This window comes from Laspinema palackyanum D2c, from assembly GCF_025370875.1.
Taxonomy (GTDB): domain Bacteria; phylum Cyanobacteriota; class Cyanobacteriia; order Cyanobacteriales; family Laspinemataceae; genus Laspinema; species Laspinema palackyanum.
In genome coordinates this window covers 1-115,343 of the sequence record NZ_JAMXFD010000004.1, presented here as the reverse complement: position 1 = coordinate 115,343, position 115,343 = coordinate 1, and the positions used below count along the sequence as shown (strand labels likewise).

Sequence of the window (115,343 nt, the reverse complement as noted above, 5' to 3'; positions counted from 1 at the left end):
GCGGTGGAAAAAGCGGGAACGGCGGATGATATTGAGGCCGTCCGTAAAGCCGCTGTGGGACAAACTTTACAAGCTCCAGGAGGTCTGGTTACCCTCCAAAATAACCATCACCTCTCAAAAACGGTCCGCATCGGTGAAATTGGGGATGATGGAATGTTTAAAATTGTCTCCGAAACCCCGGCCCCGGTTGACCCAATTCCTTGGAATCAATATGTGGCAGATACAAAGGGCTATTCCTGCAATTGGGAAGACCCGACTAAAGGTGGCAAGTACATGATGTAAAAATTGCCAAAACTTGGCAACGGTAATGTTTAGAGTTTAGAAGGTAAAGATAAGTCAAAGTATTTTTTCTTGACCTATTAAACTCTAAACCATTACAAGTAAAAGAAAATTAAACCCTTCGTGGAGATAATTTAACTCACCTATAATGGAACTATTTTTACAAAGCCTATTTAATGGCCTTAGCATTGGATCGGTTTTATTAATTGCGGCATTAGGATTAGCCATTGTCTTTGGCATTATGGGCGTGATTAATCTCGCTCATGGTGAATTGATGATGCTAGGAGCGTACACAACATTTGTTGTCCAAAATGTGTTTAGAGGATTTGGAGAACCCTGGTTTGGGTTCTATATTATTGCTGCACTGCCTTTGGCTTTTTTAGTGGCAGCTTTAGCAGGAGTTCTCCTAGAACGGGGGGTGATTCGCTACCTGTATGGACGACCCTTGGAAACCCTCCTGGCAACCTGGGGCGTGAGCTTGATTTTGCAACAATTGGTCCGGAGTATCAGTTGGCTGATGTGCCTTCAAATAGGGGTGTTTTGTCTGCTATTTTTTGGGGGATTGTGGGGGGTGAAGCGGCGTCCAGATTTTGAGCGGATTCGTAATGGGGCGATCGCCATTTTGCTGCCTCTTTCCGCTGGAATTACCCTGGCACTCGGTGCGATTTTAGGCAAATCTGCTGGACTAGCCCTCACTCAACCCTGGTTTGGCGCACAAGGGGTGGATGTGACGGCACCGGGTTGGTTGCGCGGAGGGATTCCCATTGGCACGTTCCAATTGCCTTATGTCCGGTTATTTATTATTGCCTTAACTGTGGTTTGTGTGGTCGGAATTTACTTATTTTTGTTGCGATCGCCCTGGGGATTGCGAATTCGTGCCGTTACTCAAAATCGCAGCATGAGTGCTTGTCTGGGAATTCCCACCCAAAAAGTAGATGCCTTAACCTTTGCGATCGGTTCCGGATTAGCTGGAATTGCCGGTTGTGCCATTAGTTTGCTCGGTTCCGTTGGACCGAATACGGGCCAAAACTATATTGTGGATGCATTTATGGTGGTGGTTGTCGGGGGAGTCGGCAAAATTATTGGAACCGTTGTTGCAGCACTTGCCATTGGATTGGTGAACTACATTATTGGTTCAGGAATTTTCATTTCAATGGTTTCTCCCGACAGTGCTTTATTTAATTTTTTGACCTTTTTTGCCACTACTAGCATGGCAAGAGTGATGGTATTTGTGCTGATTATTCTGTTCTTACAACTCCGTCCAGCAGGACTGTTTCCTCAGAAAGGACGCACGGTCGATGCCTAGGTTTAGAGGTCAGTTAAACGAGGTAAAAAAAACGGCATGAACCACGATAAATTTCCAGAGAAATGGGAAGACAAGAAACAGAAAGAAAGCTCCGGTAATAATAACAGTTGGATTGACCAATTGCTCCAGGTACAGGGCAAGGTTAATCAGGTTGCGAAGCAGAAACCGCGATTATTTGAACTCTCGGCGATTGGGGTCATTGCTTTAATCTTGATTGCCGTTATGCCTCTGCTCTTGTCTGATTTTCGCTTGGATTTGTTGCATCGGTATTTAGCCTTGGCGATCGTTGCCTTGGGGATTGATTTGATTTGGGGTTATACGGGATTGCTGAGTTTGGGACATGGGATATTTTTTGCCCTTGGGGGATATGCGATCGCCATGCATATCAAATTACAAATTCCTGAAACCGCCAGCAGTCAACTTCCCGATTTTATGGGACTTTATGGAGTAACGGAACTGCCTTGGTTTTGGGGACCCTTTTCCTCCTTTCCCTTCACGGCGATCGCCATCCTGTTAATTCCCGGCATCCTCGCCGCCTTTCTCGGATATCTCGTATTCCGAAATCGCATCCGAGGCGTCTACTTCTCCATTCTTACCCAAGCCGCTACCATCGTCTTTTTTAACTTCTTCAACGGACAACAAAAACTCTTCAACGGCACCAACGGACTCACAGATTTTCAAACCCTCTTAGGATTTCCCATCTCCCACCCAAACACTCAATATGGGTTTTATGTCCTTACCGTCATCCTATTAGCCGGTTCCTATCTCCTTTGTCGCTGGTTAACCTCGGGACGTTTCGGACGTTTACTCATTGCCATTCGCGACGATGAAAGTCGCGTCCGGTTTTCCGGTTACAATCCCACCGGATATAAAGTCTTAGTCTTTGCAATTTCTGCCGCTTTAGCTGGACTCGGAGGCGCACTATTTACCCTCAGAGCAGGTATCATTTCCCCCAGAGCAATGGATATTGCCTTTTCCATTGAAATGGTAATATGGGTTGCAGTCGGCGGTCGAGCCACCTTAATCGGAGCCATCCTCGGAGCCTTATTAGTCAACTACGGCAAAAGTTTCTTAAGTGAACAATTCCCCGAAATTTGGCTGTTTTTTCAAGGCGCACTCTTCCTAATTGTTGTCTTAGTTCTTCCCAATGGCATCGTTGGCTGGTTGCGGACCGAAGCGGGTAATTTCTTTCGCCGGATTACCGGACATCCGCGATATATGATTACCTATCCCCAGTTAGCAGAAGACCCCGAAATTCAACGGGAGCGTGAAACCCTGGAGCCTTAAAATCATCGACTCCTGATGAGTTGAGTTGGGAAATAGTCTAGTCATCCAGTGTCAGAGAGAGAGTCCGTGAACGAAAATATCTTAGAAATTGAAAATTTAACCGTTAGTTTTGACGGATTTAATGCCCTCAATAACTTAACATTCACCATGAATACGGGAGAGTTGCGGGTCATTATTGGTCCCAATGGTGCCGGAAAAACTACCTTTTTAGATGTGATTACCGGAAAAGTCAAACCCACCCTAGGGAAAGTTTTCTTTAAAGGACGAAACCTGCGGAAATATTCTGAAGATAGTATTGCTCGGTTTGGCATTGGTCGCAAATTTCAAACTCCACGGGTTTATCTAAATCTCACCCCTCGGGAAAATTTAGAAATTTCCTGCAATCGGAATAAAAATGTATTTCAAACTTTACTGAAACCGACCCCAGCATCGGAGCATAATACGGTCAAAACCTTGCTGGAAACCATTGGTTTAGTCGCTAAAGCAGATATTGCTTCGGGATTACTTTCCCACGGGGAAAAGCAATGGCTAGAAATTGGGATGTTGCTGGCTCAATCTCCCGATTTACTGCTCGTTGATGAACCCGTTGCCGGTTTAACCGATGAAGAAACCGCCCTCACCGGGGAATTACTGATTTCCTTGGCCCAAAGTCATTCCATTATTGTGATTGAACATGATATGGAATTCGTGCGACAAATTGCCCGCAAAGTCACGGTATTGCATGAGGGTTCGGTCCTCTGTGAAGGGAGTATCGAAGAAGTGCAAAATGACCCCAAAGTGATTCAAGTCTATTTGGGAAGTACAGAAGAACATGAAGAATAAGCCAGATTAATACCCGATAAGAACTGAGAATAAAGTTGATGAATTCAATTGACAACCTAGAAAAACCCTACCTAACAGAACCCTCACCCCATCGGATGCTACAAGTATCCGGGCTAAATGTTTATTATGGAGAAAGTCACATTTTGCGGGATGTGGATTTGAACGTATCCCCGGGACAAATGGTCTGCTTGATTGGACGGAATGGGGTCGGCAAAACCACTCTATTAAAAACGATTATGGGATTACTGCAACCTCGCAAGGGACAAATCTATTTAGAGGGTCAACCCATCATCGATAAATCGAGCGATCGCCGTGCTAAAATGGGCATCGGTTATGTCCCCCAAGGGCGGGAAATTATTCCCCGGTTAACGGTGAAAGAAAATTTAATTTTGGGCTTAGAAGCGCGACCCACTCGGCCTAAAAATCTGGAAATTTCTGATGAAATCTTTGAATTATTTCCGGTTTTAAACAAAATGTTGCATCGGATGGGGGGAGATTTGAGTGGCGGACAACAACAACAACTGGCGATCGCCCGCGCCTTGATGGGAAATCCTCGCTTACTCATCCTCGATGAACCCACGGAAGGCATCCAACCTTCGATTATTTTAGAAATCGAAGCGGCAGTGCGTCGGATTATCCAATCTAAGGGCATTTCGGTCCTGTTAGTCGAACAGCATTTGCATTTTGTCCGAGAAGCCGATTGGTATTATGCCATGCAAAAAGGAGGAATTGTGGCCTCGGGTTCCACTGAAGAACTCAGTAATGAAGTTATTCAACGATTCCTAGCGGTTTAATCCGAAAGTGGCAACACCCGGCGGGGGTTAAAACGATTGGCGGCCTCATAGCTGCGAGTCGGTTTCAACTGACATCTTGCACCATTCTCAACAACCGGCGGGGGTTAAAACTTTTAGCCTGTAGAGGCGCTTATAAAAGCGCCTCTACGGCGGGGGTTAAAACCCCCGCCTAATAGCTCAAGTCGGTTAAAAACCGACTGCAACTCTGATACACTGGCGACAACCGGCGGGGGTTAAAACGATTGGCGGCCTCATCGCTTGCATTCGGTTTTTAACCGACTGCAAGTCCTATCCCGTGGTGTTTTCAGTCGGTTTTTAACCGACTTTAGCTGTTAGGCGGGGGTTTAAACCCCCGCCGGTTGTTGAGAATGGTGCAAGATCTCACTCGGTTAAAAACCGACTGCAACTCTGATACACTGGCGACAACCGGCGGGGGTTTAAACGATTGGCGGCCTCATAGCTTGCATTCGGTTAAAAACCGACTGCAAGTCTGATACAGTGGTGTTTTCAGTCGGTTTTTAACCGACTTTAGCTGTTAGGCGGGGGTTTAAACCCCCGCCGGATTTGAGGAGGGTGCAACAGGTCAGGTTTTTACAGACTATGACAACCGGATTTCGGGTCAAACGGCACGCTATAGTTAAATTTGATGTAACCTGAATCCGAGAATTTGTGAGTAATAGTCAGACTGAAAATCAAGCCGTTCAAGGATGGCATGGCAGCTTAGAATTAGCCTACGCTCAATCGGGAACAGCTACCCAAATGGTATCGGCTAAGGCGACGGCCCCTCTCAAGATGCAGCGACCCTTTTATCCCGAAGGGGAAGGAGTTTGTCATAGTGTAATTTTGCATACCGCTGGGGGAATTGTAGGCGGTGATTCCCTGGGACAATCGATTCATCTCCAGGAAAATGCTCATGCTTTAATTACCACCGCAGCGGCGGCTAAAATTTATCGCAGTCTGGGTGAAGTTGCACGGCAAACTATTCAGATTCATGTCGATTCTGGGGCTTATTGTGAATGGCTTCCCCAGGAAAGTATTATTTTTAATGGGGCAATTTATCGCCAAGATTTACGGATTGAATTAGCACCGGATGCCCGATTTTTGTTGTGGGAAATTAACCGATTTGGACGGAGTGCCCGGGGGGAAACGTTTGTTCAGGGCTCGTGGCGATCGCAGACGGAAATTTGGCAACAGGGTCGTCCCCTGTGGATCGATCGCCAACATCTCCAGGGGAGTGAATCCGCAGTTGCCTCGAACTCCGCTTTAGCCGGTTTCCCCATTGTGGCAACTCTCGCCTGGATTGCGGACCCGGTGACCCCGGAACTGGTCCAAGAAGCGCGATCGCTGTGGGAAGCGCGTTCAAGTTTCTCCCAAGGCGAAGCTGGGGTCACCCGGCTCACTCACGGATTATTATGTCGATATCGTGGATCTTCGACCCCAGAAGTGCGAAACTGGTTTAGTGAAGTTTGGCAACTCCTGCGCCTGAGTTTTATAGGCCGTCCGAGTTGTCCTCCGCGAGTTTGGCCGATTTGAAGGACTTATTATGCAACTTTCTCCCCAAGAAAAAGACAAATTATTGATTTTTACCGCAGCGTTAGTTGCCGAACGCCGTAAAAATCGGGGCTTACTTTTAAATTATCCAGAAGCTGTGGCCTATATTTCTGCTGCTATTTTAGAAGGGGCGAGAGATGGCAGAACCGTTGCCGATTTGATGAGCTATGGTGCAACCTTACTCACCCGGGAGGAAGTGATGGAAGGCGTCCCGGAAATGGTGGCAGAAGTGCAGGTGGAAGCGACGTTTCCTGATGGCACAAAATTGGTTACGGTTCACAATCCGATTCGATAAGTTGAACCGATTTAATCTGAAATCCTACAGGTAAGAGGTGATGATGATTCCCGGAGAAATTATTGTTAAAACTGGAGAAATCGAGTTAAATGCGGGGCGAAAAACCGTCCGGTTGCAAGTCGCTAATGCTGGCGATCGCCCCATTCAAGTTGGCTCACATTATCATTTTTTTGAGGTCAATGAAGCCTTGAGTTTTGACCGAGATGCCGCCCGAGGAATGCACCTAGATATTCCCGCCGGAACTGCGGTGCGGTTTGAACCGGGAGATGAGCGAGAGGTGGAATTAGTTCCCTTTGTCGGCAGTCGTCAGGTGTATGGGTTTAATGGTCAAATTAATGGCCCACTGGACTCCTAATGCTCACAGTCTGTAACCGTCACTACTACCATTGTTAAGAATTTCTTTTAAAGTGGAAGCAGTCCTCACTCTCCCCCTGGTTCTTGCGGGAGTTCGGGGTGGAAAGTGGGGATAAATTCTCTCTAAAACTAGAAATATATAACTCATGGTAGATGTAAAATCGACGACACCGATTCATCAGGTTGTGATTGTGGGGGGTGGATTTGGGGGGCTGTATGCTGCCCAGTCCCTGGGTCGTGCTCCTGTCCAAGTCACCCTAATTGATAAACGGAATTTTCATTTATTTCAACCCCTGCTTTATCAAGTGGCAACAGGAACCCTTTCCCCGGCAGATATTGCCTCTCCCTTGCGTGGGGTACTCAGTAAAAATAAGAATACCAAAGTGCTGCTGGAAGAAGCGGTGGATATTGACCCAAAACAGCAGAAATTGAAGTTGGTAGGGGAAGAAATTAGATATGATACGTTAATTGTTGCCACGGGGGTGAGTCATCATTATTTTGGCAATGACCACTGGGAAGACAAAGCGCCGGGGTTAAAAACCGTCGAAGATGCCTTAGAAATGCGGCGGCGAATTTTCATGGCATTTGAAGCGGCAGAAAAGGAAACAGACCCGCAAAAACGTCAAGCTTGGTTAACTTTTGCGATCGCAGGCGGAGGACCGACGGGGGTGGAATTAGCCGGGGCGATCGCAGAATTGGCGCATAATACCTTAAAAGAAGATTTTCGCAATATTGACACCACAGAAGCGAAAATTTTGCTGTTAGAAGGGATGGATAGAATTCTACCGCCCTATCCCCCAGAATTGTCCGTGAAAGCGGAAAAATCTTTACATGAATTAGGGGTGACGGTACAAACCAATAGTTTGGTCACCAATGTCACAGAAGATGCAGTCACCGTCCGACGTAAAGATGGGGAGGAAATCATTCCCACGCGCACGTTATTATGGGCGGCAGGGGTGAAAGCGTCGGGAATGGGTGAAATTTTGGCCCAACGGACGGGAGTTGAACGCGATCGCGTTGGACGAGTGATTGTTGAACCTGATTTAAGTTTACCGGGATATCCGAATATTTTTGCGATCGGGGATTTGGCCCATTTTGCTCATCAAGATGGCAAACCTTTACCCGGGGTTGCGCCGGTTGCCATGCAGGAAGGGGAATATGTCGCCAAGGTGATTCAACACCGCTTCAAACAGAAGGAATATCCGCCCTTTCATTATGTAGATTTTGGCAGTTTAGCGGTGATTGGACGTCATGCAGCGGTTGTGGATTTAGGATTTATTCAATTTTCCGGCTTTATTGCATGGCTATTTTGGGTGTTTGTGCATATCTACTTCTTGATTGAATTTGACAATAAATTAGTGGTGATGATTCAGTGGGGTTGGAACTATTTTACTCGGAAACGAGGGGCGCGATTAATTACCGGAGAAGAGGCCAAAATGTTAATTGAAATTGATGGACGAGGGGACTATCATCTCCCCGAACTGGAAAAAGAAACCCTGGAAGTGTAAGCTGGAACCTGAATTTTGTGCCGAGTGAGGAGAATTTGGCGCAATGACCCGAAAAGCCGGCGATCGCAATATCACCCTGAGACACCCTATAAACAGGGCGATCGCCACTTTTCAAAATACAATTTTATCCACAACCTCCATCGGTTCATCGTCATCGGATAAAATATCCAGTAACCCATCCAGTTCAGTAATTTCCAACAGATACATCACTGATCCTTTCAGGTTACACAAACTTAAACGGCGGCCTGTTTTTTTAGCCAGTTGATTAGCGGAGATTAATGCCATTAATCCGGAATGACTCACCGTGGTGACTTCCCCTAAATCAATGAACCAGCGATTGTATTTTTCCCAGGCTAAACGAGCAATATTTTGTTGAAGCATCGCCGATGCTTTTAAGTCTAAATTTCCTTGGGGCTGAAGGACTACGTTCATACAAATTTCCTCTGGTGATGGGTCTGTATCTTTAGAATCGGCGAGAGTGCACTGGTTCACGCCCATTCCTGACTCTGCGTAAAAACACGAATGATTTCCCCTGACTTATGGTCAATATCCGTGATTTTGCGGGGATGTTGTGTGATGCAGAAACCTAGAAACAGCGATCATTTGGCAGAACTTCGGTGATCCCAATCACTGACAAGTGGCGACTATTCAACTATAAGAAGCTGAAATCTTAGTCTAGCAACCCATTTCCAGGATGAAGCCCTCGGAATCCGGCAATCCACTGACTGTTTGACGGGATTGGGGTGTAATGACCTCTGACTTTAATGAGTCCGGATTTCCCTACAATTACATGGCGTCGGGAAGCCATTCCCACTCCTCTCTACCTTTCCTCGGGCAATACCCACAGCCTATTGGACTCCTTCAGATCGGTCCCATCGGTATTCCCCAGCTATTAGGGGTCTGCAAAAAGCCGGTTTATGTTGCCATAAACCGGCTTTTTTGCTAAATTATTGACTGAAATAGCATCAAAAATAGTGAACAAAAAGTTGATAATTTGACTCCGTTTAGAGTTCATTGTTTTTTTTTACATCAAACCTCGCAACGTCGATGGCTTAATCCACCACTCGAATTAAACCCTGGTGGATGAGGTCGAATACCTGGTTGATTTTATACCACTCGGCCTCGCCGATCGCCTCTGGGGATAGCAAGCCCGACATCAACAGTTGTTGATCCAACCGAGTAATCTGACGAAATTTAAAAATTCTTTCGAGGATTTCATCGGTTGATATGGGCGTTCTCTGGTTGGTTGTATGCAGGGTTTCCCCGTAAGTCATAGTTATTTAGAAAAACTCGACAGTTTCAAGTATCAAGTTTCTGGAAGCGGGGGGTTGCGATCGCCCGCATACAAAACCCATGAATTTGATCAGATCATCTCGGAGATCTCGATCATTGACATTTACAAATGAAGGAGGTAATCCTCCGATGAGGGGTTTAACCCCTAGCCCTATCCAGGCGGTTACATCAAGATGACGGGGGTGAAGGGGTCACTACGAACGTTTGTAGTAACCCCTTCAGGGGTTATCTGAAGAGGGCGGAATCAGAGGGTTCAGTCCCTACCAATCGGGTACCGCATTAGGCAGGAAGGGTGAAGGTGCGATCGCCGATGGGAATCTGAGGGACTCGTCCCCCCCCAAAATAAATCCGCTGAAAATAGCGATCGTACTGAGTCCCATTTCTGAGGCGATTAATTTTCACGCCACTGTAACCGCCTCGGGGAGTAGAATGAATGAATTGGGAATTACCAATATAAATCCCCACATGAGTGGCTAACCGGCGATTTTCACTGAAAAAAACTAAATCCCCAGGTTGTAATTCATCCAGGTTTTGCAACGTTGCCGCCACAGGTTGAGAATAGAATTGTTGCTGATAGGCATCCCGAGGTAAGTAAAAATTTCCCTCGCGAAAAACCGTCTGGACGAAGCCGCTACAGTCGAGACGATTGCCGACGGTTCCCCCCCATAAGTAAGACCCACCTCCATATTTTTTCTGCGGCATAAATTGTTGGGCAAGTTGAATCAGGGGAGTTTTATCCCAAAGCAATTGAGGAGAAATTACCTGGGAATTTGACAATTGCAGGGTGTGATTATCCGGTAATCTAACGGTGATTTTATCCCCGGAAGTTTCTTGAGGAACTACAGGGAGGCGAGTTCCTAAATACAGGGGTTGGGGTTGAGAAATCGTCTCGGTGAGTTGCACTTTCGGGGCATTGATCCAAGCCTCAAAGGTCGGGCGATCGCATTCCAGCAAATCTTGCCGTTGAATCCAAGCCAGATATCCATCATCTTCTACTCTGACTCGCACAAATTTACCATCAGCACTATAATCTAATAGCCTGAGTGCAGTTCCCATCCGCACTTGGGTGGCTAAGTCGCGAATTTCTAGGGTCGGTTTGGTATAGAGATTGCTAAAAGTTTTGACCGTAATGCCATAATCTAAATCAATATCAGAATAGGGGAAAATTGCTAAATGGGATTCCGCCCCATTGGGAAAAGTTTCGAGAGCTAATTTTTCAATTAAATCCCGTTCTGGGGCCGTTAAAACTTTCCCATTCAACACCGGGATGTTGCCACGAGAAGTAATACTAACCTGGAAGACTGTATCTCGCTCAATGCGAGCATAAGGTTCTAATCGGGTAATCGTTCCCGATTGTTGAGGAGCAATATCAAAAAAGACTTGTCGGCGATGGAGTTGCTGTTGTAAAAGCCGTTCCATCTGCGGGGTCAATCGATTTACAAAGGTTTGGATATCGGCGGGAACGGCGTTTCCGGGATGGGAGAAACTGACGGCGAGTAAAAACGTTAATAATCCAATCCAAAACGAGGTTATTTTGAGCTTAAATGGGTTAAATTTCATCGTAATTCTGTTGTTTTGTAGCAGCAATTAAGGCTCATGCCTAGCCGATGTTTCATGTTTCCGGGAGCATCTCAATTTTGCCTAAAAACCGATCGAACCTCTCCCCCCTCCCCACCTCTTTTAAGGCCCTCTCTTCTATAGAGAGGTGGTTCGGGGGCTGGGGGGTTAGGTTTCTTTTCATTCTTGAGATCCTCCCCTGTTTCAAGCCCTCACCCGCCAATCCGGATAGTCTATTTCTGAATGGGGCGGGAGTCGCTTGTGTGGGAACGAAGCTTCCCTCGCTATAGCCTTCTCTTACCTGCGGTGGGTCATAAAGGTCAGGGGCGAGATTGCCCGGATTTCCTGATGAGTGGAGGCTGCATCCGAAGGCCGATCGCGCTGATTATCCAGTGAGAAATTCCGTGAGCATTCAGGTCGGTGAAGCGGTGGTGTGAGAGGTTATTTTAAATCTAACTGGAGGTGAACTGGGGAGGAAGTATAGCCCGGATGAATCCAGAGGCTAAGGGTGGGGGATTGAGGGGTTCTATGATTGGGGAGGACTGTCAGTTTGGGGGAGTTATGAATCATTCTTAAATGGCCGAGGAAATTCCGATTCAATTCGTCGGAGAAATCGTATTCCGGGATACAATAAGTAGAGATTCTTTATCCCGTTATCTTGATGATTTATGTTCAAGAACGCGATCGCCACTATGGTGATGCACTGGGTCAAACAGGTCCCTCTACGTCGGGTTTTAATTATTCCTTTTGTGCTGCAAATTGTGTTGGCGGTGGGGTTGACGGGATATCTCTCTTATCGGAACAGTCAAGAGGCGATCGCCCAACTCGCTTACCAGTTGATGGATGAAGTCAGCGATCGCCTCAAACAACAACTCACCCAACATCTGGCCATTCCCCACCAAATCAATCGCATCAATGCCGAAACGGTTCGCAACGGTCAACTCAATCTGGCGGATCCTGAGAACCTTGAACGCCATCTCTTTCAACAGATCCAGGTGTTTAAAGAGGTCAGCCACATTTTAGTGGGCACAGAACAGGGAGTATTGCGAATTGCCTCTTCGTATCCCGTCTGGGGAATGCTGATGTCAGATCCCCTCGAACAGAACTTAATCTATTATTATCGCCTGGGGCAGGATGGTAAAAAAACTTACTTGATTGACTCCTGGAGGCAACCGCCAGTCCAGCAGCGTCCCTGGTATCGTCAAGCCGTGGAGGCAGGTCAACCCACTTGGGTGCCTATTTTTGAGGTAGGGAATGGTTCGGACCTCTCCCTCAATGCGAGTTATCCCCTCTATGATCCTCAGAGTGGGGAACTGCTAGGGGTGTTTTCTGCCGCCTCTGATCTTTCGTTGATTCCTGAATTCCTCGCCAAGTTGAGGGTTGGGAAAAAGGGACGAGTGTTTATCATGGAACGGAATGGTTTGCTCGTCGGCAGTTCCAGCTTGGAACTCCCCTATCGCATCCGGGAGGACCATCAAACTCAACGGTTGCAACGACTTCAGGGGATAGAGAGTCAAGACCCTTTGGTTCAAAAAACCAGTGAATATTTGCGATCGCACTGGACCAATTGGCAGACCCTGAAGAAACCTGAACACTTAGAGTTTCGCATCGAGGGAAATCTTCATTATTTACAACTGGTTCCCCTACAGGATGACTTGGGGTTAGATTGGCTGATTGCCGTGGTGATTCCTGCGGAGGATTTTATGCAGGACATTGAGGAGAACACTCGTCTGATGGTTTTTCTTTGTATTCTGGCCCTCTTTGGGGCGATCGGCTGCGGACTGATGACCTCCGCCTGGATCACCGAACCGATTTTATCCCTCAATTTAGCCGCGAAAGATATAGCTAAAGGAGAACGGCACAAACCCGTCAAAATCTCTGAGATTCATGAAGTGGGAGAATTAGCCCTTTCCTTTAATCAAATGGCACTCCAACTCCAAAACTCCTTAGCGGAACTGCAAACCTTAAATCACGCCCTTTCCCAGAGTGAACGCCGCTTGCATGACTTTCTGGAAGCCTTGCCTGTGGGGGTGACGGTGATGAATCCCGATGGCAGTCTGGCCTATGTTAATCCCACGGGAAAATGCTTGTTTAGAAAGGGAATTGTTGCCGATATCACCGCCAAAGATTTATCGAAAACCTATCAAGTCTATCGGACCGGGACGGATCAACTTTACCCCACAGAACAACTCCCGGGCATCCGGGCATTACAGGGGGAAACCGTGATGGTTGATGATTTAGAAATTCGCTTTGATGAGGGGCAGACTGTTCCTTTGAAAGTTTATTCAATTCCGATTTATAACTCCGAAGGAGAGATTATTTATTCTATTAATGCCTATGAAAATATTGGAGAAATCCAGCAAGCGAAAGCCGTTCTAAACGATTATAATCGAGTGTTAAAACAACAAATTGAAGAACGAACGGCTGAATTAGTGGCGGCCAAAGAAGCGGCGGAAATTGCGAATCGGGCGAAAAGCCGCTTTTTAGCCAATATGAGCCATGAATTGCGAACCCCCCTAAATGCGATTCTCGGTTTTACTCACTTGATTGGACGCCATCCCTCCTTACCGGCGGAATGTCGAGAACAGACTGAGATTATTCGGCGCAGTGGTCAACATCTGTTAACCCTGATTAATGATGTTTTAGATATGGCGAAGATTGAATCGGGACGCATCAGTGTCACGGAAACCCGTTTTGATTTGTATGGCTTACTCGATGATGTGAAATCGATGTTTTGCTTTAAAGCCCAGGAAAAAAGATTGCAGATTTCTGTAGACTACGGTCCCGAGGTTCCCCGATATTTACAGACCGATGAAATGAAACTGCGACAGGTGTTGATTAATTTATTGGGAAATGCCATAAAGTTTACCCAAACCGGGGGGGTGGGTTTATGGGTGAGACGATGGAGTGCGGATCAGGAATCGGGGACGGTTTTGGACCATCAAGGGGGGGTGATTTCCCGGCTTCCTGGGAATATGTTGGCCTTTGAAGTGAGAGATACCGGACCGGGAATTGCCAAGGAAGATATCGAGAATCTCTTTGATGCCTTCGTACAAACCAAAAGCGGATCTATCTCTGCGGAAGGAACGGGACTGGGATTACCGATCTCGCGCAAGTTCGTCCAACTGATGGGAGGGGAGATCACCCTAGAATCTGAACTGGGAAGGGGTAGTTGCTTCACGGTTTATCTGCCGGTGAAGGAAGTCTCGGAAATTCCCGAGGCGACTCCAGAGAGGGCAACCTGTCCAGTGGCCCTGGCCCCGAACCAACCCCGGTATCGGATTGCGATTGTGGATGATCAATTAGATAATCGGCAACTGTTAGTTGCGTTGTTGTCTCCCTTCGGCTTTGAACTGCGGGAAGCGAGGAATGGGCAAGAGGCGATCGCCCTGTGGTCAGAGTGGTATCCCCATCTGATGTTTATAGATATGCAGATGCCGGTCCTGGATGGTTATCAAGCCACCCAGCAGATTAAAGAGATGGCCTCGGATCAGGAAACTGTGATTATTGCGGTTACCGCGAGTATCCTCCCCTCAGAAACAGCCAGTATCCTTTCGGCAGGATGCGATGATTGGATTCGCAAACCCTTGGATGAATCCGTTATCTTTGAGACAATACAGAACTATATCGGTGTGCGCTTTATTTATGAAGAAAAATCCCATCCAGAGCCCTCTTTCTTCACGCCCCCGATGTTACTCAATCCAGGATTGCTGTCGGACTGGCCTTCAGGGATTCTCGAAGAACTGGAACGGGCAGTAGTCTGTATTGATGTGGCGGCAATGAACCAGGCGATCGCCCAAATTGCCCTCCATCCCCCCGAGGAAAATGCCGCGATCGCAAAGGCCCTGAAACAGTGGGTCGATGAATTTGATTATCCGAGTATTTTGTCATTTATTCGTCAGAGTCAATTATAAAAATGAACAGCCCTAAACCTGCCGATAATATATTAGTCGTAGACGATACCCCGGAGAATCTGCGCCTGTTAACCCAAGTCTTATCCCAGCGGGGGTATGTGGTTCGGCCAGTCCTAGAGGGTCTTTCCGCGATCGCCGCTGCCCTCGTGCATCCCCCGGACCTAATTTTGCTGGATATTTTGATGACCCAACCCGATGGCTATGAAGTGTGCCAACTCCTGAAATCTGACCCCAGGACTCGGGATATTCCGATTATTTTTCTAACGGCTTTAAGTGATGCCCTGGATAAAGTCAAAGCCTTTTCCCTGGGGGCAGTTGATTATATTACCAAACCCTTTGAGGTCATTGAGGTCATTGCCCGAATTGAGAATCAACTGCGCTTGCGATCGCTGCAAAAAGAACTGGAAACTCAAAATAATCACCTCCAACAAGAAATCCAAAATCGTCTATTAGCAGAAACTGCCCTCCTAGACCGGGCCGAAGAACTTCGCATCCAAAATACCCTCTTAACCGACCTCGCCAGAAGTCCCGACCTCTATCAGGGAGATAAGACAGCCGCCTTTCACAAACTTATTGCTGCGGCTGTCAACTATTTAAACCTCGATCGCGCGGGGGTGTGGTTGTATGACGAACGGGGAACAAGACTGGAACGATTCGCCCACTTTGAAAAGAATTTAGAAGGAATTGAGGCAGTCAATCCCGATCTCCTCGGAGAGTATTTAGTCTCCCTACAAACCGCCTCCACAGACTCCCTCACTTTTGTCTGCCACTGCGACTTGGAGAACCCCACCAACTCTCCCCAGCAACCCGGGCTAATCGGTGGCCTTTCCCTGGCCCCGATCCGCCAGGACGGTCAAACCATTGGACTCTTAGAAAGTGCCAGGTTCACCCCCGATCGCCTCTGGACCCCGGAGGAGGAAAACTTCATTCGGTCCCTGGCGGACCTGGCTGCGGTTACGTTGCAAGGGGCCAAACGACAACAGGCCGATCGCCAGCGTCAGATTACGGAAGAAAAATTTGCCTTAGCCTTTCGCGCTTCTCCTGATGCGATCGCCATCCTTTCTTGGCCCGAATGCCGGTATTTAGAAGTTAACGACGGGTTTTGTCAGCAACGGGGCTATTCTCGTGCAGAAATCCTGGGGAAAACTTCTGAAGAACTCAATTTTATTGTCAATCCAGAAGCCGCTACCGCCATTCGGGAGCAATTTCGCCAGCAACGCAGCCTGACCAACATAGAAACCCAAATTCGCACCCAAACCGGGGAAATCAAAACCCTTCTGATCTGTTCGGAATTCGTTGAGATGGATGGGAATCCCGGCATTTTAACCTTTAGTAAAGATATCACCGATCGCGAACGAAACCGACTCGCGATCGAACAACAATTACATCGGAGTAATTTGCTGCGGGAAATCACTGAGCGCATTCGCAGCGAAATCGAAACCCAGCAAGTCTTTGAGACCGCTGCAAATGCGATCGGACGGGCTTTTAAAGTCTGTCGTTGCGTGATTCATACCTGTGTAGAGGAACCTGTGCCGATGATTCCCGTAATCGGTGAATATTTAAGCCCGGGTCATTCCTCCCTCAAACCCCGAACCATTTACCTGGCAGACAATCCGGGCTTAGAACGGTTGCTCTTTGAGGAACGGGCGATCGCCTACGATGATGTCAATACCGACCCCAGGCTGGAGAGTGCCAATTCCCTGCATCGACAAATCACCATCAAGTCGATGCTATCCGTGGGGATTTTTTATCAAGGTCAAGCCAATGGGATTATCAGTTTGCACCAGTGCGATCGCTTTCGTCAGTGGACCGCACAAGAGGTAGAACTGATCGAGGCGATCGCGGCGCAACTGGGAATTGCGATCGCCCAAGCCCGACTCCTGGAAGAGGAAAAACAAGCCCGCCTCGCCTTTGAGCAACAAAATATCCAGTTACAACGAGAAATCACTGAGCGCCGCATCACCCAAGAAGCCCTCCGGCACAGCGAACAGAAATATCGAGCCCTGGTAGATGCCTCACAAGATGTCATTTGGTCTATCGATATCCGGGGCTGTTATACCTTTGTTAATCCAGCAGTGGAAAAAATTTACGGTTATACCCCCACCGAAACCCTCGGCTGCAAATTAACTCAATTTGTCGCCTTGGAATACCGCAAGCAGGAAAGAAAGCTCCTGGAACGGCTGCTGCAAGAGGGAGAACCCCTGCTTCAACATGAAACCCGCTATCAGCGTCAAGACGGCAAACAGATTTACGTCCTGGTGAATGCGATCGCCTTACGCGACTCGGAAGGGCGGATTCGCGGGGCCACCGGAACCACCATCGATATCACCGAACGCCGACAGCAAGAAGAAGCCTTGCGAGCAATGGTAGAAGGCAGCGCTGCCGCCGGTGGCATGGAATACTTCCGGTCCTGCGTTCGCTCCATCGCCAACGTGCTACAAGTCAAGTATGCCCTCCTTGCGGAATATAGCAACTCGACCCAAAATCGGGCCCGTTCCCTGGCCTTTTGGACCGGCAGTAGCTGGAGTGAACCCATCGAATATGAACTCCCAGGAACCCCCTGTGATGTGGTGCTGAAAACGGGCAAAACCTGTTATTATTCCCACTCTCTCCAGAATCTATTTCCCTCGGATCTCGGCTTAGTTACTCTCAATGCCGAGAGTTATCTGGGTTTACCCATCCAAACGGCCCAGGGCGAAATCTTAGGCTATCTGGCAGTCCTCGATGACAAACCCATGTTTGCCACGGCTCACACTGAATCCATTTTAAAACTTTTTGCCGATCGCGCTGCTGCGGAAATCCAACGCCTGAAATCCGAGCAAGCCCTGCAACAAAGTGAGCAACGATTCCGGGCCATTTTCAACTCCATGTTCCAATTTATCGGCCTGCTTAACCCCGATGGCACTGTCTTGGAACTGAATCAAACCGCCCTAGATTTTATCGGTTTAGAACAGGCCCAAGTGGTCGGTCAACCCTTCTGGGAACTGCCTTGGTGGAATCGCTCAGCGGCACTGCAACAGCAACTCAGGGAGGCCACATCCCAGGCATCCCAGGGGGAATTCATCCGCTATCAAGTCGAAGCCACAGGGGTTTTAGGGATAACTCTCACCCTAGATTTTTCCCTAAAACCCGTTCTGGACGAACAGGGGAGGGTAATCTTGCTGATCCCGGAAGGACGAGATATCAGCGATCGCGTTTTGGCGCAAGTCCAGTTACAACAAACCACAGAACGCCTACAATACTTGCTCAGTTCCAGTCCAGCGATTATCTATAGTGCGGATCTCGCTAACTATCGCGCCACCTTTATGAGTGAAAATGTCCAGATGATCCTGGGGTATGAAGCGCGGGAATTTTTAGAAAACCCCAGGTTTTGGATAGATCGGATTCATCCAGAAGACCGCGATCGCCTCTTTGGTAAAATCTCCACCCTCGTCTCCCAACGCAGTGTGAGCGAGGAATATCGCTTTCTCCATGCCGACGGCACCTATCACTGGGTTGACGATCGCATGAGATTAGTCCGAGATGAAACCGGCAATGCTACAGAGTGCGTGGGGTATTGGATCGATATCACAGAGCGGAAAATCGCCCAACAGGCATTCCAGGCATCGGTGCGGCGCTATCAAACCTTAGCAGAAGCCTCTCCCGTGGGGATTTTTCACACCGATGCCGCAGGCAACTGTCTCTATGTGAATCAACGCTGGTGTGAAATTACGGGACTATCCTTGGCTGAATCTCTAGGACCGGGATGGATGAGTACCTTGCACCCGGAAGACCGCAGTCGCGTGAGTCAAGAGTGTCATACAGCCTCGGAACATCAAATCCCGTTTAAGTCCGAGTATCGGTTCTTGCGTCCGGATGGAAAAATTACCTGGGTCATGGGTCAGACGATCGCCGAAATCAATCCCGACGGGACTCTAAAAGGATACATTGGCACGATTTCCGATATCAGCGATCGTAAACAAGCCGAAAATGAACTGTTAGAACGCTCGGAACGCGATCGGGCCATTTTTATCTTGTTCCAACGGATGCGCCAAACCTTGGAACTAGACCAGATTTTCGCCGCGACAACGGAGGATTTGCGACAACTCCTAGAAAGCGATCGGGTCGTCGTCTATCGATGTCCTCCTGAACCCGATATAAACTCGATCTGGGAGTCCGTGGGTCAAGAATGGGTCCCCCTGTTGGCGGCACCGGATGGGAAACCCCCAGAGAAATACCTCCGGGATCAAGGGTTGAGGGATACTGAAGCGGCTTTGAATGCCTGGAACTTGACCCTGGAAGCCCTGGACCAAAGCGATCGCCAACCCGACCCCCTCTATCCCCACCCGTCGGATGTGCCCGGGCTGGTGATCCCCGACCTCACCCAGGCCCCTTTAAACCCCGACGAACTCTCCCATCTGTCTCGATTGCAAGCGCAAGCCTATGTGATCGTCCCGATTTTTGCCCATAATCAACTCTGGGGACTGTTGGCGATTTACCAAAATAGCGGTCCGCGCTATTGGAAACAAGCCGATGTGAATATTGCCATCCAAATTGCCACGCAATTAGGGGTAGCCTTGCAGCAAGCGCAACTGCTCGAACGGACGCAAAAGCAAGCTCAGGCCCTACAAAAAGCGGCGATCGCTGCTGATACCGCCAACCGTGCCAAAAGCGAGTTTCTGGCGAATATGAGTCACGAACTGCGAACTCCCCTGAATGCTATCCTTGGCTTTTCCCAGGTGATGACCCGCGATGCTTCTTTAAACAGCCAACAGGCGGAGCAATTACGGATTATTAATCGCGCTGGAGAACATCTGCTGGATTTAATTAATGACATTTTGGAAATGTCTAAAATTGAAGCAGGCCGCACCGGGTTTCATGAAGTCAGTTTCGACCTCTGGGATTTGCTGGACAACCTGGAAACCATGTTGCGACTCAAGGCTAAATCTAAAGGGTTACAACTTGATTTTGAGATTGATTCCCAAGTGCCACAGTTTATCAGCACCGATGAAGGAAAACTGCGTCAGGTGTTACTCAATATTTTGGGGAATGCGATTAAATTTACCAAAACTGGGGGGGTTTTCCTGCGGGTCCGGGCTCTCACCGACGAGGGGACGCCACCGGGGGAACCCGTTCTAGGCGATCGCCTCAAGAAACTTTACTTTGAAATCGAAGACACAGGTCCGGGAATTGCTGCTCACGAGATGCACCGGCTATTTGAACCCTTTTCTCAAACCGAAAGCGGGATAAAATCGGGACAAGGCACGGGTCTGGGGTTACCGATTAGCCAGAAATTTGTGGAACTGATGGGGGGACAGATTCAGGTTCGCAGTACCCCCGATCAAGGGACGGTGTTTTCCTTTGACTTGACCCCCGGTCAAGGGGAACCTGTGCCTTGTTCCCAGGGACTCACCAAACCCCGGGCGATCGCCTTAGCACCCAATCAGCCGGAATACCGAATCTTAGCCGTCGATGATGCCTTTGAAAGCCGTCTACTGCTGATTACCCTGTTCTCCGGATTAGGGTTTTCCGTCCGGGGTGCGGCCTCGGGTCGCGAGGCCCTGGAAATTTGGGAAAACTGGGACCCCCATTTAATTTGGATGGATATGAGGATGCCGGACATGGATGGATTTCAAGCGACTCGACTAATTAAAGCCACCCCAAAGGGGCAAAACACCGTCGTGATTGCTTTAACTGCGAGTGCTTTTGAAGAAGACCGTCAACTGGTGCTTGCTGCCGGATGCAATGATTTTATTCACAAGCCTTTTCGGGAAGAAGTTTTGCTCTCTAAGGTGGTTGAGCATATAGGGGTACGATATATTTATGATGAGCCCTTAGAGTCAGACTCCCCCAACAGGATTCAAGGTGCAACGGAGGATTCAGCCTTTATTCTTGAGCCTCAATCTTTCCAAGTCATGCCCCGGGATTGGGTGGTGCGCGTTTATGATGCAGCCTGCCAATGTAGTGATGATATGATTTTAGAGTTAATTGAGGAAATTCCCCCAGAAAATGCTGCGTTCGCCAAGGCACTGACGGAACTGGCCAATAACTTTCAATTTGAAACAGTAATGGCATTTATTAAACAGGAGACATCATGAATTCGGCATCCCAGGAGCATACCCCTAAAGATATTTTGATTGTTGATGATACCCCGGTCAATCTCCGAGTCCTGGCTAAAATACTCAGCGATCGCGGCTATAAAGTCCGCAAAGCCCTGAATGGTCAAATTGCTCTGACTGCTTGTCAAACTCTGTTACCCGATGTCATTTTACTAGATATTATGATGCCGGATATGGATGGTTATGAGGTTTGTCAACGGCTGAAATCGGACCCCAAAACTCAGGATATTCCGATCATTTTTATCAGCGCACTGGAGGATGAATGGGATAAAGTTAAAGCTTTTAAAAGTGGGGGGTCTGATTATATTACCAAACCTTTTCAAATTGAAGAGGTCCTCGCCCGAGTTAAACATCACCTAACCATTCAACAACTCCAATATCAACTCAAGGTCCAAAAGGCAGAATTGCAAGCCTTAAATGCTCAACTGGTGCGGTCTAATCTGGAACTAGAGCAATTTGCTCATGTGGCATCTCATGATTTACAATCTCCCCTCCAAGTGATTATAGGCAATGCGGATTTGCTAACTTGGAAATATGAACAGCAACTCGGTCCCGATGGCGAGCGCTATCTGACAAATATTATTGATGCTTCTGGGAGAATGACCCAACTGATTCAGGACTTACTGACCTACTCTAAAGTCGGCATTCCCCCCCAACCCCAAAGTTTTGAATCCATTGATTCCAATTTTGTGTTAGAAGAAGCTTTGGCTAATTTAAGCGGGGAAATTTCCAAAAGTGGGTCGATTATTACCCATTCCCACCTGCCCACCGTCCGGGGAAACGAGAGTCAATTGATGCAGCTCTTTCAAAATATAATGGCTAACGCTATTAAGTTTAGACTCCCGGATGTTTCTCCACAAATTGAGGTTTCCTGTAATCAAAATAATCGGGAAGAATGGCAGTTTGAAATCCGGGATAATGGCATTGGCATCGACCCGGACCAAGGCGATCGCATCTTTGAGGCATTTTATCGCCTGCATTCCTACGATGAATATCCGGGTACCGGCATTGGGTTAACCCTCTGCAAAAAAATCGTCGAACGTCACGGGGGTAGACTCTGGTTTGATTCCATTAAGGGGGAGGGGACCTCATTTTATTTTACCCTCCCTGCCCTAAAATCCTGAACCGACAAGGGTGATTGTTCAAGATTTATTCGGTAATGCTTCGCATCCATTTGGTTCAGTTACTATTCAATTCATACCCTTTCAACCTTTCCGACCGATGACTTCTTAAGTTGACCACATGGACCAATCAATCGTTAAAAAAGGGGGAGATAGCCAGCATGAAAAAACTAATAAAATTTAGGGGTAAGCTATCACCGGCTCTATCTATCCTAGTTACCGTCAATCCAGAAGGGTTCACCCAATTGGCATCCGCACTAAATCGGCTCAATCCTGGGCAGTTTTAATCATACAAAGGATGCACAGATTATGATTGAAGGATTAGATACCCCATGCAAAGGAAACATTCTGGTCGTCGATGACAACGCTAATAATTTGCGGGTCTTATCTTCTATTTTAACCAAGCATGGCTATTATATTCGTAAAGCCTTGAATGGAGAAATGGCGATTACTGCGGCCCATGCCTTAATCCCAGATTTAATTCTCCTGGATATTAATATGCCCTCCATGAACGGGTATGAAGTTTGTACCGCTTTAAAACAATCCGAAAAAACTCGCAATATTCCCATTATTTTTATCAGTGTTTTAGATAATGTTTTAGATAAAGTAAAAGCCTTCCAAGTGGGGGGAATTGATTATATTACCAAACCCTTTCAGCTAGAAGAAGTTATTGCTCGTATTGAAAATCAACTCAAAATTCAACGCTTACAAGCAGAACTCCAAGAAAAAAATCGAATTTTAGAAGAAAAAAATATCCTACTGAGGACGGAAATTGAACAGCGTAAAAATGCAGAAAATGCTTTAAAAAAAGCTAATCTTAAATTACAAAAATTAGCCTGTATAGACGGGTTAACAAAAGTCTCAAATCGCCGTAAATTTGATGAATATTTTAAACAAGAATGGGTTCGTTTAGTGCGACAAAATCATCCTTTATCCTTAATTTTATGCGATATTGACTATTTTAAAGCCTATAACGATACTTATGGCCATCCCGCCGGAGATGAGTGTTTAAAACAGGTTGCTCAAGCCATTTCTCAGGCAGTCAAACGTCCGGCAGATTTGGTGGCTCGCTATGGCGGTGAAGAATTTGCTGTCATTCTTCCCCATACCAATTCCCTTGGAGCCTTATCCGTCGCCCGCAACATTCAGCATAAAATACAGCAGCTAGATATTAAACATTGTGCATCTGATGTCTGCAATATCGTGACCATCAGTCTGGGAATTTGTACAATGGTTCCAACCGGGGAAAAATCCCTAGATTCCTTGATTTTGAGCGCCGACAAAGCCCTTTATCAAGCCAAGCAAACCGGAAGGAATTGCTATTGTACTTACCTACATCAATCGGAGGGAGAATCGTTTAAATGTGGGGATTTTCAAGGTGAATTTCTCCAAAAAACGCAAGAATAGTCTGTTGTTTGTAAAATAAAACAAGTCCTCATCTCGGGTGATTTTCTCGTTAATTGGGCGTAATTTCCCGAGAGTCAGCAAGAAATGCTGTTGTCTTCTCTCTAGTGTAAGGCTTAGGGATTGGGCATAATCTCCTCGACAAAATTTTTAAAGTTTGATAGACTAAAGCGCATTAAGCTTTTCAAATTTTATGGATTGAGAGATCCTTTATAATCTGATGAATAAAAATAACACGAGCCCCGACGAACCCGCAGATATTCTGATTGTTGATGATACCCCCGCTAATCTCCGGCTTTTGTCCATGATTCTCACCCGCAAAGGGTATCGGGTTCGTAAGGCTATCTCCCCTCATCTGGCACTGAATGCTGTAGAACTCAGTTTACCTCACTTGATTTTGCTGGATATTAATATGCCTCAGATGAATGGGTATCAGGTTTGTTCCAAGCTCAAGGCAAATCCCCAGACTCGGGAAGTTCCGATTATTTTTATTAGTGCGCTCGATGATGTGTTTGACAAAATCAAAGCCTTTGAAGTGGGGGGGAATGATTATATTACCAAACCGTTTCAGGATGCCGAAGTTTTAATCCGCGTGGAGCATCAATTAAAGTTGCGATCGCTGCAAATGGAATTAATAGATAAAAATCGGATAGTAGAACAAACTTTAACGGAACTTAAACAGGCCCAAAATCACATTATTCAAGATGAAAAAATGGTGAGTTTGGGCCAACTCGTGGCCGGAGTTTGCCACGAAATCAACAATCCGGTTAATTTTATTTCTGGCAATCTGATTTATGTCAAAACTTATGTAAAGCAATTATTAGGGTTGCTCCACGAGTATCGTCAGGCATTAGGCTCAATTCCCAAGGAAATTCAACAACTTGAAGAAGACATAGAATTAGACTTTCTAGTGGAGGATTTCCCCAAATTGGTGAGTTCTATGCAAGGGGGAGCCGAACGGATCCGCACGATTGTGGAATCTCTGCGAAATTTCTCCAGACTGGATGAAGCGGAACTCAAATCCGTGGATCTCCATGAAGGATTGGAGAGCACGTTAATGATGTTAGGGCATCGCCTGGAACCTGGTGGCGATCGCCCGGGAATTACCGTGATCAAAAACTATGGTCAACTCCCCTTCGTCCGTTGCTATGCCGCTCAACTCAATCAGGTTTTTATGAATCTGCTCACCAATGCGATCGATGCCCTAGAGTCGGGATCTCGCCATTCCCACTCTCTCCCCAACAGCGATGACGAGGGTGCGATCGGCCCCGCAGCTCCTGCCCCCACCCTCTGGATTAACACCGCACAACCCACGGAAAACACCGTCACCATCTCCATCGCCGATAATGGTCCCGGAATGACCCCAGAATTACAACAACAAGCCTTTGACCCCTTTTTTACCACGAAACAAGTGGGATATGGCACTGGATTAGGATTATCCATTTCTTACCAAATTGTCGTAGAAGGACATCGAGGAACCTTGGATTGTCAGAGTTTGCCCGGAATGGGAACGACTTTTACCCTCGGATTGCCGATTCAAGCTTCCCCAAACCGACCCCAATAGAACAGCTACCGCCCCCAAAAAATAGCCCTCCCCTCGGTCTGAGACCGGATTGAGTGGGGCCCCTGGGGTGATGAAAACCCCATAATTTCCCGATGGGATACTCCCTCCGATTTGGGTACCCCCCTTGTCTTGCCTAGAATTCCCACTCCCCACAACTCCTTCAACCCCGAATCAATCCCACGAACCCGAAAAAATCTCCGCTCCTGATCCGAGTAAATCAGCGTACAATATATAATCGAAGCAGTTCCCTGACGGGATTGGGTAGCCATCATCATGCAAGTTTTATTTAAAATCGTTCGCCAAAGCCAAAATACGGGCCCTCGGATCCAGACCTATGAACTGGATGTAGAACCGGGGAATACCATCCTCGATTGTCTGAATCGGATTAAATGGGAGCAAGACGGAACCCTCGCCTTTCGTAAAAATTGCCGCAACACCATCTGTGGCAGTTGCTCGATGCGGATTAATGGCCGTTCCGCCCTCGCCTGTAAAGAGAATATCGGCGCTGAATTGGCCCGATTGAACCAAATCTCGGAACAGAGCACCGAAACCGACTCCGCCACCCGCGATCGCGAAAAAACTGAAAACTCGGCCCTGAATGCCTTACCCGGTGCACCCCCCCGGGCGACGGCACCGGGAGGCATTCCAGAAATTACCATTGCGCCAATGGGAAATATGCCCGTTGTCAAGGATTTGGTGGTGGATATGCAGCGGTTTTGGAACAATCTCGAAGCGGTTGATCCCTATGTGAGTAATAGTGCCAGGAAAATTCCCGAACGAGAATTTCTGCAAACTCCCGAGGAGCGATCGCGCCTAGAGGAAAGCGGCAATTGTATCCTCTGCGGTGCCTGCTATTCTGAATGTAACGCCGTGGAAGTCAACCCCAACTTTGTCGGTCCCCATGCCCTCGCCAAAGCCTATCGCATGGTGGAAGACGATCGCGACGACCAAACCGAATCCCGCTTACAAAACTATAACCAAGCTAACTCCGGAGTCTGGAGTTGCACTCGCTGCTTTTACTGTAATTCCGTTTGTCCAATGGGCGTCGAACCCCTGGACAAAATCGGTAAAATTAAGGACGAAATCCTCGAACGCAACGATGACCAAGCCAGTCGTTCCATTCGGCATCGCAAAGTCTTAATCGATTTAGTCAAAAAAGGCGGCTGGGTCGATGAACGCAAATTTGCCGTAATGGTCGTTGGTAATTTCTTCCGGGATATCAAAGGATTATTAAGCCTGGGTCCGGTGGGATTCCAGTCGATTAAACGGGGGAAAATGCCCTTAACTTTTGAACCCTCTGAAGGCACAAACGAAGTGCGATCGTTGATTGAATCCGTTCAAGAACTCGAATCTAAATCCTCGAAAGCTCCTAAAGAATAACCTCGATGACTCAGCAAAAAACTACCCCAACTCAACCCCCCGTTGTTCAAGATTTACCCGCCGAACCTGAACCGGCTTTTGGATGGACTCAATATGCCGAACGCATCAATGGTCGAGTTGCCATGATTGCCTTTATCGCGTTGCTCTTACTCGAAGCATTCACCCATCAAGACCTATTTACCTGGTTAGGATTGCGGTAATTTAAGGAGGGATAAAAACTTAAGTTCAACGTCCCGACTTCAGTCGTTCTCTTTCCGGTGTTCGTAGTAACGACTTCAGTCGTTCTCTTTCCGGTGTTCGTAGTAACGACTTCAGTCGTTCCTTAAATTCGTAGTAACGACTTCAGTCGTTCCGTTCTTCAAGTTCAACGTCCCGACTTCAGTGGTTCCGTTCTTCAAGTTCGTAGTAACAACTTCAGTCGTTCTCCCCAACACACCGGCGGGGGTTTAAACCCCCGCCTAATAACTAAAGTCGGATAAATCCGACTGAAAACCTTATCGGACAAAAATTTTAATTGAGGTTTAACCAATTTTAGCTATTAGCTTAAACGCACATCAGTTGTTGTTACTCCAAATATGAAGAAGAAACGACTGAAGTCGGGACGTTGAACTTGGAGAACGACTGAAGGCGTTACTACGAACTTAAGAGAACGACTGAAGTCGTTACTACGAACACCGGAAAGAGAACGACTGAAGTCGGGACGTTGAACTTAAGAGAACGACTGAAGTCGGGACGTTGAACTTGGAGAAACGATGGAACTTATGAAAATTGAGATAGAAACTTTTACTGTTCATAAACGATTTGCTCTGACGATTAGTCGGGGAACGACGGCTGAAAGTACGAATGTTTTAGTTAAAGTAGAAGCTGAAGGGATAACCGGATGGGGGGAAGCTTCACCGTTTTCTGCTGGGGGTACGCCTCAAACGACTTCGGAAATTGTGGCGGCTTTACAGAATGTTGCCCCGAAACTGGAGGGGTTTAGTCCGTTCGATCGCCAGGAAATAGAAGCATTTTTAATGACTCTCACAAAGGCGGGTAAATTCCCTTCGGCGGCGCAAGCGGGTTTAGATACGGCTTTACAGGATTGGTTGGGGAAAAAAGTTGGTCTCCCGTTATGGCAATTGTGGGGACTCGATCGCACTCGGATCGTCCCTACCTCCCTCACCATTGGCATTAGTAGTCCAGAGGCGGCCAAAACCCGGGTTCGACATTGGTTTAATTTAGACTCAGGTAGTCTTGAAACTGAGGCAGTCCCCGCAACCCAAGGTTGTGCGATTAAGGTAAAATTGGGCAGTCCTGCTGGAATTGCTGCCGATCGCGCCATGTTCTTGGCAGTCCAGGAGGAAGCCCCATCGGGTTCGGCGTTTAGCATTGATGCCAATGGCGGATGGACCCTAGAGGATGCCATTGCCATGAGTCACTGGTTGAGCTCTCGGGGGGTCAAATATTTAGAACAACCCCTCCCGGTGGCGGCACAAGAGGAATTACGCCACCTTTATCGGGAATCTCCGTTACCGATTTTCGTGGATGAAAGCTGCTTTACCCGGGCTGATATTATCCCCTTAGCCGATCGCGTTCATGGAATTAATATTAAACTAATGAAATGTGGGGGATTAACAGAAGCCATGCGGATGATTCACACCGCCCATGCCTGCGGATTGCAGGTGATGTTTGGGTGTTATTCCGATAGTGTGGTGGCGAATACCGCCCTGTCTCACCTCTCACCCTTAGCGGATTATCTGGATTTGGATAGTCATCTGAATTTAATTGACGATCCGTTTACTGGGGCGATCGTCCAGGAAGGACGTTTGCTGCCCAATAATTTACCGGGTTTAGGAGTACAACGTCGTGCGTATAACAGCTAATCATCGCGTCGCCATTCTGCAACATCAAGGCATTCTGGGTTCGATTGGCAAAACCGGGTTAACTTTGTTGAGATACAGCGAAGCCAATATTGTCGCCGTCATCGATAGCGAATCTGCGGGACAGTCGCTACCCAAACTCACGGGAATTGCCCGGGATGTACCCATTGTTGCCTCAGTAGAGGAGGCCCTAGGGATGAACCCGGATGTGCTGGCGATCGGGATCGCACCGCCTGGGGGTGCGTTACCTCCGGAGTGGTTTGCTGAACTCCGTTGCGCTGTTTCGGCGGGATTATCCATTGTGAACGGATTGCATACCCCGTTAAATCATCATCCGGAACTGCCGTTTCCGCTGCGGGAGGGACAGTGGATTTGGGATGTCCGACAAGAACCCAAGGGACTGAAAATTGGCAGTGCTCAGGCGCGACAATTGGCTTGTCCCCGGGTGTTGACGGTGGGGACCGATATGGCGATCGGGAAAATGTCTACTTGTTTGGAAATTCATCGCCTTGCTAAACAGCGCGGGTTGCAGTCGCAATTTGTGGCAACGGGTCAAGCGGGGTTGATGATTGCCGGTTCAGGGGTAGCCCTGGATGCGGTGCGCGTAGACTTTGCCGCCGGGGCGGTGGAACAAGCGGTGATGCAATGTGCAACGGATTGTGACTTGATTTTGGTGGAGGGACAGGGGTCTTTGTTTCATCCCGGTTCTACGGCAACTTTACCGTTGTTGCGCGGCAGTCAGCCGACTCACTTGGTTCTGGTGCATCGGGGGGGACAAACACATATTAGAAACCATCCCCATGTGCCGATTCCCGCCTTGCCGGAGGCGATCGCCTTATATGAAGCGGTGGCGAGTGCGGCGGGGGCTTTGACTCCCTCCCGGGTGGTAGCCGTCGCCCTCAATTCTCGGGATTTGGATGAGACGGATTCCCGAAGGGCGATTCAGCAAATTGAAGCGGAAACCGGACTCCCCTGCACGGATCCGGTCCGATTCGGGCCCGAGAAATTGCTGGATGCCATTTTAGCCCCCTAATTTCCGGGAAAATACCCCGTTTCTATTACCCTGGGGAAGACGGGTTTTAAATCTATCCACAGAGGGATTCGGGGGGTTAACCCCAGGGATAAACTAGGGTCAGACAACTCAAGGAGGCAGTTGACTCCCTGTACCCTAGTCAAGTCACCGCTAAATTACTCTTTGGGCGATCGGCTCAATTTTCGTCGTTCCCCCTAGAAACCTTTCGGAAACTCCACCGTAATGTTATCCCAGTTCAGGTATCAATTGACTCGTTGGCTTCACCTTGAAAAAACTCAGATTAAGGGGAGTTCAGGGAATCTCTCGGAAAAATTTTATGCCATACATTTAATCCGAAAAAAATTCAGGCGATCGGCTACAAACCTAACTTCAGCCTAGGGGTATATTGAGCAGTAGGGATAAACCCCACCAGAGAAAGAGATCAGCAAATTTGTTTGTAAGTTATATTTTAATTAACCCTTTAAACGCGCTTTCTTTTTTACAAGTCTTGCTCGCGTTTTTCGCGGGGATGAAGTCCCTCAAGGATTCTCCTCAATCCCTTTCCCCCTAAGTATCACAGTTTTCTTGAAGGATGACCCGATAGAAAGAATGGCTGACCAACAGGCGAATTTTAGGGAAACTCAAGTCATAACCTCTTGAGACTAACGGGAGTCAGGGGAAGAATTTAGGGGTTAGAGTAAATCCGACGGCTGTACCTCATCTCCATCACAAGTGCTAGACTCTTTCCGATAAAATCTGGAGAGTCCCTCGTTAGAAATACGCTGGCTTCTAGAAAAATTTTTTCTTAAAGGTTTCAAGACAGATATATTGGCTAACCCATCCTAAACATCCCGAGTTAAAAAAGATGAATCAAATTCCAAACTATCCGGACATCACCACTGGCTTAACCCTATCTCAGGTAGGGCCTAGGGATTTAAAGGCTTCAGAACAAATTGAAATTCCCGCCTATCAGTCTCCGACGAGACCCGAGCAAAGCTTTTCTACCGGCGACCTTTTATTAGTGCCACTTTCCTTTGCCGCCGTCGTCTGGGTGGTGCTATTTGTCATGCACTTTAATTTTTGGAAATCCGTCCGGGGTCGCCTCTCTAATTTACCCGCAGTGAGTCAATTACCCTGCACAAATTGTAAATATTTTAAAAATAATCCTTATCTAAAATGTGCCGTCCAACCGGATAAGGTTTTGCGGACTGAAGCTACGGAATGTCCGGACTATTCTAGTAATGAAGAAGTGATGACTTAGGAAAATATTGAGCGGCCCAATCAAATTTTGGCACCCTTGATAGGGGACCTCAATGATTGGGGACTTACCCATCACCTCAAGTCGAGAGTAGGGGGAGTGGATTGACTGCTTCACCTACATCGCGACTGGGTGACATCCCCCAACAAATTTTTTTTGAAGGGAGGAGCTTTCTAAATTTCCCTTCCTCCTGCTCCCTGACTCTCCCCGATCCGACCCTCCACAGAAGGAGGGAGATTCAGGCATTTTTTTGAGTGAGGGAAAGGGGGAAAGATTTTAAGGATGTTAATCGACTCCGTTAGATTAGATAGGTCACCAGAAGTACCGTTGAGGTACGACTGGTGTTCATCCAGGATTCTGAAAATATCTGAGTCTTAGGATGAGGAGGGGATCAGATTACCACCACTTACGATTCCCGTCGTCATCGGTTCGAGCTTGTCGAATGACATCAGAAATTTCTTCGGCATCTTTGACGTGATGAAGTGCTTCCTGATTGCCTTCTTCATCTTCCACGATAAAATAGGTGGGAACCTGAATATGGTCTCCTGTAATATCGGGAGAATCTACCGCAAGTTGTTTAGATTTCTCTTCAATAGTTTGCTTTTCATCGGCAATGCGATCGCCGGGATTAGCAGTCCGTCTTTTGTCAATACTCTTGTAGTCGCTCATAAAACCTCTTTGTTTTGTTAGGTGAACTTTGTTATTAAGGTAAAAAAGAGTGGAAAATTTCCACGATTTTTGGAAAAGTCTGGAAATGGAGTGATGCAAACGCCCGGTTTCCTATCAATTTTTTATCCCCGGACAATGGATTTTCCGTAACCGGTGGAAGATTGAGCCGCTAAAAATTGAGGGATAAAAACAGGAAATATCACTTGAAAGGGTTGTAATTCACCACTTTAGTTGGATTCATCAAGGGTTAGATGATTACCATAGGACACCTCGGAATTTTGCAATAAGATTGGAGTAAGTCATGGTTTAATACTATCTAACAGTCCGATAATTTTCATCTTTCTAAGGTTGCATTTTATTGATTTATTTTTCCGGTGATGCAAGCGGGCATTTTAAAGGAAAAAAATGAGAATGCTACATCAGATAGATAAAATCTCTCACTCCTGAGATAGATAAATGCTCCACAAGCTCTTTGAGGGAGTAGACGCAACTCTCGATGGGGACACTTACAAGAGTAGGTTTTTTACGCTCATCGTGATTTGCTTTACTTCGGGTACCCTCCCCTGTGTCTTGGGGAGGGTACCCGAAGTTCGCTTAAATGTGAGGCCAATCCCCCCGGAGCGTAAAAAAACCTACTCTTTTCCCGGGGAGGGGGCTGGCATCCGCAACTGGAGAGGGCCCTCTGAATCGAAGGAAATGGAGGGGCAAAGCCTGTCAACTGGAGGCAGGGGTTGGGGGTAACGCTCAGGCCGTTCTCTTCCGGTGATGCCGATGGAGGTGAACGGATGTTTTCACGAATTTTAACGGGTTCAAATAGGGCTTATCCCCGGCAGTTGCTCTGTCCGGCGCACAAACCGGGGATGTTAAGGTTAAATCAAACTCTCAGGCTCCCCTTTAACCGAGTTATAAGGAGACTTGAGTCAAGCAAAATTGGTCAAGAAGCCGGTTGTCGGTGTGAAAAATGCCGACCACTCTTTTCTCACAAACACCCGATTCCAAGGGCTCATCGCTCGTTGTCGGCAGTTCGGGAAACTTGAAGGATACAGCGAAATTTGCTACCACCAGGCATAGGGCTAGACTTAAGAAGGCTCCGCACTTTCTCAGCTCTTTATCGAGTTCATCTACCATGATTCTAGCTCCGTAACTCTTCTAATCCTTTAAAAACACTCTAAAACGAAATTTCAACTATAGATGAATGAGCCGTGGTTAACCCCCAGAGGTCGGCGTCATGGATCCACCTGAATCGGTTAGCAAATTTGTGCTTTAAATTTGAACCTACAGAAAATATATCGTCTATCTATCTCTATATCCTCTCCCGTTAGTATGAGGTATTATAGACCCTTTTTTCCGGAAAGTACCGGGGTCACTCCGAGAAAAAACCTCCCTCGGATAAGCATTGAGCCAGGACCTTTCCAGGGGCGATCGCCTGGGGAGAGGTCCCCCTGGCCCTACTCCGTGGGTAGAGGGTCCAAAAAAAAGCCTGAAGAATGAAGTAGCAAGCTTCACGCTTCAGGCGCTCAGGAAATGAGAACTGATGAATGGTTTCACATCCCTTCCGGTTACCTTTCCAGAACATTTAAAGGTGAGGATTTTCAGCCATCCCTGGGGAAATTTAATCCCCCTAGGACGCCGATACCGGATTGGGTAGAGAGGAGGCGAAACTGGCTTTCTGGCCCTTGCTTGAGGGTTAATGACAACAGATGAAGTCCCGAAAGCGGGTGTCTCAGTTTTACGGACCCCATCTGTGGGGGATGACTACCGTCCAGAACCGGCAGAATTGGGTCGGTTGCGATTTCCCTGTCCGTTCCCATTATGGCCCTGACGGTTCTCGCGGTTTTGGCGGCGCTCTTGCATCAATTGGGCAAACTGCTGGCGTTGTTCTGGGGTGAGAACGTTGCGAATGGCTAACATTTGCTCAAACTGCATTTGTCCCATTTGTTGCCGCGCCTGGAGAATTTGATTGTGTTGATTCCGGAGCTCATTATCGCTGGTATTGCCTCCCATCATTTGACCCATGCGCTCCATGTTTTGACGCATTTGGTCTCGGGTGGCTTGCATCTGAGTTTCGTAGCGATCGCGAATGGCTTGGATTTCTTGCTGTTGCTGCTCTGTGAGATTTAACTGTTCGAGCCAGCCTTCTTTTCCGGCCCATTCACCGCCCCGTTCAGAACCCCGACCTGGATTGTTACCCCCGGGACGTTGAGCGATGGTTTGTTCTGCAAAGGCTTGGGGTGCAGCATAAGCGGCAGTGCTGGTTCCCAGGGCAAGCATTAAAGCGGCTAACAAGGAAAGACGATAGGCAGACATAATTAAAGCCTCACTTAATTTGCAATGAAGTGTTGGTTTACACTTAAATTTTTAGACCGGGTTCAAGAGAAAAAGGTTTCGGGTTTTGACCTGAATTAGGTAAATTAAAAGATCTAAATTAATTTGATAATTACCCCAGGATTAATCTGATTCCAAGGGTGAGACACTTTCTTGTTCGATAAAAATTAAATCATTAGAATGATTTAGCATTTCATCTTGTAACAGACCATTCCAGGTATATTCCATGAACGCTTCAATTTGAGCGGAATCGCTGGTCGGTGTTGGGGAAAATAACCCGGGTTTAATCCCCCAAAAGGCTAGGGATAAACTCGCGGCAATGGAGGGGACAACCAACCAGAGGAGGCGCGGTGAATAACCCCTGACCCTGGGCCGATCGCCTGCAAGGGCGGCTAGAATTCGTTCTTCTAATTGCGGGTTCGCCGGGGGAATATCCGGGCGATGTTGACGTAAAAAATCTACGAGACAGTCGTTTTTTTCTGGGTGTTGGTTCATAGTTGCACTCCTTCGGATTCCAGAAATTTTCGCATAGATGCTCGGGCATGAAACAGCCTAGATTTAACGGTTCCCACGGGGATGTTCATAATTTGAGCTACCTCCTTTTGCGGGAGATCTTCGAGGTCATGAAGCACCAAAACCGCCCGATGCTCGAAACTTAAACTATCTAATCCCCGTTGCACTAAATCCTGGTAATGTAAGTGCATCAAATCGGGGGTTTCGGACTGGGGAGGCCGATCGCTGCTGCTGTCCTCTTGGAGCAAGGCGATGGATCCTCGATGTTGGGCCTGTTCTTTGACAAAACCTTGACGGCGATCGGTGGCGACATTCCAAGTAATCCGATACAGCCAAGTCGAGAAGTAGGCGGGTTGCCGGAGTTTCGGTAATCCTTTCCAGACTTTTAAAAACACCTCCTGTACCAAGTCATCGATCTCCGGTGCACCACAAAGTTGGTAGAGGGTCGATCGCACCTGATGTTGATAGCGCCGGTATAGCTGACGAAAACAGTCCTGGCACCAGAGGCGATCGCCCCCAGGGAAATCCCTGTTTTGACAACACTTTACCAGGTCCGAATCGGATGGCTCCTTTGTAACTACCTTTGCTGACACGGTGAGCACCTGTGACTTTTTCCTCAAGGATGTGGGAATTCTGAGGGTTTAGACCCCCGGGTAAATTTAAAGGTTCAAACTCTTGGGTTTGGAGACTGAGGCGACTGGGGGAATCCTATCCTAAATGTAGGGCCTCTAAGTCCCTCTGTTCTGAAGATGAGGGCCCACTGGCGATTTTTCTAATCTTAGGGCATCGGTTCCCTCGGGGTAAGACCACCGGATTTCTTCACGAAAACTTTATGCCTTTTTTGCGTGAATGACGGGTTAATAACCGGGTTTTTTACTCCCTTTCTTTAATCCCTCCCTAGAAACTCTAGGACCGATCTCCCGGGAGTGAGGTTGCGGGTTGTTGACCTATCATTGGTCTGGCGGTGTCGTATTTTTGCTCACCCCTCAAACTTAGCGCGGAGGGTTAGGGAGCGAATTTTGTTCCCAAGCGTCTCATTGACTAGATTTAAACTAACTGTGTAATTTTTTAAACAAGGGCGTTGGGATGGAGGGTTCTGAGTTAAGCTAGACACAGCAAAGAAAGAGTTTAATAAAAGATTAAGGGTTAAGTTGGCGCGACCCAGAGGACTATAGGAGCAAACCGATGACATTCACGCTTAAAAAACTGTATGGCAAAAAAGAAATCCGGTCGGCAATTGAGGGTTGTGTGACTGCACTGGATAGCCCGATCGCCCTTCTGGATGCAGGAGGGGGGGTGATTGTAGGGGTTCAAGAGACAAACTTCAGTAAATACCCGGTTGTGGTCAATGGAGAACTGATCGGGTGGGTTTGTGGCGGGGAAAAAGTCGGTGCGATCGCCTCGATGATTTCTTGTTTGGCAACCCAAGAGGTCGAAAAAAAAGCGTTAGCCCGAGAAGTTCTGGGAAAATATCGAGAGTTAACTCTACTTTATAACATTTCTGAAAAAATCATCGGCAGTTTAGATATTAAAGAAGTCGCAGGGATTGTACTAGAAGAAGCCCAACGGGGCATTAAAGCCAGTAGTGGGGCGGTGATGTTGTGGGAGGAAGGGAGCGATCGCCTAGAATCTATTCAGACATTCGGTCCGGCAGGGGGCTGTTTCAGCGAGTTAGCGGCGACGGCAACCCTGGTGAATCGGTCCGTGGAGACGGGACGCGGAGAAATTGTCAATGATATTGGATGGGAGTTGGCCCCAGAATCCGGCCCCCATCAACCCCCGGGTCTCGCCTCGGTGATGTGCGTCCCCCTGAAAACCAAGGAAAAAGTCATCGGGGCGATCGCGATCGGGAACCGGGAATCTCTTGGATATACCGCAGAAGATTTAAAATTATTGACCGCCTTAGCCTCCCAAGCGGCGAGTGCGATCGCGGCTTTAGCCCATGAAAACAAACTCAAAGAAAGCCGCAGACAGGCGATCTTATTTCGCTTGGCTACCCAAATTCGCCAGTCTCTGGAACTAAGTACCATCTTAGAAACAGCAGTTACCGAAATTCGCAACCTGTTACGGGTAGATCGCTGTTTGTTCGCCTGGTATAACCCGGCGAAATCAAACGTTAGGTCCTGGGAATCAGCAGAAGCGGATGAGAGACCGGCAGAACCGTCCTCGGAACGGTCTCTACGACACCATCCGGGTCATCTTTCTCACTTAACCCTGCATACGTCAGATTATTGGCAAGTGATTAACGAAGCCAAGCATCCCGCTTTACCGAGTGTGCTCGGCGACTACGCGACTAGCGAAGTGGGGGGATTAGCATCGAAACTGTTGAAGATGGAGATTGTGCGCGTGGATGACGTGACGAAATTAACGGATTCCGTGATGCGGCAGTTTTTTCTCAAACAAGATGTCAGTTCGATTTTGGCCGTTCCCATCGAGACGCGACTGGGGAAAAGGGGGTTTGTGGCTTGTGCCAACAGTAGCAAAATTCGGCCTTGGAGTGATGATGAAATCGAACTGTTAGAAGCCGTGGGTAATCAACTGGCGATCGCCATCGACCAAGCCCAACTGTATCAACAAAGTCTCCACAGTGCCCAAGTTGCCCGGGAAAAAGCCGAAGAACTAGAAAAAACCCTGGTGGAATTACAGCAAACCGAGGCCCAACTGGTCCAAAGTGAAAAGATGTCTGGACTCGGACAGTTAGTGGCTGGAATTGCTCATGAAATTAATAATCCGGTTAATTTTATTCACGGTAATCTGGTTCATGTGAATAACTATACGTTAGAACTTTTAACCGTCCTCAATTTGTATCAAAAATACTATCCCGAACCTGTACCGGAACTGTTCGAGGCGATCGAAGAAATGGATGTGGAGTTCCTGATGGATGACTTACCCAAATTGCTCTCCAGTATGAAGTTAGGAACCGACCGAATTCGGGCGATCGTCCAAAGCCTCAGACTCTTCTCTCGGGTGGATGAATCGGACATGAAGCGGGCCAATATTCGGGACGGGATTGAGAGTACCTTAATGATTTTGCAGCACCGTTTAAACGCTCAACCGGGACGGCTGCCGATTCAACTGATTTTTGAAGATGGGGACCTGCCTCTGGTGGAGTGCTATCCGGGTCAACTGAATCAAGTGTTTATGAACCTGATTGCTAATGCGATCGACGCTTTGGAAGAAGCAATGGCGTCCGGCAAGGGGAGTAAATCCCAAACCTTGCCGGTCCTCCGAATTCGCACGGAACGGGTTGATTTTCCCGAGTTCGATACCGATGGCGAACTCTTGGAAAATTCGAGGTCTCCCCGGGTGCGGATCACCATTGCTGACAATGGCATTGGCATGACAGAAACCGTGCGGCGGCGACTATTTGATCCCTTTTTCACCACGAAAGCGGTCGGTAAAGGGACGGGTCTGGGCTTGTCCATTAGCTATCAGATTGTAGTGGAGAAACACCGAGGAACCTTAGAGTGTATTTCTGAACCCGATCAAGGGGCCGAATTTATTATTGAGCTGCCAATTTTTCAGTCTAAAAGCCAAGGTAGTGTAAGTTTTTTTGACAGGAATACCGGGGTGACGGATGGTAAATCGGTGGTCCATCACATCCAAAATTGCTAAATTTTTTTGCGTGTTCTATAGTAAAGAATCAATATCCGTCGCCAAAATCTTAGGGGTCCAGCATCTACGAAATTCCTCGCCATCGGTGCAAGGCGCAGACGGTTCAGAGGCGCTCATCTACAAGGCGGTATTTTGTTGGTTCTCGACGTCCCTATCTCCGGGGCGATCGCCACAGCGATCAAAACAAGGAGTTTATGGGCGATCGCGCTGAGTTCAAACCCAGCGATCGCTTGAATTATCCTTCTAAAATTACCCAACCCCCATGACTCATCCGAAAATTTCTCTCTCCATTCCCGGCTATCAAATCACCGAAGAAATTCCAGCGGGAAGCAAAACCCTGATTTATCGAGCGATTCGTAAATCCGACCAAAAACCCGTGATTTTAAAAGTTTTAGCCTCGGAATATCCCAGCCTGGAAGAATTGGCCCGGTTAAAGCATGAATATGAAATTACCTACAATTTAGAGATCAATCGGGTCATCAAACCCTTGGCGATCGAACCCCTTCACAATACCTTGATGCTGGTCTTTGAGGATAGCGGGGGCCAGTCCCTCAAACAACTCCTACTAACTGAAAAGCTAGGGATAGAAACTTTTTTACAAATTGCCATTCAGTTAACAGAAACCCTCGGAGAACTGCACCAAGCTCAAATCGTTCATAAAGATATTAAACCCTCCAATCTCATTATTGTGAATCACGCTCAACCTCTGAGCGTTAGAATTACCGACTTTAGCATTGCCACCCGCCTCTCCCGCGAAACACAAACCCTCAACCCCCATCCCACCCTCCTGGAAGGAACCCTCGCCTATATGTCCCCGGAACAAACCGGGCGGATGAACCGATATTTAGACTATCGCACGGACTTTTATTCATTAGGGATTACCTTTTATGAAATGCTGGCGGGTCAACTGCCCTTTGTCGCCGAAGACCCCTTAGAATTAATTCACTCTCACATTGCAAAGCATCCGGTTTCTCTACAGGTTTTAATGCCGGAAATTCCTCGGGCTTTGAGCGAGATTGTCATGAAATTAATGGCAAAAACTGCCGAAGACCGCTATCAAAGTGCTTACGGAATTAAAGCGGATTTAGAATACTGTTTAAGCCACTTGAACGATCGCGATGCTTTCAAAGATTTCCAGCCGGGACAATGGGATAAAAGTGGTCAATTTGTCCTGTCCCAAAAACTCTACGGACGCGATCGTGAAGTGGCCAGCCTCCTAGAAGCCTTTAATCGCATCGCCTCGGTTTCCGAGGAGAATCCACCGGATGCCCCAACGCCTTCGGTCAAATTAGGAACCCCTGAACTAATTTTAATTGCCGGGTATTCTGGCATTGGCAAAACCAGTATTGTCCATGAAGTTCATAAACCGATTGTTCGGCAACGGGGGTATTTCATTGCCGGAAAATTTGACCAGTTTAAGCGGGATATTCCTTACGCTTCTCTGATTCAAGCCTTCCAGTCCTTAATTCGGCAACTCCTCACCGAACCCCCCGAACAAATCATCCAATGGCAAGAGACACTCTTAGCAGCAGTTGGCGAAAACGGTCAAATGATTATTGATGTGATTCCCGAAGTGGAATCGATTATTGGTAAACAGCCGCCGATTTCTCCATTAGGACCGAGTGAATCTCAAACCCGATTTAATCGGGTGTTTAAAGAGTTTATTCATGTGTTTACGCAACCGGAACACCCCCTGGTTGTCTTTTTGGATGATTTACAGTGGGCGGATTCGGCTTCCTTAAAACTGCTGGAATTGCTGATGACCGATGCAGAAAGTCATCACTTATTAATGATTGGGGCTTATCGCGATAATGAAGTCAGTCCCACCCATCCCTTAATGCTCACCATTGAGGAAATTGAGAAGATGGGGGCTAAAATCACCACCATTGAACTCGAACCTCTAGGGGTAACTCATGTCACGGCGTTGATTTCCGATAGCTTTAGTTGTAGTCAAGAACAAGGCAACCCCTTAGCTGAACTGATGTTTAAAAAGACTCAGGGAAATCCGTTTTTCTTGACGCAATTGCTCAAGTCTCTCCATCGCGATGGCTTGCTTTTCTTTGATTTTAATCAAGGGGGTTGGCAGTGGGATATAGAGCAGATTCGCCGGATTGGGATTACGGATAACGTGGTGGAGTTAATGGTGGGTAAGATTCGCCAATTTAGCGAAAACTCCCAAAATGCCTTGAAATTAGCCGCTTGTATTGGCAACCGCTTTGATTTGAATATTCTGGCGATTGTTCGAGAGCGATCGCCAGCTTTGACGGCGGGAGATTTGTGGGAAGCCTTACAAGAGGGGTTAGTGTTACCCTTAAGTGAGACCTATAAAATTCTTACGGTTTCCGACAATTTGGAGGGAATTGAAGTCAGTTATCAATTCTTGCACGATCGCGTCCAACAAGCGGCCTATTCTTTAATTCCCGAGGCCCAGAAAAAAGCGGTTCACCTCAAAATTGGGCAGATTCTCCTCCAAAATACCCCAGAATCTGAACTAGAGGATCACATCTTTGATCGGGTCAATCATTTGAATAGTGGGGTTGAATTACTGCAAGGGACTGAGGAGAAATGCCAACTTGCCCGACTGAATGCGATCGCCGGGAAAAAGTCCAAAGCTTCCAATGCCTACCACAGTGCGATCGTTCACTTTAGTCTAGCCCTAGACCTGTTAAATACCAACCCTTGGGAAACCCATTATGAGCTGACATTATTATTGCACCGAGAACTAGGAGAATGTCAATATTTAGTGGGCAATTTTGACCAATCTGAAAGCCTCTTTAACCGCGCCTTAGCTCAGGCAAAATCCCGCTTTGACCGGGCGGAAATCTATTCTCTCTATATCGCCGCTTGCATGACCAAAGGAGATAATTATTATCAAGCGGTGGAATTAGGCATCGAAGGATTAAAAGATTTTGGACTCTATTTTCCTAGCCAGGAAGAGGACTTACCCGCTGCGGTTGTCGCGGAACGGGAAAGCGTGCAGACCCTGCTCATCGGCCAGAATATCCCCGATTTATTGAACGTTCCTGAAATGACCGACCCGGATAAAAAGGTGGCGATGAACCTGCTGGTTAATTCCTGGACCGCCACCTATTTTGCCAATCGTCCCGACTGGCTGCAATTGCTGGGATTAAAAATGGTCAGCCTCACCTTAGACTATGGGCCCGTAGATGTCTCCGCCTTTGGTTATGTCGTTTATGGCATGATTTTAGCCGGTGATCAGGACTATCAAGCGGCTTATCAATTTGGGGATTTAGCCTTAAAATTGCGGGAGAAATTCCCAAACCCTACCCTCACCCCGAAAATCAATAATATCTTCGCCCATACCATTAATCCCTTCTGGAAACATCTCCAAACCAATTTACCCTTGTATCGAGAGTCCTATAAGGTCAGTTTGGAAATGGGGGATATTATTTTTGGAGTTTGGGCAGTCACCTATCAGTTGTGGACGAAATTAATTATCGGAAACCGACTTCCTGAAGTTTATGAGAAGTCGCAAAACTACCTCAAATTTATCCAAGAAACCAACGATCGCAATATGATCGCTGGTTATCGGACCTTGCAACAGACGGTTTTAAACTTACAGGGATTAACGGATAGCCCGATTACTCTAAATAGCCCGGATTACGATGAAACCGCTACCCTGCAATTCTGGGCAGACAATCAATTTTATGTGGGGATGAATTGGTTCTGGATGCTCAAGAGTCTGGTTTTGTTCCTCCAGGAAGACTATCAAGCGGCGTTGATTGTTGCTCGTCAAGCGGATGAAACCATTGGGACGAATTTCGGGTTTTTCAGCATGACTCAACATTATTTTTATTATTCATTGATTCTGACTGCCCTGTATCCAACGGCGCAGGAGGAGGAAAAAGCCAGCCTCTGGAGTATCCTCAATCAAAATCGCCAAAACCTCAAACTTTGGGCAGAAACGGGAAAAGAGAATTTTCTTCATAAGTATCTGTTGGTGGAGGCGGAAGTGGCCCGAATTAGCGAGCGTCCGTTAGAGGCAATGGAACTGTATGATCAAGCGATCGCCACTGCCCAAGAACAGGGATATTTGCAGATTGAAGCTATCGCCAACGAACTGGCAGCTAAGTTTTATCGAGGCTTAGGACGGATTAAAATTGCCAAAACTTATCTCACCGATGCTCGATATCAATATAGTCTCTGGGGGGCAAAAGCTAAGGTTCAGCAACTTGATAAAACTTATCCCGACCTGTTAGCAAGAGCATCCATTCAAAACCGGCCTTCGGGAGACTTCAGTCAAACCACAACGGGAGAACAGGCCACCACCGTCGGCCATGCGGCTTTACTTGATATTGCGACGGTAATGAAAGCCTCTCAAACTATTTCTTCGGAAATTGTCCTAGAAACTTTGCTAGAGAAGTTAATGCATATTCTCATCGAAAATGCAGGCGCTCAAACCGGGCATTTACTCCTTGATCGCCAGGGTAAATTTGTGCGGGTGGCGGAGGGAAGCGTGGAGAATGACCAAGTGACCTTACTGCCTTCTATTCCCCTAGAAAACTCCTCCGATTTGCCATTGGGATTGATTAATTATGTGGCTCGAACCGAGAAACCTCTGCTGCTCAATAATGCCATTGGGTCAGGAGTGTTTACTACGGAACCCTATATCCTCCGCCATCAAGTCAAATCGGTTTTATGTACCCCGATTGTTCATCAAGGCAAGCGCGTTGGGTTACTGTATTTAGAAAATAACCGGGCAGCCGGGGCCTTTACCCCCGATCGCCTGGAAGTCTTACGAATGTTATCCGGACAGGCGGCGATTTCCCTAGAACTGGCCCGGGCGGTTAAACAAGTGCAGGATACCGTTGCCTATTTAAGTGCGATTATCACCAATATAGCCGATGGACTGCTGGTTACCAATGCCCAGGGTCTGATTACCCGAGTCAATCCCGCCCTGCTGGAGATGTTTGACCGTTCCGAAGGTCAGACGGTGGGGAAACATTGTTCCGAACTTCTGCCCCTAGACCTCGCCCAAGCGATCGCCCAGAGTGTCAATTCTCCCAACGAAGTGATCACCGCCGAAGTCGATCTCGCCTTTGATCGTGTCGGCAAAGCTGTGGCGACTTCGATTTTACCCAGTGAGTTATCCGAAGCGGATGGGGCCAACTGTATTGGCACCGTGATCCTAATTCGCGATATCACCACGGAGAAAGAAGTTGATCGCATGAAGACCGATTTTATCTCCACCGTATCTCACGAATTGCGAACTCCTCTCACTTCCGTGGTTGGTTTTGCGAAACTGATTCAGAAAAAACTCCAAGACAAGATTTTACCCAGTTTCCAGGAGTCCGATCGCAAAACCCAGAAGGCGATCGCCCAAGTGGGAGATAACATCAATATTATTATTTCTGAAGGGGAACGGTTGACCCATTTGATTAACGATGTTCTGGATATCGCCAAAATGGAAGCGGGAAAAGTGGATTGGCAAATGCAGCCGGTGGCGGTATCCGAACTGGTAGAACGGGCTTTTTCCGCTACATCCAGCCTGTTTGAAAATAGTGGATTAGCACAAATCCAAGAGATTGAAACCGGATTGCCCGAGGTCATTGGCGATCGCGATCGCTTATTACAAGTGCTAATTAATCTCATCTCCAATGCCGTCAAATTTACCCGGACTGGATCCGTAACCGTCCAGGCGCAACTCCAGAACGAGCAACTCAAAATCTCTGTCATTGATACCGGCATCGGCATTCCCCCGGAACATCAAGAAACGGTGTTCGAGAAATTTAAGCAAGTCGGGGATACCCTGACGGACAAACCCAAAGGGACCGGACTGGGATTACCGATTTGTAAACAAATTGTCGAACATCACCAGGGTCAGATTTGGGTGGAAAGTGAGGAAAAATCCGGGACAACCTTTTCCTTTACCCTGCCTCTGAGCCCAGAGAGTGGATTGCCGACCCCGGAAAAACTCAACTTCCAGACCCTAGTCCAGCAGTTGAAACAAACCATCGTCCAGCATCCAGAACATCCGCGTAGCGATCGCCCCAAAACCATCCTAGTGGTGGATGACGAGGCTCACATTCGCTCCTTGCTGCGCCAGGAATTAGAAGCCTCGGGCTATTCTGTGCGAGAAGCCAAAGACGGCATGGAGGCGATCGCTCAGGTGAAAGCCACCCCCCCGGACTTGATTCTCCTGGATGTAATGATGCCGCAAATTAGTGGATTTGACGTAGCAGCCGTTCTCAAAAATGACCCCAATACGATGCATATTCCCATCGCCATCCTCTCCATTATCGAAGATAAGCAGCGGGGTTATCGTCTCGGGGTTGATCGCTATTTAACCAAACCCATTGATCGAGAGGACTTACTCAACCAAATTGGCTTCCTCCTCTCCCAAGAAACCTCCAAAAAGAAAGTTTTGGTCGTGGATGAGGATGTTTCGGCGGTCAAACTTTTAGCCGATGTCTTAGAAGCGAAAGGCTATATCGTTACCGAAGCCTCCAGCGGTCCGGAATGCATTGAGAAAGCACGAGCGGTAAAACCTGATATGATTATAGTAGATTCTTTATTTTCCGAAAGACATGATATCGCCAAAACCTTGCGATTTGAGAAGGGCCTAGAAAATGTCTTTTTCTTGTTACTTGCTGAAAATCGAGAACCTGATCCAGGGACAAACTAACGGAGGTAAATAACGCCCCGTAAAGCCCTGAAACCGTCGTCGGTTTAAATTCCCGACGGTTGCCGCCCTGTAACCGCACGACTTACGAGTAGAAAAACAACTATGAATATTCTTGGGTATGAACTGGCTGAACCGATGGAAACCGGCCTCAATACTATCATTTATCGGGGCTATAATGCGACAGATGGGACTACAGCCATTTTCAAAATATTGGCCTCTCCTTCGCCGACGATTGAAGACCTGATTAAATTTAGGAATGAATATGAAATTTGTAAAAATCTGGATATTCCTGGGATTGTCAAGCCCTTAGCCTTGACCGATTATCAAAATAGTTTAGCCTTGGTTTTGGAGGATTTTGGCGGCCAGTCTTTGAAAAAGAGCATGGATAAAAAGCCCCTCACTCTGGCAGAGTTTTTACACCTAGGGATTCAACTCACGACCAGTCTAGGACAACTCCATCACCATCAGATTGTTCATAAAGATATTAAGCCTCAAAATCTGATTATTAATCCCCGAACAGGGGAAATTAAAATTACTGATTTTAGTATCGCGATGCGACTCTCTTCTGAATCGTCTTGGAGTCAAGAGACGGTTTTGGAAGGAACTTTATCCTATATGTCTCCGGAACAAACCGGACGGATGAATCGGGCGGTGGATTATCGCACGGATTTTTATTCCTTGGGGGTGACGTTCTATGAAATGCTGACGGGACGGTTACCCTTTGAGGCGGTTGATGCCTTAGAGTTAATTTATTGTCATATTGCGAAAATCGCCGTTTCTCCTCATGAAATGAACCCGGAAATTCCGCAAGCGGTGGCGGATATTGTCATGAAATTGATGGCGAAAACCGCTGAAGACCGCTATCAAACCAGTCAGGGTCTGTTGTTTGATTTGGAAACCTGTTTAACCGAATTAGAAGCTAGGGGAAGCATTCCAGCGTTTGCGGTGGGAGAACGCGATCGCGCCAGTCAATTGCTGATTCCCCAAAAGCTCTATGGGCGGGAAAAAGAAGTAGAAACCTTAATGGAAACCTTCCATCGAGTTGCGGAAGGTAGCAGCGAAATGATGCTGGTTTCTGGCTATTCCGGCATTGGTAAATCGGCGTTGGTGGCAGAAGTTCATAAACCGATTGTCGGGGCGCGAGGCTATTTTATTTCAGGTAAATATGACCAATATAAACGCAATATTCCTTATGCGGGACTGATTCAAGCCTTTTCTGAATTAATCGATCGCCTCTTGACGGAAAGTCCCGATCGCATTACCTTCTGGCAAGAACAACTCAGCAAAGCTTTGGGGAGTAATGGACAGGCGATCGTCGAGGTGATTCCCAAGGTTGAAGCCATTGTTGGACCCCAACCCCCCATTGCTGAACTCGGGCCCATTGAATCCCAGAATCGCTTTAATCGGGTGTTTCAACAATTTTTGCAGACTTTTTGCAAAAAAGACCATCCCCTGGTGATTTTTCTGGATGATTTACAATGGGCTGATACGGCGTCTTTACACTTAATTTATCAACTGATTAATGGCCTAGACCAACAGTATTTTTTACTGATTGGGGCTTATCGGGATAACGAAGTGAATGCGGTTCATCCTTTGATTCAAACTCGGGATGCCCTGCAATCAATGGGGGCGACGGTGAATCAAATGGTGTTACAACCGTTAGAGATGGTTCATGTCAACGAGTTGATTGCGGCTACCCTGGATGAACCCGAGAAGTCGCGTCCCTTGGCGGAACTGCTTTACAATAAAACCCAGGGCAATCCCTTTTTCCTGACCCAACTCATCAAAACCCTGTGGGATGAAAAACTCTTAAGTTATGACTTCAGTGGGGGGGTCTGGCAGTGGGATCTGGACCGAATTTTAGCCGTGGGGATTGCCGATCGCAATGTGGTCGAATTAATGGCCCGCAATATTCAAAAACTCCCGGAATCTACCCAAAATATCTTACAATTAGCTGCTTGTGTGGGCAATACTTTCACCTTAGAAGTCCTGGCGATCGTCAGTGAAAGTTCCCCGATGGCAACCGCTGCCTCCCTCTGGTCCGCGTTGCAATCTGGCTTGATTTTGCCCTTGAGTTCGGGATATAAAATTCCCCTGCTGATTGGGAATGAGGGAGAGCAATTCGTAGACAAGCAAACGGGGCTTACCCTCTCTGACTTGTTAGGAACCCAGTCTATTTCTTATAAGTTTTTGCATGACCGAGTTCAACAGGCGGCTTATTCCCTGATTCAAGAAGACCATAAGAAAGAAACTCACCTAAAAATCGGGAAACTGCTGCTGAATAATATTCCCCCGGAGGAACGAGAAGAAACCATTTTTGCCCTGGTTAATCAACTCAACTATGGTTGTGAGCTCCTGGAAACCCAAGGAGAAAAATATGAACTCGCCCAGTTGAATGCGATCGCCGGAAATAAAGCCAAAGCCTCCACGGCTTATGAAGCAGCTTTACGTTATTTGAAAGTCGGCATCGGACTCTTAGGCGAGGATTCCTGGAACAGCCATTACGAGTTAACTCTTTCCCTCTATGTCTCTACCTTGGAGGCGGAATACTTAAATGGCAATTTCGAGGCGGCGCGAACCCTCGGCGACCTGATTCTGGCCCAGGCGAAGGCGGTTTTGGATCGGGTGAAGGTGTATGAAATTCAAATGCAAATGTATGCCGCACAACATCATATTAGCCTAGCAATTGAAACGGGATTGGCAGCCTTAAATTTGATGGGAATTTCCCTAGCGGTTGCCTCGGAAGAACGGAGTCAATCCCTACAATTGCCGGAGATTGACCGCATCGCCGAACTGCCAGAAATGACCGACCCTTATGAACTGGCGGTAATGCGAATTCTGATGAATTTAGTGGCCCCGGCTTTACATAGTAGCCAGTTAGAGCTCTGGTTCCAATTGGTTTTGACTGCTTTAGAACGCTGTCTGGAAAAAGGACATTCTGCGATTGCGGCATTTACTTACAGTTGGTATGCCACGCTTCTCTGTGGGTCCGGAGATATCAACCGGGGCTATTATGCGGCACAAATTTCAGTCAAATTGTTAGAACGGTTTCAAGCAAAAACTCTCAAATGCCAAGTTTATAATATGGTGTTTGCCTTCGTTCAACATTGGAAGCAGCCGGTTAAAGTCGCGGTTGAGGCGTTACAAGAAGGGCTCCAGAGTGGCTTGGAAGTGGGGGATTTAGAATATGCCAGTTACTGCGCTTGTAAATATTGCAGTTACTTGTTTTTAAGTGGAGAATCCCTGGAAACTGTTGCCCGCAAGCAAACTCCCTATATTGAATTACTCCAAAAACTCAAGTATGAAATTGCCCTCTATGACGGCAGTACCTGGCGACAACTGGTGGCGAATTTACAAGGCTTAGCCCCGGATAAGTATCGGTTAGTCGGGGAGGTTTTTAACGAAAACCTGATTTTGCCTAAACTTAAAGAGGCGAACGATGGATGGTCTTTGTTTAATGTTTATCTCGCCAAAACCATCCTCAACTTTTTGTTAAAACAAGGACAAGTTGCCCTAACTTATGCAACCCTAGCCGCTGAATATTCCGGTTCCGTCAGCGGGGCTTTTACAATGGCGGTTCACAACTTTTACTATTCTTTAGTGTTGCTATCCATCTATCCTGCTGCTGCTGCTGCAGACCAGCAAAAGTATTTGCAACAAGTGGAGTGCAATCAAGACAAGATGCGGAAATGGGCGGAACTCGGTCCGATGAATTATCAGCATAAGTATGAATTAGTCGAAGCGGAGAAAGCGCGAGTTTTAGGGCGGAGTTTAGAGGCGATCGATGGCTACGAACGGGCCATTACGGGGGCGAAAGAAAATGGCTATCTGCCTGAAGAAGCCTTAGCCTACGAACTGGCCTCGAATTTTTATCGCCATCGCCATCAGGATAAATTCGCCGACACTTACCTGACTGAAGCCTCGGCTATTTATACCAAATGGGGGGCTAAAATTAAGGTAGAGCAATTAGAAGCTAAATATCCCCAGTTAAAGCTACGCAAGCCTGCCATTTCCCGGAGTGGGACCGCAATAGCTCAAATGACAACGGCAACAACTTTTGGGAGTTCTGCTGCCTTGGATTTAGCCACGGTGATTAAAGCTTCTCAAGCCATTTCTTCTGAACTGCAAATTGAGAAGCTGGTTGAGAAGTTAATGAATATTCTCATTGAAAATGCCGGGGCGCAGAAAGGATTTCTGGTGTTAGCGGAAAAGGAAAAACTAATTCTGGCGGCGGAAGTGGGTCTGGACAAAAAAATTCAGGGGGTCAAGCTACGATTTGATGCCTTAGATGCTAAGGCTGACTTGCCTTGGTCGATTATTCATTATGTCCGACGGACTCAAACCAATGTAGTCTTAAATGATGCCATCCGGGAGGGATTATTTACGAACGATCGCTATGTCAGTACCCATCAGGTGAAGTCGCTGTTATGTGCACCGTTTGTCAATCAAGGGAAACTGGTGGGGATTGTTTATTTAGAGAATAATCTCACCCGTAGCGCTTTTACGCGCGATCGCCTGGAAGTGTTACGACTCCTCTCGGGACAAGCGGCGATTTCCATTGATTTAGCGCGAACCGTGAACGAGTTGCAAGATACGGTGGCTTATTTGAATGCGATCGTCAACAATATCGCCGATGGGTTGCTGGTGACGGATATGCGCGATCGCATTTCCCGCTTGAACCCCGCCTTATTACAGATGTTTGGATTACCCGCCACGGAACTGGAGGGTCGGGATTGCCAGGAGGGACTGAGTACCGAACTCGCTACCTTAGTCGCACAATCCCGGGAACACCTCAGCGATGTGCTATCGGCGGAAATTCCTTTAACGAACAATCGCGTCGGTAAAGCAGTCGCTACCTCCATTGTTACTGACTCCACCGGAGAAGAACAGGGTCCTAGCTGTATCGGGACCGTCACCTTAATCCGGGATATCACCGCCGAGAAAGAAGTCGATCGCATGAAAACGGACTTTATCTCTACGGTGTCTCACGAACTGCGAACCCCTCTCACCTCCGTGGTGGGATTTGCCAAAATTGTCAACAAAAAACTCCATGATAAGATTGTCGGCGCACTCGAAAACGCGGACAAGAAGACGCAGCGGGCGTTGCAGCAAGTCATGGACAACATTGAGATTATTATTTCTGAAGGGGAACGGTTGACGAATCTGATTAATGATGTGCTAGATATTGCCAAGATGGAAGCGGGGAAAGTGGAGTGGCAAATGCAACCGATTTCCCTGAGTGAACTCATGGAACGGGCGATCGCCTCGACTTCTAGTCTATTTCAAACCAGTCAGTTACAGGTGCAGGTGGAGATTGAACCCCAACTGCCACAAGTCAGCGGCGATCGCGATCGGTTATTACAAGTGCTAATTAATCTCATCTCCAATGCCGCCAAATTCACCGATACCGGGACCGTCACCCTCCGCGCCACCCAAAACGAGGAACAGGTGGTGGTGAGTATTATCGACACTGGCATCGGCATCCCCCCGGAGTTTCAAGATACAGTGTTCGAGAAATTTAAACAAGTGGGAGATACCCTCACGGATAAACCCCGAGGAACTGGACTGGGACTGCCGATCTGTAAACAAATTATCGAACATCACGGCGGCAAAATTTGGGTCGAAAGTACACCGGGTCAAGGCAGTAGCTTCTCCTTTAGCTTACCGTCCCTGGGGTCTACCGTCACCCCTGAACTCGAAAAACTCAACTTGGATAGCTTTGTCAAGCAACTCAAAGAACGAATTGTGATCACTCCGCAACGGGAGACGGATTCCGTTAAAACCATTCTCGTGGTTGATGATGATACTCACATTCGGTCCTTGTTGCGCCAAGAATTAGAAAGCTGTGGATATCAAGTCCGGGAAGCAAAAGATGGCATGGAGGCTATCGCCGAAGTCAAATCCCTCAAACCGGACCTAATCTTACTCGATGTAATGATGCCGCAAATTAGTGGATTTGATGTGGCAGCGGTGCTCAAACATGACCCAGAAACGATGGATATCCCCATTATCATCCTCTCCATCATTGAGGATAAACAACGGGGATATCGGTTAGGCATCGATCGCTACTTAACCAAACCCATCGATACCGAAAAACTGTTTGAAAATATCGGGGCCTTACTGTCCAAGGGGGCCTCAAAAAAGAACGTGATCGTCGTGGATGAAGATGCCGGTGCCATTAAAACCTTAGTCGATGTCCTAGAGGCGAAGGGGTATAGCGTTGTCGAGGCAGCGACGGGTCAAGAATGCATTGAAAAGGCAATGGCGATCGGACCTGATATGATTGTTCTCAATTCTGTGCTATCCGAGCATCATGAAATCGTCAAAACCTTGCGGTTTGAAAAAGGACTGGAAAATGTCTTATTTCTCGTGCTAGATGATGATGGTTCCGGTTCTCTCGGGTAACCGCACTGAGGATAATCCCCCGGAAAATCCAGCAATTCAGACGGGAGAAAGATACTTTTTACCGTTTGAATTGCGCCTTTTTCTGTTCACCCCTATAGGAGGTTATATGGCGAAAAAAATCTTAATTGTGGATGATGAACCCCATATCCGCATTCTCATGGAACAAACCCTAGAAGAACTCGAAGATGAGGGGGTCGAATTGCTAACGGCCATCAATGGAGAAGATGCGCTCAATACCATCAAAGCAGAAAAACCCGAATTAGTTTTTCTGGATGTGATGATGCCCAAAATGAGCGGCTTTGAAGTTTGTAATGCGGTTAAAAATGAACTGGGCATCAAAGATGTTTATATTATCATGCTGACTGCCAAAGGTCAAGAGTTTGACAAGCAAAAAGGCAGTGATTCCGGGGCCGATTTGTACATGACGAAGCCCTTTGACCCCGATGAAGTCCTAGAAAAATCAATGGAAATTTTAGGAATCGATTAAATTTAACCCGGTAGGGGCGATTAACAAACGTTTGTAGTAACCCCTGAAGGGGTTATCTTAAAATGACTCCATCAAGGATTCACTACGAACGTTTGTAGTAACCCCTTCAAGGGTTATCTTAAAATGACTCCATCAAGGATTCACTACGAACGTTTGTAGTAACCCCTGAAGGGGTTATCTTAAAATGACTCCATCAAGGATTCACTACGAACGTTTGCAAAGGATATTTAAGCATGACTCAACCATTACCGCGAACTTACATTTATTTACATGGATTTGCATCAAGTCCTGATTCATTCAAGGCAAATTATCTCCGGCGTCGCTTTACTGAAATATCAATTCCTCTGACGATTCCCAATCTCAATCACGGGGATTTTTCCCATCTGACTCTGACCCGCCAACTGGAACAAGTAGCGAGGGAATTTCCCCCGGAACCGGCTACAGTTACCCTAATTGGCTCAAGTTTTGGGGGACTGACTTCTGCCTGGTTAGCGGAACGATATCCCCAAGTCGATCGCCTGGTTTTATTAGCCCCTGCCTTTGAATTCCTGAGTCATTGGATGGCGAGTTTAGGTCCTAAACGGCTTGAATTTTGGCAAGAACAGGGGTATTTGCCAATTTATCATTATGGGGAAAAGCGGGAAATTCCCCTGAGTTATCAATTTATCTTAGATGCTCAAGGTTACGTTGAGAATCAGTTGCAGCGACAGCTACCGACTTTGATTTTACATGGGGTTAAAGATGAGGTGATTCCGGTTGAGGCAAGTCGTCGATTTGTCACTTCTCGTCCTTGGGTGAAGCAGGTAGAATTGGATAGCGATCATGGGTTGGGAAATGTGATGCCGGAGATTTGGGAGGCAATTAAAGGGTTTTGTGGGATTTGATGGGGGTGGGAATGATTGAGGTTGTGATGGGGAATTAAGAGAACGACTGAAGTCGTTACTACGAACTAAGAGAACGACTGAAGTTGCAACAACCGGCGGGGGATAAATCCCCCGCCTAACAGCTCAAGTCGGTTGAAACCGACTAAAAACACCACTGTATCCGACTTGCAGTCGGTTTTTAACCGACTTTAGCTATGAGGCGGGGGATTTATCCCCCGCCGTAGAGGCTAAAAGGTTCAAACCCCCGGCGGTGTTGAGAATGGTGCAAGATCTCAGTTTTAACCGACTTTAGTTTAAACCCCCGGCGGATTTGAGGTTATCCTTTATTGGGCGGTTCAGAGTTGGGCATTTGATGGGATTGAGCCATTGCTTCGGCTTTAGCTTCTGCTAAAATATCTTCCCAGACTTCGTTGGCTTCCGCAACAGCAACTTTGCCTTTTTCATAGAGGGTAATGCCATTTTTTAGGGTCGCTTTGGCGATGGGTTTAGCGACTTTGCCGATCGCAGGTAATAAAATGGGCGCAAGGACTACTGCACCGATTCCCAAGGCGATCGCTCGTCCTCCTTTTCCCGCTTCCATCATTTCCGTGAGATGTTGTTGGATTCCGGCTTGTTTCCAATGAATGAGTCCCATGATACAATTCCTCCAGTAAGGGTAAGGGGTATTAATTCCGATTGGGTTCGGTCTTTTCTGATGCCGATCGCGGGGGATCTCTGTGCATCAGAGGACGTAACCCGTTTAATCCAGCGGCGATCGCTGAACCGTTGTGTACGACGGTGGCAGCTAAGGGGTGCAGTCCGAAGGTGGATGCTAAAACCAAGGCGGCTAAATTCGGTCCGACTACTAAGGTGGTATTTTGCTGTATAATATGCTGGGTTTCCTTGGCGATCGCGATCGCATCTAGCAACCCAGATAAATTGTTCTCCATCAACACCACATCAGCGGTTTCTCGGGCTACATCGGATCCGTTGGCAAAGGACACGGACAGATCCGCATAAGCTAAGGCAACGGAATCATTTAACCCATCCCCCACAAAGGCAACGGTTTTCCCCGATTCATGTAATTCACGCACGAGGGCGGCTTTTTGTTCGGGAAAGGCTTCGGCATGGGTATGACAGGCGGGAATCCCCAGTTTTTCGGCAACAGCAAGGGCGCGGGGACGTTCATCTCCGGTGAGCATCTGCACCTGAATGTGATATTCTGACTGCAACCGTTGAATCACTGTGGGCGTTTCCCGGCGCAGGGGGTCCGCATATTCGATGACGCCTTGGAATTTGCCCTCACAAGCAACGTAAATTAAAGAACAGTTGACATTGAGCGCACAATCTGATTGCTCACAGTCCAATCCCCGATCGCATCGCCGTTCCTGATCCGTCAGACAGTCCACCGTCACTCCAGACTGGCGCAAGAAGCGATCGCTACCGACTAACACCCTGCGCCCTTCAATCTCCGCCTGAATGCCCAAACCCACCTCATAGTGCCATTCTCCCCGAGACAAGAGTCTCACTCCCCGGTTCTGAGCCTCCGCCACAATCGCCTCAGCTACCGGGTGAGAAATCCGTTGTTCCGCTGCCGCAGCCAGTTCTAGCACTTCCTCCTCGGAAATTGCTTCCGATGCGGTGGTAATCCGAACTACAGACAGATTCCCTTGAGTGAGGGTGCCGGTTTTGTCAAATACCACCGTATCGACTTCGGCTAATTGTTCCAAGGCGCGTCCACTGCGGATTAAAATCCCATGTCTTGTGGCATGAGTTAGGGCTGCCATAAAGCTGGTGGGGACGGAAACGCGAATTCCCGTCACAAAGTCTAAAGTGAGAATCGCTGCCGCCCGTCCCGGGTCCCGAGTCAGGGCCCACACCAGAGCGGCCCAGATTCCCGCAGGTAAGACAGCGCGATCGGCGATGTTGGCGGCGTAATTTTCCATGCGAGTATCATGGACTGGAGCTTTTCTCACTAATTCCAAACTCGCTGCTGCCCGGGTGGCGGCCCCGACTCGTTCCGCTTGGATATACAATTCCCCGGACCGCAGGAGGGTGGAGGCATAAACCTGAGTTCCCTTTTCAGCAACAATCGGCATGGATTCGCCGGTGAGTTTCTGGCGATCAATGGTGGCGGTTCCCTGTAAGACAATCCCATCCACGGGAATTTGTTCCCCAGGATAGACTATGACGGTTTCCCCAATTTCCACGTCGGTGGCGGGAATTTGCTGTTTTTCCCCGTGGCGTTCCACCCAGGCAAAGCGTCCGATGGTGTCCATGAGGTCCGCAGTGCGGGCGGCAGAGGACCGGGCGGTGCGATCGCGGATGGTATCCCCGACTTCATGCAGGGTCATGACTAAGGCAGGGGTGAGCAAATTTCCGCGCAGGGATGACAGGGCGATCGCCATCAAATCCAAGCAGTCGATATTCAGTCGGCGTTCGGCTACAATACTGGCGATCGCCCGTTTAGCCACGGGTAAAGCAGCCCAGGCAACGCTTCCCCCCATGAGGGTTCGCGGAATCGGCAATCCTAGGGGACCGCCTAGAATCGCCAATAGGGTGGCAATGGCAGGCAATATGATATCATGACTCTCGGGTTCCGTTGCCGGAAGTTCAGGAATGACGGGGTTGCTCTCACGTCCCGGGGACTGCTGGAGTTGCCCGGTTTGTTGAATCACTTTCACCAATTGCGATCGCATTCTTTCATCGCTCATTCCCTGGGTTTGGTAATGAATAGCGATGGAGGCAGCAGTGAGATTCACGCGTACTTGTATCACCCCGGGTTGACTTGCCATTGCTTGTTCCAGGCGATCGGCGTAGGGGCGATCGCGCGCGAGGCGAGGGACTCTAAACCTGACTCGTCCGGGGATGGCATGAACCAAGGTACAAGCAACCCAAGTCTGGGTCACTTCGGCGAGGGGATTGCCTGGTTTGTTCCAAATTTCTATATCTGCTCTCATTTTTGTTCTCCTAGGTGCGATTACAGCGAGCACGACAGGACAAGAAACTGGCTTTCTGGCGTAAATTGTTGTGAATTGCCACAGTTTTTGTGAAGAAACCCGGTTTCTAACCTGTGCGATTACACCGACGCCCCCATAAACCGATTCATCATGGCATTCACAAAGGCCCGAGCAAAACAAGGGTTAAAATAATTCAAGGCATCCTCGTCTGCATCCTGGGCTAGAATCCTCTCAGGTTCTACTTCGGCGACGCCTGGGGTTTCTTCGGGATAGTCAGGTTCTTCCAGGGAATTGCGTTCTAGGGTGGGGGTTTCCTGGGGTAAGGAATCGGCGATCGCCTCTTGAATCATCTCCACTAGGTGCGATCGCCAGGATTCATCTAATCCGGCAGCAATTTCATACTGAACCACAATCGAGGCGGTGAGAGGATTGAGGCGGATTTCGGTAACTTCGGGTTGGGCGGATATCGCAGTTTGGAGGCGACTGGCACAAGTGCTATCCTGGGCAATTTTGGGCAGGCGCAACCGCACTCGTCCTGGAATGGCATGAACGATTTCGACTCCCATCCCGGATGGCGCTTTCACCGCTGATTGAGGGGCAGTTGCTGCCGGAGTTGCCACGGAGGGAACCCTTACCACAGCAGCATCGGTGGAGTTTTGCTCCAATTGGGCGATCGCCTGTCGTGTCACACTCGCCGCTATCACATTCCCCAGTAACGCCCATCCCCCCCGCAGTTTCAGCGTCTGAGTCACCAACATCCCGGCAATCATCGGGGCTAATGTCTCCAATTCTTGATGATGGAGTAGAAAATTCCCCACTTGCTTTACCGGGTCCTGGTCGCTTTTTATCCCAGAAATTCCCCACCCTTGCAGCATTTCTATCACCTGAATCAGGGGAATAACATGAGGATTGAAGACAATAATTAAATCCCCCGTTTTTTCCTCCGTAGAAACCGCCACGATTCCCGGTTCTTGTCCCACCTGTTGCCCGAGCAGATTCAGGTAAAGAATACCCGTGCTATCCCCTGCGCGCAATTGCACACAGCCCTCAACTGCCTGAACTAATTTAACAGTTCCGGTTCCAGTGGTTGCCGTTTGACTGACCATTCCCTTTCCTCCCCTAGCCCCGGGTATTTTTCAATCCGTTATCGCCGATGGCTTGAGGACTAAAAGTTCACCCTGGATAAAACTCTTTAGTCTTAGAATAAAACTTTGTCTGGATTTTAGCAAGGGTTTTCGGGATTGTTAACAAAACTTTAATACCAGCACTTCTGTCCGATTTTCTGATACCATTAAATCAGCTCAATTTTGTTTATTGAGAACAAATACCAGTAATTTTTTATCGTTGCCAGGTTACTCAATCGAGTCGGGTGATACAGCAATGGTTAGAAACCGGGTTTCTTAGCAACATTTCTGGCAATTCACACCCAATCTAGGCCAGAAACCCGGTTTCTTGTCCTGGAGGTGTAGTCCTAGTTTGAGTGATACAGCAATGGTTAGAAAGCGGGTTTCTTAGCAGCATTTCTGGTAATTCGCACCAAATAAGGGTCAGAAACCCGGTTTCTTGTCCTGTGGGTCCTGGAGTTTATTGAGAGGGTTTGTCATGTCCGCTTGACAAACCCTCTCAATAAATTCCTTTATCCCGAATGAGGACAAGCGGGAGAGAGGGGTTCAGTGGAGAAGCAATCACCTTTTACCCAGTAATAAATAATCAAGGTCTCTGGGGCGCAACTGCCACAACTGCCACAACGATTCGAGGAAACTATCTTTTGCACCCGCCCTTTCCGAATCAGTTTCTCTAACATGGGACTCAAGGCATTAGAACTAACATGAAAATGCTGTTCCAGTTGTCCCAGGGAGGCTTGACCCTGTTGAGATAAATAGGTTTGAATTTCCGTTAATATCATCTTTCCTGACTCATCTGGAAGAGGGAACGCATCCTTTTAAAACCGTGATCGAGTTCATTATAATTAAGGGATGGGGTAAACAGATTTGCCTCAATTCTAAACCCTCGCTCATCCGGTTATTTCTGCTGCCGATCGCCTTCATCCCTTAACCGGCACAACGGGTCGAGAGAGTTTCATCAAGACAACACTGGCAACAGCAAATAGCACCACCCCCACAATCCACAAGAGGGAGGCGATCGCGTGTTGTGAGAATGTTGCCACTTGATAGAACATCACCGCACTACCATAAGCCAACCCAGTGCACCAGAAGGCCACAAACAAGGTCCATCGCAGACTGGTTTCGCGATGAATCGCCGCAATGGCAGAAACACAGGGAGAATATAAAAGAACGAACAACAGATAAGCAAAAGCACTGGCTTGGCCCTGAAAACGCGCGTTCATTTCCCCAAACGTACCCGCGACAATTCCCGTTTGTGCGCCCCTCTCCTCACGGTCCAAGGAGTCTTGGATATTTAAACCGAGGGGATCAAGCAACGCTGCCGGAACTTTGGCTAAATTGGCCGGAATTGAGGCAAATGCTTCTTGGACTTGTCCCCAAAAGTCAAATTCCTCTGCCGTTGCTTCATCCTGCCCAGTCGCCCGTTGTCGCGCCATGTTACTATACAAAGAATCCAAAGTCCCCACTAACGCCTCTTTCGCAAAAACCCCGGTAAAAATCCCCACGGTAGCGGGCCAGTTTTCGCGCTGGATTCCCATCGGGGAGAGGACTGGGGTAATCGCTTGACTGGTGACACTCAAAATTGAGCGATCGCTGTCTTGGTTCCCAAATGACCCGTCAACCCCCACGGAATTTAACAACCCCAGAACCATCACCATAATGATGATAATTTGACCCGCTTTCAAGATAAACCCTTGGAGGCGGTCCCAGGTATGAATCGCCACCCCGCGCAAGCTGGGCAGGTGATAGGGAGGGAGTTCCATAACAAAGGTGGAGGGTTTTCCCTGCAACAGGGTCTGCTTCAACACTAACCCCGTCACCACCGCAGCGAGTACGCCAATAATATATAATCCGAAGACAATATTTTGACCGGCGACGGGGAAAAAGGCAGCGGCAAATAAGGCATACACAGGTAATCTAGCCCCACAGGACATAAAGGGATTCATGGCGATGGTGAGGAGGCGATCGCGCGGATTTTCCAAGGTGCGACTGGACATGATCCCCGGCACATTACAGCCAAATCCCACCAACATCGGCACAAAGGATTTCCCTGGCAGTCCCACAAATCGCATGAACCGATCCATAACAAAGGCGGCCCGGGCCATATATCCAGAATCTTCCAAAACCGACAGGAACAAAAACAAGAATCCAATCACGGGAATAAAGGTGGAAACCGTTTGAATCCCGCCTCCTGCGCCATCGGCCAGCAGGGCCACCAACCATCCTGGAGTACCAATATTGGCTAGGAATCGGCCCAATCCGTCCACAAAGATAGCCCCAGTGAGAATCTCAAAAAAGTCAATAAAGGCGCTGCTGATGTTGATGGTAAACAAAAACATCAGATACATCACCCCTAAAAAGATGGGAATCCCTAACCAGCGATCCAGGACAATGCGATCAAGTTTTTCGGTCATACTTGCACTCACTTCTCCCTGGCGTTCGGTGACTCCTTGGGTAATTTGGTGAATGTAACTATACCGACTGTCAGCAATAATAATATCCAGGTCTTCCTCCAGAACCTGATGAATTTTGCGCCGGTAGGTGACAATGATCCGGTCCAGTTCGGTATCCGTGGAAACCGATGCGCCGCGATCGTCGTATTCCAACAGTTTGAGGGCGGCCCATCGCGGTGCAACGGTGATTTTCCGGTCGGCGATCGCGGTTTCAATGTCTAAAAAGGCTTGTTCCAGAATCGCTGGATAGGGGACGTAAGCTTGAGGCAGGGTGGGACGGTCTACTTGTTGGGCGATCGCATCCCCCAAGGCACTCAACCCTTCCTTTTTGGTCGCGACAATCGGTATCACCGGACAGCCTAAGCGTTCTGACAAGAGCACGGGATCAATATTCATCCCCCGTTCTTTTGCCACATCCATCATATTCAAGGCGATCACCATCGGCAGACGCATCTCGATTAATTGCGTTGTCAGATACAAATTTCGCTCTAAATTCGAGGCATCTACAATATTAACGATCGCCGTCGCTTCCCCGGACAACAGATAATCCCGGGCCACCAGTTCATCCAGTCCCGTTTCATCATCTTCCGCATCTAGGCAATATACCCCAGGCAGATCCACCACGGTAATCTCACGATTCCCGTCGCGATAAGTGCCATCTTTGCGATCCACCGTGACTCCCGGCCAGTTGCCGACGCGCTGGTTGGATCCGGTCAAAGCATTGAACAGACAAGTTTTTCCGCAGTTCGGGTTCCCTAACAGGCCAATAATGGGGTACTTCATCGGTCTACCTTTTCTATACAGAGTGCATCGGCTTCGTCTTTCCGCAGGGTCAGGCTAAATCCGCGTACCTTGATTTCCGTGGGGTCGCCTAGGGGTGCGTGGCGAATAATTTTAAACTCGGTTCCTGGGGTTAATCCCATCGAAAGCAGTCGGCGCTTATAGCTGCGATTTGTGGATTCATAGCCGATAATTCGCCCTTTGGCACCGATCGCAATCTCGCGCAACCGGGTTTTTAACCCTTTTTTGGGCAGGTTCTGGCGCTCTCGGTAACCCTGGGTTGAATCCACACAAAGGATATTTCCGGTCATCCCAGCCCCTAGCCCAATCTGGCAATCGGCCATCATGACAATCGCTGATCCACTGCCACTGCGATCGATGACGAGGAATTCTGTCCCCTGTCTCACTCCCATTTCTTCCAGATAGGTTTTCAGGGAACTCCCCCCAGTAATTTGCGTGACTCGCAGGCGATCGCCCGCTTGGGCAAGGGATAAAGGACTATCCCCCGTTCCATCTTGGGGATTGCAAGGTGGGGAAATCTCCTCGGTTCGGTGGGGTTGAGTCGCGCCCCCAAAATAACTAAACCAGGTATCCTTTGGATTCCGATATCCCTGTGCCTTGTGCAACATCCCGAGTCCTTTCATGGTCTACCTCTATCTATTGAGAATCTTTATTAATAACGAGATAGGAAAATCCTACCTTATTCTCATTTAAAAAATAAACGCTGTATCTAAAACAACAAATCAGTAGCTGGCTGTTCATCCTTTGGCCGGATCGTTAGGCAGCCACTACCGCTTGATTTAAGCTCCTAGACTGCATTAAAGCATCTCTATACGCTCCAATTTTGACGAAATTCCCCGAGTTACACAACAACCGGGTTGTTGAAGTGGGAATAACTCCACTTCATAGTTATCGTTTATATCACGGTTTTCATCCTGAAAAAAATTCTTGTAACAATATTTAACCTTGTTGAGAGTTAAATCCAGTCAAACCCAGGGCAATCCGGAGTTATAGGCGTTGGAATTAGCCGATGGGGAGTCGGTTTCGTGACCACAAACCGGAATGTCAAGGATTGGACATAGAACACCGGGAACCGGATCCCGCTAATAATTATTAACTTTGTAGATTAAAATAAACCCGAACGTATAAAATCGGGTATAGACTCGACTCTATACGCTCGGGTCCATCCCCCACCCCAGGCGATTATAAAAAGTCACCGACTGCCTCAACAACCGCAGTCGGAAATTCTTCATGCATTCCCAGAGAACCGGCCACCCGCGCCGATTCCACCCCAGGCAATTGGGCGACTGCCTCCATCACCGACTGGGAACCCGAGGGGGCCAAGGTGCCAATAATCACCTTCACCGGCACAAGTAAGGGCTGAAATTGGGCTAATATTTCCTGGCGATCGCCTGCCGGGTCCAGAGTCCCCGTGACAAAGGCAACCGGGGCAAATCTGCCGCCAGGGTGTTGGGTGCTGTCGCGCTTTTGAGCAATGAATTCCGGGGTCAACTTGGCCGGATCCACAAAAACGTGCTGTTTATACATAAATTCCAAAAATGCCGGGTGAGTATTCAAATCGTAAAGAAACTCACCAATTCCCGGAGTCCGCACAGTTTCTCTCACAAAATCCCTTACAGGTTCCGGCACCCCCATAATCCGCAGGGGTCCCAGCCAAGTGGGAGCTACTAACACTACCTTAGAAACCCGTTCGGGGTGGGTTTTTGCCAACTTCATAGCATATCCGGCCCCATGTCCTGCTGCCACAATGGCGACGGGTCCCGGGAAGACAGAACTCACGAAATCCGCCAGAAACAGATGGTAAAATTCTGGTCCATACTGTACCCCCGGGCGGTCCGAGTCTCCAAATCCGGGCCAATCGAGTGCCACGACTTCAAAGCGATCGCACAACCGTTCCGCCATCCCCCGCATCTCATCGCGACTGGACACGGTACTGAAAGCGGGCAGTAATAACAGAGGCATCCCCTGTCCTCGGGTTTCATAAGCAACGGCGATCGCCTGGTTGTCATACTTCCACAGATACTCTTGTACCGTTCCGCCAATTTCAGTTAGATTTGTCATTTGTTTTTTGTGATTGGTTGCTGGTCATTTGTTTGTGGCTATTATATCCCAAATACAGAAGAAAGTGCGTTTATTTTAATAAAACGCACTCTCAATTTATGAATAAAATGATTTACTTTTAACTCATTTCCCGGACTTGTTCTAAGGTCAAATTCAGGGCTTCGGCCACCTGTTCTGGAGTCAAACCCATGCCTAACAAACGGGGGATAGATTCTCGTTGGGAACGCTCGGCGCGATCGGCTCGTTGGCGTTCAGATTCCGCTCGTTGGCGTTCAGATTCTTCTCGTTGCTGTGCAAGTTCTGCGCGTTCTGCTCCAGTCAGCAACAAATTTCCTTCTTCATCCCACCACCTTAACCAGAGTTGAGTTTGATTTTGGTAACTGCCTTGCCACAGTCCCAATTCTATGCCTAATTCGGGGATGGGATAATGTCCGCGCTCGTTCGGTTCTAGTTTTTGATACAAGTACCCCCTCAGTAAATAAAGGAATTTTGATGATTTTTTCATACACCCAAAACTTACCGGGTTTTTGTCGGGGTGCATCTGCGCTTCTGTTGAGTGGGGTGCGATCGCGTTCTTCCTCCCCAGTCCCCGAGGCAAATTCGAGAGCAATTAAGGGGGAGACATATTCTCTCCAATACACATAGGACCGGCGAATTTCACCGTCTAATTTGGGCGGAACATTCGGAACGTAAAACCAATCCGGTGCCTCTGCGCCTTGTTCTGGAGGTTCAGTTTCTCGCCAGTAAATGCCGCAGTCTTGTCCGATCGCATATTCTCCATCGGGATGGATTCTTTCTAATACTGGACCAATCGAATCCGTGAGGAGAATGCTTTGGGGATGGGCATAAAAGTTATGAACAAATGTACCATCGGACTCGGGTAATTGCGTATGGTCGGGAAAGGCAGGTGGAACAATATAGGGGTCCAGGCTTTCTGTCATCGGTTCCCTCCAAGATTTGGTCTGATGTTCAGACTATTTTTTGAGTATAGCGAACCGGGGCAAAAATTCGAGACTTTTTCCTAGGAGTGGGAGCATCTTGCTCCCTACTACAACAAGGGAGCAAGATGCTCCCACTCCTCTAGTCCCTTGAGTCCGACACCCTTCTATAACAAGCCGGTTTTATTTAAGAATTGGGGCGTTATTTTTTCGAGAATCAACAACAGTTCCTTAATATTTTTTTCCTAAAATTAGACCAAGCAAGCGGTTAACTCTGCTTTAAGTTGGTCTGGGTCTAAATTGCGTCCGATTAAAACCAGTTGATTTTTAGGAGGTTCTAGCCAATCCTCTTGGTTCAAATCGTAGCGAGGGCCGCTCAGTTGAAAGACATGGCGGGCTTCACTTTCTGCAAACCATAAAATGCCTTTGGCTCGAAATACAGAGTTTGAGACTTTTTCCGTTAAAAAGGTTTCAAATTTCTTGACGGCAAAGGGGCGATCGCTCTGAAATGAGACGGAGATAAACCCATCATTTTGTAAATGGTCAGAATGATGGTGATGATGCTCATGGTGATGATGTTCATGCTCATGCTCATGATGTTCATGATGCTCATGGTCATGATGGTTATGATGCTCATGATGCTCATGTTCCTCTGGCGCTGATTCATACTCTTGATAGGCTCCTGGTTCCGTCAATTCCACATCCAAAATCAAGGGTAATGGTACTTCTCCATATTGCGATCGCAACATTCTCGCCCCGACTTTCACTGTGCGAATGTAAGATTCTAATTCCTCAATTTTTTCAGGGGGAGTTAAATCCGTTTTGTTTAACAGCACAATATCCCCAAAAGCGACTTGTTTTAAAGCCGCTTCACTGTCAAAATGCTCTGGGGTAAAAGTGGAAGTATCCACCAAGGTTAAGACCGAATCCAGTCGAGTCAGGTCTCGTAACTCACTTCCCACAAAGGTGAGGATAATCGGCAAAGGGTCGGCAATGCCCGTAGTTTCTATCACCCAATAATCAATTTTATCTTGCCGTTCTAGGATGCGGTAGACAGCATCAAACAAACCATCATTAATCGTGCAGCAAATACAGCCATTGCTCAACTCCACCATATCCTGGTCCAGGGAAACCAAAAGTTGGGAATCAATATTAATATCCCCAAACTCATTGACGAGAACCGCCACTTTTAAATCCTGCTTATTCTTGAGAATTTGATTCAGCAGAGTAGTTTTACCACTGCCCAAAAAGCCCGTAATAATCGTGACGGGCATTCCTCGTTTGGGTAAATATAATTCAGAGACTGGGTTGGATGTTGTATTCGGGAGTTCCACAAAATAAAACCTGCAAAGTTCACGGGCATTATAGAAGATGTCTACAAACCATTTACCCAAGTTGTACTGATTTTCTGGCTCTATGTTTATAAAACGAGTGAGCTTGGTTTCTAGCTTTTCCATTGCTTTACAAGTTAACTTGACTCCTGTTTGAGATGTCTTATTTACGAGTTTTACCACGGGATTATTGCCTTTCCAAGTCATGGGTTTTGCCCACTGTAAAGCGGTTTTGATATCCTCAAGAATGGTGCCATTCCAATGATTTTCTAACAGGACCCAAGTCCGCTCAACTGGATTATATTTACTGTGATAGGGCGGATAGTATGCCATACGCACGTTGATTGTATAAGTTTCGACAAACTCGACAATGCGGTTCATAAATTGAGTTCTTCGTGAATGATTCTCTGGCCCATTATCTTGTTTGATTAGCAGAGTCCTACATCCCTCAAACTTGGAGCCAAACTCTTGCCACCACTGTTCTAAAATATCAACTATGCTTTTCTCTAGTCACTTGGGATTCTATAAAATATAAAAATAAGTCATCTGACTGAGGTAAAAAAAATCCCATAAGGTATGACTTTACTGTTTGAATTAAAATCATGATCGCAAGCGAACGTTGGGACGCGAGTTTTTCCTTTTCGGGAAAAAGGCCCAATGTTAACTGCAGCTTTGCCGTCCATTGAGATTTCTAACGTGGTAGGAGAGAGTAAAGCTTCTTGATTAATCACTTCCATCTGCTCAAAAATTTCATCGGTTTCGGGAATTTTTTTTTGAGGTTTACTTTTTTTCACTTTTTGCGGGTAATAACCTAAGTGGTTAAGTTTCCGTCGAATGGTTTCTGTCGTGGGCAACTCTTCTGACCTATAGTTTTTTTGGACAATTAGTTGCTTTCTTACGAATTCTGCGCTCAATCGGGTATATAAGCGGCTACTTTTAAATGTAGGGTCCGTTTGACTTTGACTATCTACTATCGATTGAATATCTATTAATAGATGCGGCAAATGTTTTTCAGATTTTTTGCGACCTCGGCCTTTATAATTATCTACACAAGTTATGCCGGTCTCTAGTTCCCGTACTCCTTTCCTTACTGTATCCCTATCCCATCCCAGTTCTTTGTTAGCTCGACTCTGACCCCCAAAGCCTAAGTCCTTAACCGTCAGAGCCATGAAACGACGTCTCGCGGCTCCTTTCAATTGCTTTGCTGTCTCAATTAATAAATTTTTCACCGAATCTGTTAATTCCATCTGCGTTCTCCTTGCGCAGGGGGTTAATGCTTATTTTATCACGGCGTTGCAGAATTTATTTTCTGGAAATCCCTTAGAGAGAGAGGGAGACTCTCCGGTGATAGCGCGACGAGTGGTGATGGCAAAGGGGGGAGGCAGGCCCTTTGTTCCGGACTGGGTGCAGCAGATTGAGACGGACTACCCGGGCGATCGCCTCTGTCATTCTCAGTCTGTGGATTTACGGCAGTTGCAGTTAAAGGGCGATCGCATCTTGATCATTGGCGGTGGGTTAACCAGTGGACATCTGGCAACTGGGGCCATATCCCGGGGGGCCAAGGTCACCCTGATGATTAAGCGGCGACTCCAAGAAAAACTGTTTGATGCCGAACCCGGTTGGTTGGGTCCTAAATATTTGAAGGGATTTACGGCAGAATCAGACTGGGGTCGGCGTTGGCAGTTGATCCAACAGGCGCGGGATGGGGGGTCAATGACGCCGGAGGTGGGGACTCGCTTGCGCCGAGAACGTCGCAATGGTAACTTGACGATTCAGGAGGAATGTCAGGTGGTGCGGGCGGGTTGGAACTTGGGAGAATGGCAGATTGTTTGCAATGATGGGACAAGCTATACCTGCGATCGCATTGGGTTAGCGACGGGGACAAAGGTAGATGTAACCACCGATCCCTTATTTAATCAAGGTATGATAGCACATCCGATTCCGATTGTCAACGGATTGCCGGTTCTGGATGAGCATTTACGCTGGCCCGGTTGTGAATTGTTTATTATGGGTGGGTTGGCGGCGTTGCAGGTGGGTCCGGTGGCGCGGAATTTATCCGGGGCGAGGATGGCGAGCGATCGCATCCAACCGGCGTTAACCAAGGCCAGTGTGAGAAAATCGTTTCCCGGTTTGCGTTATGCTGGAAGGTGCTTGACATAGATGCGATCGCACCTAGCGGTTTCCACGCCGGTTGCGGGTTGATAGCCGTTGCGTTCGTAGAGTTGCACCGCTTCGGTGAGAACGCTGGCGGTTTCTATCCAGATTTCCGAGAAATGGCGGGTGGCGATCGCATCTTCGAGTTGTTTGAGGATAAATGTTCCTAAACCTTGACCTCGCACCTCGGGTAACAAGTACATTTTGCGAATTTCTACGGCATTGTTCCCACGGGGAACTGGATAGTATCCGGCTGTCCCCACAATTTTATCAGATTGTGCTATAATCCAGAATTCACCTCCAGTATTGTGATAAGCTGTTTCAACTTCCAGAACATCGCGATCGGCCTCCAGGGGGTCCCAATTTAGGCCGTATTCTGCTAAAACTGACTCAATGACTGCTGCTGCATCGGTGCGATCGCCCGGTTGCCAGGACCGAATTTGAAATTGTTTATACTGTGGGTTCATGGGATTGAGCCTTGTTCCTTGATTCTGTTTACAGTGAACTTTTGGTCCATTTTATCTTGGTTTGTATAAAAAAATACGACTTAGGGAACTCCAAAAAAATAAAACCTCCAAAACGTTCGTAGTGACTCCTTGATGGAGTCATTTTTAAAGAAACCCCGTCAAGGGGGGACGTTGAACGTTTGAATGATTTATATTTTGCCCTCCCCTTACTCCGTAAAGTTTTAACGGGTTTATCCTCACTCTCTATCGCTTTTATCGGAAAACCCCCGATTCTATTTACCTTTGAGGTTTCTTTGGTCCATAACTCTCCGTATCCTCTGGCCTCCCCCTTCCGTATTTATACGGAGGGTTTTTCAAAAAATCTCGGTAATTCAACCGTTGGCACTTTTTTTAAACCCAGGTTAGTGTATAAGCACAATCAGGATTGGGCATTCTGAGCAAAGTGGGGCGATCGGGAGATAAAATTCAAAAAAATAGAGGGGGTTTTCAAGCGTGATCCGGTTAAAAAGTTAACTCTCTAGTTAGAACCTTAAAAGCCTGCGATCCCAGGTCGAGAAAGAACATAAAAAATCCCCCTCCGCACTTTAGGGAGAGTAGGGGTGGACTAACTCATGAGACATCTCTACCTCATGGTAGATGCCAAGATGGAAGGTCTAAGAAATAGATATCCAATGAGGCCGAACCGAAAGCGAGCTACAACGTCGAGCATCAGGATCCACGAAAAATAGACGGCTTCCTCAAGGGCAGGGGAAAGCTAGGGGAGGAAAAAGATTTTCCTTCAGAGAGTGAAATAAATTTTTAGGGAATCAGATCAATACAATAATAAGCGTCCAATCTTTTATAAAATTAGATAGCTAGAGGGAACGCAGATGAAAGGAAGCACTCAAATTTTTAAAATTAATCTCAGGCGGCTTTTGGTGAAGCCGGAGGTTAGAGAGATTTTGACCCCACTGTTGAGCGCGATTCAATCTCAAGCCTGCACGATCTGGGATTCAGCAGGGCAGATCCTCCTGGGCACCCCCAGGGAGGAACAAGTAGAAAGCTATCCGATTGAGCTATCTGGGGAAGTCTTGGGCTGGGTGCGAGGAGGGGAGGAAGCCGAATCAGTCGGGAAGTTACTGGGGTATTTGGCGAAAAAAGAGCAAGAGAAAAAGCAACTGGCTCATGAAGCGTTAGATAAATATCGAGAAATTACCCTGCTGTACAATATTTCTCAAAAATTAACCGCTTGCTTGGATATCAAGGAAGTGGCTAAAGTCGTGCTGGATGAAGCCCAGAGGCTGCTCAAGTCCAGTAGGGGATCGATCCGATTACTCAATTCGAGTACGGGAGAACTGGAAACCTTGGCCCAGTTTGGACAACAGGGAGAGGAATTCGCCTTCCTCAAGGTAGGAGAGGGGATTGTCGGTCAAGTGATTGCCTCGGGAATGGGAGAAATTGTGAACGAAGTTAGTCACGACCCCAGAAAAGCTGCGGATGAAATCCCGGTAAAATCCCTGATGGCGGTTCCCCTAAGGACGAATGATCGCGTCATTGGGGCAATTTCGGTAAGTACCTTGGAAGCTCATAGTTATGCTGCTGGGGATTTGAAATTGTTAACCATGCTGGCGTCTCAAGCTGCCTCAGCCCTAGAAAATGCCATCCTCCACGAATCGCAGTTAGAAGAAAGTCGCCGGGAGGCATTATTGTTCCGGTTAGCGAGTCAGATTCGGTACTCCCTAGATTTAGAGACGATTTTAGAGACGGCAGTGAGCGAGATCCGGAGTCTTCTGGATATCGATCGCTGCTTTTTTATGTGGTATCGTCCCCATGCCGCACTTCCAGCCTGGGAAGTGGTCAAAGAAGCCCGCACGGCAAGATGTGTGAGTTTGTTGGGGTACTATTGTGCTGACGACATTGGTTCTTTGGGGGAACAGTTGATTGGCCGAGAAACGGTCAGAGTTGATCAAGTGGAGAATGCCAGAGATTCTCAAATGCGCGAGTTTTGTGTGCAGGGAGGATTGAATTCGATTGTGGCTTTACCGATCCAGACGCGATCGGGAGCAATCGGGGCGATCGCCGCCGGGAGTTGTGGCATCATGCGACCTTGGAGCGATCGCGAGGTGGAACTGTTGGAGGCGGTGGCGAATCAACTGGCGATCGCGATCGAACACGCTGAAATGTATGAAACCAGTCAGACGGTTGCCCTAGAAGCTCAAACCCAAGCCCAACAACTCCAATGCACCCTGGAAGAACTGCAATATACTCAAACCCAATTGATTCAAAGTGAAAAAATGTCCGGTCTTGGGCAGATGGTAGCGGGGATTGCCCATGAGGTGAATAACCCGGTTAACTTTATTCATGGCAATCTGGAATATGCCCACCAATATAGCGACGCTTTACTCAGTTTGATTGATTTGTATCAAGAGCATTACCCGGAGCCTAACCCAGCCATTCTCAAACGAATCGAAGCGATCGAACTCGACTTTATCCGGTCAGATTTTCCCAGTTTGCTCTCTTCAATGCTGGTGGGAACCGAACGGATTCACGAAATTGTGCAGAGTCTGCGAAATTTTTCTCGACTTGATGAAGCGCAGATGAAACCTGTAGATATTCATGAAGGGATTGACAGTACCCTATTGATTTTACAACATCGCTTAAAGTCTAGCTCGGGAGCATTTCCCATCGAAATTGTCAAAGAGTATAATGAGCTGCCCCCGATAGAATGCTATGCGTCTTCTCTTAATCAAGTGTTTATGAATATCCTCAGTAATGCGATCGATGCGGTGGAAGAAGGGCCGGACACAGTGGGGAAAATAGAGATTAGGACCGAACTGATCACAGGAGACTGGAAACGGGCGATCGCCCGCAGGAGCCTGGGAACGCCAAATCTGGAGCAAGGCAGGGATTTATCTCGGGGCGATCGCTACAAGGCTTTCAAATCCTGCCCTGGCATCACCCCCCACCCCTCCGATGTTTGTGCAGCGATACCGGGAACAATCCCCCGTCCCTCCTTCGTGATGATTCGGATTCGGGATAATGGGTACGGCATCCCAGAAGACTTACAAAAGCAACTCTTTGACCCATTCTTTACCACCAAACCTGTGGGTAAAGGGACTGGACTGGGATTGTCGATTAGTTACCAGATCGTTGTCGAAAAGCATGGGGGACAGCTGCTCTGTTTTTCAGAACCCGGAAAAGGCACAGAATTCGCCATCATCATTCCCCTCAAACAACCCCTCGAAGTCCAGAGTGAGGAAGTTCTAAACTGTTTGCCGAGTTGGGTACTCAGTTCATAGCGTTGTAGATTGGGGTTGAGGGGCTAAGTTTTCAGCGGTGTTGTTTGAGGGAGGGACTAAGAGGGACCCTCTTCCCGCAGGGGTTCTGTTTCGGATCGCGGTTTTAGGTGTGTGAGGAGTTCGGGCGATCGGCGATCCTGGTCAGAAACCGTTGCTCGCTTTGAGGGTTTTAGCAGTGCGAGTGGGGAGAAAATCACTGGGCTGGGCACGAAGATTTTGATAGAGTTCAAGGACCTGCTGAGTATAGTCATCAAACTCACCGCGATCGTACAAGTTCCCATCACCGGACACCCACCAAGCCGCCGCACGACGCACAGCGATTTCTTCATCGTCCCCACTGAGTGGATACTCCGCCCGCAATACGTCCTCCATCACGCACACTAAAATATTTTGAGCCTTCATGCGATCGGAATTAAATTGTTCCGGGGTTAATTCCTCCCCAATACAGAGCCTTGACCACCTTCTAATATTTGCCGGTTTGATATTCCAGGCACTCTCAAGTCCATCATCCCTCCCCGATGAATTGGATGTAACCAAGCGCAGCGCTTCCACCAGCGCCACTACTTGGGAATCCGAGATTTGTCCCCATACTGGAAATGCCCATAATACAAAGCTGGCTAATAGTCCACCCAGCAAAATCCGCATAATTCTCCTCTAAAAGTCCGCCCATTGATTTTGACTTATACTGGGCCAACTGTCCATCTTTATTTTAAAAATTATAAGAAGGGAACAATAGACAAACTTTTTTGTCTTTATCTGTTTTATCGGCTGCCATCTGACCCGCATCAAAGCCACCCTTAGAGGTACTCTCGAACATCACTTTTTGTTCAAGTCAAGCCTTTCAAAAACTCCAGTTAGTCCATCTCTGGCCCATCCCTAAAAAACCCACGGGCCTTGTTAAGGGGGTATTGAGGATTTCTGTAGGCGAATCTATTCGGAGTTTAGAGATTTTGAGAACAAGTTAGGCGGATTTGACGAGGGTTTCACTTATGCATTCACCCACAGTTAGAATGAAGCCCTCCTGGAGAGCGAAATTCATACACCTCTTGAATCACGCGCACCCAACCCTGGGCTAAGGATTCCCAAATGCGATCGCCCTTCTCTTTCGTCGCCGCAGTCCCATCCCCGACCACCCCACTGTTACTAATATGATGGGTTAACCAGGCAAAAGTTAATGGTCCTTTAGTTCCTAACAAACTCCCTTCTGGACGTTCCGGGGGATATTCCTCCACGGCTTTTTCCATCTTCACCCAGTCGGGCAAAACTGCTAACATTAAGCTCGTTTCTGCATCCCCCGCGTGCATTCCCAACCTCCGCTCTTTTTCCGAAATGAGCGCTTTACTTTCATTGGGAACTCGCCAAGTAAATAGTGGAAAGACCATCAAATCTGGATACTTTGCCGTTAAATCCTGAGCCGCGATTTCCACCACTTGCGGTTGACCGCCATGAGAATTCATGAAAACTAATTTTCTAAATCCTGCCCGATAAAGGCTCTCCCCAATCTCCATTAAGGTCGATAAAAGGGTCTGAATACTTAAGCTAATCGTCCCCGGAAAATTCCCATGCTCATTAGATTTTCCATAATATAAAGGCGGCAAAGCATAGGCTGGAATCTCAGGACTTAATTGTTCTAAAGCTTTTCCTAAAACCGCCATACTAATCGCACTATCGACAATCACAGGCAAATGAGGACCATGTTGTTCGATCGCCCCCAAGGGTTGAATGATTACAACATTCCCTTTATCGGGCATCGCCGCGATATCCGTCCAACTCAGATAGGGAAAAAAACGCTCAGGTGGGATGAAACTGTGCATGGGGAGATAGGGGAGATAGGGGAGATAGGGGAGATGGGAAGGATGGGGGGATGTTCAACGTCCCGACTGAAGTCGTTCTCCTCTTTTGTTTGTAGTAACGACTTCAGTCGTTACCGCGTGACTTGGCATAAAGCCAAGTCACGCCCTCAGCTTAGGCTCGTCCTCCAGTTCCGAAGCAGGTGCTAGACCCTCGGATTGCTCGTGTGATGGCGACAGCCATCACACGAGAGCAACGACTGAAGTCGTTACTACAAACATGGACCCAATCTCCCCCATACTCCCCCAATCATTCTTCCCCCTTCTTAATCAACCGTCCCCGATGGGATGTTGCGCGCAAGAAGGAGAGCAATTCTCGATTCACGAGATGGGGGACTTCCTGCTGGATCCAGTGACCGCAGTGGGGAACTAACTTGAGTTGAAACGGCGCTTTAATTAACCGATCGAATCCATCGGTTAACTTATTGCTCAAAAACGAATCTTCTTCCCCCCACAATACCAGGGTGGGTGCGGTGACATAATGAGGCGATCGCCCCAAATTCTGGACCCAATTCAAGGGAGACATCAGTTGTCGATAATAATTAATCGCCGAAGAGAGGACTCCAGGTTTTTCTAATGCTTCCTGATAAATCTTAGTCAGTTCCGATGTAAACGCCCCTTTGCGGATTGCTTGTTCCTGGAATACCTTTTTAACAAAATCCTTTAAGTTCTGCTGGATCAGCCACTCCGGGACTCCTGGAACCTGAAATGCCAGGACATACCAACTGCGGCGTAGTTGATCTACGTTGCTCCCCATTGCCTGTAACCATTGTTGGGGGTGGGGTGCATTCAAAATTGCCAAGCGATCCAAGCAATTGGGAAAACGTTCAGCCAGATGCCAGGCGATCGCCCCTCCCCAATCATGACCCACGATATGGGCCTTGACATATCCTAAACTTTCAATTAAACCTTTGATATCTGCACTTAACGTATCCAGATCGTAGCCACTGTCTGGCTTATCCGAATCGTTATAGCCGCGCAGATCCGGGACGACTACTTTAAAATATCGAGAAAGCGCTGGGATTTGATAGCGCCAGGAATACCAAAACTCCGGAAATCCGTGCAACAGGAGAACGAGTTCTCCTTCTCCTTGAGAGACACAGTGCAAGCGGATCCGGTTCGTTTCAATATAATGATGTTCCCAATTAGCTTCTAGGGCAGTCATATTTTTTTTGCAAGCTGGCTGTGTGGATCCCGAAACGCCAATTGAAGCCAGATAAACCCCAGGAGCGCTCGTTACCGTGGCGTTTGTCGTTCCGTTCTTTCAGCCTAACATTTTTCAGCCCCAAAAAAATTAGCCCGCTCTCTTATCGTAAACCCGATGTTCTCCTGATCGACCACCAGGAGATTGAGATATCGGGTTCCCTTCAAGGGCGAGCCTCAGACCCGTGTTGCTACACGAGTTGCTCATTGACGTCTTCCACTGCCAGATCGGGCTGGTCTGGAATAGCTTTCATCTGACATTTGACCAGGTTGGCGAGTTCCTGAAGCTGGGCGATCGCTTCTGCGCCCTCTAATTTCATTAATTCGCGATCGTCGCGCATTTCTGTCCAGGTAATCCCATAATCCGACACCAAAAACCGAATCAAGTGATCTTCTCCTAGGCTCACCATAAAGGAGGCGCTATTCATTTGGCCCCCGCAGGTATAGCAAGATGCCAGGTAACCCCGACGCTCTAGCACGATCGCTAGGGCCTGTAGGTTCATGACCAGATCCTTGACAAATTGACGGTGCTGTTCGGCGAGTCTGATAAACACTTACTTTCTCCTATCACCACACCACATTTTAGAACTTTTTAATGTTTTTTTTAGATTTGACCTCCTCCTGGAGTCGATATAATATCTAGGGCTTCACCTGTCCAATGGTAGTCCAATTGTAAACGTCCCACGGAAGGGATGCCACTAAGTTAACGTGATTCATCGTTCACAGGAGGTATCCGTGACGACACTTGATAGTTGGATAGGTCATAGATTCAAGAGAATTCCGGGGGTTTCCGGAGTGCTTTTCCCTGTCTAGATTGACCCCCAATTCCCTAAAACCTATGGAGGCTGGTTAGCCTACGACGATCGCCCATAAGAATAGGAAATTCTTATCAGAGTGATTAGAAAATTGTTTGAGAGATTGTCAATACTTGGATTGTCTAAGCGGGGTAAGGACCCCGTTAGCCTCGATACCAATCGGCATCCCAGAATGCCACTCGGTAAAGAAATTCAGCGTTACATCGCCCCTGAATTAGCTTAAAAAGGCCAATTTAGTTCACTTCCCACCAACCCATTGCAGGGCCAATGAAGCGAACGGTTAACCAAGCTACAATCAAAAACCCAATCCCTAGCCAACTTCCTTGGACGGTCCACTTCACAAACTGTTCTGATTGACTTTTAGTAATCGGCAACCAAGGCACGATTCTGGGCTCTTTGCCATACTGATCTCCGAGCGTTGACTTGCGACGTTTTGCTTCACCCATAGTAAAGAAAGTAGAAATGCTAGAATTTCAATTGAGCTAACGGATCCAGTGGGAAATCCCCCTTCCTCATGCAAAGCATCCCGGTTAAGCCGATGATTTCATTCCCCGTTGCCATCGAAAGAAACCGGCCCGTTGCGAGTCTTCGTGCCGAGAAGGATGAGGGTCTGATAGCAACCCTGTTGAATATTAACTTGATTTCATAGCCGGTTGCTCACTTTTGTTGCCAAACTTTACTTAATCTTTCAGTTTCACTGGTCTGGGCCTTCCCGGGAGAGATCAGATCAAGGGGACCCCAAAGCGGGTTCTGTCCCTAAGAAAATTGCTTTTTTCCGAGAGATTGAGTCAAGCAACCCAGTTTTTCATCTCTACTGTACCGATGCCCTAGGATAGGATTTCTTGACAAAACCCTGACCGATGGAGGGCAAAGGGAGCGATCGCCTCCCGGTTGCCCCCTCTGTCCCGGGAAAACCTGATGGAGAGACCCCATTAGCTAAGGAGGGGAGCAAAAAAGGATTTGAGGATGATCCCCTTCCTTGGTAGCATCAAATCTAAGTCATCGAATTCGGTCAGTGGATGAACATCCAGAAATTCAATTGCTTCCAGGAGGCGATTCCCCTGAGTAACAGATCTATCTCGATAGAACAGAATCTAGCCTTATCCCCTAGCCCGGTGAGCAAAGCACTTGCCTCATCTGGGTTTTCCATTATGAGAATTTATTCTAAAAGCAAGCCAAAACCGGGCAGGAAACAAGATGCTGTAAGGTTGCAAGGTCCGGAAGGATTGACCGGCAAAATGGGTCAGGGCGATCGCCTCGATCCATCCAACCCGAGAAAGGTCCCAAAGATTCCGGTATCCCCCGCATGGAACGGCAACCGCTTGGGACAGAGTACCTGGGGTAGAAGAATCCCAACCCCTTCATCCGCTATCATTCCAGACTTGAGTCGCGATGTTCAGGTATGCTCAGCGTAAATGGATCAGCTTGAATGTTTACCCTATAGTGTCGGTCATGGAGATGAGGGAGTCTCCTTACAGGTGCGGATGGGACCCTATCGCATCCTCCTCGACTGTGGCATCAGAGATATCTCACCCTTGCAAGCGGGTTTGGAGAACAAAGGCAGTGGCCCTGGCTCCTTACCGGCAGATTTAGTGCTGGTTTCTCATGCTCATGCTGATCATGCCCGGGGTTTATGGTCCCTGCATCAAGCCTTTCCCCAATTACCGATTTATGCCAGCGAAGTCACCACGGAACTACTTCCCCTGAACTGGCCCGAGGGAGAACGCGATCGCTTAAGATTTTGTCAAGCCTTACCCTGGCGCACCCCGGTTGAATTTCTGGATGGATTGACCGCTGAATTATTTCCCGCTGGACATCTCCCAGGGGCAGCGGCTATTTTATTGAGCTATACCCCCACCCCCTCCGGGCGATCGCCTCAACCGCCCCGACCCTATACCCTGCTTTATACCGGAGATTTTTTCCTCTCCAATTCTCGCTTAGTGGAAGGATTGCCCTTAGATGAACTGAGGGGATTAGATCCAGATGTGCTGATTGTCGAAGGCAGTTATGGGACCTCGCGGTTTCCTCATCGCCGATCGCAGGAAAACCAACTCGCTGAACGCATCGAACGGGCGATCGCCCAGGGTCAATCCGTCCTGCTTCCTACCCCTACGGTTGGTTTAGGTCAAGAAATCCTGATGCTTCTACGGAGTCATCACCAATTCACCGGGCGAGACTTGGATATTTGGGTCGAGGGAACCGTTGCCGATGCTTGTGATATTTATTTAGAACTCCTCCCTCAACTCCCCGCCTCAGTCCAAAACTTTGCCCGCCATCAACCCCTATTTTGGGACGAACGAATCCGTCCGAGGGTGCGTCGCTTATTCCCCGAACACCATTCGGAACTGGCAAACGGTCCTTGTGTCCTGCTTACGGAATTAAATAGCAATCTTAAAAATTTTGAGGGAGGCGATCGCCAACCCTGGTTGATTTTGCTTCCCGAATATCCTGGACAACCTCAGCGCTATAACCCAGATTCGTTATTTGCCCATCTCCCCAAGTCCCGCTTTACCCTAGAAACCTATCTCCTCGCCCAACATTGTGACGGCAATAGCACCACTCAACTCATTCATAACTTACATCCCCAGCACGTCGTCTTTATCCACGGTTCCCCTGCCTATCTAGCGGACTTAACCAACTTAGATGAACTCCGCAACCGTTATCATTTACATACTCCAGAAGCGGGGAATCTCGTAGAACTCCCGATCGGGGAGACAATTTTGCAACCAGCTACCCCGGCGGAAATTTATCCGGGAGAACTCACGGAACATCAAAGCAGCGTTACCCTTTCTCTGTCCCAAACTTTGGCCTTGGATCCCCGGTGGCAGAAGTTTTCAGATACTGGATTAATTGAAGCGCGTTGGCAGGGTGAGGAATTAGTGGTGCGTGGGGTTTCTCAACGAGAATTGCTTTCTCAAGGGAGTGCCGCCCGGGTCAGCGCGAATATAGAATGTTGCGGAAACTGTCGGTATTATCGAGGACAGCGTTGTTGGAATCAGGTTTCCCCTTTGTTTGGGTTTAAGGTGACTCCCGATGGTTATTGTCCCGCGTTTGAAGCGGCGCTGGTTCCACCTGTCGCGCCGCCTGATGCATAAGGCTATTGCATCCGGTTGTTAAAGACCTAATTTACTCTTGAAAAAAGTTGCAACAACCGGCGGGGGTTTAAACGTTGGCGGACTAACAACTTAAGCCACAACCTGCGGGGGATAAATCCCCCGCCTAATAGCTAAAGTCGGTTAAAAACCGACTGCAAGTCTTATCCCCTGGTGTTTTCAGTCGGTTTCAACCGACTTGATTCTGTTAGGCGGGGGTTTAAACCCCCGCCGGGTGTCGCCTGGTGCAAGATGTCAGTTGAAACCCACTGGAAGTCTGATGCCGTAGTGTTTTTAGTCGGTTTTTAACCGACTTTAGCTGTTAGGCGGGGGTTTAAACCCCCGCCGGGTGTCGCCACTACTACAAAATCATAGCCTTAAGTACCGCAGTGGCACTCAAGGCTATGATTTTGGATTTGTTGTTCTAAGGGTTTTTAACGATCGCCTCAGTTGAGCAGAGGGGAGGGGAGAAAAAACCCGGTTTCCTACCCGTTAATGGGTCTGACTTCAATTCTGGTTGTACAGAAACCCGGTTTATTGTACTTCTGAACATAAGCGATCGCCGGTTGACCTGGAAACACTGTAGGATTCAAGGCAAAACCGACTTTTTCCATTATTCTTGATTCAAGTCGGGAGAGCGTTTGGGAATTTGTTCGGCTTCGGGACAGTCATCTGATACCAAAGGCTCCACATTACCTCGCGAAACGCAGGCAATTTTTTGGCTAACGGCACCGATGCTTTCGAGGCGAAACATCTCTTCCCAGGAAGAGAGTTCATCTTCTTCATCGGTTTCATAGCGGATCGTGACTAAATCTCCTTCGATGTCAAGAATGCGAACACCGTCAATCCAACGTTGCTGATCCCGCAAGAAAATACTGACTTCACGACCATCGCAACAGAATTGATAAATCTTGCGGTGTAGCATAGGTGGCTTCTCCTGAGCAAATAATTTTTCAATTGCTAAATCGTATTTCTCACCAAAGCGAGAATGCCCCGGCGATCGCACCAGTTCCCCAAAGTGAAGGTGGGACCGGGATGGGGTTCCGATTGTTTCCATAATGCATGGCTTGAGTTGAACTGTTCCACCTCGGGGTTGATGGCTACCGATTTAATTTGACAGTGTAGCTTGAAAACCCGTCAATATTGCTCGCAATGTACCAATCCAAATTAAATGTCGCCCTCGCCGAGGGGGGATATCGTAGCGAGAAATGGACAAAAGCTGGGATTCTGAACAGGGTGCGAACAAAAGTTAGGTGGACAAGGGGATTTTAACTAAGGATTGAAGGATCGTCCGACGGTTTTTAGGGGCTGGTATGGTTGCCGTCTCTCCCCATCCTGTTGCGATCGCCCCGTTAGGAACTCGCTCAAGTTAGGCAGGTTGGGCCTCAAGGCTGGCCCGTTCGGGTCAGTTCGCGGGACTGACTTGGGTAACTGACCCCTAACTTGGTGCCTGGACGCTTTAATCAACTCGAATAATTAGGTAGCTTCTTTTTCCTATTGTACCGATTTTCAGCCATTCTGAGACAACTCCCTCAAAGAAAGAACCGGGAATTTCCACTGCACTCGGGTCCTTAACGGTCTAGGTTTGAACCTGAGTCTAGTTATGGCGAATGCTTCTGGCTGTCTGGGGTTCCCACAAAGAACGGACGATGGTGTTGGGTCTGTTCTAGGGCCTGGGTCAAGGCATTCCAGTCTTCGGTCTCGATCGCCCCGATGAACTGGTCCAGTTGCTCCCGATAAGCATAGAGCGATCGCAACACTTCCTTTCGGTTGTACTGCGCCATCATCGCCCCTAACTCGGGATTACCCCCACCGACTCGGCTGGTATCCCGAAAGCCACTACTGGCAATCTGTTGGGCTAATTTCAGGCGATTCCCCACAGGTTCCCCCAGACAGGCGGATATTAAACTGGCGGAAACGAACACCGGCAAATGAGAAATCCAAGCAACGGCACAATCATGGTCTTCAGGGCTGCTTATGTAGACCTGGGACCCCAGAGAACGTGCCAACTCGGTAACGGTTTCTACTGCGGCAGCAGGGGTATCCTCTGTGGGAGTAATCACATAAGAACGTCCGACAAATAAATCAGGCACTGCCGCATCCAGTCCGCTTTCTGCCGTCCCCGCCATTGGATGCGCTGGGACAAAGTTCGCCCATAAGGGAGTAACCGCTTCGACCACAGGCATTTTCACGGACCCCACATCCGTTATGATAGCGGTAGGGTTGAGATGGGGGATAAGTCGTTCTACGGTCCAAGCGATCGCCGCGATCGGCGTGCATATAAATACCACTTCGGCGTTTGCCATCAGGGTCATCTCTACATCTGCCTCATCCACGATTTGGCGCGTTACCGCTTCCTGGCAAGTTTGTGGGCGACGGGACACCCCTAAAATGCGGTGACCCTGCGATCGCAAATCCAACGCCAAGGAACCTCCAATTAAACCCAGACCCACAATTCCAACGTTCATCGGCTCTTTTAAATACCTAATTCCGATTTATTATGACCCCAGTTGGCTCCTTGCGAATCCCATCGCCATTCCCCAGACCCGAGGGGAACCAAATTACTCCAGTCCGTGACAAGGGAAACTGCTAAAACTCATCCAAGTTGCAGTGGGCGAGCGCCTTGCCCCTAACGGGGAATAATTCACCTATTGGCACTTTAAAAATCGGTACCCAGCAATTCCTACTTGTTTTGACTTGTCGCCGGTTTCATCTTTTCCTTCTTCAACAGTTAGTTGACCGTTAGTGGAAGGCCCCGATAACCGATGGGGGTTAACCTTGTCGATCGCCCTGGGAAAAATTAGGAAGATTGAGGGTCAGAAAATGTTAGAGTGAGTCGATCTCCCGGTGTTCTGGTGGAAGTTATCCCCCTTGGTGCGTTTGGTGATTTTGTGATGGATGGCGATCGCCTAACCCTTAGCAATTGCATGGAACAATCCCTCCCGTGGTTTTCAATCCCGGGAACGATTCCCAACGACTCAGCAGTACCACAAGCGGGGACTTTCCTATATGGCGATCGCTCTTCCGCTAGGATGGTAATGCAAGCCTGCTATCTCCGTAAAGTCCCGCTGTTCTCAGGGTGCCCCGATGGAAGCTGAAGAACTAATCAAAAAATATCTAGCTGGTGCCAGAGACTTTCCTGGGGTTATGCTGACTGAAGTCAATCTCAGTCAAGTTAATCTTAGCGAAGTCAACCTAAGTGGGTCCAACCTGAGTATTGCCAATCTTAGCGGTGCTGACCTCACTGGAGCCAATCTCAGCCATGCCAAGCTCAATGTTGCGAAACTTAACAGCGCTCACCTGAGTGGAGCCAATCTCAATGGAGCGGACCTCAATGTTGCCAACTTAGTTCGGGCGGATCTACGCGGAACCCTGTTAATTCAAGCCTCGTTGATCCGTGCCGAACTCATGCGTGCCGAACTCAGCGGTGCGAACCTCACCCAAGCGGACCTCAATGGGGCCAACCTCCGCGAAGCAAAACTCCGACAAGCCTATCTAGTCAGCGCTAATGTCAGTGAAGCGGACATGAGAGGAGCCTCTTTAATGGGGGCTAATCTGGAACAGGCTAATTTAAGAGAGACGAACCTCAGTGGTGCGGACCTCAGTGGAGCCAACCTCAGAAATTGTGAGTTGCGCCAAGCGGATCTGTCTCATACCAAGCTCATGGGAGTAGACCTTTCTGGAGCTAATTTGCGCTGGGCTGATTTAAGTGAGGCGAACTTGCGAGGTGCGGACCTCAGTGGCGCTAAATTGAGCGGCGCTAACCTCCGAGGTGCAGACTTGAGTCAAGCCAATTTATTGGATGCGAGTTTGGTGTATGCGGATTTGACCTACGCCAATATGATCCAAGTGGACTGGACGGGAGCAGATATTTCCGGTGCAACCTTAACCGGAGCCAAACTGCATGGGGTGTCTCGGTTTGGTTTGAAAACGGAAGGGATTATCTGCGAGTGGCTGGATCTGAGTCCCAATGGCGATCGCACTCAAGTCTACCGCTTTACCCCAGAAACCTCGGAAACCTTTTTTCATCAAACTCTACCCACGGTGGACCTGCTGATTGATGCGGCCCTCGACCAAGATGCTCATTTAGCCTTAGCCTTGGCCTACCATCAAATCGCCCATCGCTATCCTGACTTAATCGAACCGCCCAATATTGAAGTGAGTTCCCGGCGCACCAAACTCAGCTTTAAAATCGGCAATGATCTGTTATTGTTCTCTACAGCTTATGTGGCAATTCTCCCCTTTAAAGATGCCGGGGTGACCCAAGAAAATCTGGAACATTTAGTGGATATGATTGAATCAGAAGAAATTTCTGGGTTACTCAATGATGCCCGAGAAAAGGTCAAGGAAATTAAAAACTCCCAGACTTTTTCTCGAATTGTGCAACGGGGAAAGTTCTTCCAATCTCCCACGCAAACGGTGTTGACTAATTCCGGCGATCGCACCTTAGATGTCCATCACAATCCCCATTTTGGGAAACGGCTGGTTAATATCGCCCTCGGCAACAACGGAGTGCCTACTGGACCCGTTGTTTCTAGTCCAAATTTTTCTCTACCCCCAGTCAACTTGCTGGTTAATTTTATCAAAGGCTTGCACTTTTCCTCGAATGCCATCTCTCAGAAATAAAATATCTTCCTCCATTCTCTATTGTCTACCCTCTTTCCTCTCCTTTTTTTCCTAATTTTGGCCTCCAGGATCCCCTGAGCGCGTACCCCACTAACCCATCAACACTTTCTTCACAGGAATACCATCTATGCAAGCCGAGGATATTATCAAAAAATATGCAGCAGGAGAAAGAGACTTTTCTGGGATGGATCTGACCGAAATTAATCTCAGTCGAGCCAATCTCAGTGGCGCAAACTTCAGTAACGCCACCCTCAGTATTGCAAATCTCAGCGGAGCTAATCTCAGTGAGGCGGACCTCACCGGCGCAAAACTTAATGTGGCTCGCATGAGTGGGGCCAATCTCAGTAAGGCCAAGCTCAATGGTGCCATTCTCAATGTCGCAAATCTGGTCCGCGCTAACCTCAGCGGTGCGGAGTTGATTCAAGCGGCTTTGATTCGCGCCGAATTAGTCCGCGCTGAACTCAGTCGAGCCAACTTAAGCGAGGCTAACCTCAGCGGAGCCGATTTACGAGAGGCCAAACTCCGACAAGTGAACTTGAGTGGTTCTAACTTAAGTGAAGCCGATATGCGGGGAACGAACCTGACAAGCTCCAATCTGGAACGGGCAACATTAAGCGGGACGGACCTGAGCCGGTCCGAACTCAGTGGCTCCGACCTGACCGAGGCAGAACTCCGCCACGCGAACCTCAGTCGGGTCAATCTCAGTGGGGCCAATCTCAGTGGGGCCAATCTCCGTTGGGCGGATTTAAGTGGAGCCAATCTGCGATGGGCTGACTTAAGTGAGGCAAAACTCAGCGGAGCTAACTTGCTTGGAGGGGACTTAAGTAACGCAAACCTGATTAATTCCAGTTTCGTCCATGCGGATTTGACCCAATCTAATTTAATCCGGGTGGAGTGGGTGGGTGCGGACCTCAGTGGCGCGACTCTCACCGGCGCAAAACTCTACGGCGTTTCCCGCTACAACCTCAAAACTGAAGGGATTACTTGCGAGTGGGTTGACTTGAGTCCTCATGGCGATCGCACTCAAATCTATCGCTTTTCCGCCGAAGAAGCTAAAAAATTTTTTAATCAAACCCCCCCAACGGTTCGGATTATCATTGATGCTCCCTTAACTCATGAGGCCAATCAAACCTTAGCTCAGGTTTACCATCAAATTGCCAGTCAAGGGGAAATGATGCCTCATCCTCCCAGTATTAATGTAGGCTACCGTCGCACCGAATTGGTTTTTAAAATTGATAGCGATCGCGATATTTTTCCCATCGCTTATATTGGCATTATCCCCTTTAAAAATGCCATCTCTACTCAGAAAAATATCATCACCTTAATGAAAATGCTGCAAGCCTATGCGATTAACAGTCACAGCATGGAGGCGATTAAACAAATTAAACAACTGAGTACCGCCCTCAGTCAAACCATTCATGGGGTCAATGACCTTCAAATCCCTCCGGTTACCCTCACCCCCAGCGACACCTACAACTTTTTTGAATCCCCCACCCAAGTGTTGCTGACTAATTCCAGCGACCAAAGTCTTCAAGTCTATTATGATGGCAGTTTTGGAAAACGCAACATCGGGCCGTCGGGTTCGGTCAAAACCGCCACAGGAACCACGATGAAAGCCACCAAATTTGCTTTACCCAGCATTAATCATTTAGTGGAATTTATTGATGGATTTTACTATCTCGATAGTTAATCGCTCGTTTTTTTCGTAAAATAGAATGGGTATATAATTTTTAAGAAAAAACCTGACAACCGGAAGGGAGTCGAGTTTTTACACCCTACTTTTCTGAGTTTATTTGCCAATCGAGACTTATGCGCGATCGCTTTAAAAAAATGATGGGCCGTTCCCGGTTTGTCGTCTCCCGAATCTTTCTCCATCTCGCCGGGAATGACGTGGCTCCCCTGTTGGGTGTACTCAACCAAGGCATCCGACCCGTTCTCGATAGCGATGGAGACCTGGAAACCCTCGGGGAGGCCCTGGTAGAAATCACCGAAAGTCTCTTGCGGTACGATGACTATTGGAAGTCTGCCGCCAATGAAGGGGATGTGGTCTGGGACGAAGGGGAAGCAGGGGACTATTGGACCGAGCTATTTACCGACTCGGCTGCTCGATATGGCAGTGAAGTCCGGTTAGCAGATTCTGCCGAAGAAACCTTATCTCTCCCGGTGACTCGCAATGTCGTCGTCATGATCACCTTAGCGGCAGAGGGAGAAGTCCCGGAACTGGAAACCGACCTCTCTAATGTGGCAGCGTTACAAGCGGGTCTGAAAGCCGCGATCGCCCTGCATTACCAAGAGCGACTCCGTGGCATTCAAATCCACTTTTCACCGGCGGCGATCGGGGAAGAACTCACCGAAGACCAAATCCTTGAGTATTTTCCCGAACTCATCCCTCTGTAAAACCCCACCTGTCATCCAAAATAGTCTTCTCTTACAATCAAGAAAAGAGCAACCGGACTGAGCAACTCGGTCCGGTGAATCTTGACTTGAATCAATTTCATGCAGTACCTCCGCCATGTTCCGCAAACTAATCCCAGTCTTAATGGTATTCATGCTCTGTTGGACCACCACCGCCTGTAGCACCAGCACAGGTTCGTCTTCCTCCAGCGGATCCAACCCCAGCACCTCCGTTACCCCAACAAGAATGGCTGACGGTCGCTATCCCGTCCAGCAGGCCAGCTATAACGATGCCAACGGGGAATATAGCCTGTTTCTGCTCAATGCATCCCCCTCGGTCTATAACACCGATGACTTGCCAATGGCGAGTTTAACTCCCGAAGAAATTTCTGCCGGTCAAAAAAGTTACCTTCAGGTGGAGTCCGGTCAAGCTTCCCTGCATTTGACCGAAGACTTCAAAATTGAATATATTCACGCGGTAACCGAAACCCAACCCAACCCGCAAACCGGCCAACCGGAAACGGTAATTGTTCGCCAGCAATCTAGCTTCTGGACTCCCTTTGCCGGTGCGATCGCCGGACAAATGGTTGCCAATGCGCTGTTTACCCCCCGCTATTACGTTCCCCCGATGTATCAACCTGGGGTAGTCATGACGGGTTATGGCGGGTATGGCAACTCATATCAGCAAGCGGTCCAGCAATATAGCAACCGCTACCAATCTCCACCCCCAGCGGTTAAAAATCGCCAGAACTCATTGCGGACAACGGGTCGAGTTCGGTCGAATCCCAGTAATGTCAATCGTCCCGCCACGGGAAGCACGAACTCTCGGCCTACTGGGTCCGGTGTGGGTGGCAGCAACCTACAACGCCCTGCCTCCAACTCATCCGGCAGTTCTACTCCTCGTCGTGGCAGTTTTGGCAGTGGGGGTTCCTCCTCTCCCACGCGATCGGCCCCCCGTCGCTCAGGCGGTGGCACAAGACGCCGCCGTTAAATTTAGCTATCTGTAGGGTGGGCAATGCCCACCCTACGCTATATTGAGGCTCTAGCTTGGATGGGGGAATGGGGGAGATGAAGTTCCCCGTTCAACGTCACGACTTCAGTCGTACTCTTCGTTTGTAGTAACGACTTCAGTCGTTTCCGCGTTACTTGGCTTTACGCCAAGTAACGCACCCCTGTCCCGATCTTCCAGTTCCTTTACAGGCGCTTAAGCCGCTCATGGTCCGTCTCACGGCTTCAGCCATGATACGACTGAAGTCGTTACTACGAACATGGATAACGACTGAAGTCGTTACTACAAACATGGATAACGACTGAAGTCGTTACTACGAACATGGATAACGACTGAAGTCGTTACTACGAACAACCTCCCCATCCCACCTCACGATTACATCTTGTCCGGATTAATGCCGATCCGATATCGTCCTGTTGTGATTGAATTAGAAGTCCACCAACAACTCAGAGCATTCCTGCGATCGCAAGGTGAACCCTATTGGCCGCATCATTTGTCGATGGCGCGGTTAGTGGCCCGTGCGTTTCGGGTGGGTCGGAGTGCGGTGATTCAAACCGGCATCCCATCAGTGGGCGCTCATGGCGGACATCGCCTCAGTTACTTGACCCCGATCCTGATTTGGCCCGGACCCGCGATTTTAGTCGCCCCAGAAGCAATTCAACAGCGGTTACTGTTGGTGGAAATCCCCCAGATGCAGCAGTGGATTGAGACAAATAAGACCATTCGCACGGTTACCGATGGGGCCTCGGGGGGTTGGCGGTGGCCCGGTGCGGATTTTCAAGGATTGCTGATTATTTCCCCGAGATTGTGGTTGGAAGATGTTCTGGGCGATCGCACCCAAATCCCCCCAGGAATTCCCACGATTATTGACGGGGCCGATGACCTAGAATCCTGGGCCAGTGAGCAACTCAGCATCACCCTCCAATCTTGGGACTGGAATCAATTGATGGTCTCCCGTCCCAATTGTGCTGCCATCATTCGCGATGTCAGAGTGCAACTGACTCGTGCCTTGTTCCAACATCCCGCCAACCCCTACGGATGTTCAATGCTGGAGTCGGAGGAAGAAGGAATCTTACAGGGGCTCTATCACACCCTGCAACAGCGCAACGGGACTACCACCGTCTCCAGTCATCCTCCATCCCCAGAACTGCCCGATCGCTGGATTCACTTTTGGCAGCAGTTTCATAGCGGGAATCGACTCCTTTGGGCCGCCATTGACCGACAGTTAGGCCAATTTACCCTATCTGCAACCCCGGTGGAAGTAGCTTCAGCCTTAGCGCCCATCTGGGACCAGCAGCCGGTTGTGTTGATTGGGGGGGCGTTAGATTTAGAAACCTCAGCGCCAATTTATCGCCAGCAATTGGGATTGGGAGATGTTACCACCCTGAAATTCTCTCCCGATCGCCAAAATGAGATGATTCAACTCTATTTACCCGAGGGGATTCCCATGCCGAATACCCCTCAGTTTGAACCCGCATTATTAGAACAACTTAGAACCCTTCTGTGTATTGCGGCAACCACTCCCGGACCGATTGTCATCTTAGTCGGAGATATGCCTCTCAAACCCCGCTTAGGGTCAATTTTGGCGGCAGAGTTTGGATCTCGGGTGCAGGTGGAGAAGACTCAAGTCGATGAACAGAGTATTTTAATTACGGGTTGGGAGTTTTGGCGAGAACATCAAGGCACATTACCCGCACCCAAGTTGCTGGCGATCGCCACTTTGCCGATTCCGTCTCTAGAAAATCCTTTAGTTGCGGGTCGTGTTGCTCACTACAAACGCGAACGGCAAGACTGGTTTAGATTGTATCTGTTACCAACAGCCTTGCGAGAACTCCAACGGGCGACTGCACCCGTTCGGCAACGCCAAGGCATCGTCGCCCTTTTGGATAGTCGCGTCCTCTACCGCAGCTATGGCACTCAAGTCTTATCCGCCCTCAGTCCCCTCGCCCGCATTGACTATTTAGATGCCACTTCTTTTGTGAATTAGGGTCATTGATAATTGATAATTGATAATTGATAATTTACCGTTATTAATTATTTAAAACTACATCAATAAATGCTCACAAAATGCTCACAAACTCACGATTGCATTCAGTAAAGATGGTTGATTGGAATTAACAGGTTTGCCTTTTCATGCGGGAGATACGGTAGAAATTATTTTTTTAGAACAGCCTAAACAACAACGGAAGACTCTTAAACTGTACAAAATTGAGCGGTTATCAAAAATTTTATCAAGTTTTTCTGACCTCTCCCTGATTAGATTGGGGGCCATTCGCGAATGGCCCCTACAGAGGGGTGGCTGCTGTAAAAATTCATTTCGTTCAGTCTTTACTAAACAGTCAAAACTTTGCTACAATTGTGAATAAAGCAATTCATCTAGGGCAAGTATGTCCAGAGTCGATAAAGAGGCGCAACAGTTTGAACTGAGGCGCTTTGTGGAAGAAGTGGGCCTATTGTTTGAACTGAGCGGGATGCCGAGGATGGCGGGACGAATTCTCGGGTGGTTGTTGATTGCAGACCCTCCGCATCAGTCCTTGAGTCAACTGGCGGAAGCGTTACAGGCTTCTAAAGGGTCAATTAGCACCATGTCTCGGTTGTTGATTCAAGCGGGAATCGTCGATCGCATCAGTTTACCGGGCGATCGCCGAGATTATTTTTGTATCAAATTAGGTGCTTGGACCGAATTAATTCAACAAAAAACCGCCCAAATTAAAGCGGTGCGCGAAATAGCTGAACGGGGACTGGGGTTACTGGAAGGAGAACCAGACGAACGTCGGCAACGACTGGAGGAAATGCGAAATTTTCACGCTTTTTTTGAAGGAGAACTGCCTCGGTTAGTCCAACGCTGGGAACGGGAACGAGAGGTGAAGCAGCCTTAACCCTGCGATCGCCCCCTCAATCCTCCATCCATCTGTCAGCCTAAATTTTTTAAAAACATCATTAATCCCGGCACCTCTCCATCGGGAAACAGGAGTACCCCAATGCAACGGCCATCTAGTATAGAGCAAGTTACTGAATCTCAAAATAACCATAAAAAACCCCCGTTACCTCCCCCTAAACCGGACTTTAAACCCGAGGGGAAACGGCGGTACAAACGGGTGATTATTGCGCTGATCGCCGCTGGATTATTAGGCGTCAGCACCTTTGCCTATAGAACCTACCAAAACGCCCAACCGCGCACCGATGCGATCGCCGAAATAACTGTCCCCGTAGACACCCAAACCCTGACCGTCCGCATCCAAGCCAGTGGCACTGTCCGACCGATTCAGAGTGTCAACCTCTCCCCCAAAAGCACTGGCCGGATTGCTCAATTATATGTCGAACAAGGGGACCAAGTAGAAGCTGGTGCTATCATCGCCCGCATGGAAAGTCAGGACGTAGAAGCCCAACGACTCCAAGCTACAGCGCGATTAGAACAAGCCCAAGCTCGACTCGCTCAACTGCGCGCCGGAAATCGGCCCCAGGAGATAGCCCAAGCGCGGGCGAGACTGGCTCAAGCCGAAGCGCGACTCGACCAACTACGCGCCGGAAATCGGCCCCAGGAGATACTCCAAGCGCGGGCGAGACTGGCCCAAGCCGAAGCCCGACTCGACCAACTCCAGGCCGGAAATCGCTCCCAAGAAGTCGCTCAAGCGCGGGCGAGACTGGCTCAAGCCGAAGCCGGACTGGCGCAACTGCGGGCCGGAAATCGCTCCCAGGAAGTGGCGCAAGCGCGGGCGAGACTCACCCAAGCACAAGCGCGGTTAGATGCACTGCGTTCCGGGAGTCGGCAAGATGAGATTGCTCAAGCGGAAACTCAAATTGAAGAAGCTGAGGCAACCTTGTCTCTGACGGCAGAACGGGTGCGCCGGAATCAGGAATTGGTGAATGAGGGGGCAATTTCTCGCGATCGCTTTGATGAAGTGGTGACCGAAAACCGTCGGGCACAAACCAGTTTAGAGCGATCGCAACAACGGTTAGAACAACTGATTCGCTCTCGCCAAGAAGCAATTATCGAAGCCGAAGCTCAAGTCACCGAAGCCCGTCAAGCCTTAGAACTGCAAGCCAGTGGGGCCAGACCGGAAGAAATCACCCGCGCCGAAGCCGAAGTTGCCGAAGCGCGTCTTGCCTTGGAAATGCAAGAAATCGGGGCCAGACCGGAAGAAATCACCCGTGCTGAAGCCGAAGTTGCCGAAGCGCGACAAGGGGTGGACCTCCAAGAAAGCGGTGCTAGACCGGAAGAAATCACCCGCGCCGAAGCGGAAGTGATGGAAGCGCAGCAAGCCTTATCGGTGCAACAAAGCGGTGCCAGACCCGAAGAACTCCTGCGGGTGGAAGCGGAAGTGCGAGAAGCGGAAGCGCAACTGAAAGCCGTAGAAGTGCAGGTGGAAGATACTATCATTCGCGCCCCCTTCGCCGGTCAGATTACCCAGCGATATGCCACAGAAGGCTCATTTGTCGCCCCAACCACAGCGGCATCAAGTGCGGGAAGTGCGACATCCACCTCGATTGTGGCCCTGGCGAGAGGGTTAGAAATTTTAGCCCAAGTCCCGGAAGCGGATATCAGTCGGATTCGTTCGGGTCAACAGGTGGAAATTCGGGCGGATGCCTATCCCGATGAACAGTTCCAAGGAAAGGTGAATTTAATTGCTCCTGAAGCGATTCGGCAACAGGATGTGACCTTGTTTGAGGTGCGAGTGGATTTGGAATCTGGGACGGAGACGTTGCAATCAGGAATGAATGTGGATGTGACGTTTTTAGGGGAGCAATTGGATAATGCCTTGGTGGTCCCGACGGTGGCGATCGTTACTAATCGAGGGGAAACTGGGGTTTTGATTCCCAATGCTGAAGGGAAAGCGGAATTTCGGTCGGTGACGATCGGACCAACTTTGGGAAATCAAATTCAAATTCTGGAGGGGTTGAATCCAGGCGATCGCGTGTTTATTGGTCTTCCGGAAGGGCAAAAGTTGGAGGATATTTTAAAGTAAGGGAGTAGCTCTGTCGTGATCCGGACAATTGGCAGTTTAACGCCTAGTACGGGACAGGAAGCAGAGCCTCCAACGGGGCGTTACATGGCTCTGCCCTGTAACGAGGTATAACGAGGTATATCACCTATTTCCCCCATCTGCCCCATCCTCCCCATCTCCAGAATCTTCCTACTCCTAAAACTATGAATTTCTTAGAAAGCGTAAAGATGGCATCCAAAACCTTGGTTGCTAATAAGATGCGAAGCAGTCTAACGATGCTAGGGATTATTATTGGTAATGCCTCGGTGATTGCGACGATTGGGATGGGTGAGGGGGCTCAGAATTTTGTGGGTCAGCAGGTGGAATCTTTGGGAACGAATTTGTTATTTATTGTGCCGGGAAGTCCAAAGGCTCAAACTCGTCCGGTGAGTCCTCCTCAGACGTTGGTGTTGGCGGATGCGGAAGCGATCGCCTCTCAAGTTCCTTCCCTGAAGGAGGTTGCGCCCCAAATCACGGGAATGCAACGGATTACCTACGGCAATGCCAATCAATCCACAACGGTTGCGGGGGTAACGCCGGAGTTTTTGACGGTTCGGAGTTTTGATGTAGCGCAAGGTCGATTTATTACTAACTTGGATTTGAGGCGCAATGAACAGGTGGTGGCATTGGGTGCAGATGTGGCGGAAACCTTATTTGGAAATACGGACCCGATCGGGAAACAAATCCGGATTAAAAATGTATCGTTTTCTGTGATTGGGGTGATGCAACCCAAGGGTTCTACCTTTGGGCAAAATCAGGACGATGTGGTGTTGGTGCCGTTGACGACGATGGCGAATCGAATTACGGGGAATAGTTCACCTTATGGGACGAGAATTAATTTTATTTCGGTGGCGGTGGAGAATGAGGAAAGTATGAGTGCGGCGCAGTTCCAAATTGAGAATTTGCTGCGCCTGCGACATCAGATTATTGATGAAGATGATTTTACGGTTCGCAATCAAAAGGATTTGCAGGCGACGATGGGGGCGATTACGGGGGCCTTGACCATGTTGTTGGCAGCGATCGCCAGTATTTCCCTGTTTGTCGGGGGAATTGGAATTATGAATATTATGTTGGTGTCGGTGACGGAACGGACGAAGGAAATTGGATTAAGAAAGGCGATCGGGGCGTCTCAGCAGGATATTTTAATGCAGTTTGTGATTGAGGCAGTGATTTTATCCGTTGCCGGGGGTTTAATCGGAATATTTGTGGGAGTTGGGGGAATTTTTCTGATTGGGAGTTTGACGCCGTTTGATGCGGGGATTTCTATGATGGCGATCGCCTTAGCAACTGGAGTATCTGGTGCAACCGGATTATTCTTTGGGGTGATTCCCGCCAAAAAAGCTGCCCAACTTGATCCGATTGTCGCCTTGCGCGGTGCCTAGAATGGCGGTAGAGTAAAGGTTAGAAACCAGGTTTCTTAACCAAAATATTGGTGATTAGTAAAAGATTTGGTGAAGGAACCGGGTTTCTTGTTCTAGCTGATTTAATACTGTACGGATGCCCTAGACTCTGCCAACACGGACGGGCGATCGGCACATAAAAGGAGAAAGAAACGACTGAAGTCATTATTATGAACAAAAGAGAACGACTGAAGTCGTTACTACAAACAGCAGATAAATTTCTTCGTTCGTAGTAACAACTTCAGTCGTTTCCGGGCGATCGGCACATAAAAGGAGAAAGAAACGACTGAAGTCATTATTATGAACAAAAGAGAACGACTGAAGTCGTTACTACAAACAGCAGATAAATTTCTTCGTTCGTAGTAACGACTTCAGTCGTTTCCGGGCATTAACCTCCTTGGATTACCCCAGGGCGTTGTTAACTTTTATTTTGCGAAATGTTTGACATTGTGGATTTCAATCGAGGCTATTCTTATAATAAATTTTGCTGTTTAATTTGAACAGCTAATTCATGAATCATTGAAATACAAACGGAATTACCAATCTGTTTATAGCATTCTCCAATACTAGAATGTCTTGTGAAATTATCGGGAAACCCCATAATTCTATAACATTCATTCAGAGTTAATTTCCGCACAGCATTTTCTTCAGGGATATAGATAAAAAAGCGGCCTGATGTTTCCTGAGAGGGTAAAGTCGGATGAACCCCTTTAACAGAATAAATCCGATTCGGTTGTCTATGAACTCTCGACAGATGTTCTGTATTCGGTCTAATCCCGGTTTTCCAAATATTTTTATTACGATATCCGACAAAAATTAAACCTGAAATTTGGGGTTTAGGATTGTCGATTAGCGTGTATTCTTCAGGCTTTAAATATTCAAACGGTCCTTCCTTATCTAAGAATTGTTCAAGACTAGGAGGAGAAAGTTTTGGCGTAATTAAATCAAAATTAAATTGTTGATTTAAAGTGCCAATAATAATCACCCGCTCTCGATTTTGGGGCAATTGGAAATCTTTAGAATTCAATAAATTATAACTGACACAATATCCTAAGTCTTCTAAGGAATAAAGAATCGTCTCTAAAACCTGGCCTTGGTCAAGATGCAGGAGATGCTTAACATTTTCCAAGACAATCACTTGAGGTTTTTTTATTTCAATAATTTTGCATAAATGAAAAAATAGGGTTCCTCGCGTGTCCTTAAAGCCATTACGTTTTCCGGATATACTAAAAGGCTGACAAGGAAAACCCGCTGTTAAAACAGCATGATTGGGAATATTTTGAATATCTAAAGTAGTAATGTCTTTTTCGGGTACATCCCCAAAATTTTGATAATAAACTTTCTGGCAAGCTTCATTAATTTCACAGGAGTAAACACAATGATAGCCTGCTTTTTCAAAGGCAAGACGGAATCCTCCAATTCCAGCAAATAAGTCAATAAATTTAATTGAATCAGTCACTAATCTTTAAATTGAATGGAATTGAGTTTTAACCATTATAGAATATAACCTATCGAAATCGCACCAGCGTGGGAGTTTGATGCCGTTTGATACTGGAAAAGAAGTGGATCAACTCGATCCGATTGTCGCCTGGTGGGGTGTTGAGGGTGTTTATCTGATTCACAGGGGGTCTACAAACTAAAAGCGATCGCCCTTTGTTCTGAGCAGCGATCGCTTGTTTATTTTTATAATCACAGGATTTTAAGAACTTTTGCTAACTAATCTGAAGCGTCCCCAAAAATCTACATAGTGCACATTCGAGTTCGCGGATACCCGCACTGAACCCATGCTTAGGGCCGTTTGCTTTACAATTCTTAACTCTTCAGGATATCTCGGCTGGGGGTCGTTTTCTAACCAAATCGGGGGGACCATCATGGGGTCATAGGCAGCAATGGTATCAACAACTCCGGGCCGGTCCTTGAACTGTACCTGCTGTCCAGGGTGAAAAACCACCGCTTCTTCTTGTTCTAAGTCCTTGTCAAATCCAATTGTGACAGCAACCATAAAATTCTCCTTATATGCTTGTATTTTTATTTAGACTAACCTTTTTTGGTCAAGGTTTGGTAAAAAAGACAAAATTTGTTACAAAATTGACAGAAAAATAAAATTTCTTCAAAACTCGCTTTTTGAATCTATCTTAGGGTAGGTGTCAAGGGGGAATTTACAGCCTCGAAACCCACGAATATCAGGGGTTTTAGGCGGTGAGTGACCCAATCTGTTCTAATTTTCATGGGGATTGAGGCAGCCACTTTATCCCGAGAAGCATTGCCACAGGGTTGTTCTAGGGATTTTAACAAGACTCAGTTGACAACAATCTGGAAAAATTCTTAAGTTTAGGAGGGGTCGGGTACAGGAACACCCCAATTGTTGTCAATTAATAAGTGTTTGTGCTTAAGGATAAATTCTGATGCCATTCAAAATGTCTGGGTGAACAAGCCATTGTCTATCTAAAATTTCAGGAAATAAGTAAATAGACTTACTTCCAATAAAAAAAAGAGAGGGACACCGATTAAGCGGGCGTCCCTCCCATTCCAATTTTGAATTAAACTGAGTTACTGTGCCCGCCAGTTTTGGATGATGTCCAGCAAGCTGGAACCCCCAAACCAAAGAGCCATCAAAATAGAAGCCGAGAGAATAAATCCCATCACACAAAGCACTAACCCAGCCAGGGTAATGGCTCCATCGTCATCAAGTAAGCCAAAGCCGGTCACGAAAATGCCCATCGCTGGTAAGGTATTGGTCCCGGGGATGGGAATCATCATGGAAATTGCCATCAGGGCGATCGCACTGCCAATGACCACTCGACCCGGTAAACTTTTGCAGATATAGGTCAACCGGGGACGAGAGAGCAACTCAATTTTTTCCAACCAGGGAATCCCGGCTTTTAAAATGCCTTGGACCTTTGACAAGGCGATCGGGTGATTCATCACTCGCTTAGGCATCCAAGGACGTTGAGCGCCAGCAATTAGCTGAACCGCCAGGATACAAATAACAATTCCAAATGGAGTCGAGTATCCTGGCGCAGGTACGGGTAAGGCTGAAGGTAACGCCAAGAATACAAACAAAAATCCAAAAATGCGTTCTCCAGCCAGCAGGATAATATCCGCTAAAATTACGCCTTCAGAACGTTCTTCTTCAAAAAAATAGCGATGCAATTCAACAGAAAGTCGAGCCACAGGGTTTAGGTGAACGGCGAGAGGAGGGAGGCGAGGGAGAGGGGGGAGATAGGGAGGATGGGGGAGAACAGGAAGAGGGATGTAATTTTTCCTGTCTTTATTGTTGTTTATCCTTACCCTTTCATCCTGGATATTCTGATTAAATCAGACGTCTTGAAGCATTCTAATCCCCCCCCTTGGCAAGGGTCTCTTTTAGAAGCAGCATTCTAGTCCCCCCCTTGGCAAGGGGGGGTTAGGGGGGTCTCTTCAGAATCTTGGCAGAAATCTATATCTTGCCCTTCCTCAAAGAAGACCACCCGATAAATTTAAGTTCCAGAGGTCCAGGAATTCATGTATTCTACTTGAGCCGAAGTCAGGGTATCCATATTGATTCCCATTGCTTCGAGTTTCAAACGAGCAATTTCCTGGTCTACTTCCGTCGGAATGGAGTGTAAACCGGGTTGCAACTTGCCTTTATTCTTGACTAAATATTCGCAAGCCATCGCTTGGTTGGCAAAGCTCATATCCATCACCGCGCTGGGGTGTCCTTCGGCGGCAGCGAGGTTAATCAGACGTCCTTCTCCGAGGACGATCACAGATTTACCAGAGTTGAGGTGATATTGTTGGGTAAACGGACGCACGGTGCGAACTTCTGAGGCTTCTGCTCCTAGGGCTTTGAGGTCGATTTCGATGTCGAAGTGACCAGAGTTACAGACGATCGCCCCATCTTTCATCTGGGCGAAATGCTCACCGCGAATGACGTGCTTATTGCCGGTAACGGTAATAAAGATATCTCCTTCGGATGCGGCTTGTTCCATCGGCATCACGCGGAATCCATCCATCGTGGCTTCTAATGCACGCACGGCGTTGATTTCCGTCACGATGACGTTAGCACCCATTCCCCGGGCGCGTAAGGCGGTACCTTTGCCACACCAGCCATATCCAGCAACGACGATGGTTTTACCCGCCAGTAAGATATTGGTGGCGCGGATGATGCCATCGAGGGTGGATTGACCCGTTCCATAGCGGTTGTCAAAGAAATGCTTGGTTTCGGCGTCGTTGACGTTCATCGCCGGGAAGGACAGTGCGCCATCTTTGAACATGGCGGCGAGGCGCACGATGCCGGTGGTGGTTTCTTCGGTGGTGCCGATGATATCGGAGAGTTGATTTTGACGATGCTGCACGAGGTGCACGGTGACATCGCTACCGTCATCGATGATGATGTTGGGTTTATGATCCAGGGCGATTTCAACGTGACGGTTGTAGGTGGCGCTGTCTTCTCCCTTGATGGCGAACACGGGAATGCCATAATCCACCACGAGACTTGCTGCGACGTCATCTTGAGTGCTCAGGGGGTTGCTGGCAATCAGGACGGCATCTGCACCACCGGCTTTTAAGGCAATGGCGAGATGGGCGGTTTCGGTGGTGACGTGGCAGCAGGCAGATAAGCGGATGCCAGCGAAGGGCTTTTCTTTGGCAAAGCGATCGCGGATTAGTCCCAGAACGGGCATTTCCCGTCCCGCCCATTCAATTCTCTGTTTGCCTAATGGCGCTAGAGACAGGTCTTTGACTTCGTGTTTGATCTGAGTGGTGGTTGCTGTCATCGAACGGTTTCCTAAAAATAACAAATTGCCATGACTTATCTACCTTACTGATACATTTACGCGACATTTGTCCGGCTATTGCTGGACCTTGCCGCGATGGCACTATCACCCTTGAAGGTGATGATCGCGGTATCCCGCAAAGCTTTTAGAAAGATTCTAAAAGCGCTTGATGGTTTAAGGTCGATGAGGATGATTAAACTCGTACCCTCGAATACTCAAGAATCCACACCCACCTCGGCAACCAAGCAAGGAAGTCTCAAAGGTCGGGCGGAAAAATCATTATGAGGGCGCGAGTGGTTGCTCCATTTTTAACTCTTGCTCGGATATTATACCCGATTATCCGCAGATGCCCAGCAACTCTCGGATTAAATCCTTACTTTATCGTTCCCTAGGCTGGGGAGGGCGATCGCCAGATTTGTTCTAGAAATCTTCCAATTGCAGTTCCTCTGGCGTTTTTATCTCATCCAGTGAGGAGTCTTTTGGAGTGGACCCTTGTAGTTTTTCCCGCAAGGATGCCGGAATCTCAATGGGTCCCTCGGAGTCGGGATTCACCGGATCCAGCACAGGGTGAACTTCCGATAGCTTCCCCCATTGCCTACAAAAAAACAGGTTCTAAAACCCACAATCAGGGTTGAGGGAGAGTCGCCAAGTCCGGTGAAAACCCGAACCAAATGTTTCATAGCTGTAGCCGATGCGATAGGGAAAATGTCCCAAAGGAATCGTGAGAGGGTCTCCCCCATTGTAGATCTCCTCATGAGGATGGGTAGAAGACCAACCCACTGCTCTTTCAAAGTCTGCATAACGCTCCCAGTGTAATTCTTCGGGCTTATTACCCGTTGCTTTTAATATCGGTTTCTGGATACTGAAACCAAAGCGTTTATTAGAATATTTGAGCCAGAGGCGATCAATCTCTTGGAGTTCAGAACAGGGAATTTCTGAGATTAATAGAGAAGCTGTAGCGCTTCGGGTATCTGCTCGATAGGGTTCTAGGACCTCTAAGGTTTTCCAGTCTGCTGTAGCCCATTGATTCAGCTGCAAGGCATCAATCATCCCGCAGTATTTCAAGCGATGGGTAATGGATGCGACACCGTTCCAAACTCCACCACTTACCCCATTCCCAGTTGTAGCCGGTAAGTGGCCCTCGGGAGCCGATTTAGAGAAGTTAAGTTTCTCGTAGGTCCGCCACTGACCCTGCCTGCGCCAGCCAACGCGATCTCCAAATTTTTCGGCAATTTCTGGGGTATAATTTCCGACAACGCCACCGACTGATTCCCAAATCTGCTGCTGCCGGATGAAGCCAAACCGATTATCGCTGTAGTAATTCCATAGTTTCGCTAAACTGTGCAAATCCTCACAATCCAGTTGTTCTACATCGGCTTGACTTAACCACCCTTCCTCTTCTCGTTGGCTAATTTTTAATAAAATCTGAAACGTTTCGCGATCGGCAGATTTCCACTCTTGATTCCTCAGCAAAGCTTGCAAGGGTTGATAGTTAATATTTGCAGTCGAGGTAATCTGAAATACCGGATCCGGTTTAGGACTGGGTTCCCACCAACAGGATTGCCCACTCAAACTCAATACTAGGGCGATTGCCTTGATTGTTTTTCCAGAACAAGGGGGGATTATGGTTTGAGTGAATCGACAGATTTTAAAAGCATCAATCAAAAATTGTTTCAACCCCATCCTCCTCAAATTAAATTCTAAATTAAGTCAAATGCAGGGAGGTTAAATTTACCCTCTTCTTCGGGTTTTCTTCCCGCCGGGTGGGTTAGGTCTATCCACCCCGGGTGAATTTCCAAACCCCGGTGATGATTCTACAGGATAATCAGGCTAAAGTGATAGTGGGGCAATTCAATAAGCGGTCCAATCCTATTAAGGACCCTACTTTGACCTATAGTTCCGCTATTTCCCAGGAACTCGCCTTGACTAGAGTTGGACAAGGCTTTAAACTCCCGTTGCAAAACTTGATAACGGTTTCAACTTTTAGAGATATTAACCGGAATAACTATCATGGAAAATTTAGCTTATTTACAGACGGTTTTGGCCCTCGAATCTGTAGAGGCGATTCCCGAATCGCCCCTACATTTCGGGTTTAATCTTAAAGATTGTGTAAGTTTTTACCGTTACAGGGTAACGATCGCCCTGAGTCTCTCCCTATTCAGTCTCATGCAAGAGGCAGTCGCGTCCCATCTGATTACCCCACAAGGACTGGGACGGGGAGATAGTGGACCCCTCGTCACTTGTGTTCAGCAGATGTTGAAGGCAACGGGTTATTTTCACGGACCTGTTTCTGGTTTTTATGGACCGATGACGGAACAAGCGGTCTTAAAATGGGAACTGGAAAGTGCTGGGGTGGGTGATGGTGCAATTAATGCCTTAACAATTGCTCAAATCGGTTGTTATCAAGGGCAAAAACCTTTGACTCCTCGTCCCGCTTCGCCGACTCCCCATTCCACCCCCATAACCGGCGATCGCCCCATCTATAATCCCGGCAGTGGGGCGCTGCAACGAGGCGATCGCGGGGAACAGGTGGTACAATTACAGCAAGAATTAATGGCTGCCGGTTATTTTCAAGGTCCTGTTACCGGCTACTATGGCACATTGACGGAAGATGCGGTGATGCACTTACAACAGGATTACCATATCCCCATCGATGGTGTTGCCAGTACCAAAACCCGGTTAAAACTTACAAAAACACCGGATCCGGTGCCTCTCGCCAGAGAAACCCTGCGTCCCGGGTCCCAGGGTTCTGCGGTAGTTGCTCTCCAGGAAAATTTACGGAACTTAGGATACTATGTAGGACCGATTACCGGCTATTATGGTCAACTCACTGAGGCAGGGGTGATGGAGTTGCAACGCGATCGCCTGATCCATGCCGATGGAATTGCCGGTCCTCAAACCCAAAGTATCTTGTTGCTTTCTCTGTATTAAAACCGAAAAGCGATCGCCTCCCACCCTGGGAAACTGCGATCGCTTGTCACTCTGAACCCCATTCACGAAACCAGTGCCTTTCCTGGATAAATGTCCCGCTTGCGAGTTTTCTTATCCAAGTAAATCCACTCTAAATCTTGAAGGCGATTCACCAAATTAGAGATACTCACCCCCAATTCTTCTCGCATTTCATATAAGTGAGACCAATAGGTTAAATCCCGTCCTTGGCGTTTCTCTTCTAAAATCCGCCTCGGCATCAGCAGGCAACCCGCAAAATACTGTGCCTGCCACTCCATAGACTCTAATACCGAGGCATGATTCAGGGGACTGTTCACTTCCCGACTTCCCCGGCAGACAAAGGGTTCATCGGTTGCTAGGGAGAGGTCTGTAAGCAGGCGATCGGCCGTTTCCGTCGTCGCCTCATGATTAATATGCAGCACCCAATGGCCGATTTCATGCGCCAGGGTGGATTCCAGGAATCCCTGGGGTTTATCGAGAATCTCTTCATTAATCTCGATACAGCGTTGCAGGGGGAGAATCCTCGCCGCGATCGCCCCTTGTTCATCCGGTGGAATCCGTTCCCAAATTACCCCGAGGTCAAAAAAATCCGCAACCAAAGTCACGTCAAACGGCCAGCAAGGAGCAAATTGGTCCCCTCGCTGTGCCATTCGCCTGAGTACATTATTTGCCCGATACTCAATCGCTTCTTTGCGATAATAGCGATACGGCTTAAAAATACTCAAGATTATTCCCCCTCGCTTGCCACCTGCTGAAACACCTTCTCTGCAAAATCAGGATTTTCTCGCATCCGCCGCAACAGTGCAGGCATCGCTTTATAATTTTGCTTGAGAAAATCCTCGTACCGTTGCGGAAGACGACCGGCGAGGACGATAGACTCCTCCTCATCCAAATCCAGATTCCGCGCCAAAGACCGAATCACTTCCTCTTTAGGTGCATAGTCTGCGCGATCGTTTTCCAGCTTGGACAAGTAGGTGAAATCGACATCCAGAAGCTTGGCAAGCTCCCGTTGGCTATATCCCTTGTCCTTGCGTGCTTGACGAATTAGTTTACCAAAACTCTGTTCCACGTCTTTAAATTCCCACTACATCTGCATTGTAGGCGACTTTGAAAAAAAAATCAACTTTTAGGTTGACGAAAAAATCAAGCCGCGTTAAACTAGGTTTAGTTGAACAAAACATCAACAAAGCAGGCGCTAGGGGCACTGTAGCAGTCCCACCTTTTTCCGGCTGAGACGCTAGACCTAGTAAAAGCTCGGGTCGGGTACCAGACGGGTTTGGGCCAATCGAGAGCGCCATAAGGGAGGGTGCCACACAAACAAGACAGGAGAGGAACGATGCTCAAAACCTGGACTGATACTCACTATAAGCTCGAAGACGGGGACTGGCTTTATATTGCCAAACATGAAGACCAAGGTGCCGCCTCCCTCATTTGTCCGGGTTATGCCCGAGATGGTTCGGGGTTCACCATCCATTTTACCCCAGCCCACATCGAACTGTTACAAAATCTGCTGGCGGTTTTGCAAAGTACCCAAGGCATCTCCTCTTCGGAGTCGGTTCGAGGGACCAATGGCAACCCTTGGGTAGAACGATATCCCCACCCGGAGGCGGCTAAAACTGAGTCCCGACCCGGAGAAGAACCGGGTTACAAATATCCAAATTCCGCCCCAGTTACCCCTCGTCCAGTGATTCGATAATCCCGTGGAAATCATGGGGGATAGGTTACTCAAAATGGCTAAAGATAAAACAGAGAATTCAGCAGTTTTACACAACCCTACAGGAGTAGAAACCATGTCTAAGAAAGCAACAATTTCCGTATTTGGAACCAAGCCCGAAAATGCCATTGTTGTTCCCGAATTACCCATTTCTGCTAAAAACAATTGTCAGGCAGGAAAGTGGACGATTGGAGATGAGGAATATGGGTCAAAATTAGCGATGACTATCCTCAAGTTTAGCAAGTTTTTTGGCAGCTTGGGGCAGACCAAAAATACCTTATGGGGACAAATTTGGTTTGTGGCTGAAGGGGGAGAATTGCCCCATGATGTGGTGATGGTTACTTATGTTAAGGGCCGAAGTCTCAGTGATTTTAATCGGTTAGTTGCCTCAGTTCAAGCGCGAGGAGTTGAACCCGCAGAAGGGGTATTTGTGCCAGATTTTATCAAGCATTCTGGACAAAAGCCTGATGAGAATGGGGTGATTAAACCGATTAATTATTATAGCCTAAAATGGGACTGGATTGAACGGTCCGATTGGGAGATGGTGGAACAAGCGGCGATCGTTTTGTCTGACCCCCAAAATCTGAGTCGGATGATTGACTTGGAAGGAACCCGAGAAATGATTTGTTTGGATAATTTGCCTCCGGCTGAAATTGCTTGTTTGATGGCGGCACATTTGGATGGTCCAACTTCGGGAGATATGGCATTGCCTGCGGCAGTTTCTCATGAAGTAATGCGGGAACCTGCGCTTGCTAATGGTTAATGGAGTCGGATAAAACAACGGAGAGATGCGTGAAGCATCTCTCCTTTCACCGGGTTTTAGATAAATTCATGAAAAAAATTGCCAAACTCACCCGCCAGTCTGTCTGGGAAAATCAGTTGAAGGGAAATCTGACTACGATTGAGGAGATTCGCACCGATACGTTAAATGATTTACAACTCCTCAGTGAAGATTTTCAACATTTGCATCTTGTGGTTACTTCGGTTCAGCAGAATTATGCTGCCTTATTAAAGCAAAATCGCCAAATGAGAGCGATGCTTTTGCAGGTGGTGGATGAGTGTTTTTGCTGGCAAGGCAACCGTTGCGATCGCTGTAATGCCATTCTCCAGCTTCTCTCCAACCGCCCGCTAGAGTAAAGGGTAAACAACCGACGGGGGTTAAAACCCTAACAGCAACAACCGACGGGGGTTAAAACCCCCGTCTAACAGCTAAAGTCGGTTGAAACCGACTGAAAGTCTTATAGTCTTATAGTATAGGATGATATTTTTAGTCGGTTTTTAACCGACTTTAGCTATGAGGCGGGGGATTTATCCCCCGCCGGGTGATGATGGTCAACATTTTCGCATCTAAACTATTAGAAATAGGAGGAAAATTCATGTCCCAAACCCCGGTTAAAGACAGTAAATCTCAAATTTTAGCCCAATTTCAACAACTTCTAGCCAATCGCCAAGGAACTGCCTCTAAAGTTGCTACGAAAGAGGAGGAAGCGGAAAAGGATAAAAATAAAGAACTCCTCGCCGTTGCCTCGACTTACACCGTTGATACGATTGTTAAAGGATTAGCGGATCTGCAACTCGATTTTGGGAGTATTGTCACCCAACTGGCGGAGAAACTGAGTACCGAAACTGCTAAACTGGATGAACTCAAACGGGCGATTGTTATTCAAACCGATCGCCTCGAAGAATTACGTCAAATTCGAGTGGTTGCTGATGCGCTGCACATTCTCACCCAAGAACACCAAGAAAAGTTAGCACTGCTGGATCATCAGGCGGCTTTACAACAAGAAACTATTGAAACGGACCAGGCGCAAAAGCGTAAAGCATGGCAAAAAGAACAACAAGAATTTGACAGTTTGGTGCAAGAGCAAGATGAAGCCCTCACCAAAGAACGAGAACAGGAAGCGGCAGATTATGACTATGAACGGCTGCGGATTCAAGAATTAGAAACTGATGAATATGAAGAACGGAAGCGGCAACAAGAACGCGAGTTGAAAGAAATTGCTCGGGAAAAACAAAAGAACTGGACGGAACGAGAGAAATATTTGACGGAACATCAAGCCGAATTTGCAGCCAATCAGGAGAAGATTGCTGGATTTGAGGAAGAATTGAAACAAGCTTATATTAAGGCAAAAGAAGAGGCGATCGCTGAAGTGAAACGCGAAGCCAAGGTCAAATCTGACCTGTTCGAGAAAGAGTGGGAAGGCACGAAGCAAGGGTATGATTTAACCCTGCAATCTCTCAACAGCAATATTGAACGTCAAACTCAACAAATTGCTGATATTAACGCCCAGCTACAAGCGGCGATGCGACAAGCTCAAGATTTAGCAATGCGAGCCTTTCAAACCTCATCAAATATGAGTTCTGGCTCTAAATAATAGTTAATTTGTTAACCTGACCCCCGCACCCTCAAGGGTGGGGCTATACGGACAAAGCCTGCCTCCGCAGGCTAATACAGATTTAAACCCTGCACATTTTTTGGAGAATTCTGATGGCGAAAAAAATTACCTCTAAAAGCACTAAAGCGGAAATCATGGAAGCTTTTGAGGAATTAGAAAAGGAAAACTCAGGACTAGAGGCTCAAGTTAAGCAACTCGCTAAAGAAAAACAAGCAGCGGCCAAAAGTACCATTTCAGCGGTTAAAGAAGTCAATTCTCCCGAAGTAAAAACCCCTATGAATACCACACCAACGGCTCAACAGAAAATTAATCAGACCATTGAAAGTCTGCAATTGTTGCAATTCGGATTTGGGGGTGCGGTCAGTGATTTGTCCGAACGACTGACTGGGGAAGCGGCTAAACTTCATGAACTGGACAAATCGGTGAATCAGGAGGTGGAAGACCTTCAAAATTTACATGATTTGGAAGTTTCCGAGGAGACGTTAGAAGGGTTAGTCCAAACTTATCAAGAGCGCGCTAAAACCTTTCAAGGGGAAATCACCGATCGCCAGGATACCTTAGAGCAACAAATCCAAACTCTCAAGAAAACCTGGGAGAAAGAACAAGAAACCCATCAACGTGAGATTAAAGAACGCAATACTACTCGCCAGAAACAGCAACAGCGGGATGCAGAGGAATATCGCTATAGTTTAGAACGCGATCGCCATCTGGCTCAGGAAGAATACGCGCAAACCCAAAAAGGCTTGTATCAAGAACTGGCAGAAATCCGCCAAACCCAGGAACAAGAATGGACTGAACGGGAAAATGCGATCGCCGAACGGGAAAAATACTATGCCGAAGCCAAAGCCAAAGTCGAGGCACATCCGAAAGAATTGGAAACTAACATCAAGAATGGCAAAGACAGTGGTCGAAATATCGGCAACTATCAAGCCAAAATCGCCTCAGATCTGCGAAGCAAAGAAGTAGAAGGACTGCAACGCTCCTATCAACTGCAAATCAGTGCATTAGAAGTGAGCATCAACAACCAAGAAGAACGCATCAAAACCCTCACCAAACAACTGGAATCGGCCCTCAAACAGGTACAAGATTTGGCAGTCAAGGCGATCGAAGGGACATCCAATGCCAATTCCTTCCAAGCCTTGCGGGAAATTGCCGTGGAACAAGCGAAAAATCTGCCAAAAAGCAAATAATTGAATTTTAGTGTTATTTTAACAAGGGACAATTGATTGATTGTCCCTTGTTTTCTGTATTTAAGACGGGTAAATCCTCATCAAACGTTGAGAACCGAGGCTCCATGCAACCAAACTCCATGCAACCAAACAACGAGGGTTGGATTAAAATTGCTGAATATATTTCCCTGGCTGGATCAGTTGCGGGTTTGGTTGCTGCATTGGTTCTGGGAAGACTCAGTTATGCAGCAGTCGTCTTATTTCTCTCCGCATGGCTAAATTTAGTCTATCGCCACCGATTGCACCTGATCACGCAGCAACGACTCAGCAATGCCATCACGGAAGTGGATCAGAGTATAGATGAGTTTCAAGTGGCGATCGCCAATCGAGTTGGGGAACTCAGCGAAGAAATCTCCCACCTGAATGAGAACCTCCTGGAAAAACCTGAGAAGGAGCAGATGGAACGTTTGCTCTCACCCATCCTCAACCTAGAACAGCAGTTAATGGTATTGGATGTGGCGTTATCGCGCATTAGCAAGCATCTGGAACCTCCCATCGAGGAATTGCGCGATACCCTCACCGCCACGGAAGGGGACTTGCCAGAAAAAGCGACAACCGCAGGCAGCAGTCGCCTCCCCGAGGAGATTGCTCAACTCTCGGAACAGATTTCCCATCTCGGCGAGGCGATCGAGAAACTCGAACCCCGACGAGAAGGCAGCGAAATCGTCCCCGTCCCTCCTCAAATGCCGATGGTGCCGAATGCCTGGGGTGTCCCTGCCGCCTATAGCGAACCGAATCCGAACCTTCCCGTCATTGAGGCATCGCCGGGTTCCCATACCAGCGCCGCCGCACCCAACGCCTTACCCACTTGGGGAAATCCCTATCAGAAACTAGACCCTGAAACGGGCTCACCCCTGGCATTTCCAGCGAATCAAGCGCTAACACTCCGGGGAGAGGCAGCGATCGCCTATTCCGGCTATCCCAACCCGGCGATCGGCAGCGAACCCGCTGCCAACATCGACTTACGAGGAGCCATTCTCATCGGCTGTAGCCTCACCCAAGCCAATTTTGCCGGAGGGGACCTCCAAGAAGCCAACCTCAGTCAAGCCGACTTACGCGGTGCCGACTTACGGGAAGCTAACCTCGCCGGTGCCAACCTCAGCGGTGCCAACCTGAATGAAGCCGACTTAGACGGTGCCAATCTTGCCGGTGCCGACTTGCGCGGCATCAACCTCCGCAATACCCTGTTTAGAAATGTTTATCTCAGTGGCGCAAACCTCAGCGGATCAGACTTGAGTGGATTAGATTTAAGGGCGCTCAATCTCAACAGCGCCACCCTGATCGAAACCAACCTATCCCAGGCAAACTTACAGCAAACCCAATTAATGGGAGCCAACCTCGCCGGTGCTAATCTCGCCGGTGCCAACCTAGAATCGGCTAACCTCACTCATGCCAACCTCACCAACGCCAACCTCATCGGCGCTAACTTTGGGGAAGGAGAAACGCAAGCGCAACTCGATGGCGCAATCCTCCCCGATGGCAGTATTTATGAGTAGGGTGAAAAATAAAATCCCTCCGGGGGATGCATGGAGGGATTTACTCTAAAGATGTCAAACACTTTCAGTCTGAGATCTATTTTCAGCGATTTTTGAGTATTCCACCAGGGGGCTGTCCCCCCCAATAGGGTTAACCCCCTACCCGAGCAATACTGCAACCGGCTTCACCCGATCGCTGTCAACTCTAAAATTTGATGCGAAGAGCGGCAAGTCGAGGGATAAGATCTAAACAGTCCATAGAACCCATCAACAGAACTCACTTATGACATATTGCCTGGGTATCCTCACCCGTTTTGGTTTAGTGATCGCCGCTGACTCGCGCACCAATGCCGGAGTTGATCATATTTCAACCTATCAAAAATTGTTTGATTTTTCCGTACCGGGAGAGCGAACCATTTTGTTATGTACCTCGGGAAATCTCTCCATCACCCAAGGGGCGATCGCTGCCTTAGAGAAAGATATTAAACATCAAGAAGAGGTCAATCTTCACACCCTTCCCAGTTTGGCAGAAGTGGCTCGTTATATTGGCAACAAAATCCGAGCGATTCAAGAACAGGACCGACCTTTCCTAGAACGCGATCGCATCGATTTTAAATGCAGTATATTACTGGGCGGTCAAATTTCGGGGGAAGAACCCAATCTGTATTTAATTTACAGTCAGGGAAATTTCATTCACGCCACCAAAGAAACCCCCTTTCTCCAAATTGGAGAAACCAAATATGGCAAACCCCTCCTAGACCGCACCTTAACAGCAAATACCCCGTTAGAAGCTGCGGCAAAATGTGCCTTACTCTCCATTGATTCTACCATGAAATCTAATATTTCTGTAGGACCACCCATTGATATTGTCATGTATCATACGGATTCCTTCACCATCCGCCATCGCTTGAGATTGAGACTCGGTGATCCTTATTTGGCTAAAATTAGAAAGTTATGGGAAAGCTACGTCAAACAAGCTTTTGATGATATGCCCGATGTGGAATGGGAATATTATGAAGATGATGTAAAAGAAGATATTTTAATTGATTAAATTCAATTAGAACAGAACGTTCGTAGTAACGACTTCAGTCGTTACCGCGTGACTTGGCATTAGCCAAGTCACGCCCATCTGAGGCCCTGCCACCAGTCTCCAACCAAGCAGGTCCTAGACCCTCCGATTACTCGTGTTATGGCCGATGCCAAGTCACGAGGAAGAAACGACTGAAGTCGTTACTACAAACAAGAAGACAGAACGTTTGTAGTAACGGCTTCAGCCATGACACGAGAGTAATCTTCCAACAATCAAGAGCCGATCGCAGTCTGAGTTTGAGTTTGAGTCTGAGTTTGAAGTGAAGAAATCGGTTTAATTTCTTCCACTGCCTCTACCATCGGTTCAAGGGCAAAATAAGCATTAAAAATACTCTGACCCACGCCATTGAGTTGCTCTTGGAGAGTATTGATAAACTCATGCAAACCCGTCTCAAAGATATCGGCAATGGTCATATATTCTAACTGCGATCGCAACCGACCTAAAGCCCGTTCTGCGGGGTCTCTCCAAGTTCCCACCGGAGTGCCGGTAATTTCATGGAGCGATCGCTCGGCATTCAAAAAGCAAAACCGGATTGAGCGCGGAAACTCTCGGTCTAAAATCAAAAATTCCGCCACTAGAGTCGGATTAATCCGATGCTCGCGCTTCCGATACATCTCATAAGCACTCGCCGATCGCAATAACGACATCCATTGAATCTCATCCAGAGTCGTTCCCACATCATGCACCGACGGCAGCAAAATATAATACTTAACATCCAAAATGCGAGAAGTTTTATCCGCTCGTTCCAACAGTCGGCCAATTTGTCCGAAATGCCACCCTTCATTGTGGGTCATCGTCGCATCCATGATGCCTGAAAACAAGTGACTTGCCAACTTAACCTGGGTAAAAAAATCATGGAGAGAGGCTAAATTTTGTTTAGGTGCGGCCTCTTTTACCATCATATAAAAGGCATTCACCTGTTCCCACATTTCCGAAGAAATCACTTCTCGGACCGATCGCGCATTTTCCCGGGCAATTTGCAAACAGGATAAAATCGAATTGGGATAATCGCGATCAAAAGCCAGAAATTGAATCACATTTTCCGGCAGCACTTCCCCATATCGTTCTTGAAACAGGGGTGCATCCCCGGTGATTTTCACCAAGGGCTCCCATTGTTGGGTCATTCCGGTGGGAGAATCCAGAATTAAATTGAGATTAACATCAATAAAACGGGCAATATTTTCCGCCCGTTCTACATAACGATTCAGCCAGTAAATTGAATTTGCAACGCGACTAAGCATGAGAATTTTTAGAGTTGAGAATTGAGAATTGAGAGGAATTTACCCTCACAGAGTCCTGTTTGAATACCCGGGCTAAATGCCAATCATGCCTCGGTTGGCTGTCAGGAATGTCCCTCCCTCTCACCCCTCAATCCTGACGCTTAACCCCGTCGTTTATTCCGTCACGACCCAAGTATCTTTACTCCCCCCACCTTGGGAAGAGTTAACCACTAAAGACCCTCGTTTTAAGGCCACCCGAGTTAATCCACCGGGGTTAACATAGATATCTTTTCCATAGAGGATATAGGGTCTCAAATCGACGTGACAGCCTTCAATATGACTCTCAATTAATGTGGGAACCCGAGACAGACAGAGGGTGGGTTGGGCGATATAATTGCGGGGATTGGCCCGAATGCGATCGGCAAAGTCCTCTCGTTGTTCTGCCGTCGCCTGAGTGCCAATTAACATCCCATATCCCCCCGATTCATTCGCTGCCTTGACGACTAATTTATCCAAATTAGCCAAGACATGATCTAAATGCTGGGGATTTCCACATAAAAAAGTCGGGACATTGGGAATAATTTGGTCTTCTCCCAGATAATACCGAATCATCTCCGGGACATAAGCATAAATTGCTTTATCATCAGCAACACCCGTTCCCAAAGCATTGGCAATCCCCAATCGACCCGATCGATAAACATCCATCAAACCGGGTACACCTAACAAAGAATCAGAACGAAACGCCAGCGGGTCGATAAAATCATCATCAATGCGACGATAGACTACATCAACACGCTTTAAACCCTTCGTCGTCCGCATTTGCAAGTAACCATCGGCGACGACTAAATCTTTCCCTTCCACCAGTTCCACCCCCATTTGCTGGGCGAGGAACGAATGTTCAAAGTAGGCGGAATTGTAAATCCCTGGGGTAATGACTACCACATTGGGATTCGGCAAATTATCCGGGGCCAGATTGAGTAATGTCTCTAACAGATGACTGGGATATTCATCAACGGGTTGAATATCCATCGTTCTAAAAACTTGGGGGAATGTACTTTTCATTACCCGACGGTTTTCTAGGACGTAGGACACCCCCGAAGGACATCGCATATTATCTTCTAAAACATACCACTGTCCATCTTTTTCTCGAACTAAATCGGTGCCGGTGATATGACACCAAATTCCCTTGGGCGGTTTTAACCCAATGCAAGGTTTGAGAAATCCTTTCGCCGAGTGAACCAATTCGATGGGAATTATCCCATCTTTTATGATTTTCTGATCCCCATAAATATCAGCAATAAATAGATTTAATGCTTCAATTCTCTGTTTCAGTCCACGATTGAGAGTTGCCCATTCGTTCGCTGCTACAATGCGGGGGATGATGTCAAATGGAAAAATCCGCTCATTGCCTTCGCTATCTCCATAAACGGTGAAGGTGATCCCCAGTTTAAACATGGCGCTTTGTGCCGCCTGTTGTCGCTGGAGAAGTTCTCCATCGGATAGGGAATTGATTCTGTCTATCAAGGGATTCGCCTGGGGGCGAGGTTTTCCCTTCTCGATAAACAGTTCATCGTAAAAATCGCCTGGATCGTATGTGTCAAATCGCACGGTCTGCTCTCTAACGCTGTCCACTACTTTAGGATAAATGGAGTGAATAGAATACCCGCAGACTATTAATTTTTATGAACCTGCCCGGTTTAGATTACGGGATATCGGTTCTCGAAACTACTACAGGACTAGGGGGATATAGGGTTAAGGGATTTTAAAACGGGCTTTTGGTTTTTCAACAAACCCAGACATTTGTCTATCTGGTGGGTTTAACCCAATACCATAACGACTGAAGTCGTTACTACGAACATGAAGAGAACGACTGAAGTCGTTACTACGAACATGAAGAGAACGACTGAAGTCGTTACTACGAACAAATCGAAGAGTGACATTTAATGGAGATTGGACTGGGTTAGACGATTGAGGAGATGGAGAAAATCGTCGAGAATGGGTTGGGAATTGGTGGGGGTGAGGATGGGGACATGGACGAAGAGGGTAGGAATTTTTTTGGGGTGGCGATGGAGATGAGACAGAACAGCATAATAGAGGGATTCGCAGACAAATTGTCCCGCATCTTCGCTGATTTCTGTGAGTTTTAAATCTTGGATGAGGAGGGGAAGGTTTAAGGGGGTGACGATCGCCTCTTTGCCACATCTCGCCTGTTTTTCTACGGTGAGTTTTTGCCTGGATTCTGCCATGCCGCAACATACCACAAGATCCGGTTGCAGTTCGTTGATTTTGGCGATCGCCTGTTTGGGGGCCTCTTGAAAATCGACGGGTAATTTCCGCAGGAAGTGCAGATCATGGGGAATCCCACTCACCTGGGACACTTTCTCCAATAACTCATCGGAGGAGTTGGTTTGGTGATGGGACATCCAAATATCAAAGGAGGTTAGGAGGATGGTTTGAGTCATGGCAATGGGTCCGTTACCCTTTATAATCAAAAGAGCCTCAGTCAAGTATTTTAAGGAAAAAGGCAATGCCGGTAATCGCGGTCATCGACTATGATATGGGCAATCTGCACTCAGTCTGTAAGGGATTGGAGAATGCAGGGGCCACAGCCAAAATCACCGATGTGCCTGGGGAAATTGAACAGGCAGATGCGGTTTTGTTGCCCGGGGTCGGGTCCTTTGATCCGGCAATCCAACATTTGCGATCGCTAGATTTAGTCTCCCCGGTTAAGGATGCGATCGCCTCGGGAAAACCCTTTTTAGGGGTTTGTCTCGGGTTGCAAATCCTGTTTGACAGCAGTGAAGAAGGAAAAGAACCCGGTTTAGGCATTATTCCCGGGGTAGTCCGTCGCTTTAAATCCGAACCCGGTTTAACCATTCCTCATATCGGGTGGAATCGTCTGGAATTGACACAACCGGAGGTTCCGTTGTGGCAACAGTTGCAGGATCAACCTTGGTTGTATTTTGTCCATTCTTATTATGTTGACCCCATCGATTCTACGGTGACTGCTGCTACTGTAACTCATGGCAGTCAAACCGTCACTGCTGCGATCGCCCGGGATAACCTGGTTGCCGTCCAATTTCACCCGGAGAAATCTTCTACTGCCGGGTTGCAAATGTTAGCGAACTTTGTCCAACAAATCGAAATGCGATCGGTGGCAATGTCTCATTAAACTGAGTGAAAAACCGACTGTAGGGGCGCTTCGCGAAGCGCCCCTACGGCGGGGGTTTAAACCCCCGCCTAATAGCTAAAGTCGGTTAAAACCGACTGGAGAGATGATGTTTAATGGGTGGGTTTTTGGGATGGGATGGGGGAATCAGGGTTTGTACAAATTTGCGGAAACCTGTTGACAAGGTTTGGGATTTTTGGTAGATTGTTATTGTGGGAGAAGGTGCGGCCAAAAAAAGGCATTTTCATCAACACCCGGCTGATTTTAGCTACGGTTTCAGCCAGTTAGCAAATTTTGAGCTATCAGTTGCGACAACCGGCGGGGGTTTAAACCCCCGCCTAATAGCTAAAGTCGGTTAAAACCGACTGGGGGGATGATGTTTAATGGGTGGGTTTTTGGGATGGGATGGGGGAATCAGGGTTTGTACAAATTTGCGGAAACCTGTTGACAAGGTTTGGGATTTTTGGTAGATTGTTATTGTGGGAGAAGGTGCGGCCAAAAAAAGGCATTTTCATCAACACCCGGCTGATTTTAGCTACGGTTTCAGCCAGTTAGCAAATTTTGAGCTATCAGTTGCGACAACCGGCGGGGGATAAAACCCCCGCTAATAGCTAAAGTCGGTTAAAACCGACTGGGGGGATGATGTTTAATGGGTGGGTTTTTGGGATGGGATGGGGGAATCAGGGTTTGTACAAATTTGCGGAAACCTGTTGACAAGGTTTGGAATTTTTGGTAGATTGTTATTGTGGGAGAAGGTGCGGCCAAAAAAAGGCATTTTTATCAACAACCGGCTGATTTTAGCTACGGTTTCAGCCAGTTATCAACCCTTCAGCTATCAGTCGGATTTATCCGACTTTAGCTATTAGCAGGGGGTTTTAACCTCCTGCGGTTGTCGCAATTTGCCAGAGATTCGGCGACGGGGTTTGGCGATACGTTCCGCAAACGCACTCCCCATCGCTATCTGTACCTCATGAGTTCGGCATCCTCTATGTTGCATTGACGCACCTTACAGGATGAATTGCCGCACCATTGGGGTTAATTGCTGCCGCATTTTTCTGGACAAACCGAACAATGATTCCCTCAAATTAGGAATTGCGCTTATCCCGCAACATCTGAAGGTTTTCTACTGTTGTCTTGGTATCCGGATGCTCATCACCAAGGAATTTGCGGCGAATATTCAGCGCTTGCTGGTAAAGCGGTTCCGCCTTGTCATACCGTCCCTGGGATTCGTACAATGCTGCCAAATTATTGAGACTCAAAGCAGTATCCGGATGCTCATCACCGAGGACTTTAAAACAAATATTCAGCGCTTGCAGAAAAAGCGGTTCCGCTTCGCCATACTTTCCCTGAGAACGGTACAATACTGCCAAATTATTGAGACTTTTAGCAGTATGTAGATGCTCATTTCCGAGAACTTTACAACAAATATTCAGCGCTTGCAGGTAAAGCAGTTCCGCCTCGCCATACCTTCCCTGGAAATCGTACAATGTTCCCAAATTATTGAGACTGGTAGCAGTATCTGGATGCTCATTTCCAAGGGCTTTGAGAGAAATATTCAGTGCTTGCAGGTAAAGCGGTTCCGCCTCGGCATACCGTCCCTGGGATTTGTACAATTCTGCCAAATTATTGAGAGTGGTAGAAGTATCCGGATGCTCATCATCAAGGATTTCAGATTTAATATTCAGTGCTTGCAGGTAAAGCGGTTCCGCCTCGGCATACCGTCCCTGGGAATTGTACACTAAAGCCAAATTATTGAGACTGAAAGCAGTATCCAGATGCTCATCTCCGAGGAGTGTGCGGTCAATATTTAGCGCTTGTTTTAATAACGGTTCTGCTTTGCCATATTCTCCTTTATCGTAAAATGTACGAGCAATAATATTCAATCGCAGCGCCAATTCCGGTGTTACTTCTGACTCTCCAACTTTGACATAAGCATTATGACGTTCGGCATACTCATCTGCTGCTTGATGCTGTCCCATTTTTCGACATAACTCCGCCATTGCTTCTAAGACATCTAAAGTTTGGAAATGACTGGGACCAAATACCTCCTCTGCCGCAGTTAGCGCTTCTTGATATTCTCCCAAAGACTTCCGATATAAACGGGGTCCCATGCGAGAATGAATCCACGCTAACATCATCAGACTCTGGATGGCGATCGCATGATTTTCTCCTCCGACTTCTATTGCTAACTGTCGCGCTTCTTGGCAGAGTTGTGCTGCATCATCGAGTTGGTTGTTGTAAATTTTTAATAATGCGGCGGTTTTCTTGACTCTTGCCAGTTGGATGGGGTTGGGTTGGGGTTGGGAGTTGAGGATTTCTAAGGCGCGATCGCTCAATTTCACTGCCTCTCCATATTCCCCACAGTCGGAGGCGATCGCCGCTAGGCGGTTGAGGACCTCTGCCACCTCTGGCGCATCCTTCCCTAACTGCTGTTGGCGCAACTGCCGCGATCGCATTGCCGCATTCTTGGCATCAAAGGTGCGATCGCAGGCAAGATACACCCCCGCCAATTCATACTCCACTCGCGCCGCTTCTACACTGTCCCCTAATCCCACTGCCGCATACTGCGCCTTGGCGGTTTCTAATTCCTTTAGCGCTTTCTCCGTTTCTCCCAACTCCACTAAGGAATACCCCAGCAGCATCTGTGCCTTGGCAGTGGTTGCGGTGACGGGTTCCCCCAGACGTTTCACCCGCGATCGCAGCATCTCGACAACTTCCGAATGTTGAGACTGTTGCTGGTGAATCGGCATCTGCGCCAATACCCAGGCAGTCGCCTCGGAGGAGTGACTGCTGTCTATTGCGTGATCCAATGCCTGATCCAGCGCCAAGATTGCCGCTTGCGGGGTTTGCGCCTGGAGATACTCCTGCCGCAACTCCTCATATAATCCCTGATGCAGGGTTTGCCGTTGCGTCGTGGGTTGGGTTTCTAGCAAATACTGCCGCATCAGGGGATGTAACCGCCATGTCCCCTCTGCCACTTCTTCTATATAAGGAGAGGCAATCACTTGGGCAAATCGTCCCCGCCAACTTTCCAGATGCTGCTGTTGCATCAGGCGATCGAACCTTGCCGCATCCCACTCCCGGGGAATTGCCAAGATTTGCAGCATTCGCAGTTCCCCGGGGTCCCAGGTTGCTGCTTCTGTGGTGAGAAATTCCTCCGGTTTCCCGGCAAAATCTTCCACCTGCGGCGATCGCCTCTGCTGGATTTTCTGCCACCGCTTCACACACAGATGCATATAATAAGGTGTTCCCTGGCAAATTTCGGTGATGGTTGACAACAGGCGATCGCCGGTAATTCCCGCAGTGGTTAACACTTCCTGACTTTCTGCCTCGGTTAGCGGCAATATCGGAATTCTCTCCCCCGCCTCCATCCACTGCGGCAGTCGCCTTGCTACAACTACCCACAACACCCAAGGATTCGGTTCCGAAATCAGGGTTTCCAACCACTCCGGATGCGGAGACTGATCCGCCAATGCCTCATAGTCATCTATCAGAATCACCAGCGGTTTCTTCAGGCGATCGCAATACTGACGCAACCCCCTCGCCAATAATTTGGGTAAATATCCGACAACTTGATAGAAACTGACAAAATCTTTCAGGGGTTGCAACTCCCGACATCCAACTTCTTTCCACCACCGCCATGCATCCGCATTTTTGAGGAAAAACCAGTTTAATTTCATCAAAAAGGTGATCGACGGCATCAAATTCCTGCCGATTTCCTGCAATTCCTCCAAGAAATACGGTAATAACTGCTGCATGGTTGCGCCAACTTCCGGCATTCCCATTTGCTGCAACAGTTTCTCTAATTCAATGCCAGCAAATGCCGATGCTAAATCTGCACCCGTGCTCAGGCGATCGGCGCGATCCATTCCCTTGGCATATTGAGAGGGAGTGATATTCAGATGGGGAGATTTCTGGGACAAATAATAGACTAAGGCAAAATCAAAGGAACTGAAATCCTCTTTCGCTTTTCCCAACTGATGCCTTAAATCAATTAATGCTTGTTCATCGGTGGCAGGGTTCCGACGGCGAATTTCCACTCCATCTATATAGATGCAAGGAATCTGCGGTTTGAGTTGCTGTGCGATCGCTTTTCCGAGTCCCCAGCGGAGGCGATCACTACCATAAAATACCAGCAAATTCAGGTTCTCCCGTACTGGGTATGCTAAAACTTAAGTAAACATCCAATTTAATAGGCTTCTCAACCTAAAGTTTTCAAAC

82 protein-coding genes and 3 pseudogenes (1 of these 85 running past the window's edge) are annotated in these 115,343 nt (G+C 48.0%); 45 read left to right on the top strand and 40 right to left on the bottom strand.

Going from position 1 to position 115,343, the window contains the following annotated elements; genetic code table 11:
- The 9 genes from urtA to NG795_RS07205 all read left to right on the top strand — a co-directional run.
- Positions 1–282 carry the 3' portion of an urea ABC transporter substrate-binding protein gene (urtA, locus tag NG795_RS07245; protein ID WP_367287985.1) on the top strand. Its footprint begins 1,017 nt before the window's first position, so the window shows 282 of its 1,299 coding nt (coding positions 1,018–1,299); the start codon falls outside the window, past its left edge; the stop codon is at positions 280–282.
- A gap of 145 nt (positions 283–427) precedes the next feature.
- Positions 428–1,585, top strand: coding sequence for an urea ABC transporter permease subunit UrtB (gene urtB, locus NG795_RS07240; protein WP_367287984.1), 1,158 nt, complete (start codon positions 428–430; stop codon positions 1,583–1,585).
- Between the two features lie 120 nt (positions 1,586–1,705).
- Positions 1,706–2,872, top strand: a complete 1,167-nt coding sequence (gene urtC, locus NG795_RS07235) for an urea ABC transporter permease subunit UrtC (protein WP_367288170.1) — start codon at positions 1,706–1,708, stop codon at positions 2,870–2,872.
- Between the two features lie 66 nt (positions 2,873–2,938).
- Entirely contained in the window at positions 2,939–3,694 is a 756-nt protein-coding gene (gene urtD / locus NG795_RS07230; RefSeq protein ID WP_015149612.1) for an urea ABC transporter ATP-binding protein UrtD, read from the top strand.
- Positions 3,695–3,789: 95 nt separating this feature from the next.
- Positions 3,790–4,488, top strand: coding sequence for an urea ABC transporter ATP-binding subunit UrtE (gene urtE, locus NG795_RS07225; RefSeq protein ID WP_367288169.1), 699 nt, complete (start codon positions 3,790–3,792; stop codon positions 4,486–4,488).
- A gap of 669 nt (positions 4,489–5,157) precedes the next feature.
- Complete coding sequence (locus tag NG795_RS07220) at positions 5,158–6,021, top strand: urease accessory protein UreD (protein WP_367287983.1); 864 nt, start codon at positions 5,158–5,160, stop codon at positions 6,019–6,021.
- A gap of 10 nt (positions 6,022–6,031) precedes the next feature.
- A complete protein-coding gene (gene ureA / locus NG795_RS07215; RefSeq protein ID WP_254566088.1) occupies positions 6,032–6,334 on the top strand; it encodes an urease subunit gamma in 303 nt (100 codons plus the stop codon).
- A 43-nt stretch (positions 6,335–6,377) separates the two neighbouring features.
- Entirely contained in the window at positions 6,378–6,689 is a 312-nt protein-coding gene (locus tag NG795_RS07210; protein WP_367288168.1) for an urease subunit beta, read from the top strand.
- 145 nt (positions 6,690–6,834) lie between these two features.
- Positions 6,835–8,196 carry an NAD(P)/FAD-dependent oxidoreductase gene (locus tag NG795_RS07205; RefSeq protein WP_367287982.1) on the top strand — a complete coding sequence of 454 codons (1,362 nt, stop codon included), beginning with the start codon at positions 6,835–6,837 and terminating at the stop codon, positions 8,194–8,196.
- Positions 8,197–8,307: 111 nt separating this feature from the next.
- On the opposite strand, the gene NG795_RS07200 is transcribed toward NG795_RS07205, so the two are convergent.
- The 3 genes from NG795_RS07200 to NG795_RS07190 form a co-directional block, all read right to left on the bottom strand.
- Positions 8,308–8,628, bottom strand: a complete 321-nt coding sequence (locus NG795_RS07200) for an STAS domain-containing protein (protein ID WP_367287981.1) — start codon at positions 8,626–8,628, stop codon at positions 8,308–8,310.
- Between the two features lie 620 nt (positions 8,629–9,248).
- Complete coding sequence (locus NG795_RS07195) at positions 9,249–9,470, bottom strand: hypothetical protein (RefSeq protein ID WP_367287980.1); 222 nt, start codon at positions 9,468–9,470, stop codon at positions 9,249–9,251.
- 298 nt (positions 9,471–9,768) lie between these two features.
- The gene (locus NG795_RS07190) at positions 9,769–11,049 is read right to left on the bottom strand and encodes a C40 family peptidase (RefSeq protein ID WP_367287979.1); all 1,281 of its coding nucleotides are present in this window, start codon (positions 11,047–11,049) and stop codon (positions 9,769–9,771) included.
- Between the two features lie 665 nt (positions 11,050–11,714).
- On the opposite strand from NG795_RS07190, the gene NG795_RS07185 reads away from it, so the two are divergent.
- From NG795_RS07185 to NG795_RS07140, 10 genes are all read left to right on the top strand, one after another.
- Positions 11,715–14,960 (top strand): ATP-binding protein, encoded by a 3,246-nt coding sequence (locus tag NG795_RS07185; RefSeq protein ID WP_367287978.1) that lies wholly within the window; start codon positions 11,715–11,717, stop codon positions 14,958–14,960.
- Positions 14,961–14,962: 2 nt separating this feature from the next.
- On the top strand, positions 14,963–21,037 hold the full coding sequence (locus tag NG795_RS07180) for a PAS domain S-box protein (RefSeq protein WP_367287977.1): 6,075 nt from the start codon (positions 14,963–14,965) through the stop codon (positions 21,035–21,037).
- Positions 21,034–22,182 carry a response regulator gene (locus tag NG795_RS07175; RefSeq protein ID WP_367287976.1) on the top strand — a complete coding sequence of 383 codons (1,149 nt, stop codon included), beginning with the start codon at positions 21,034–21,036 and terminating at the stop codon, positions 22,180–22,182. The genes NG795_RS07180 and NG795_RS07175 overlap by 4 nt, the downstream gene beginning before the upstream one ends.
- Positions 22,183–22,488: 306 nt before the next feature.
- Entirely contained in the window at positions 22,489–23,586 is a 1,098-nt protein-coding gene (locus NG795_RS07170) for a GGDEF domain-containing response regulator (protein WP_367287975.1), read from the top strand.
- A 217-nt stretch (positions 23,587–23,803) separates the two neighbouring features.
- Positions 23,804–25,147, top strand: coding sequence for a hybrid sensor histidine kinase/response regulator (locus tag NG795_RS07165; protein WP_367287974.1), 1,344 nt, complete (start codon positions 23,804–23,806; stop codon positions 25,145–25,147).
- Between the two features lie 273 nt (positions 25,148–25,420).
- The gene (locus tag NG795_RS07160) at positions 25,421–26,527 is read left to right on the top strand and encodes a succinate dehydrogenase/fumarate reductase iron-sulfur subunit (protein WP_367287973.1); all 1,107 of its coding nucleotides are present in this window, start codon (positions 25,421–25,423) and stop codon (positions 26,525–26,527) included.
- Positions 26,528–26,532: 5 nt separating this feature from the next.
- Positions 26,533–26,727, top strand: a complete 195-nt coding sequence (locus NG795_RS07155) for a CAB/ELIP/HLIP family chlorophyll-binding protein (protein WP_367287972.1) — start codon at positions 26,533–26,535, stop codon at positions 26,725–26,727.
- A 561-nt stretch (positions 26,728–27,288) separates the two neighbouring features.
- Complete coding sequence (locus NG795_RS07150) at positions 27,289–28,392, top strand: dipeptide epimerase (protein WP_367288167.1); 1,104 nt, start codon at positions 27,289–27,291, stop codon at positions 28,390–28,392.
- A complete protein-coding gene (locus NG795_RS07145; RefSeq protein WP_367287971.1) occupies positions 28,376–29,422 on the top strand; it encodes an N-acetyltransferase DgcN family protein in 1,047 nt (348 codons plus the stop codon). The genes NG795_RS07150 and NG795_RS07145 overlap by 17 nt, the downstream gene beginning before the upstream one ends.
- 844 nt (positions 29,423–30,266) lie before the next feature.
- Positions 30,267–30,662, top strand: a complete 396-nt coding sequence (locus NG795_RS07140; RefSeq protein ID WP_367287970.1) for a hypothetical protein — start codon at positions 30,267–30,269, stop codon at positions 30,660–30,662.
- A 393-nt stretch (positions 30,663–31,055) separates the two neighbouring features.
- Here the strand turns inward: NG795_RS07140 and NG795_RS07135 are convergent, their stop codons facing one another.
- The 5 genes from NG795_RS07135 to NG795_RS07115 all read right to left on the bottom strand — a co-directional run bounded on the left by NG795_RS07135 (position 31,056) and on the right by NG795_RS07115 (position 34,768).
- Positions 31,056–31,328 carry a hypothetical protein gene (locus NG795_RS07135; RefSeq protein ID WP_367287969.1) on the bottom strand — a complete coding sequence of 91 codons (273 nt, stop codon included), beginning with the start codon at positions 31,326–31,328 and terminating at the stop codon, positions 31,056–31,058.
- A gap of 903 nt (positions 31,329–32,231) precedes the next feature.
- A complete protein-coding gene (locus NG795_RS07130; protein WP_367287968.1) occupies positions 32,232–32,456 on the bottom strand; it encodes a hypothetical protein in 225 nt (74 codons plus the stop codon).
- Between the two features lie 627 nt (positions 32,457–33,083).
- On the bottom strand, positions 33,084–33,635 hold the full coding sequence (locus NG795_RS07125; RefSeq protein ID WP_367287967.1) for a Spy/CpxP family protein refolding chaperone: 552 nt from the start codon (positions 33,633–33,635) through the stop codon (positions 33,084–33,086).
- A 141-nt stretch (positions 33,636–33,776) separates the two neighbouring features.
- The gene (locus NG795_RS07120; protein ID WP_367287966.1) at positions 33,777–34,148 is read right to left on the bottom strand and encodes a hypothetical protein; all 372 of its coding nucleotides are present in this window, start codon (positions 34,146–34,148) and stop codon (positions 33,777–33,779) included.
- On the bottom strand, positions 34,145–34,768 hold the full coding sequence (locus NG795_RS07115; RefSeq protein WP_367287965.1) for a sigma-70 family RNA polymerase sigma factor: 624 nt from the start codon (positions 34,766–34,768) through the stop codon (positions 34,145–34,147). Before NG795_RS07115 ends, NG795_RS07120 begins: the two co-directional genes overlap by 4 nt.
- A 583-nt stretch (positions 34,769–35,351) precedes the next feature.
- Here NG795_RS07115 and NG795_RS07110 point away from each other — a divergent pair.
- The 5 genes from NG795_RS07110 to NG795_RS07090 all read left to right on the top strand — a co-directional run bounded on the left by NG795_RS07110 (position 35,352) and on the right by NG795_RS07090 (position 52,203).
- Positions 35,352–37,781, top strand: coding sequence for a GAF domain-containing sensor histidine kinase (locus NG795_RS07110; protein ID WP_367287964.1), 2,430 nt, complete (start codon positions 35,352–35,354; stop codon positions 37,779–37,781).
- Between the two features lie 262 nt (positions 37,782–38,043).
- Complete coding sequence (locus tag NG795_RS07105) at positions 38,044–44,427, top strand: AAA family ATPase (RefSeq protein WP_367287963.1); 6,384 nt, start codon at positions 38,044–38,046, stop codon at positions 44,425–44,427.
- Between the two features lie 102 nt (positions 44,428–44,529).
- Complete coding sequence (locus NG795_RS07100) at positions 44,530–50,832, top strand: AAA family ATPase (RefSeq protein WP_367287962.1); 6,303 nt, start codon at positions 44,530–44,532, stop codon at positions 50,830–50,832.
- 106 nt (positions 50,833–50,938) lie between these two features.
- Entirely contained in the window at positions 50,939–51,319 is a 381-nt protein-coding gene (locus tag NG795_RS07095; RefSeq protein WP_367287961.1) for a response regulator transcription factor, read from the top strand.
- 233 nt (positions 51,320–51,552) lie between these two features.
- Positions 51,553–52,203, top strand: a complete 651-nt coding sequence (locus NG795_RS07090) for a YqiA/YcfP family alpha/beta fold hydrolase (RefSeq protein WP_367287960.1) — start codon at positions 51,553–51,555, stop codon at positions 52,201–52,203.
- 316 nt (positions 52,204–52,519) lie between these two features.
- On the opposite strand, the gene NG795_RS07085 is transcribed toward NG795_RS07090, so the two are convergent.
- The 10 genes and pseudogenes from NG795_RS07085 to NG795_RS07040 all read right to left on the bottom strand — a co-directional run.
- Positions 52,520–52,837: a DUF5132 domain-containing protein gene (locus tag NG795_RS07085; RefSeq protein ID WP_367287959.1), complete on the bottom strand. Its 318-nt coding sequence runs from the start codon at positions 52,835–52,837 to the stop codon at positions 52,520–52,522.
- A gap of 31 nt (positions 52,838–52,868) precedes the next feature.
- Positions 52,869–55,142, bottom strand: a complete 2,274-nt coding sequence (locus NG795_RS07080; RefSeq protein ID WP_367287958.1) for a heavy metal translocating P-type ATPase — start codon at positions 55,140–55,142, stop codon at positions 52,869–52,871.
- A 119-nt stretch (positions 55,143–55,261) separates the two neighbouring features.
- The gene (locus NG795_RS07075; protein WP_367287957.1) at positions 55,262–56,248 is read right to left on the bottom strand and encodes an HMA2 domain-containing protein; all 987 of its coding nucleotides are present in this window, start codon (positions 56,246–56,248) and stop codon (positions 55,262–55,264) included.
- A gap of 530 nt (positions 56,249–56,778) precedes the next feature.
- Complete coding sequence (locus NG795_RS07070; RefSeq protein ID WP_367287956.1) at positions 56,779–57,048, bottom strand: FeoC-like transcriptional regulator; 270 nt, start codon at positions 57,046–57,048, stop codon at positions 56,779–56,781.
- Positions 57,049–57,186: 138 nt separating this feature from the next.
- On the bottom strand, positions 57,187–59,502 hold the full coding sequence (gene feoB, locus NG795_RS07065; RefSeq protein ID WP_367287955.1) for a Fe(2+) transporter permease subunit FeoB: 2,316 nt from the start codon (positions 59,500–59,502) through the stop codon (positions 57,187–57,189).
- Positions 59,499–60,143 carry a FeoA family protein gene (locus NG795_RS07060; protein ID WP_367287954.1) on the bottom strand — a complete coding sequence of 215 codons (645 nt, stop codon included), beginning with the start codon at positions 60,141–60,143 and terminating at the stop codon, positions 59,499–59,501. Before NG795_RS07060 ends, feoB begins: the two co-directional genes overlap by 4 nt.
- Positions 60,144–60,702: 559 nt before the next feature.
- On the bottom strand, positions 60,703–61,581 hold the full coding sequence (locus NG795_RS07055) for an alpha/beta fold hydrolase (RefSeq protein ID WP_367287953.1): 879 nt from the start codon (positions 61,579–61,581) through the stop codon (positions 60,703–60,705).
- Between the two features lie 118 nt (positions 61,582–61,699).
- Positions 61,700–62,522: pseudogene (locus tag NG795_RS07050) on the bottom strand (Uma2 family endonuclease).
- Positions 62,523–62,770: 248 nt separating this feature from the next.
- Positions 62,771–63,793, bottom strand: coding sequence for a CobW family GTP-binding protein (locus NG795_RS07045; RefSeq protein WP_367288166.1), 1,023 nt, complete (start codon positions 63,791–63,793; stop codon positions 62,771–62,773).
- A gap of 87 nt (positions 63,794–63,880) precedes the next feature.
- Positions 63,881–65,097: pseudogene (locus NG795_RS07040) on the bottom strand (ISAzo13 family transposase); the annotation flags it as partial.
- Between the two features lie 97 nt (positions 65,098–65,194).
- Between NG795_RS07040 and NG795_RS07035 the strand changes: the two are divergent.
- Complete coding sequence (locus NG795_RS07035) at positions 65,195–66,010, top strand: NAD(P)/FAD-dependent oxidoreductase (protein ID WP_367287952.1); 816 nt, start codon at positions 65,195–65,197, stop codon at positions 66,008–66,010.
- On the opposite strand, the gene NG795_RS07030 is transcribed toward NG795_RS07035, so the two are convergent.
- Positions 65,986–66,471 carry a GNAT family N-acetyltransferase gene (locus tag NG795_RS07030; RefSeq protein ID WP_367287951.1) on the bottom strand — a complete coding sequence of 162 codons (486 nt, stop codon included), beginning with the start codon at positions 66,469–66,471 and terminating at the stop codon, positions 65,986–65,988. The genes NG795_RS07035 and NG795_RS07030 overlap by 25 nt on opposite strands.
- A gap of 869 nt (positions 66,472–67,340) precedes the next feature.
- Between NG795_RS07030 and NG795_RS07025 the strand changes: the two genes are divergently transcribed.
- Entirely contained in the window at positions 67,341–69,749 is a 2,409-nt protein-coding gene (locus tag NG795_RS07025; protein WP_367287950.1) for a GAF domain-containing sensor histidine kinase, read from the top strand.
- 141 nt (positions 69,750–69,890) lie between these two features.
- On the opposite strand, the gene NG795_RS07020 is transcribed toward NG795_RS07025, so the two are convergent.
- The 5 genes from NG795_RS07020 to NG795_RS07000 form a co-directional block, all read right to left on the bottom strand.
- Positions 69,891–70,394 (bottom strand): hypothetical protein, encoded by a 504-nt coding sequence (locus tag NG795_RS07020; protein WP_367287949.1) that lies wholly within the window; start codon positions 70,392–70,394, stop codon positions 69,891–69,893.
- 350 nt (positions 70,395–70,744) lie between these two features.
- Complete coding sequence (locus NG795_RS07015) at positions 70,745–71,563, bottom strand: creatininase family protein (RefSeq protein WP_367287948.1); 819 nt, start codon at positions 71,561–71,563, stop codon at positions 70,745–70,747.
- A gap of 286 nt (positions 71,564–71,849) precedes the next feature.
- The gene (locus tag NG795_RS07010) at positions 71,850–72,764 is read right to left on the bottom strand and encodes an alpha/beta fold hydrolase (RefSeq protein ID WP_367287947.1); all 915 of its coding nucleotides are present in this window, start codon (positions 72,762–72,764) and stop codon (positions 71,850–71,852) included.
- Positions 72,765–72,993: 229 nt separating this feature from the next.
- Positions 72,994–73,356, bottom strand: coding sequence for a DUF1815 family protein (locus NG795_RS07005; protein WP_261198817.1), 363 nt, complete (start codon positions 73,354–73,356; stop codon positions 72,994–72,996).
- A gap of 494 nt (positions 73,357–73,850) precedes the next feature.
- Positions 73,851–74,063, bottom strand: coding sequence for a DUF2839 domain-containing protein (locus NG795_RS07000; protein WP_367287946.1), 213 nt, complete (start codon positions 74,061–74,063; stop codon positions 73,851–73,853).
- Between the two features lie 969 nt (positions 74,064–75,032).
- Here NG795_RS07000 and NG795_RS06995 point away from each other — a divergent pair.
- A complete protein-coding gene (locus NG795_RS06995) occupies positions 75,033–76,712 on the top strand; it encodes an MBL fold metallo-hydrolase (RefSeq protein WP_367287945.1) in 1,680 nt (559 codons plus the stop codon).
- A 482-nt stretch (positions 76,713–77,194) separates the two neighbouring features.
- On the opposite strand, the gene NG795_RS06990 is transcribed toward NG795_RS06995, so the two are convergent.
- The 3 genes from NG795_RS06990 to NG795_RS06980 form a co-directional block, all read right to left on the bottom strand.
- Positions 77,195–77,323 carry a hypothetical protein gene (locus NG795_RS06990; RefSeq protein WP_367287944.1) on the bottom strand — a complete coding sequence of 43 codons (129 nt, stop codon included), beginning with the start codon at positions 77,321–77,323 and terminating at the stop codon, positions 77,195–77,197.
- Positions 77,323–77,634: a DUF6679 family protein gene (locus NG795_RS06985; RefSeq protein WP_015149556.1), complete on the bottom strand. Its 312-nt coding sequence runs from the start codon at positions 77,632–77,634 to the stop codon at positions 77,323–77,325. Before NG795_RS06985 ends, NG795_RS06990 begins: the two co-directional genes overlap by 1 nt.
- Positions 77,635–78,310: 676 nt before the next feature.
- The gene (locus NG795_RS06980; protein ID WP_367287943.1) at positions 78,311–79,177 is read right to left on the bottom strand and encodes a prephenate/arogenate dehydrogenase; all 867 of its coding nucleotides are present in this window, start codon (positions 79,175–79,177) and stop codon (positions 78,311–78,313) included.
- Between the two features lie 363 nt (positions 79,178–79,540).
- Between NG795_RS06980 and NG795_RS06975 the strand changes: the two genes are divergently transcribed.
- The 9 genes from NG795_RS06975 to NG795_RS06935 all read left to right on the top strand — a co-directional run bounded on the left by NG795_RS06975 (position 79,541) and on the right by NG795_RS06935 (position 91,105).
- The gene (locus NG795_RS06975) at positions 79,541–79,807 is read left to right on the top strand and encodes a hypothetical protein (protein WP_367287942.1); all 267 of its coding nucleotides are present in this window, start codon (positions 79,541–79,543) and stop codon (positions 79,805–79,807) included.
- Entirely contained in the window at positions 79,797–81,335 is a 1,539-nt protein-coding gene (locus NG795_RS06970) for a pentapeptide repeat-containing protein (protein ID WP_367287941.1), read from the top strand. Before NG795_RS06975 ends, NG795_RS06970 begins: the two co-directional genes overlap by 11 nt.
- A 127-nt stretch (positions 81,336–81,462) precedes the next feature.
- Positions 81,463–83,025, top strand: a complete 1,563-nt coding sequence (locus NG795_RS06965) for a pentapeptide repeat-containing protein (RefSeq protein ID WP_367287940.1) — start codon at positions 81,463–81,465, stop codon at positions 83,023–83,025.
- A gap of 119 nt (positions 83,026–83,144) precedes the next feature.
- Complete coding sequence (locus tag NG795_RS06960) at positions 83,145–83,732, top strand: DUF1517 domain-containing protein (RefSeq protein WP_367287939.1); 588 nt, start codon at positions 83,145–83,147, stop codon at positions 83,730–83,732.
- 115 nt (positions 83,733–83,847) lie between these two features.
- A complete protein-coding gene (locus NG795_RS06955) occupies positions 83,848–84,720 on the top strand; it encodes a hypothetical protein (protein WP_367287938.1) in 873 nt (290 codons plus the stop codon).
- Positions 84,721–85,132: 412 nt separating this feature from the next.
- A complete protein-coding gene (locus tag NG795_RS06950) occupies positions 85,133–86,725 on the top strand; it encodes an ATP-dependent DNA helicase (protein ID WP_367287937.1) in 1,593 nt (530 codons plus the stop codon).
- A gap of 400 nt (positions 86,726–87,125) precedes the next feature.
- Positions 87,126–87,617 carry a GbsR/MarR family transcriptional regulator gene (locus NG795_RS06945; protein ID WP_367287936.1) on the top strand — a complete coding sequence of 164 codons (492 nt, stop codon included), beginning with the start codon at positions 87,126–87,128 and terminating at the stop codon, positions 87,615–87,617.
- A gap of 102 nt (positions 87,618–87,719) precedes the next feature.
- Positions 87,720–89,705, top strand: a complete 1,986-nt coding sequence (locus tag NG795_RS06940) for an efflux RND transporter periplasmic adaptor subunit (RefSeq protein ID WP_367287935.1) — start codon at positions 87,720–87,722, stop codon at positions 89,703–89,705.
- Between the two features lie 182 nt (positions 89,706–89,887).
- Positions 89,888–91,105: an ABC transporter permease gene (locus NG795_RS06935; protein ID WP_367287934.1), complete on the top strand. Its 1,218-nt coding sequence runs from the start codon at positions 89,888–89,890 to the stop codon at positions 91,103–91,105.
- A gap of 490 nt (positions 91,106–91,595) precedes the next feature.
- On the opposite strand, the gene NG795_RS06930 is transcribed toward NG795_RS06935, so the two are convergent.
- The 7 genes and pseudogenes from NG795_RS06930 to NG795_RS06900 all read right to left on the bottom strand — a co-directional run bounded on the left by NG795_RS06930 (position 91,596) and on the right by NG795_RS06900 (position 97,557).
- Positions 91,596–92,582, bottom strand: coding sequence for a DNA cytosine methyltransferase (locus tag NG795_RS06930; RefSeq protein WP_367287933.1), 987 nt, complete (start codon positions 92,580–92,582; stop codon positions 91,596–91,598).
- Positions 92,583–92,822: 240 nt separating this feature from the next.
- Complete coding sequence (locus NG795_RS06925) at positions 92,823–93,125, bottom strand: hypothetical protein (protein ID WP_367287932.1); 303 nt, start codon at positions 93,123–93,125, stop codon at positions 92,823–92,825.
- A 548-nt stretch (positions 93,126–93,673) separates the two neighbouring features.
- Positions 93,674–94,297, bottom strand: coding sequence for an exopolysaccharide biosynthesis protein (locus NG795_RS06920; RefSeq protein ID WP_367287931.1), 624 nt, complete (start codon positions 94,295–94,297; stop codon positions 93,674–93,676).
- A 305-nt stretch (positions 94,298–94,602) separates the two neighbouring features.
- The gene (ahcY, locus tag NG795_RS06915; RefSeq protein ID WP_367287930.1) at positions 94,603–95,880 is read right to left on the bottom strand and encodes an adenosylhomocysteinase; all 1,278 of its coding nucleotides are present in this window, start codon (positions 95,878–95,880) and stop codon (positions 94,603–94,605) included.
- A gap of 56 nt (positions 95,881–95,936) precedes the next feature.
- Positions 95,937–96,050 (bottom strand): annotated as a pseudogene (locus NG795_RS06910) (RNA-guided endonuclease TnpB family protein); the annotation flags it as partial.
- A 250-nt stretch (positions 96,051–96,300) separates the two neighbouring features.
- Complete coding sequence (locus NG795_RS06905; RefSeq protein WP_367287929.1) at positions 96,301–96,444, bottom strand: hypothetical protein; 144 nt, start codon at positions 96,442–96,444, stop codon at positions 96,301–96,303.
- A gap of 48 nt (positions 96,445–96,492) precedes the next feature.
- Entirely contained in the window at positions 96,493–97,557 is a 1,065-nt protein-coding gene (locus tag NG795_RS06900) for a GUN4 domain-containing protein (protein WP_367287928.1), read from the bottom strand.
- 333 nt (positions 97,558–97,890) lie between these two features.
- Here NG795_RS06900 and NG795_RS06895 point away from each other — a divergent pair, with 333 nt between their 5' ends.
- On the top strand, positions 97,891–98,811 hold the full coding sequence (locus NG795_RS06895) for a peptidoglycan-binding domain-containing protein (RefSeq protein ID WP_367287927.1): 921 nt from the start codon (positions 97,891–97,893) through the stop codon (positions 98,809–98,811).
- Positions 98,812–98,873: 62 nt separating this feature from the next.
- Here the strand turns inward: NG795_RS06895 and NG795_RS06890 are convergent, their stop codons facing one another.
- Complete coding sequence (locus NG795_RS06890) at positions 98,874–99,554, bottom strand: ImmA/IrrE family metallo-endopeptidase (protein WP_367287926.1); 681 nt, start codon at positions 99,552–99,554, stop codon at positions 98,874–98,876.
- Between the two features lie 2 nt (positions 99,555–99,556).
- Positions 99,557–99,898, bottom strand: a complete 342-nt coding sequence (locus NG795_RS06885) for a helix-turn-helix domain-containing protein (RefSeq protein WP_254566804.1) — start codon at positions 99,896–99,898, stop codon at positions 99,557–99,559.
- A 267-nt stretch (positions 99,899–100,165) separates the two neighbouring features.
- On the opposite strand from NG795_RS06885, the gene NG795_RS06880 reads away from it, so the two are divergent.
- The 7 genes from NG795_RS06880 (at position 100,166) to NG795_RS06850 (ending at position 106,694) form a co-directional block, all read left to right on the top strand.
- The gene (locus tag NG795_RS06880) at positions 100,166–100,525 is read left to right on the top strand and encodes a hypothetical protein (protein ID WP_367287925.1); all 360 of its coding nucleotides are present in this window, start codon (positions 100,166–100,168) and stop codon (positions 100,523–100,525) included.
- Positions 100,526–100,619: 94 nt separating this feature from the next.
- The gene (locus NG795_RS06875; RefSeq protein WP_367287924.1) at positions 100,620–101,306 is read left to right on the top strand and encodes a hypothetical protein; all 687 of its coding nucleotides are present in this window, start codon (positions 100,620–100,622) and stop codon (positions 101,304–101,306) included.
- Between the two features lie 68 nt (positions 101,307–101,374).
- Positions 101,375–101,680 carry a hypothetical protein gene (locus NG795_RS06870; RefSeq protein WP_367287923.1) on the top strand — a complete coding sequence of 102 codons (306 nt, stop codon included), beginning with the start codon at positions 101,375–101,377 and terminating at the stop codon, positions 101,678–101,680.
- A 239-nt stretch (positions 101,681–101,919) separates the two neighbouring features.
- Entirely contained in the window at positions 101,920–102,918 is a 999-nt protein-coding gene (locus NG795_RS06865; protein WP_367287922.1) for a coiled-coil domain-containing protein, read from the top strand.
- Positions 102,919–103,031: 113 nt separating this feature from the next.
- Positions 103,032–104,129, top strand: a complete 1,098-nt coding sequence (locus NG795_RS06860) for a coiled-coil domain-containing protein (protein ID WP_367287921.1) — start codon at positions 103,032–103,034, stop codon at positions 104,127–104,129.
- A 119-nt stretch (positions 104,130–104,248) separates the two neighbouring features.
- Positions 104,249–105,664 (top strand): pentapeptide repeat-containing protein, encoded by a 1,416-nt coding sequence (locus NG795_RS06855; protein WP_367287920.1) that lies wholly within the window; start codon positions 104,249–104,251, stop codon positions 105,662–105,664.
- Positions 105,665–105,926: 262 nt separating this feature from the next.
- A complete protein-coding gene (locus NG795_RS06850) occupies positions 105,927–106,694 on the top strand; it encodes a proteasome-type protease (protein ID WP_367287919.1) in 768 nt (255 codons plus the stop codon).
- A 251-nt stretch (positions 106,695–106,945) separates the two neighbouring features.
- Here the strand turns inward: NG795_RS06850 and NG795_RS06845 are convergent, their stop codons facing one another.
- The 3 genes from NG795_RS06845 to NG795_RS06835 form a co-directional block, all read right to left on the bottom strand.
- A complete protein-coding gene (locus tag NG795_RS06845) occupies positions 106,946–107,974 on the bottom strand; it encodes an alpha-E domain-containing protein (protein ID WP_367287918.1) in 1,029 nt (342 codons plus the stop codon).
- A 153-nt stretch (positions 107,975–108,127) separates the two neighbouring features.
- Positions 108,128–109,561, bottom strand: a complete 1,434-nt coding sequence (locus NG795_RS06840) for a circularly permuted type 2 ATP-grasp protein (protein WP_367287917.1) — start codon at positions 109,559–109,561, stop codon at positions 108,128–108,130.
- 332 nt (positions 109,562–109,893) lie between these two features.
- Positions 109,894–110,415, bottom strand: coding sequence for a pyroglutamyl-peptidase I family protein (locus NG795_RS06835; protein WP_367287916.1), 522 nt, complete (start codon positions 110,413–110,415; stop codon positions 109,894–109,896).
- Between the two features lie 65 nt (positions 110,416–110,480).
- Between NG795_RS06835 and hisH the strand changes: the two genes are divergently transcribed.
- The gene (gene hisH / locus NG795_RS06830) at positions 110,481–111,125 is read left to right on the top strand and encodes an imidazole glycerol phosphate synthase subunit HisH (RefSeq protein ID WP_367287915.1); all 645 of its coding nucleotides are present in this window, start codon (positions 110,481–110,483) and stop codon (positions 111,123–111,125) included.
- Positions 111,126–112,207: 1,082 nt separating this feature from the next.
- On the opposite strand, the gene NG795_RS06825 is transcribed toward hisH, so the two are convergent.
- On the bottom strand, positions 112,208–115,261 hold the full coding sequence (locus NG795_RS06825) for a tetratricopeptide repeat protein (RefSeq protein ID WP_367287914.1): 3,054 nt from the start codon (positions 115,259–115,261) through the stop codon (positions 112,208–112,210).
- Between the last annotated feature and the right edge of the window lie 82 nt (positions 115,262–115,343).

Coding starts and splice junctions, on each gene's coding strand:
- NG795_RS07170 (WP_367287975.1), top strand. CDS start 22,489: ATGATTGAAGGATTAGATACCCCATGCAAAGGAAACATTCTGGTCGTC.
- NG795_RS07105 (WP_367287963.1), top strand. CDS start 38,044: ATGACTCATCCGAAAATTTCTCTCTCCATTCCCGGCTATCAAATCACC.
- NG795_RS07160 (WP_367287973.1), top strand. CDS start 25,421: ATGCAAGTTTTATTTAAAATCGTTCGCCAAAGCCAAAATACGGGCCCT.
- NG795_RS07000 (WP_367287946.1), bottom strand. CDS start 74,063: ATGGGTGAAGCAAAACGTCGCAAGTCAACGCTCGGAGATCAGTATGGC.
- feoB (WP_367287955.1), bottom strand. CDS start 59,502: ATGAAGTACCCCATTATTGGCCTGTTAGGGAACCCGAACTGCGGAAAA.
- NG795_RS06990 (WP_367287944.1), bottom strand. CDS start 77,323: ATGGAAAAAGTCGGTTTTGCCTTGAATCCTACAGTGTTTCCAGGTCAA.
- NG795_RS06845 (WP_367287918.1), bottom strand. CDS start 107,974: ATGCTTAGTCGCGTTGCAAATTCAATTTACTGGCTGAATCGTTATGTA.
- NG795_RS07070 (WP_367287956.1), bottom strand. CDS start 57,048: ATGATATTAACGGAAATTCAAACCTATTTATCTCAACAGGGTCAAGCC.
- NG795_RS06935 (WP_367287934.1), top strand. CDS start 89,888: ATGAATTTCTTAGAAAGCGTAAAGATGGCATCCAAAACCTTGGTTGCT.
- NG795_RS06865 (WP_367287922.1), top strand. CDS start 101,920: ATGTCCCAAACCCCGGTTAAAGACAGTAAATCTCAAATTTTAGCCCAA.
- NG795_RS07190 (WP_367287979.1), bottom strand. CDS start 11,049: ATGAAATTTAACCCATTTAAGCTCAAAATAACCTCGTTTTGGATTGGA.
- NG795_RS06855 (WP_367287920.1), top strand. CDS start 104,249: ATGCAACCAAACAACGAGGGTTGGATTAAAATTGCTGAATATATTTCC.
- NG795_RS07155 (WP_367287972.1), top strand. CDS start 26,533: ATGACTCAGCAAAAAACTACCCCAACTCAACCCCCCGTTGTTCAAGAT.
- NG795_RS06945 (WP_367287936.1), top strand. CDS start 87,126: ATGTCCAGAGTCGATAAAGAGGCGCAACAGTTTGAACTGAGGCGCTTT.
- NG795_RS07195 (WP_367287980.1), bottom strand. CDS start 9,470: ATGACTTACGGGGAAACCCTGCATACAACCAACCAGAGAACGCCCATA.
- ureA (WP_254566088.1), top strand. CDS start 6,032: ATGCAACTTTCTCCCCAAGAAAAAGACAAATTATTGATTTTTACCGCA.
- NG795_RS06955 (WP_367287938.1), top strand. CDS start 83,848: ATGTTCCGCAAACTAATCCCAGTCTTAATGGTATTCATGCTCTGTTGG.
- NG795_RS06925 (WP_367287932.1), bottom strand. CDS start 93,125: ATGGTTGCTGTCACAATTGGATTTGACAAGGACTTAGAACAAGAAGAA.
- NG795_RS07075 (WP_367287957.1), bottom strand. CDS start 56,248: ATGGTCAGTCAAACGGCAACCACTGGAACCGGAACTGTTAAATTAGTT.
- NG795_RS06875 (WP_367287924.1), top strand. CDS start 100,620: ATGTCTAAGAAAGCAACAATTTCCGTATTTGGAACCAAGCCCGAAAAT.
- NG795_RS07205 (WP_367287982.1), top strand. CDS start 6,835: ATGGTAGATGTAAAATCGACGACACCGATTCATCAGGTTGTGATTGTG.
- NG795_RS06860 (WP_367287921.1), top strand. CDS start 103,032: ATGGCGAAAAAAATTACCTCTAAAAGCACTAAAGCGGAAATCATGGAA.
- NG795_RS06985 (WP_015149556.1), bottom strand. CDS start 77,634: ATGCTACACCGCAAGATTTATCAATTCTGTTGCGATGGTCGTGAAGTC.
- NG795_RS06870 (WP_367287923.1), top strand. CDS start 101,375: ATGAAAAAAATTGCCAAACTCACCCGCCAGTCTGTCTGGGAAAATCAG.
- NG795_RS07125 (WP_367287967.1), bottom strand. CDS start 33,635: ATGTCTGCCTATCGTCTTTCCTTGTTAGCCGCTTTAATGCTTGCCCTG.
- NG795_RS07100 (WP_367287962.1), top strand. CDS start 44,530: ATGAATATTCTTGGGTATGAACTGGCTGAACCGATGGAAACCGGCCTC.
- NG795_RS06995 (WP_367287945.1), top strand. CDS start 75,033: ATGGATCAGCTTGAATGTTTACCCTATAGTGTCGGTCATGGAGATGAG.
- NG795_RS06835 (WP_367287916.1), bottom strand. CDS start 110,415: ATGACTCAAACCATCCTCCTAACCTCCTTTGATATTTGGATGTCCCAT.
- NG795_RS07055 (WP_367287953.1), bottom strand. CDS start 61,581: ATGACAAATCTAACTGAAATTGGCGGAACGGTACAAGAGTATCTGTGG.
- NG795_RS07080 (WP_367287958.1), bottom strand. CDS start 55,142: ATGAGAGCAGATATAGAAATTTGGAACAAACCAGGCAATCCCCTCGCC.
- NG795_RS07140 (WP_367287970.1), top strand. CDS start 30,267: ATGAATCAAATTCCAAACTATCCGGACATCACCACTGGCTTAACCCTA.
- NG795_RS07210 (WP_367288168.1), top strand. CDS start 6,378: ATGATTCCCGGAGAAATTATTGTTAAAACTGGAGAAATCGAGTTAAAT.
- NG795_RS06980 (WP_367287943.1), bottom strand. CDS start 79,177: ATGAACGTTGGAATTGTGGGTCTGGGTTTAATTGGAGGTTCCTTGGCG.
- NG795_RS06880 (WP_367287925.1), top strand. CDS start 100,166: ATGCTCAAAACCTGGACTGATACTCACTATAAGCTCGAAGACGGGGAC.
- NG795_RS07165 (WP_367287974.1), top strand. CDS start 23,804: ATGAATAAAAATAACACGAGCCCCGACGAACCCGCAGATATTCTGATT.
- NG795_RS06950 (WP_367287937.1), top strand. CDS start 85,133: ATGCCGATCCGATATCGTCCTGTTGTGATTGAATTAGAAGTCCACCAA.
- NG795_RS07085 (WP_367287959.1), bottom strand. CDS start 52,837: ATGGGACTCATTCATTGGAAACAAGCCGGAATCCAACAACATCTCACG.
- NG795_RS06970 (WP_367287941.1), top strand. CDS start 79,797: ATGGAAGCTGAAGAACTAATCAAAAAATATCTAGCTGGTGCCAGAGAC.
- urtE (WP_367288169.1), top strand. CDS start 3,790: ATGCTACAAGTATCCGGGCTAAATGTTTATTATGGAGAAAGTCACATT.
- NG795_RS07020 (WP_367287949.1), bottom strand. CDS start 70,394: ATGCGGATTTTGCTGGGTGGACTATTAGCCAGCTTTGTATTATGGGCA.
- NG795_RS06850 (WP_367287919.1), top strand. CDS start 105,927: ATGACATATTGCCTGGGTATCCTCACCCGTTTTGGTTTAGTGATCGCC.
- NG795_RS07095 (WP_367287961.1), top strand. CDS start 50,939: ATGGCGAAAAAAATCTTAATTGTGGATGATGAACCCCATATCCGCATT.
- NG795_RS07030 (WP_367287951.1), bottom strand. CDS start 66,471: ATGAACCCACAGTATAAACAATTTCAAATTCGGTCCTGGCAACCGGGC.
- ahcY (WP_367287930.1), bottom strand. CDS start 95,880: ATGACAGCAACCACCACTCAGATCAAACACGAAGTCAAAGACCTGTCT.
- NG795_RS07090 (WP_367287960.1), top strand. CDS start 51,553: ATGACTCAACCATTACCGCGAACTTACATTTATTTACATGGATTTGCA.
- NG795_RS07010 (WP_367287947.1), bottom strand. CDS start 72,764: ATGACTGCCCTAGAAGCTAATTGGGAACATCATTATATTGAAACGAAC.
- NG795_RS07175 (WP_367287976.1), top strand. CDS start 21,034: ATGAATTCGGCATCCCAGGAGCATACCCCTAAAGATATTTTGATTGTT.
- NG795_RS06940 (WP_367287935.1), top strand. CDS start 87,720: ATGCAACGGCCATCTAGTATAGAGCAAGTTACTGAATCTCAAAATAAC.
- NG795_RS07185 (WP_367287978.1), top strand. CDS start 11,715: ATGTTCAAGAACGCGATCGCCACTATGGTGATGCACTGGGTCAAACAG.
- NG795_RS06895 (WP_367287927.1), top strand. CDS start 97,891: ATGGAAAATTTAGCTTATTTACAGACGGTTTTGGCCCTCGAATCTGTA.
- NG795_RS07120 (WP_367287966.1), bottom strand. CDS start 34,148: ATGAACCAACACCCAGAAAAAAACGACTGTCTCGTAGATTTTTTACGT.
- NG795_RS07110 (WP_367287964.1), top strand. CDS start 35,352: ATGACATTCACGCTTAAAAAACTGTATGGCAAAAAAGAAATCCGGTCG.
- NG795_RS07060 (WP_367287954.1), bottom strand. CDS start 60,143: ATGAAAGGACTCGGGATGTTGCACAAGGCACAGGGATATCGGAATCCA.
- NG795_RS07200 (WP_367287981.1), bottom strand. CDS start 8,628: ATGAACGTAGTCCTTCAGCCCCAAGGAAATTTAGACTTAAAAGCATCG.
- NG795_RS07150 (WP_367288167.1), top strand. CDS start 27,289: ATGAAAATTGAGATAGAAACTTTTACTGTTCATAAACGATTTGCTCTG.
- NG795_RS07130 (WP_367287968.1), bottom strand. CDS start 32,456: ATGGTAGATGAACTCGATAAAGAGCTGAGAAAGTGCGGAGCCTTCTTA.
- urtB (WP_367287984.1), top strand. CDS start 428: ATGGAACTATTTTTACAAAGCCTATTTAATGGCCTTAGCATTGGATCG.
- NG795_RS06965 (WP_367287940.1), top strand. CDS start 81,463: ATGCAAGCCGAGGATATTATCAAAAAATATGCAGCAGGAGAAAGAGAC.
- NG795_RS07135 (WP_367287969.1), bottom strand. CDS start 31,328: ATGAGCGACTACAAGAGTATTGACAAAAGACGGACTGCTAATCCCGGC.
- NG795_RS06960 (WP_367287939.1), top strand. CDS start 83,145: ATGCGCGATCGCTTTAAAAAAATGATGGGCCGTTCCCGGTTTGTCGTC.
- NG795_RS07180 (WP_367287977.1), top strand. CDS start 14,963: ATGAACAGCCCTAAACCTGCCGATAATATATTAGTCGTAGACGATACC.
- hisH (WP_367287915.1), top strand. CDS start 110,481: ATGCCGGTAATCGCGGTCATCGACTATGATATGGGCAATCTGCACTCA.
- NG795_RS07045 (WP_367288166.1), bottom strand. CDS start 63,793: ATGCCCGTCACGATTATTACGGGCTTTTTGGGCAGTGGTAAAACTACT.
- NG795_RS07025 (WP_367287950.1), top strand. CDS start 67,341: ATGAAAGGAAGCACTCAAATTTTTAAAATTAATCTCAGGCGGCTTTTG.
- NG795_RS07015 (WP_367287948.1), bottom strand. CDS start 71,563: ATGCACAGTTTCATCCCACCTGAGCGTTTTTTTCCCTATCTGAGTTGG.